General features: G+C 66.7%; 111 protein-coding genes and 1 other RNA gene (1 of these 112 running past the window's edge). 58 read left to right on the top strand and 54 right to left on the bottom strand.

Annotated features, from left to right (window positions below; all coding sequences use genetic code 11):
* Positions 1–618: the beginning of a M28 family metallopeptidase gene (locus tag ACN5W5_RS02250; protein ID WP_420046972.1), read on the bottom strand. The gene continues 924 nt to the left of window position 1, outside the view; only the first 618 of its 1,542 coding nucleotides appear in the window; its start codon is at positions 616–618; its stop codon lies off the left edge, out of view.
* A 625-nt stretch (positions 619–1,243) separates the two neighbouring features.
* Between ACN5W5_RS02250 and ACN5W5_RS02245 the strand changes: the two genes are divergently transcribed.
* A complete protein-coding gene (locus ACN5W5_RS02245) occupies positions 1,244–2,734 on the top strand; it encodes a SulP family inorganic anion transporter (protein ID WP_420046971.1) in 1,491 nt (496 codons plus the stop codon).
* 13 nt (positions 2,735–2,747) lie between these two features.
* On the top strand, positions 2,748–3,614 hold the full coding sequence (locus ACN5W5_RS02240; protein ID WP_420046970.1) for a universal stress protein: 867 nt from the start codon (positions 2,748–2,750) through the stop codon (positions 3,612–3,614).
* A 20-nt stretch (positions 3,615–3,634) separates the two neighbouring features.
* On the opposite strand, the gene ACN5W5_RS02235 is transcribed toward ACN5W5_RS02240, so the two are convergent.
* On the bottom strand, positions 3,635–4,480 hold the full coding sequence (locus ACN5W5_RS02235; protein WP_420046969.1) for an NYN domain-containing protein: 846 nt from the start codon (positions 4,478–4,480) through the stop codon (positions 3,635–3,637).
* A 127-nt stretch (positions 4,481–4,607) separates the two neighbouring features.
* Between ACN5W5_RS02235 and ACN5W5_RS02230 the strand changes: the two genes are divergently transcribed.
* On the top strand, positions 4,608–5,246 hold the full coding sequence (locus ACN5W5_RS02230; RefSeq protein ID WP_420046968.1) for an FMN-binding negative transcriptional regulator: 639 nt from the start codon (positions 4,608–4,610) through the stop codon (positions 5,244–5,246).
* A gap of 135 nt (positions 5,247–5,381) precedes the next feature.
* Here ACN5W5_RS02230 and ACN5W5_RS02225 read toward each other — a convergent pair whose 3' ends face one another.
* Positions 5,382–6,254, bottom strand: a complete 873-nt coding sequence (locus tag ACN5W5_RS02225; RefSeq protein WP_420046967.1) for a LysR family transcriptional regulator — start codon at positions 6,252–6,254, stop codon at positions 5,382–5,384.
* Between the two features lie 53 nt (positions 6,255–6,307).
* Between ACN5W5_RS02225 and ACN5W5_RS02220 the strand changes: the two genes are divergently transcribed.
* The 4 genes from ACN5W5_RS02220 to ACN5W5_RS02205 all read left to right on the top strand — a co-directional run bounded on the left by ACN5W5_RS02220 (position 6,308) and on the right by ACN5W5_RS02205 (position 8,270).
* A complete protein-coding gene (locus ACN5W5_RS02220) occupies positions 6,308–7,024 on the top strand; it encodes a class I SAM-dependent methyltransferase (RefSeq protein ID WP_420046966.1) in 717 nt (238 codons plus the stop codon).
* Between the two features lie 100 nt (positions 7,025–7,124).
* Complete coding sequence (locus ACN5W5_RS02215) at positions 7,125–7,676, top strand: hypothetical protein (protein ID WP_420046965.1); 552 nt, start codon at positions 7,125–7,127, stop codon at positions 7,674–7,676.
* Between the two features lie 26 nt (positions 7,677–7,702).
* The gene (locus ACN5W5_RS02210) at positions 7,703–8,002 is read left to right on the top strand and encodes a hypothetical protein (RefSeq protein WP_420046964.1); all 300 of its coding nucleotides are present in this window, start codon (positions 7,703–7,705) and stop codon (positions 8,000–8,002) included.
* 31 nt (positions 8,003–8,033) lie between these two features.
* The gene (locus ACN5W5_RS02205; protein ID WP_420046963.1) at positions 8,034–8,270 is read left to right on the top strand and encodes a hypothetical protein; all 237 of its coding nucleotides are present in this window, start codon (positions 8,034–8,036) and stop codon (positions 8,268–8,270) included.
* Between the two features lie 257 nt (positions 8,271–8,527).
* Here the strand turns inward: ACN5W5_RS02205 and ACN5W5_RS02200 are convergent, their stop codons facing one another.
* Positions 8,528–9,187 carry a glutathione S-transferase family protein gene (locus tag ACN5W5_RS02200; RefSeq protein ID WP_420046962.1) on the bottom strand — a complete coding sequence of 220 codons (660 nt, stop codon included), beginning with the start codon at positions 9,185–9,187 and terminating at the stop codon, positions 8,528–8,530.
* 99 nt (positions 9,188–9,286) lie between these two features.
* On the opposite strand from ACN5W5_RS02200, the gene ACN5W5_RS02195 reads away from it, so the two are divergent.
* Positions 9,287–10,186: a DMT family transporter gene (locus ACN5W5_RS02195; protein ID WP_420046961.1), complete on the top strand. Its 900-nt coding sequence runs from the start codon at positions 9,287–9,289 to the stop codon at positions 10,184–10,186.
* Positions 10,187–10,297: 111 nt separating this feature from the next.
* On the opposite strand, the gene ACN5W5_RS02190 is transcribed toward ACN5W5_RS02195, so the two are convergent.
* The 5 genes from ACN5W5_RS02190 to ACN5W5_RS02170 form a co-directional block, all read right to left on the bottom strand.
* Positions 10,298–11,125, bottom strand: a complete 828-nt coding sequence (locus ACN5W5_RS02190; RefSeq protein ID WP_420046960.1) for an SDR family NAD(P)-dependent oxidoreductase — start codon at positions 11,123–11,125, stop codon at positions 10,298–10,300.
* A gap of 93 nt (positions 11,126–11,218) precedes the next feature.
* Positions 11,219–12,031, bottom strand: coding sequence for an SDR family NAD(P)-dependent oxidoreductase (locus tag ACN5W5_RS02185; RefSeq protein WP_420046959.1), 813 nt, complete (start codon positions 12,029–12,031; stop codon positions 11,219–11,221).
* On the bottom strand, positions 12,028–12,411 hold the full coding sequence (locus ACN5W5_RS02180; protein WP_420046958.1) for an NIPSNAP family protein: 384 nt from the start codon (positions 12,409–12,411) through the stop codon (positions 12,028–12,030). The genes ACN5W5_RS02185 and ACN5W5_RS02180 overlap by 4 nt, the downstream gene beginning before the upstream one ends.
* Complete coding sequence (locus ACN5W5_RS02175; RefSeq protein WP_420046957.1) at positions 12,408–14,096, bottom strand: FAD-dependent oxidoreductase; 1,689 nt, start codon at positions 14,094–14,096, stop codon at positions 12,408–12,410. The genes ACN5W5_RS02180 and ACN5W5_RS02175 overlap by 4 nt, the downstream gene beginning before the upstream one ends.
* A gap of 99 nt (positions 14,097–14,195) precedes the next feature.
* Complete coding sequence (locus ACN5W5_RS02170) at positions 14,196–15,014, bottom strand: SDR family NAD(P)-dependent oxidoreductase (protein WP_420046956.1); 819 nt, start codon at positions 15,012–15,014, stop codon at positions 14,196–14,198.
* A 111-nt stretch (positions 15,015–15,125) separates the two neighbouring features.
* Between ACN5W5_RS02170 and ACN5W5_RS02165 the strand changes: the two genes are divergently transcribed.
* Positions 15,126–16,043, top strand: a complete 918-nt coding sequence (locus tag ACN5W5_RS02165) for a helix-turn-helix domain-containing protein (RefSeq protein ID WP_420046955.1) — start codon at positions 15,126–15,128, stop codon at positions 16,041–16,043.
* Between the two features lie 101 nt (positions 16,044–16,144).
* Here ACN5W5_RS02165 and ACN5W5_RS02160 read toward each other — a convergent pair whose 3' ends face one another.
* The 5 genes from ACN5W5_RS02160 to ACN5W5_RS02140 form a co-directional block, all read right to left on the bottom strand.
* On the bottom strand, positions 16,145–17,653 hold the full coding sequence (locus tag ACN5W5_RS02160; RefSeq protein WP_420046954.1) for a tripartite tricarboxylate transporter permease: 1,509 nt from the start codon (positions 17,651–17,653) through the stop codon (positions 16,145–16,147).
* Positions 17,650–18,159, bottom strand: coding sequence for a tripartite tricarboxylate transporter TctB family protein (locus ACN5W5_RS02155; RefSeq protein WP_420046953.1), 510 nt, complete (start codon positions 18,157–18,159; stop codon positions 17,650–17,652). Before ACN5W5_RS02155 ends, ACN5W5_RS02160 begins: the two co-directional genes overlap by 4 nt.
* 235 nt (positions 18,160–18,394) lie before the next feature.
* Positions 18,395–19,408 (bottom strand): Bug family tripartite tricarboxylate transporter substrate binding protein, encoded by a 1,014-nt coding sequence (locus ACN5W5_RS02150; protein WP_177139061.1) that lies wholly within the window; start codon positions 19,406–19,408, stop codon positions 18,395–18,397.
* A 397-nt stretch (positions 19,409–19,805) separates the two neighbouring features.
* Positions 19,806–21,530, bottom strand: a complete 1,725-nt coding sequence (locus ACN5W5_RS02145; protein ID WP_420046952.1) for an FAD-dependent oxidoreductase — start codon at positions 21,528–21,530, stop codon at positions 19,806–19,808.
* Positions 21,531–21,532: 2 nt separating this feature from the next.
* Entirely contained in the window at positions 21,533–22,327 is a 795-nt protein-coding gene (locus ACN5W5_RS02140; protein ID WP_420046951.1) for a shikimate dehydrogenase family protein, read from the bottom strand.
* Between the two features lie 259 nt (positions 22,328–22,586).
* Here ACN5W5_RS02140 and ACN5W5_RS02135 point away from each other — a divergent pair, with 259 nt between their 5' ends.
* The 7 genes from ACN5W5_RS02135 (at position 22,587) to ACN5W5_RS02105 (ending at position 30,715) form a co-directional block, all read left to right on the top strand.
* On the top strand, positions 22,587–23,600 hold the full coding sequence (locus ACN5W5_RS02135; protein ID WP_420047426.1) for a Gfo/Idh/MocA family protein: 1,014 nt from the start codon (positions 22,587–22,589) through the stop codon (positions 23,598–23,600).
* Positions 23,601–23,631: 31 nt separating this feature from the next.
* Positions 23,632–24,465, top strand: coding sequence for an IclR family transcriptional regulator (locus ACN5W5_RS02130; protein WP_420046950.1), 834 nt, complete (start codon positions 23,632–23,634; stop codon positions 24,463–24,465).
* A gap of 18 nt (positions 24,466–24,483) precedes the next feature.
* Positions 24,484–26,217 (top strand): FAD-dependent oxidoreductase, encoded by a 1,734-nt coding sequence (locus tag ACN5W5_RS02125; protein WP_420046949.1) that lies wholly within the window; start codon positions 24,484–24,486, stop codon positions 26,215–26,217.
* Between the two features lie 69 nt (positions 26,218–26,286).
* Positions 26,287–26,913 (top strand): NIPSNAP family protein, encoded by a 627-nt coding sequence (locus ACN5W5_RS02120; protein ID WP_420046948.1) that lies wholly within the window; start codon positions 26,287–26,289, stop codon positions 26,911–26,913.
* Between the two features lie 7 nt (positions 26,914–26,920).
* Positions 26,921–27,736 (top strand): sugar phosphate isomerase/epimerase family protein, encoded by an 816-nt coding sequence (locus tag ACN5W5_RS02115; RefSeq protein ID WP_420046947.1) that lies wholly within the window; start codon positions 26,921–26,923, stop codon positions 27,734–27,736.
* Positions 27,737–27,968: 232 nt separating this feature from the next.
* On the top strand, positions 27,969–29,132 hold the full coding sequence (locus ACN5W5_RS02110; protein WP_420046946.1) for an acyl-CoA dehydrogenase family protein: 1,164 nt from the start codon (positions 27,969–27,971) through the stop codon (positions 29,130–29,132).
* A 5-nt stretch (positions 29,133–29,137) separates the two neighbouring features.
* Positions 29,138–30,715 carry an acyl CoA:acetate/3-ketoacid CoA transferase gene (locus tag ACN5W5_RS02105; RefSeq protein WP_420046945.1) on the top strand — a complete coding sequence of 526 codons (1,578 nt, stop codon included), beginning with the start codon at positions 29,138–29,140 and terminating at the stop codon, positions 30,713–30,715.
* A gap of 164 nt (positions 30,716–30,879) precedes the next feature.
* On the opposite strand, the gene ACN5W5_RS02100 is transcribed toward ACN5W5_RS02105, so the two are convergent.
* On the bottom strand, positions 30,880–31,941 hold the full coding sequence (locus ACN5W5_RS02100) for a DnaJ domain-containing protein (protein ID WP_420046944.1): 1,062 nt from the start codon (positions 31,939–31,941) through the stop codon (positions 30,880–30,882).
* 183 nt (positions 31,942–32,124) lie between these two features.
* Entirely contained in the window at positions 32,125–33,057 is a 933-nt protein-coding gene (locus ACN5W5_RS02095; protein WP_420046943.1) for a porin, read from the bottom strand.
* Positions 33,058–33,326: 269 nt separating this feature from the next.
* Between ACN5W5_RS02095 and ACN5W5_RS02090 the strand changes: the two genes are divergently transcribed.
* From ACN5W5_RS02090 to ACN5W5_RS02075, 4 genes are all read left to right on the top strand, one after another.
* Positions 33,327–33,989, top strand: coding sequence for a TetR/AcrR family transcriptional regulator (locus tag ACN5W5_RS02090; RefSeq protein WP_420046942.1), 663 nt, complete (start codon positions 33,327–33,329; stop codon positions 33,987–33,989).
* Positions 33,990–34,006: 17 nt separating this feature from the next.
* Positions 34,007–34,483: a type II 3-dehydroquinate dehydratase gene (gene aroQ / locus ACN5W5_RS02085; RefSeq protein ID WP_420046941.1), complete on the top strand. Its 477-nt coding sequence runs from the start codon at positions 34,007–34,009 to the stop codon at positions 34,481–34,483.
* 144 nt (positions 34,484–34,627) lie between these two features.
* Positions 34,628–35,461, top strand: coding sequence for a shikimate dehydrogenase family protein (locus ACN5W5_RS02080; protein ID WP_420047425.1), 834 nt, complete (start codon positions 34,628–34,630; stop codon positions 35,459–35,461).
* A 14-nt stretch (positions 35,462–35,475) separates the two neighbouring features.
* The gene (locus tag ACN5W5_RS02075) at positions 35,476–36,342 is read left to right on the top strand and encodes a DMT family transporter (protein WP_420046940.1); all 867 of its coding nucleotides are present in this window, start codon (positions 35,476–35,478) and stop codon (positions 36,340–36,342) included.
* 148 nt (positions 36,343–36,490) lie between these two features.
* On the opposite strand, the gene ACN5W5_RS02070 is transcribed toward ACN5W5_RS02075, so the two are convergent.
* The 3 genes from ACN5W5_RS02070 to ACN5W5_RS02060 all read right to left on the bottom strand — a co-directional run bounded on the left by ACN5W5_RS02070 (position 36,491) and on the right by ACN5W5_RS02060 (position 38,478).
* Positions 36,491–36,754, bottom strand: a complete 264-nt coding sequence (locus ACN5W5_RS02070; RefSeq protein WP_420046939.1) for a hypothetical protein — start codon at positions 36,752–36,754, stop codon at positions 36,491–36,493.
* A gap of 379 nt (positions 36,755–37,133) precedes the next feature.
* Positions 37,134–37,979, bottom strand: a complete 846-nt coding sequence (locus ACN5W5_RS02065; protein WP_420046938.1) for a hypothetical protein — start codon at positions 37,977–37,979, stop codon at positions 37,134–37,136.
* A gap of 118 nt (positions 37,980–38,097) precedes the next feature.
* Positions 38,098–38,478: a VOC family protein gene (locus ACN5W5_RS02060; protein ID WP_420046937.1), complete on the bottom strand. Its 381-nt coding sequence runs from the start codon at positions 38,476–38,478 to the stop codon at positions 38,098–38,100.
* 70 nt (positions 38,479–38,548) lie between these two features.
* Here ACN5W5_RS02060 and ACN5W5_RS02055 point away from each other — a divergent pair, with 70 nt between their 5' ends.
* Entirely contained in the window at positions 38,549–39,046 is a 498-nt protein-coding gene (locus ACN5W5_RS02055; protein WP_420046936.1) for a flagellar basal body protein, read from the top strand.
* A 159-nt stretch (positions 39,047–39,205) separates the two neighbouring features.
* Positions 39,206–40,057 carry a DUF3047 domain-containing protein gene (locus tag ACN5W5_RS02050; RefSeq protein WP_420046935.1) on the top strand — a complete coding sequence of 284 codons (852 nt, stop codon included), beginning with the start codon at positions 39,206–39,208 and terminating at the stop codon, positions 40,055–40,057.
* Here the strand turns inward: ACN5W5_RS02050 and ACN5W5_RS02045 are convergent.
* Positions 40,054–40,509 (bottom strand): Lrp/AsnC family transcriptional regulator, encoded by a 456-nt coding sequence (locus ACN5W5_RS02045; protein WP_420046934.1) that lies wholly within the window; start codon positions 40,507–40,509, stop codon positions 40,054–40,056. The genes ACN5W5_RS02050 and ACN5W5_RS02045 overlap by 4 nt on opposite strands.
* Positions 40,510–40,614: 105 nt before the next feature.
* Here ACN5W5_RS02045 and ACN5W5_RS02040 point away from each other — a divergent pair, with 105 nt between their 5' ends.
* Positions 40,615–41,241, top strand: a complete 627-nt coding sequence (locus tag ACN5W5_RS02040; RefSeq protein WP_420046933.1) for a LysE family translocator — start codon at positions 40,615–40,617, stop codon at positions 41,239–41,241.
* Between the two features lie 90 nt (positions 41,242–41,331).
* On the opposite strand, the gene ACN5W5_RS02035 is transcribed toward ACN5W5_RS02040, so the two are convergent.
* On the bottom strand, positions 41,332–42,045 hold the full coding sequence (locus ACN5W5_RS02035; RefSeq protein WP_420046932.1) for a YebC/PmpR family DNA-binding transcriptional regulator: 714 nt from the start codon (positions 42,043–42,045) through the stop codon (positions 41,332–41,334).
* A gap of 73 nt (positions 42,046–42,118) precedes the next feature.
* Positions 42,119–43,054 (bottom strand): LysR family transcriptional regulator, encoded by a 936-nt coding sequence (locus tag ACN5W5_RS02030; protein ID WP_420046931.1) that lies wholly within the window; start codon positions 43,052–43,054, stop codon positions 42,119–42,121.
* 94 nt (positions 43,055–43,148) lie between these two features.
* On the opposite strand from ACN5W5_RS02030, the gene ACN5W5_RS02025 reads away from it, so the two are divergent.
* The 3 genes from ACN5W5_RS02025 to ACN5W5_RS02015 all read left to right on the top strand — a co-directional run bounded on the left by ACN5W5_RS02025 (position 43,149) and on the right by ACN5W5_RS02015 (position 45,307).
* Positions 43,149–43,748, top strand: a complete 600-nt coding sequence (locus tag ACN5W5_RS02025) for an FMN-dependent NADH-azoreductase (protein WP_420046930.1) — start codon at positions 43,149–43,151, stop codon at positions 43,746–43,748.
* Between the two features lie 38 nt (positions 43,749–43,786).
* Positions 43,787–44,671 (top strand): pirin family protein, encoded by an 885-nt coding sequence (locus ACN5W5_RS02020; protein WP_420046929.1) that lies wholly within the window; start codon positions 43,787–43,789, stop codon positions 44,669–44,671.
* A gap of 72 nt (positions 44,672–44,743) precedes the next feature.
* The gene (locus tag ACN5W5_RS02015; RefSeq protein WP_420046928.1) at positions 44,744–45,307 is read left to right on the top strand and encodes a hypothetical protein; all 564 of its coding nucleotides are present in this window, start codon (positions 44,744–44,746) and stop codon (positions 45,305–45,307) included.
* A gap of 73 nt (positions 45,308–45,380) precedes the next feature.
* On the opposite strand, the gene ACN5W5_RS02010 is transcribed toward ACN5W5_RS02015, so the two are convergent.
* The 3 genes from ACN5W5_RS02010 to ACN5W5_RS02000 form a co-directional block, all read right to left on the bottom strand.
* The gene (locus ACN5W5_RS02010; protein ID WP_420046927.1) at positions 45,381–46,061 is read right to left on the bottom strand and encodes a hypothetical protein; all 681 of its coding nucleotides are present in this window, start codon (positions 46,059–46,061) and stop codon (positions 45,381–45,383) included.
* 61 nt (positions 46,062–46,122) lie between these two features.
* The gene (locus ACN5W5_RS02005; RefSeq protein WP_420046926.1) at positions 46,123–47,037 is read right to left on the bottom strand and encodes a sugar phosphate isomerase/epimerase family protein; all 915 of its coding nucleotides are present in this window, start codon (positions 47,035–47,037) and stop codon (positions 46,123–46,125) included.
* A 4-nt stretch (positions 47,038–47,041) separates the two neighbouring features.
* Positions 47,042–47,965: a VOC family protein gene (locus ACN5W5_RS02000; protein WP_420046925.1), complete on the bottom strand. Its 924-nt coding sequence runs from the start codon at positions 47,963–47,965 to the stop codon at positions 47,042–47,044.
* A 208-nt stretch (positions 47,966–48,173) separates the two neighbouring features.
* Between ACN5W5_RS02000 and ACN5W5_RS01995 the strand changes: the two genes are divergently transcribed.
* Positions 48,174–48,959 carry an IclR family transcriptional regulator domain-containing protein gene (locus ACN5W5_RS01995; RefSeq protein ID WP_420046924.1) on the top strand — a complete coding sequence of 262 codons (786 nt, stop codon included), beginning with the start codon at positions 48,174–48,176 and terminating at the stop codon, positions 48,957–48,959.
* Between the two features lie 7 nt (positions 48,960–48,966).
* Here ACN5W5_RS01995 and ACN5W5_RS01990 read toward each other — a convergent pair whose 3' ends face one another.
* Positions 48,967–50,136 carry an MFS transporter gene (locus tag ACN5W5_RS01990; protein WP_420046923.1) on the bottom strand — a complete coding sequence of 390 codons (1,170 nt, stop codon included), beginning with the start codon at positions 50,134–50,136 and terminating at the stop codon, positions 48,967–48,969.
* Positions 50,129–51,229 carry a chorismate synthase gene (gene aroC / locus ACN5W5_RS01985; protein WP_420046922.1) on the bottom strand — a complete coding sequence of 367 codons (1,101 nt, stop codon included), beginning with the start codon at positions 51,227–51,229 and terminating at the stop codon, positions 50,129–50,131. The genes ACN5W5_RS01990 and aroC overlap by 8 nt, the downstream gene beginning before the upstream one ends.
* A gap of 185 nt (positions 51,230–51,414) precedes the next feature.
* On the opposite strand from aroC, the gene ACN5W5_RS01980 reads away from it, so the two are divergent.
* Positions 51,415–51,843, top strand: coding sequence for a cupin domain-containing protein (locus tag ACN5W5_RS01980; protein WP_420046921.1), 429 nt, complete (start codon positions 51,415–51,417; stop codon positions 51,841–51,843).
* Between the two features lie 127 nt (positions 51,844–51,970).
* Here ACN5W5_RS01980 and ACN5W5_RS01975 read toward each other — a convergent pair whose 3' ends face one another.
* On the bottom strand, positions 51,971–52,627 hold the full coding sequence (locus tag ACN5W5_RS01975) for a glutathione S-transferase (protein ID WP_420046920.1): 657 nt from the start codon (positions 52,625–52,627) through the stop codon (positions 51,971–51,973).
* A 134-nt stretch (positions 52,628–52,761) separates the two neighbouring features.
* Here ACN5W5_RS01975 and ACN5W5_RS01970 point away from each other — a divergent pair, with 134 nt between their 5' ends.
* Entirely contained in the window at positions 52,762–53,976 is a 1,215-nt protein-coding gene (locus tag ACN5W5_RS01970; RefSeq protein WP_420046919.1) for a polyhydroxyalkanoate depolymerase, read from the top strand.
* Positions 53,977–54,075: 99 nt separating this feature from the next.
* On the opposite strand, the gene ACN5W5_RS01965 is transcribed toward ACN5W5_RS01970, so the two are convergent.
* Entirely contained in the window at positions 54,076–54,543 is a 468-nt protein-coding gene (locus ACN5W5_RS01965) for a CBS domain-containing protein (RefSeq protein WP_177139117.1), read from the bottom strand.
* A gap of 132 nt (positions 54,544–54,675) precedes the next feature.
* Here ACN5W5_RS01965 and ACN5W5_RS01960 point away from each other — a divergent pair, with 132 nt between their 5' ends.
* Positions 54,676–55,983, top strand: coding sequence for an O-acetylhomoserine aminocarboxypropyltransferase (locus ACN5W5_RS01960; protein WP_420046918.1), 1,308 nt, complete (start codon positions 54,676–54,678; stop codon positions 55,981–55,983).
* Between the two features lie 2 nt (positions 55,984–55,985).
* Complete coding sequence (locus ACN5W5_RS01955) at positions 55,986–56,807, top strand: alpha/beta fold hydrolase (RefSeq protein ID WP_420046917.1); 822 nt, start codon at positions 55,986–55,988, stop codon at positions 56,805–56,807.
* A 3-nt stretch (positions 56,808–56,810) separates the two neighbouring features.
* Here the strand turns inward: ACN5W5_RS01955 and ACN5W5_RS01950 are convergent, their stop codons facing one another.
* Positions 56,811–57,182, bottom strand: a complete 372-nt coding sequence (locus ACN5W5_RS01950) for a DUF2917 domain-containing protein (RefSeq protein ID WP_420046916.1) — start codon at positions 57,180–57,182, stop codon at positions 56,811–56,813.
* Positions 57,183–57,376: 194 nt separating this feature from the next.
* On the opposite strand from ACN5W5_RS01950, the gene ACN5W5_RS01945 reads away from it, so the two are divergent.
* The gene (locus tag ACN5W5_RS01945; protein ID WP_420046915.1) at positions 57,377–58,897 is read left to right on the top strand and encodes a PLP-dependent aminotransferase family protein; all 1,521 of its coding nucleotides are present in this window, start codon (positions 57,377–57,379) and stop codon (positions 58,895–58,897) included.
* 58 nt (positions 58,898–58,955) lie between these two features.
* Complete coding sequence (locus ACN5W5_RS01940; protein ID WP_420046914.1) at positions 58,956–60,242, top strand: cytochrome P450; 1,287 nt, start codon at positions 58,956–58,958, stop codon at positions 60,240–60,242.
* Positions 60,243–60,305: 63 nt separating this feature from the next.
* On the opposite strand, the gene ACN5W5_RS01935 is transcribed toward ACN5W5_RS01940, so the two are convergent.
* Positions 60,306–61,547 (bottom strand): YihY family inner membrane protein, encoded by a 1,242-nt coding sequence (locus ACN5W5_RS01935; RefSeq protein WP_420046913.1) that lies wholly within the window; start codon positions 61,545–61,547, stop codon positions 60,306–60,308.
* A gap of 69 nt (positions 61,548–61,616) precedes the next feature.
* Between ACN5W5_RS01935 and ACN5W5_RS01930 the strand changes: the two genes are divergently transcribed.
* The 3 genes from ACN5W5_RS01930 to ACN5W5_RS01920 are packed head-to-tail and all read left to right on the top strand — an operon-like array spanning position 61,617 to position 64,723.
* The gene (locus tag ACN5W5_RS01930) at positions 61,617–62,093 is read left to right on the top strand and encodes a DUF2069 domain-containing protein (RefSeq protein WP_420046912.1); all 477 of its coding nucleotides are present in this window, start codon (positions 61,617–61,619) and stop codon (positions 62,091–62,093) included.
* The gene (locus ACN5W5_RS01925) at positions 62,090–63,514 is read left to right on the top strand and encodes an FAD-binding oxidoreductase (protein ID WP_420046911.1); all 1,425 of its coding nucleotides are present in this window, start codon (positions 62,090–62,092) and stop codon (positions 63,512–63,514) included. Before ACN5W5_RS01930 ends, ACN5W5_RS01925 begins: the two co-directional genes overlap by 4 nt.
* Positions 63,515–63,562: 48 nt before the next feature.
* The gene (locus ACN5W5_RS01920) at positions 63,563–64,723 is read left to right on the top strand and encodes an MFS transporter (protein ID WP_420046910.1); all 1,161 of its coding nucleotides are present in this window, start codon (positions 63,563–63,565) and stop codon (positions 64,721–64,723) included.
* Positions 64,724–64,735: 12 nt separating this feature from the next.
* Here ACN5W5_RS01920 and ACN5W5_RS01915 read toward each other — a convergent pair whose 3' ends face one another.
* The gene (locus ACN5W5_RS01915) at positions 64,736–65,356 is read right to left on the bottom strand and encodes a glutathione S-transferase family protein (protein WP_420046909.1); all 621 of its coding nucleotides are present in this window, start codon (positions 65,354–65,356) and stop codon (positions 64,736–64,738) included.
* A 137-nt stretch (positions 65,357–65,493) separates the two neighbouring features.
* On the opposite strand from ACN5W5_RS01915, the gene ACN5W5_RS01910 reads away from it, so the two are divergent.
* The 3 genes from ACN5W5_RS01910 to ACN5W5_RS01900 are packed head-to-tail and all read left to right on the top strand — an operon-like array spanning position 65,494 to position 67,777.
* The gene (locus ACN5W5_RS01910; RefSeq protein ID WP_420046908.1) at positions 65,494–66,339 is read left to right on the top strand and encodes a thymidylate synthase; all 846 of its coding nucleotides are present in this window, start codon (positions 65,494–65,496) and stop codon (positions 66,337–66,339) included.
* Between the two features lie 9 nt (positions 66,340–66,348).
* Positions 66,349–67,263: a DMT family transporter gene (locus ACN5W5_RS01905; protein WP_420046907.1), complete on the top strand. Its 915-nt coding sequence runs from the start codon at positions 66,349–66,351 to the stop codon at positions 67,261–67,263.
* Positions 67,256–67,777, top strand: a complete 522-nt coding sequence (locus ACN5W5_RS01900) for a dihydrofolate reductase (protein ID WP_420046906.1) — start codon at positions 67,256–67,258, stop codon at positions 67,775–67,777. Before ACN5W5_RS01905 ends, ACN5W5_RS01900 begins: the two co-directional genes overlap by 8 nt.
* Before the next feature lie 22 nt (positions 67,778–67,799).
* Here the strand turns inward: ACN5W5_RS01900 and ACN5W5_RS01895 are convergent, their stop codons facing one another.
* From ACN5W5_RS01895 to ACN5W5_RS01875, 5 genes are read right to left on the bottom strand one after another with little or no spacing between them, the layout of a single operon-like run.
* Complete coding sequence (locus tag ACN5W5_RS01895) at positions 67,800–68,492, bottom strand: tetratricopeptide repeat protein (protein WP_420046905.1); 693 nt, start codon at positions 68,490–68,492, stop codon at positions 67,800–67,802.
* Positions 68,493–68,508: 16 nt separating this feature from the next.
* Positions 68,509–69,351, bottom strand: coding sequence for an SDR family oxidoreductase (locus ACN5W5_RS01890; RefSeq protein ID WP_420046904.1), 843 nt, complete (start codon positions 69,349–69,351; stop codon positions 68,509–68,511).
* On the bottom strand, positions 69,348–70,040 hold the full coding sequence (locus tag ACN5W5_RS01885) for a TenA family transcriptional regulator (RefSeq protein ID WP_420046903.1): 693 nt from the start codon (positions 70,038–70,040) through the stop codon (positions 69,348–69,350). The genes ACN5W5_RS01890 and ACN5W5_RS01885 overlap by 4 nt, the downstream gene beginning before the upstream one ends.
* A gap of 28 nt (positions 70,041–70,068) precedes the next feature.
* The gene (locus ACN5W5_RS01880) at positions 70,069–71,517 is read right to left on the bottom strand and encodes an AMP-binding protein (protein WP_420046902.1); all 1,449 of its coding nucleotides are present in this window, start codon (positions 71,515–71,517) and stop codon (positions 70,069–70,071) included.
* The gene (locus tag ACN5W5_RS01875; RefSeq protein WP_420046901.1) at positions 71,514–72,161 is read right to left on the bottom strand and encodes a thermostable hemolysin; all 648 of its coding nucleotides are present in this window, start codon (positions 72,159–72,161) and stop codon (positions 71,514–71,516) included. Before ACN5W5_RS01875 ends, ACN5W5_RS01880 begins: the two co-directional genes overlap by 4 nt.
* Before the next feature lie 165 nt (positions 72,162–72,326).
* Between ACN5W5_RS01875 and xth the strand changes: the two genes are divergently transcribed.
* Positions 72,327–73,091, top strand: coding sequence for an exodeoxyribonuclease III (xth, locus tag ACN5W5_RS01870; RefSeq protein WP_420046900.1), 765 nt, complete (start codon positions 72,327–72,329; stop codon positions 73,089–73,091).
* Positions 73,092–73,193: 102 nt separating this feature from the next.
* On the opposite strand, the gene ntrC is transcribed toward xth, so the two are convergent.
* The 6 genes from ntrC to ACN5W5_RS01840 form a co-directional block, all read right to left on the bottom strand.
* A complete protein-coding gene (gene ntrC / locus ACN5W5_RS01865; RefSeq protein ID WP_420046899.1) occupies positions 73,194–74,750 on the bottom strand; it encodes a nitrogen regulation protein NR(I) in 1,557 nt (518 codons plus the stop codon).
* A gap of 44 nt (positions 74,751–74,794) precedes the next feature.
* A complete protein-coding gene (glnL, locus tag ACN5W5_RS01860) occupies positions 74,795–75,940 on the bottom strand; it encodes a nitrogen regulation protein NR(II) (RefSeq protein WP_420047424.1) in 1,146 nt (381 codons plus the stop codon).
* The gene (locus ACN5W5_RS01855; RefSeq protein WP_420047423.1) at positions 75,937–76,458 is read right to left on the bottom strand and encodes a hypothetical protein; all 522 of its coding nucleotides are present in this window, start codon (positions 76,456–76,458) and stop codon (positions 75,937–75,939) included. Before ACN5W5_RS01855 ends, glnL begins: the two co-directional genes overlap by 4 nt.
* Before the next feature lie 226 nt (positions 76,459–76,684).
* The gene (gene glnA / locus ACN5W5_RS01850; RefSeq protein WP_226465850.1) at positions 76,685–78,100 is read right to left on the bottom strand and encodes a type I glutamate--ammonia ligase; all 1,416 of its coding nucleotides are present in this window, start codon (positions 78,098–78,100) and stop codon (positions 76,685–76,687) included.
* A 263-nt stretch (positions 78,101–78,363) separates the two neighbouring features.
* Positions 78,364–79,194 (bottom strand): competence/damage-inducible protein A, encoded by an 831-nt coding sequence (locus ACN5W5_RS01845; RefSeq protein ID WP_420046898.1) that lies wholly within the window; start codon positions 79,192–79,194, stop codon positions 78,364–78,366.
* 8 nt (positions 79,195–79,202) lie between these two features.
* Positions 79,203–80,111, bottom strand: a complete 909-nt coding sequence (locus tag ACN5W5_RS01840; RefSeq protein WP_420046897.1) for an EI24 domain-containing protein — start codon at positions 80,109–80,111, stop codon at positions 79,203–79,205.
* Between the two features lie 469 nt (positions 80,112–80,580).
* Between ACN5W5_RS01840 and ACN5W5_RS01835 the strand changes: the two genes are divergently transcribed.
* Complete coding sequence (locus ACN5W5_RS01835) at positions 80,581–81,312, top strand: DUF2726 domain-containing protein (RefSeq protein WP_420046896.1); 732 nt, start codon at positions 80,581–80,583, stop codon at positions 81,310–81,312.
* Positions 81,313–81,321: 9 nt separating this feature from the next.
* Here ACN5W5_RS01835 and ACN5W5_RS01830 read toward each other — a convergent pair whose 3' ends face one another.
* From ACN5W5_RS01830 to ompA, 7 genes are all read right to left on the bottom strand, one after another.
* On the bottom strand, positions 81,322–82,071 hold the full coding sequence (locus ACN5W5_RS01830; protein WP_420047422.1) for a 16S rRNA pseudouridine(516) synthase: 750 nt from the start codon (positions 82,069–82,071) through the stop codon (positions 81,322–81,324).
* Positions 82,072–82,161: 90 nt separating this feature from the next.
* Positions 82,162–82,550, bottom strand: a transfer-messenger RNA (tmRNA) gene (gene ssrA / locus ACN5W5_RS01825).
* A gap of 13 nt (positions 82,551–82,563) precedes the next feature.
* On the bottom strand, positions 82,564–83,238 hold the full coding sequence (locus ACN5W5_RS01820) for an HAD-IA family hydrolase (protein WP_420046895.1): 675 nt from the start codon (positions 83,236–83,238) through the stop codon (positions 82,564–82,566).
* Complete coding sequence (gene ubiG, locus ACN5W5_RS01815) at positions 83,235–83,939, bottom strand: bifunctional 2-polyprenyl-6-hydroxyphenol methylase/3-demethylubiquinol 3-O-methyltransferase UbiG (protein ID WP_420046894.1); 705 nt, start codon at positions 83,937–83,939, stop codon at positions 83,235–83,237. The genes ACN5W5_RS01820 and ubiG overlap by 4 nt, the downstream gene beginning before the upstream one ends.
* 21 nt (positions 83,940–83,960) lie before the next feature.
* Positions 83,961–85,166, bottom strand: a complete 1,206-nt coding sequence (locus ACN5W5_RS01810) for a hypothetical protein (protein ID WP_420046893.1) — start codon at positions 85,164–85,166, stop codon at positions 83,961–83,963.
* A gap of 18 nt (positions 85,167–85,184) precedes the next feature.
* On the bottom strand, positions 85,185–85,724 hold the full coding sequence (locus ACN5W5_RS01805) for a hypothetical protein (RefSeq protein WP_420046892.1): 540 nt from the start codon (positions 85,722–85,724) through the stop codon (positions 85,185–85,187).
* Positions 85,725–85,799: 75 nt separating this feature from the next.
* A complete protein-coding gene (gene ompA / locus ACN5W5_RS01800; RefSeq protein WP_420046891.1) occupies positions 85,800–86,465 on the bottom strand; it encodes an outer membrane protein OmpA in 666 nt (221 codons plus the stop codon).
* A 261-nt stretch (positions 86,466–86,726) separates the two neighbouring features.
* Between ompA and gyrA the strand changes: the two genes are divergently transcribed.
* From gyrA to lapB, 9 genes are all read left to right on the top strand, one after another.
* On the top strand, positions 86,727–89,366 hold the full coding sequence (gyrA, locus tag ACN5W5_RS01795) for a DNA gyrase subunit A (protein WP_420046890.1): 2,640 nt from the start codon (positions 86,727–86,729) through the stop codon (positions 89,364–89,366).
* The gene (gene serC, locus ACN5W5_RS01790; RefSeq protein ID WP_420046889.1) at positions 89,366–90,472 is read left to right on the top strand and encodes a 3-phosphoserine/phosphohydroxythreonine transaminase; all 1,107 of its coding nucleotides are present in this window, start codon (positions 89,366–89,368) and stop codon (positions 90,470–90,472) included. The genes gyrA and serC overlap by 1 nt, the downstream gene beginning before the upstream one ends.
* A 17-nt stretch (positions 90,473–90,489) precedes the next feature.
* Positions 90,490–91,587 (top strand): prephenate dehydratase, encoded by a 1,098-nt coding sequence (pheA, locus tag ACN5W5_RS01785; RefSeq protein ID WP_420046888.1) that lies wholly within the window; start codon positions 90,490–90,492, stop codon positions 91,585–91,587.
* A gap of 50 nt (positions 91,588–91,637) precedes the next feature.
* Positions 91,638–92,516, top strand: coding sequence for a prephenate dehydrogenase (locus ACN5W5_RS01780; RefSeq protein WP_420046887.1), 879 nt, complete (start codon positions 91,638–91,640; stop codon positions 92,514–92,516).
* Positions 92,517–92,568: 52 nt separating this feature from the next.
* A complete protein-coding gene (locus ACN5W5_RS01775) occupies positions 92,569–94,668 on the top strand; it encodes a bifunctional 3-phosphoshikimate 1-carboxyvinyltransferase/cytidylate kinase (protein ID WP_420046886.1) in 2,100 nt (699 codons plus the stop codon).
* A gap of 182 nt (positions 94,669–94,850) precedes the next feature.
* The gene (rpsA, locus tag ACN5W5_RS01770; RefSeq protein WP_420046885.1) at positions 94,851–96,533 is read left to right on the top strand and encodes a 30S ribosomal protein S1; all 1,683 of its coding nucleotides are present in this window, start codon (positions 94,851–94,853) and stop codon (positions 96,531–96,533) included.
* Between the two features lie 79 nt (positions 96,534–96,612).
* Positions 96,613–96,933, top strand: coding sequence for an integration host factor subunit beta (locus ACN5W5_RS01765; protein WP_177139177.1), 321 nt, complete (start codon positions 96,613–96,615; stop codon positions 96,931–96,933).
* Between the two features lie 46 nt (positions 96,934–96,979).
* The gene (locus ACN5W5_RS01760; RefSeq protein ID WP_420046884.1) at positions 96,980–97,261 is read left to right on the top strand and encodes a lipopolysaccharide assembly protein LapA domain-containing protein; all 282 of its coding nucleotides are present in this window, start codon (positions 96,980–96,982) and stop codon (positions 97,259–97,261) included.
* Positions 97,262–97,267: 6 nt separating this feature from the next.
* A complete protein-coding gene (gene lapB / locus ACN5W5_RS01755) occupies positions 97,268–98,413 on the top strand; it encodes a lipopolysaccharide assembly protein LapB (protein WP_420046883.1) in 1,146 nt (381 codons plus the stop codon).
* 107 nt (positions 98,414–98,520) lie between these two features.
* Here lapB and ACN5W5_RS01750 read toward each other — a convergent pair whose 3' ends face one another.
* Entirely contained in the window at positions 98,521–99,204 is a 684-nt protein-coding gene (locus ACN5W5_RS01750) for an aspartate/glutamate racemase family protein (RefSeq protein WP_420046882.1), read from the bottom strand.
* 47 nt (positions 99,205–99,251) lie between these two features.
* Between ACN5W5_RS01750 and ACN5W5_RS01745 the strand changes: the two genes are divergently transcribed.
* Positions 99,252–100,520 (top strand): NAD(P)/FAD-dependent oxidoreductase, encoded by a 1,269-nt coding sequence (locus tag ACN5W5_RS01745; RefSeq protein WP_420046881.1) that lies wholly within the window; start codon positions 99,252–99,254, stop codon positions 100,518–100,520.
* A 3-nt stretch (positions 100,521–100,523) separates the two neighbouring features.
* Here ACN5W5_RS01745 and ACN5W5_RS01740 read toward each other — a convergent pair whose 3' ends face one another.
* Genes ACN5W5_RS01740 through ACN5W5_RS01730 form a run of 3 tightly spaced genes read right to left on the bottom strand, consistent with a single transcriptional unit; the run spans position 100,524 to position 103,307 of the window.
* Positions 100,524–101,819, bottom strand: a complete 1,296-nt coding sequence (locus ACN5W5_RS01740) for a TRAP transporter large permease (protein WP_420046880.1) — start codon at positions 101,817–101,819, stop codon at positions 100,524–100,526.
* Positions 101,812–102,318, bottom strand: coding sequence for a TRAP transporter small permease (locus ACN5W5_RS01735; protein ID WP_420046879.1), 507 nt, complete (start codon positions 102,316–102,318; stop codon positions 101,812–101,814). Before ACN5W5_RS01735 ends, ACN5W5_RS01740 begins: the two co-directional genes overlap by 8 nt.
* 14 nt (positions 102,319–102,332) lie before the next feature.
* Positions 102,333–103,307: a TRAP transporter substrate-binding protein gene (locus ACN5W5_RS01730; RefSeq protein ID WP_177139188.1), complete on the bottom strand. Its 975-nt coding sequence runs from the start codon at positions 103,305–103,307 to the stop codon at positions 102,333–102,335.
* Between the two features lie 173 nt (positions 103,308–103,480).
* Between ACN5W5_RS01730 and ACN5W5_RS01725 the strand changes: the two genes are divergently transcribed.
* The 7 genes from ACN5W5_RS01725 to nosZ all read left to right on the top strand — a co-directional run bounded on the left by ACN5W5_RS01725 (position 103,481) and on the right by nosZ (position 110,929).
* Positions 103,481–104,029, top strand: coding sequence for a winged helix DNA-binding protein (locus ACN5W5_RS01725; RefSeq protein ID WP_420046878.1), 549 nt, complete (start codon positions 103,481–103,483; stop codon positions 104,027–104,029).
* Positions 104,026–104,772 carry a 5-oxoprolinase subunit PxpB gene (gene pxpB / locus ACN5W5_RS01720; protein WP_420046877.1) on the top strand — a complete coding sequence of 249 codons (747 nt, stop codon included), beginning with the start codon at positions 104,026–104,028 and terminating at the stop codon, positions 104,770–104,772. The genes ACN5W5_RS01725 and pxpB overlap by 4 nt, the downstream gene beginning before the upstream one ends.
* Entirely contained in the window at positions 104,769–105,806 is a 1,038-nt protein-coding gene (locus tag ACN5W5_RS01715) for a biotin-dependent carboxyltransferase family protein (RefSeq protein ID WP_420046876.1), read from the top strand. The genes pxpB and ACN5W5_RS01715 overlap by 4 nt, the downstream gene beginning before the upstream one ends.
* A 13-nt stretch (positions 105,807–105,819) precedes the next feature.
* Positions 105,820–106,593, top strand: coding sequence for a LamB/YcsF family protein (locus ACN5W5_RS01710; protein ID WP_420046875.1), 774 nt, complete (start codon positions 105,820–105,822; stop codon positions 106,591–106,593).
* A 268-nt stretch (positions 106,594–106,861) separates the two neighbouring features.
* The gene (locus ACN5W5_RS01705; protein WP_420046874.1) at positions 106,862–107,869 is read left to right on the top strand and encodes a recombination-associated protein RdgC; all 1,008 of its coding nucleotides are present in this window, start codon (positions 106,862–106,864) and stop codon (positions 107,867–107,869) included.
* A 13-nt stretch (positions 107,870–107,882) separates the two neighbouring features.
* Positions 107,883–108,266: a fluoride efflux transporter CrcB gene (crcB, locus tag ACN5W5_RS01700; RefSeq protein ID WP_420046873.1), complete on the top strand. Its 384-nt coding sequence runs from the start codon at positions 107,883–107,885 to the stop codon at positions 108,264–108,266.
* 731 nt (positions 108,267–108,997) lie between these two features.
* Positions 108,998–110,929: a TAT-dependent nitrous-oxide reductase gene (gene nosZ, locus ACN5W5_RS01695; RefSeq protein ID WP_420046872.1), complete on the top strand. Its 1,932-nt coding sequence runs from the start codon at positions 108,998–109,000 to the stop codon at positions 110,927–110,929.
* Positions 110,930–111,003: the final 74 nt, after the last annotated feature.

Genomic DNA, 111,003 nt, shown 5'->3' with positions numbered 1-111,003 from the left:
GATCACGACCCCGACGGCCCCGGCCGCATGGGCATTGGCGGCCTTGAGCGCGAAGGTGCAGCTACCCCGGCTGATGAGCGCGATGTTCCCCGCCGGGAAACCGGCGAAGTCGGCGGCCTCGCAACCCGGTGTGCCGTCACCCGGGGCTGGTGTCAGCGCCGTCACCGGTGCGGTCACGTCACCGCTGCCGGAGTACGACATGATGTTGTTGACCAGCGGCGCCGTCGGCCCGGGCGCCACCTGCTCCAGCACAGTGGCCGAGAGCGCGATGAAGGTCTGGAACTGGAAGTCCATCACCGTGACCAGGTAACCCGCGTCGCGCAGCACCTGCACCGCGTAAGCCACCGAAGCGTCGTAGCCTGGTGTACCCGAAGTGCGGATGCCGTTGTTCGCGTCGGCGATGGTCTGCAGGGCCTGCTGGTGGCGCCTCACCCCGTCGAGCGTCACACACTCCAGCAGCTTCGAGAACGTGTTGTTGACCCTGTTGAAGCAACTGGCGGAGTCGCCCGCGGCGGAGGATGCCTCCGTCGTCGCCAGCTTGGCGATTGCGGTGTCGTCCGTTCCTCCGCTGCCCGTCTCACCACCTCCACCGCAAGCCACCACGAGCATGGCCGCCATGGCCGTTGCGCTCCACCGTCCCCGGGTCAGGTTCCGACCATTCGTACCGGTCTTCTGCATGTCCGTCTCCTGTGAGTTGTTGACGCCATCGGTTCCCGCCGCAGATCAACTGGCTCCCCGGCCCATACCGACCACGAGGGGAGGGGCAGCGTACTCCCGTGCCCTGGGGCTCACCAAGATCACTTACAGAAAGACACGATTTAGGTGGGTCGCGTCGCGCCAATGCGTCGTCCTCCAGCAGCGGGACCACTGCCCGGCGCGGGGGTGTGCTTCAGGCCTTTGGGCCCCCCAAAGAAATGGCATCGGAATGCAGTGCCTCCGCACTTAGCATCAACCCGTGCTGTGCGCCCCCCTCTCTTGCCACCGTCAGGTTCACATGCCAGACCCAGTCCGTCGGTAAAATGCGGCGATGCATCAAACCCGCCTCATCCAGCCCCTGCCCACGGTGACCTACCGTGGCGCCGGCCTGCCGCGCGGGTATTTCTGTTCGGTCACGCCGCCCTGAGCGGCGACGGATGACGCGCCGGGCGCCCTGCCCGGCTGGCTGTACGTCTGCCTCCGCCCCCGCGGGGGCTCTCCCTTTTCCCTTGACAGCCCCCGGTCTCTCGGCCCGGGCTTTTGCCTCATGTCATTCCAGAAAATCCAGCAGGACTGGTTCGCCAACGTCCGCAACGATGTGCTCGCCGGTCTGGTGGTCGCGCTCGCGCTCATTCCCGAGGCCATCGCCTTTTCCATCATCGCGGGGGTGGACCCGAAGGTGGGCCTGTACGCCTCGTTCTCCATCGCCACCATCATCGCCTTCGCGGGCGGGCGCCCCGGCATGATCTCCGCCGCCACCGGTGCCATGGCGCTGGTGATCGCCTCGCTGGTCAAGGACCACGGCCTGCAGTACCTGCTGGCGGCCACAGTACTCACCGGCGTGCTGCAGGTCATCGCGGGCTGGGTGAAATTGGGTGTGCTGATGCGCTTCGTCTCGCGCTCGGTGGTCACGGGTTTCGTGAACGCGCTGGCCATCCTGATCTTCCTGGCGCAGCTGCCCGAGCTGAACCCGCAGACCGTCGGCGTGACCTGGCATGTGTACGCCATGACGGCCGCCGGCCTGGCCATCATCTACGGCCTGCCGCTCCTCACCAAAGCCGTGCCCTCGCCGCTGGTGACCATCGTGGTGCTGACGGCGTTCTCGATCTGGATGGGCCTGGACATCCGCACCGTGGGCGACATGGGCGAGCTGCCCGACAGTCTGCCGGTGTTCCTGCTCCCCGACGTGCCGCTGAACTGGGACACGCTCCGGATCATCCTGCCCTACGCGCTCACGCTGATGGTGGTGGGCCTGCTCGAATCGCTGATGACCGCGACCATCGTGGACGAGTTCACCGACACGAAGAGCGACAAGAACCGCGAATGCGTGGGCCAGGGCGTGGCCAACATCGCCACCGGCTTCATCGGTGGCATGGCGGGCTGCGCCATGATCGGCCAGAGCGTGATCAACGTGAAGTCGGGCGGGCGCGGGCGCCTGTCCACCCTGGTGGCCGGTGTGGTGCTGCTGATCCTGGTCGTGTTCCTGGGCGACTGGGTGAAGCAGATCCCCATGGCCGCGCTGGTGGCCGTCATGATCATGGTGTCCATCGGCACCTTCAGCTGGGCTTCCATCCGCAACCTGCGCGCGCTCCCCCGGAGCTCCAGCGCGGTGATGATCGCCACCGTGGTGGTGACCGTGGCCACGCACGACCTGGCCAAGGGCGTGCTCACGGGCGTGCTGCTCTCGGGCTTTTTCTTCGCCCACAAGGTGGGGCAGATCCTGAGCGTGCGTTCGCATTCTGATGACGAGGGCCGCAGCCGCAACTACACCATCACCGGCCAGGTGTTCTTCGCCAGCGCCGAACGCTTCGCCAACGGATTCGACTACAAGGAGGTGCTGGACACGGTGCGCATCGACGTCAGCCGCGCGCACTTCTGGGACATCACCGCCATCAGCGCGCTCGACAAGGTGGTGCTGAAGTTCCGCCGCGAGGGCACCGAGGTGGAGGTGATCGGTCTGAACGAAGCCAGCGCCACCATGGTGGACAAATTCGCCGTGCACGACAAGGACGGCGCCGACCTCATCACCGGCCATTGAACAGGAACACCCCATGACACCGCAAGACAACAAAGTGCTGGCCTGCGTGGACCTCTCGCCCTATGCACAACACGTAGCCGACTACGCCGCCTGGGCCGCCGCGCGCATGAGCGCACCACTGGAATTCCTGCACGTGATCGACCGCCACCCGCAGCTCCAGCATGGGCAGGACCACAGCGGCGCCATCGGCGCCAATGCTCAAGAAGTGCTGCTGAGAAACCTGAGCGAAGAAGACGCCGCCCGCACCCGCGCCGAGCGCGAAGCGGCGCGCAGCTTCCTGCAAGGCCTGCGCGAGCGCGCGCTGGCCGCCGGCGCCAGCCCGGTGGACACGCGCCAGCGCCACGGCGATCTGGAAGAAACCCTGAGCGAGCAGCAGGAAGGCGTGCGCCTCTTCGTGCTGGGTCGACGCGGCGCCTCGGCCGACACCACCCAGCGCGAGCTGGGCCGCCACGTGGAATGGACAGTGCGCTCGCTGCAGCGCCCCATCCTCACCGTGACCGACGGCTTCAAGGTGCCCGAGCGCGTGCTGATCGCGTTTGACGGCAGCGCCATCACGCGCAAGGGCGTGGAGATGGTGGCGAGCAGCCCACTGTTCAAAGGCCTGCCGGTGCACGTGCTGATGTCGGGCAAGCCATCTGGCGAGGGGTCGAAGCAGATCGAATGGGCGCGCCAGACGCTGGAGCAGGCCGGCTTCGGCGTGGAGGCCGAGATCGAGCCGGGCGACCCGGAAACCGTGATCGGCCACGCCATCCAGGACAAAGGCATCGACCTGCTGATCATGGGCGCCTACACCCACTCGCCGCTGCGCCAGCTGTTGGCCGGCAGCAAGACCACCGAGCTGCTGCGCGCGGCGCGCGTGCCCACACTGCTGCTGCGCTGAGCCCCCGCGCCCGGCTCCGCTCAGGCGGAAGCCTGGGCCGGCACATAGCGAACCTCGTTGGGCTGCTTCGAGGGCCTGAGTTCGAAGTGGTGTGGAAACTTCTTGAACAGCTTCGTCGACAGCGCGCTCTTGCCCAGCAACTCACCATCGCGCAGCGCCTTGGCCACTTCACCCAGGGGCAGCCAGGCACCGGCTTCGAGGGCCGGTACCGCCACGAGGATGCGCGGCACCGTGAGGGCGTCGGCAGGCGCGGCCGGCTTCGCGGCCGTTTTGCGCGCTGGTTCCTTCGAAGCGGGTGGGGCCACAGGCTCCTCCTTTTTGGCAGCAGCCTTTTTTGCTGGTGCTTTCTTCTCTGTGGGTTTGGCGGCCGGCGCAACCGCAGGCGCGGGTCTGCGGGCCTTCGCGGGCGCTGCCGCTGGTGCAGGCGACGGCGCTGACGTTCGAGCGGACCTCGCAGGTCCGACATACAGCACGCGGTCGTAGGCCGGCACCGCTTCGGGCGCCATCTTGCTCGCCTCGGAGACGCAGACCACCTGGATGCCGCGCTCCCGCAGCCGCACCACCAGCGGCACAAAGTCCGCATCGCCCGAGCCGATGACGATCATGGCCGGCGCGGGCTGCTGGCAGGCGAACGCCATCGCATCGGCGGCGAGCGCGATGTCGGTCGTGTTCTTGCTCAGCGACAGGTTCACGAACGGCCGGATGGCCCAGGTGCGCAGCGTGTCGGCCAGGCCCTTGAGGTTTTCGGCGCTGCCATAGGCCCGCCGCACCGCGAGGCTGCCCTCGGCGGTTTCGAGGGCCTTGAAGGCTTCGTCCACCCAGCCGGGTGAAGACAGGTTGTCGGCATCGATCAGAAAAACCCGCATGTGCTGCTACCTCCTTGTGGAACCTGCAATGTACACAGCCAGGCCCGCATGTCCAGACGAACGCGCACGGCCGCAAAGGGCCGAAAATGCCGGGGTGCTGTTTGAGCACTGTTCCCAGAGGCCCTCCATGTACATCCCCGCCCCGTTCGAAGAAAGCCGCCCCGGTGAACTGCAACGCGTGCTGCGCGAACACCCGCTGGGCGCGCTCATCACGCACGGTCCGAACGGGCTGGACGCCAACCACATTCCGTTTGAACTGGACGCAGCCACCGGCCCGCACGGCACGCTGCGCGCCCACGTGGCGCGCGCCAACCCGGTGTGGCGCGAGGTCCCGGCGGACGGCGCCGACGTGCTGGTGATCTTCCAGGCCAGCGAGGCCTACATCTCGCCCAACTGGTACCCCAGCAAGCCCGAACACCACCGCCACGTGCCGACCTGGAACTACCAGGTGGTGCACGCCCACGGCCGCCTGCGCGTGGTGGACGACGAACGCTTCGTGCGCGGCCTGGTGGCGCGCCTCACGCGCGAGCACGAGCAGCGCGCACAACAGGCCCAGCCCTGGAAGATGGGCGACTCGGCGCCGGATTTCATCAACGGCCTGCTGCAGGCCATCGTCGGCATCGAGATCGAAGTCACCCGCCTGGTGGGCAAATCCAAGCTCGGCCAGAACCGCGAAGAGCGCGACCGGCTGGGCGCAGCGGCGGGGGTGGCGGGGTTGGGGAATCTGGAAGCGGCGGAGGCGATGCGTGGGGCGGGTGCGACGTGAGGTGTGCAGCAGGCGTCGGCCAGCTGCGGCCGTGGCAAGTTGCGAGTGGCGCCTTCGGACGGGAAACCCCTGTTTGATGTCGGGGCCGGAAACCCGGGTGACGGTCGTTGAGGGTTCCGTCTGATCTCAGTGGCCTCAAGCCAGTCCTTGTGCCAGCGCCTCGAACACCACCCGAATCCGCCGCGAAGTGCGCAGTTCGCGGTGGGAGACCAGCCAGATCGGAAAGCGCACCGGCGGCAGGTCTTCGAGCACGCGCACCATGCCCGGGGTGTCGCGGGCGATCTCGTCCATCATGGCGCCGACGCCCATGCCCTGGCGCACCAGCGCCCAGTGCGCCACCGAGTGGTCGGAATAGCTGCTGAAGTTGGCTTCGCTCAGGGGCAGGCCGTGCATGCGCAGGTAGGCCAGGAACTGGCCGGAGCGGTCGGAACCGACGAAGGGCAGGTGGACCGCGTCGTCGGCGGTGCGCGGGTGGCCGTGGATCTTCACCCAGTCTTCGGACGCGTAGAAGCTGGCCGTCGCCTCGCGGATCAGCCGGGCGATCAGGTCCGGCTGCTCGGGCTTGACGTGGCGGATCGCAATGTCCGCCTCGCGCCGCAGCAGGTCGCTCAGCGCATTCGACGAAATCACCTCGATGGCGATGCCCGGTTCCTGCTCGCGCAGTTGCCGCACCAGCGGGGGCAGCAGGTGGGCCGCGACAATGTCGGTGGCCGAGACCGAGACCACGCCGCCCACCGCCTGCGAGCGACCGGTCGCGGCCAGGCTCAGGGCCTGCGCGGCCACACCCATGGCACGCGCGTGTTCCAGCAGGTCCAGCCCGGTGGGGGTGAGCGCCATCGCCTTGCCCACGCGTTCGAACAAGGTCACGCCCATGCGCTGTTCAATCGCGGCCACCTGGCGGCTCAGGGTGGGCTGGGTCAGGCCCAGCTTGCGCGCGGCGGCCGAGAGCGAGCCGGTTTCGGCGGTTTCCAGAAAGGCCCTGAGCTGGTTCCAGTCGATTTTGTCCATGCATGAATGTATATCTCCACTGCAAATTTCCGCGATTCCCTGCGGTGCCATGCATGGATAGCATCCATCCCATGCCGTTTTCCACCACTACCCCGACCACCGACACCACACGCCTGCCACAGGCCGGCGATCCGGCCGCCCGCAAGACCCGCTTCTGGGACCGCGTCGCCCGCAAGTACGCGGCCGACCCGATAGCGGACATGCCGGGTTACGAGGCCACGCTGCGGCGTGTGCAGGGCCTGCTGACCATGAAGCAGGCGGTGCTGGAGATCGGTTGCGGCACCGGCAGCACCGCGCTGCGCCTGGCACCGTTCACCGGGCGGCTGCTGGCCACCGACGTCTCGTCACACATGATTGCCATCGCCCGCGAGAAGCTGGCGGCGCAGCCGGTGCCGCAGCTGAGCTTTGCGGTGGCCGACGCCGACACGCCGATGGCCCGTCCCGGCGAGTACGACGCGGTGCTGGCCTTCAACCTGCTGCATCTGGTGAGCGACCTGGACGGCGCACTGGGTGCGGTGGTGCAGGCCTTGCGGCCGGGCGGCCGTCTGATCTCCAAGACCGCCTGCATCGCCGAGATGAATCCGCTGATTCCCTGGCTGGCGATTCCCCTGATGCGCGCCATCGGCAAGGCGCCCGACGTGCTGTGCTTCGACGCCGAAGCGCTGCAGGCCGCCATGGTCCGCCAGGGCCTGGCGATCGAGGCGGTCGAGCGCCACGGCACCAAGGGCAAGGACATCCGCGTCTTCATCGTGGCCCGCAAGCCGGGCTGAGTTTCCCTACCCCGCACACCGACCCAGGCGAGGCCTCCTTCGCCCTGCCGGCGTGCGTTCGTCCGCGTTTTTTCACACCGACCGACACAGGAGTTTTTTCATGCCACGCCTTCACCCGCTGCACGGCTTTGCCCGCCGCCCCGTCACCTGGCTGATGGTGCTCACCGCCCTGGCCCTGGGCGCCTGCGGCGGGGGCGGCGACGACGCGCCCGACGGTGGCTCCGGCGGCACCGCGCCGTCGGCGTCCATCGAGGCGCTCGAAGGTGACTGGGTGCAGAAGGGCTGCGTGAAGACCGGTGGGCAGTCGTTCAAGAAGATGCTGCGCGCCCGCGTCACCGGCGCGAACACGCTCGACTACCACGAAGGGGTGCTGACCTTCGGCGGCAACGAATGCGCCGGGGTCTCGCGCCTGGCCGGCCCTTCAAAGCTGGGGGCCGTGAGCTTCGACCGGTCCGAGGCGGGCGCGGGCCTGGCCGCGCACTGGGGCGTGTTCCGAACCGTCACCGGCACCCGCTTCGGCGCCATCTGGACGCTGCGCTCGCCGGCCCTGCTGTGCCTGCTGGGCGACGAGATTCCGTCCATCCAGCCCTCGCTGTCGGCGGTGTCGGCCAGCCTGGCCACCGTACCCGCCGACAACTGCTTCGTCCGTTGAACCCCGCGAACCCCATGAAGCCTTTCATGCACCGTGTGACCCACCCAACCCTCGCGCCGCTCGCTGCGGCCCTGCTGCTGGCCAGCGCGTCCGCCCTGGCCGCAGACGCCGGGGAGCGCAAGTTCATCCGCAAGGGCATGGGCGAAGGAGAGGTGGTGCTGAAGATCGGCCAGCCCGACCACGAAGCCTTGCTCCGCGCCGTCAGGGGCCAACCCGAAGAAAAGACCTGGACCTACTTCCCCCACGCCCGGGACCCTCAGACGCTGACCATCGTCCGTTTCCACGCGGGCCGGGTCGCAGAGGTCGAACGCAAGATCGCCCGCTGATGCCGGGCGTGTGTGACTTGAAAGAACGCACATGAAAACGGCCCTCGCCTTCGCCGTGCTGGCGACGTCGATGCGGGTGAACGCGGCCGACCTGCGCGTGACGGTGACGCACGGCCCACCCGGTCCGGGCACGCTCTGCCTGGCGGTGTTCGACAGCGCCGACGCCTTCGCGAACCACCAGGCCGTGTGGTCGCAGAAGGTCGAGATGGTCGAGGGCACCGCGGTGGAGGTGGACGCGGACCGCAGCATCAGCCTTGAACCGAAGTGAAACGAGGAGCCCGCATGAAACGCCGTGAGCTGTTGACCCGGCCACTGCATCGGGACTGCTCCCTGGCTGGCGCCAATAGGGGCGCACGCTGCGGAGCCGGAGAACCGGCAGGCGCAGTTCGCCACATCGCGCGAACCCTGGACGCCGGCGGGCGACTTCCCGCTGACCCAAGCCAGGGTGCGCGGGCGCTGGGCGGCATGGTGTGTGTGGTGGCTTCGTTGGGGTCTGCCGAGATCGGCATGGAGCGCCGCGGCGCCTCAGTCCCGGTCCGGCGCGCCGAGGGGGAAGAACGAACGATACGGTCGCGCCTCTTCCACCGCCCGGGCGAACGACGGGCGGGCCAGCAAGCGCGCGCGGTAGGCGCGCAGCAAGGGGCAGGTCTCGGGAATCCGGTGCACCCAGTCCGCGTAGAACAGCGAGGGCGCGGCAGCACAGTCGGCCAGCGTGAAGTGTTCGCCAGTGGCCCATGCCTTGCCGGCCAGATGGGCTTCGAGCCAGACGTAGGCGCGCTCCAGCCGCTCGCTGGCGATGGCCCGCCCTTTTTCGACCGTCATCGGATAGCGCTGGAGCGCGGTGTCCACCGCCAGCTGCATTGCGCTCATCACGTACAGGTCGAAGTAGCGGTCGAGGAAGCGCACGTCCAGCGCGGCCATCGGGTCGGCGGGCAGCAGGCGCACGGGGCCGGGGTGCGCGAGTTGCAGGTATTCGATGACGAGGCTGGTCTCGGCGATCTGGCGTTCGCCGTCCAGCAGCAGCGGGAACCGGGCGATGGGCCAGCGCCGCAGCCACTCGGCCACGTGCTCCGGCGTGTCCGGCCCGATGCAGCGGAACTCGAAAGGGGTGTCGTTCTCGTAGAGCGCAATGAGCGCCTTCTGGGTGTACGAGGAAAAGGGGTGACCGTAAAGCACGAGCGACATGGCGGAACCTCATGATTCAAACCGCTGGCAGCAGGCAGGCGATGAACTCTACAGGACCTGTCAGCCCTCGGACAGCGCCCCCACCGGTTCGCCCCGACAATGGCCCCGGTGAAATCCCACCACTTCGCCCAACTCGTCGGCCTCTCCGCGCTCTGGGGCGCCTCCTTTCTTTTCCTGCGCATCGCCAGTCCCCTGCTCGGGCCGCTGGTGCTGGCGGGCGGGCGCGTGACGCTCGCGGCGCTGACGCTTTCGGTGATCATGCGCGTGCTCAACCACCGCTGGCCCTGGCAACACTGGCGCGAGCTGCTGGTGCTTGGCTTGCTCTCGGTGGTGGTGCCGTTCCTGCTCTACGCCTGGGCCGCGCTGCGCCTGCCCGCGGGCTACAGCGCGCTGCTCAACACCACCGCGGTGCTGTTCGGCACGCTGTCATCGGCCTGGTTCAAGGAAGACACCCTGACCGCGCGCAAGCTGCTGGGCTGTCTGTGCGGTTTCGTGGGCGTCGGCCTGATCGTGCGGCTCGGGCCGGTGCAGCCCGATGCCCCCACCCTCCTGGCCGCGCTGGCCTGCATCGGGGCCGCCGCCTGCTACGGCATGTCGACCCCGCTCATGAAACGCGCAACGACCCACATGCAGCCGCTGGCCATCGCGGCCGGCATCCATGTCATCTCGCTGGTGCTCGTGCTGCCGGGTGCCGCGCTGGCCTGGCCACAGGCGCGGTTCACGCCCGCCGCGCTGGGCGTGTTGCTGGTGCTGGGCGTGATCACCTCGGGCCTGGCCTACTGGGCGCATCTGCGCATCATCCGCCACGTGTCGCCGGTGGCGGCGATGAGCCCGGTGTTCCTGATCCCGGTCTTCGGCGTCACCTGGGGGCACCTGGTGCTGGGCGAGGTGGTGTCCTCCGGCATCTTCGCCGGCGGTGCGCTGGTGTTGCTGGCAACCGCGCTGGTGACCGGCTTCAACCCGCTGCGCCGCAGTGGTGTGGAAGACCCGATTCCTTGAAAAACCTCATACGGTTTTGCGTTCAAGCGCAGAACAAGGCGGGAGCCGCAGACAGTGCTGTAGCACGGCCAGGCGAACCAACGCAGTCATGCGTTTGAAGGCGAAACCGTTTCAGTCGTCCACGGGCGCGCGGCCCGGCCGGCCCGGAATCATGCTCAGCATGTGGTCGGCCACACCGCCGTCCACCACCAGGTTCTGCCCGGTCACATAGGCCGCGCCCGCGCTGCAGAGCCAGGCCACGGCGGCGCCCACGTCGTCGGGCTGGCCGATGCGGCCCAGCGGCACCAGGGCGACGCGGCGGGCGTGGATGTCGGCGTCCTGGTACATCGCTTCGGTGAGCGGCGTGCGGACCATGCCGGGACATACCGTGTTGACACGGATGCCCTCCCCGGCCCACTCCTGCGCCAGCTGGCGGCACAGCATGATGAGCGCGGCCTTGGCGGCCGAATAGGCGCCGTTGCCGGGGTGCGGGTGCAGGCCCGACATGGACGCAATGGCGGTGACGCTGCCGCGCGTGCGCGCCAGTTGCTCGCGGGCGGCGCGCGCCATCAGCCAGGCCGACCGCGCGTTGAGGTTGAAGGTCAGGTCCCACTGTGCGATCGACAGTTCGGCCAGCTTGCCGGGCCCGGATGCACCGGCGTTGCAGACCAGCGCGGTGAGGTCACCGCCGCTGGCCTGGGCCTTGGCCACCAGCGCGGCGCATTGTGTGGGGTCGGTGATGTCACCGGCCACGCCGGAGGCGCCCACGCCTTTCGCACGCAGTTCGTGCACCAGGGCTTCGAGCTTGTCGCCGTGCTGCGAGGCGGCAGCACTGATGTGCAGGCGCACGCCGTCCTTTCGCGCCTGTTCGATGAGCGCGAAACAGATGCCGCGGCCGATGCCGCCGGTGGCGCCGGTGACGAGCGCGTGCTGGGTGGGGGTCGATGGGGTGTCGGACATGTTCGGACTCCGTGGTGGTCAAACTCTAGGGGGCCGCCGCGCGCTTGTCGATGCGGGGTGAACCCGAACCCCGCCGCAAGCGGACCGTCCGTGTCAGCCGAGCGACGCCTCGGGCGCACCGAGAGCGGACCAGCCACCGTCCACCGGCAGGACCGCGCCGGTGATGTAGCTCGCCGCGGGCGACAGCAGGAACGCGATGGCCTGCGCGATCTCGTCCGACTCGGCCATGCGGCCCAGCGGCGTGCGGCGCGCGATGGCTGCGCCGTCGATCGCGCCTTTGCCGGCGAGTTCGGCCACCAGCGCGGTGGCCACATAGCCCGGCGCCACCGCGTTGATCCGCAGGCCCTGGCGTGCCCATTCCATGGCCATGGCACGCGTCATGCCCACCACGCCGGCCTTGGCGGCGCTGTAGGCATTGCGCGCGGGGATGCCGCCGAGCGCCGCGATGGACGCGAGGTTGACGATGGCACCGCGCTGGCCACGTGCGTCCGCGGGCTGCGCCAGCAACACGCCGGCCACCGCCTGGCTCATGAGGAACTGGCCACGCAGGTGCACCGCCAGCACACGGTCGAAGCCGTCCACCGTCTGCTGCAACGTGGGCACGGACTGGTCACCGATGCCGGCGTTGTTGACCAGGCCGTCGATGCGACCGCACTGCGTCAACACGGCGGACACGGCGGTGTGCACCGCGGCGGCATCGGTCACGTCACAGCCCCGGCCCAGGTGGCCGGTGCCGAGTTCGGCGGCGCGCGCCAGCGTGGCCTCGGCCCGCAGGTCGAGCAGCGCCACGCGCCAGCCCTGCTGCGCCAGGCACTGCGCGGTGGCCCAGCCGATGCCGTCGGCCGCACCGGTGACGATGGCCACGGGGGCGTGCACCACCCCGCCTTCAACCGGCGCGGCGCTCACTGAACGACCCTCCAGCCCGGCATGGGCACGGCGCGGATCAGGCGCGTTTCCTGCGCCGTGATCAGGTGGGCCGAGGCCTGCAGGTAGGCCGGAAAGTCCGGGTGCGTGTCGCGCGCCTGGCAGCGGCGCTCGTAGTCGGCCAGGCTGTCGTAGGCCCAGAGGTGCACGAACTGGTTTTGCGGGCCCACCAGGCTGGTGTAGAAGCCGACAGGGTGGCCCAGGGTCTGCATCAGGAGGGGCATGGCGAGGCGGTTGAAGACCTCCAGGAACTCGGGCATCTTGCGCAGCGCGATGGTGTAGATGCGGTGGTCCACGAACGGCTTGCCCAGGCTGCTCACGCTGCTGATCGGCCATGGCACAGGTGTGGTGACGGCGTTCATGCGGCTGCTCCGGCGCGGTCGGCGATGTGGTTGCCGGTGACGAAGCCAAAGGTCATGTTCGGTCCGTGCGTGATGCCGGCGCCGGGGTAGTTGCCGCCCATGATGCTGGCGCGGTCGTTGCCCACGGCGTAGAGGCCGGCTATTGGCCTGCCGTCGCGTTTGAGTACTTCGCCGACCACGCTGGTCTGGATGCCGTCGAAGGTGCCGAGGTCGCCCATGATGAGCTTGACCGCATAGAACGGCCCGGTCTGCACTGGCGCCACACAGGGGTTGGGCTGGTTGGCCGGGTCGGCCAGGTAGCGGTTGAAGCTGGTGCGGCCGCGGCCGAAGGCCGGGTCTTCGCCCTTCACGGCGCCCACGTTGTACTCGCGCACGGTCTGCTCCAGGCCAGCCGGATCGATACCGGCGTTCTTCGCGAGTTCGGCGAGCGTGTTGCCTTTGAGCAGGTAGCCGTTGCGCAGGAACTTGCCAATGGGCATGGGCGCGGGCTTCACGAAGCCGATGCCGTACTTGGCCAGCGTCGCCTTGTCACAGACCAGCCACATCGCGGTTTCTTGCTGGCCTTCGCAGGCGCGCACCATCGCGGCGCCGACGTCGTGGTACGAGTCGGACTCGTTGGTGAAACGTCTGCCGTTGGCCAGCACGCCGATGATGCCGGGCTTGTAACGGTCCAGCAGGTGCGGGAACACACCGGTCTCGCCCTGGCCGTAGTCCACCCGCGAGACCGGCATCCAGGCCGCAGCGTCCTTGAAACGGATGTCCACCACAGCGCCGAGCTGCTCGGCCATGTTCACGCCGTCGCCGGTGTTGCTGACGGGTGTGGGCGAGAGGTGCTGGTGGCCGCGCTTCACATGCGGGTAGGCCTGTGCCAGGCGCTTGACGTCGTGTGGGAAGCCACCGCAGGCCAGCACCACGCCGTGGCGCGCGCTCAGCACCCCCTGCCCGGTGCGCACGCCCACGGCGCGGTCACCGTCCATCTCGATGCCCTGGGCCGGCGTGCTGGTGAGGATGGGAATGCCCAGGTCCAGCGCCGACTTGGCGAGCCGTGCCGCCAGGGCGTTGCCACTGGTCACGTTGATGCCCCGGCGGTAGAGCGCGAGTTCTTTCAGGTGCGTGGCCAGGCGTTTCGCGACGTAGATGAAGGAGGTGAGCGATTTCGTGGCCTGGAAGAAATGCTTCAGGTCGGCGTTCGACGAGTTGAACATCATGCCGATGAAGGTGATGGTCTTGAGCGGTGGCTTCAGGCGCGCCATGTCCTTGCCGAGTTCGCGGATGTCAAAGGGCTTGGCCAGGATGGAGCGGCCGATGTCCACGCCGCCGGGCACGTCGGGGTGGTAGTCCGGGTAGAGCGTGGGCACGAACTGCATCGCCGTCTCGCGCTCGAAGAACTGAACCATCTTCGGTCCGTTGTCGAGGAACGCCGACACCGCCGCCTCGTCGTAGTAGGCGCCGGTTTCTTCCATCATGTAGCGGCGCACGGCCTCGCGCGTGTCGGCCGGATTCTGCTGGCGGCCGTGCGGCCCGAGCGGGATCCAGAGCACGCCGCCCGAGAGCGCGGTGGTGCCGCCGAACACGGGTTCTTTCTCCAGCACCACGACGTCCAGCCCGCGTTTTTTCGCGGTGATGGCGGTGGCCAGGCCGGCGGCGCCGGAGCCCACCACGATCAGGTCGTATTCGTTTTTCATGGGTGTCTCCTCAAGAGGTTTTGGGCCGCCGCGCCGTGCCGCCCCAAGCAAGGCCGCGCCCCTCGGGGGCAGCGACCCGCGCAGCGGCGGAGCGTGGGGTCATTGGTTGAATCCAGGGCGCGGCACCATGTCCATCAACATGGACGACATGCCGCCATCGACGGCGAGCTCCGCGCCGTTCATGTAGCCCGAGCGTGGGCTGGTGAGGAACAGCGCCACATCGGCGATGTCCTGCGGTTCGCCGATGCGGCGGCTGGCCGTGACCTGGGCGCGCTTTTCTTCAAAACCCGGCTCTTCGTAGAACTTGGCCGACAAGGCGGTGCGGATCATGCCGGGGCAGATGGCGTTGCTGCGGATGCCCAGCGGGCCCCACTCGGCCGCCATCTGGCGCGACATCAGCAGCACGCCGGCCTTGCCCGCGCTGTAGGCACCGCTGTGCGACTGCGGGAAGTTGGCCGAGATCGAAGCCACATGCACCAGCGCACCGTGTGTGCGCTCCAGCTGCGGCTTGAAGGCGCGCGAGCACAGCAGGTAGCCGGTGAGGTTGACGCCGAGCACGGCGTTCCAGTCATCGAGACTCACGCTGTCCAGGCTGCCCGGGCGCAGCAGACCGGCGTTGTTGACCAGGGCGGTGCAGTCGCCCAGTCCGGCCTGCACTTTCGCGGCCGCGGCGAGCGTCTGCGCCTCGCTCGATATGTCGCAACCCACGGCCAGGGTGCGCGCGCCTTGTGCGGCGAGTTCGGTGGCCAGGGTCTCGCAACCCGCGAGATCGCGGTCGAGCAGGGCCACGTGCGCGCCGGCCGCGGCGAGCTGGCGCGCCACCGAGGCGCCGATGCCGCTGGCCGCGCCGGTGACGGCGCAAACCCGGCCTTCGAGACCCAGCCAGTGGCCCGCGGCAGGGAGGGAGGATGCCGACATGTCTGTCTCCTTGTTCTGAGGAGGTTCATTGTTCCCGCGCAAGGTGGACGCGGGTTTGACGATTCCAGCCAGCAACAGGACAATTCGTGCACAACCCGGGAGACACGGCCCATGGCCAAAACGATACCGAACTACGACCTGTACGGCGACCAGGCCTCGCCCGCCTGGTCGAATTCGTTCAGCTTTGAATGGATACCCCAGCGCTCGAAACCCTACCAGTGGGAGATCCAGGTGCACCGCCACGACGCCTTCGTGCAGCTGCTCTACCTGAGCGCGGGGTTTGCCGAGGTCACGGTCAACAACGCCCGCATCCGCGCCGATGCGCCCTGCTTCATCGTGATCCCCGCCGGCGCGGCGCACGGCTTCAGCTTCTCGCCGCAGGTGGACGGCCCGGTGATCACCGCCACGCAGAAGGTGCTGGAGTCGATGGCCACGCTGCTGATGCCGGAGTTGCTGGCGGTGATCCGCACGCCGCGCGTGCTCCCGCTGCCGGGCGACAACCGCCACGTGGATTCGCTGATGCCACTGTTCCTGGCGCTGGAGCGCGAGTCGCGCATCCACGCCAGCGGGCAGACGGCCGCCGGCATGTCGCTGCTGACCGCGCTGCTGGTGCAGGTGGCGCGCATTGCCGGCGCGCCCGATGCGGGCACGCGCGCCGAGCCGGCGGCGGGCTCGCGCAAGAACCGGCAGATCGAGCAGTTCAAGACCCTGCTCGACCAGCACTTCTGCGCGCACTGGCCGGTGCAGAACTACGCCGAGGCCCTGGGCCTCACAGCCGGCCAGCTCTCGCGCATCTGCCGCGAGGTGCTGGGCATGTCGAGCCTGGACGTGATCAACGCGCGGCTGCTGTACGAGGCGCAGCGCGATCTGGTCTACACCAGCAGCAGCATCAAGCAGCTGGCGGGCGAACTCGGTTTTGAAGACGACGCCTACTTCAGCCGCTTCTTCAAGCGCCACACCGGCCTGAGCCCGCGCGAGTTCCGGGCACAGGCGCTGGCGCAGTTGGCCGGAGCGCCTTCACAGAACTGAACACAGACCTGGGCGGACGCTGAGAAACCGCACGCCATCGAATGCGAGAAAAAACCCCGGTGCCGCAAGGCCCGGGGTTTTCACAGGGAGCTTCTGCGTGTTCAGGCTGTCCTGACAGCACCCTTGTTGCGCCAGCGCTGGTAGGGACCGGTCTGGCTGACGATGGTGAAGGCCAGCGCAGCCAGGATGACGGCCGAGAGCGGCGTGGTGAAGAACTCGGTGAAGAACAGGCCCACGTCTTCGCCGGTCGCGAGCATCGCCTGGCGGTAGCTGCGGTCCATCAGCGGGCCGAGGATCATGCCCAGAATGACCGGACCCACAGCGAAACCGTACATCTTCAGGAAGTAGCCAAACAGGCCAAAGCCCAGCATCCAGTACACGTCCACCGGATTGTTGTTGATCGAGTACGCACCCACGGCGGAAAGCACCAGGATCAGCGGCAACAGCACCGGCTTGGGTGTCTCGACGAGCTTGGCGAAAATCTTGATGCCCGTCAGACCGAACACCAGCAGGAACAGGTTGGCCAGCGTGAGCGAGCCGACGATGAACCAGAACAGGTCGGGCGTTTCGGTCATCAGCAGCGGGCCGGGTTTGAGGCCGTGGATGTAGAGCGCACCGATGATCACGGCCGTGACCGCGTCACCCGGAATGCCCAGCGTCAGCATGGGCACGTAGGCACCGCCCACCGACGCGTTGTTGGCCGACTCGGGCGCCACCAGGCCTTCGTAGGCACCGGTACCGAACGGACGCGAGGGGTTCTTCACCGAGCGCTTGGCGTGGTCGTAGGCCATGAGCGAAGCGATGTCACCGCCCGCGCCGGGCAAGGCGCCCACCACCACGCCAATGGCGGAGGTGCGGGTGGCCAGCGGCAGGTGTTTGCGCACCAGCGCCCACGACGGGATGATCTTGCTCACGTTCTGCTTGACCGCCTTGATCTTGAGCTCATGCAGCTGCGCGATCACCTCGGCCACGCCGAAGAAGCCGATCATGGCGGCGATGTAGGAGATGCCCGCCGACATCTGCAGGCTGCCGAAGGTCAGGCGCTGTTCACCCGTCATCGGGTCGAGGCCCACGCACGAAATCAGCGCGCCCAGGGCACCGGCAAAGATGCCTTTGGAGAGCGATTCGCCCGAGAGGCTGCCCACCAGCAGAATGCCCCAGATCGCCAGCAGAAGGTACTCGCGCGGGCCGAACTTCAACGCCAGGGTGGACACCGCGGGGGCCGCCACGGCCAGCGCCAGGATGCCGATGAAACCACCGTAGACGGAGACCACCGTGGTCAGGCCGATCGCCTGCCCGGCCTCGCCGCGTTTGGCCAGTGGATAGCCGTCGAGCGCCGTGGCAATGGCCGCCGGTGCGCCGGGGATGTTCAGCAGGATGGCGCTGCGCGAACCGCCGTACACACCGCCGAGGTAGATGCCCGAGATCAGGGCCAGCGCGTGGTGCACGTCCCACTTGAAGGTGAACGAGATCAGGATGGACACCGCCATCGTCACCGACAGGCCGGGGATGGCGCCGATGTAGATGCCGGCGAAGGTGCCCGCCGCGGTCAGGAACAGCATCTGCCAGTCCAGCCAGGACGACAGGAAATAGCCCAGTGCTTCGGTCATTTCAGGAACTCCGGCAGGAGGGGGCCGACAAGCGAACCGGCCGGCAGCACCACCGAGAAGGCGGTGCGGAAGACGATGAAAATGCCCACCAGCACCGCGGCGCTGATGAACAGGTTGAGCAGCACGCGGCGGCTGCCCAGCAGGTACATGGACGCCGTCAGGAAGATGTACGAGGCGATCAGGAAACCGATGTACTCCATGCCCAGCATGTACAGGAAGATCAGCGCGGTGAAGGCGATCAGTTGCACCGGCGTGACCTTGCGGCCGAACTGCTGCAGCCAGGTCTCACCGTTCTCCAGGTTGAGCTTGGCGCGCGCGGTCTTCACCGCGTTGATCAGGCCGGTGACCAGCATGGCGAAGGCACAGACCATGGGGAAACTGCCCGGCGCGGCCAGCGAGTCGAAACTGGAAATCTCGTAAGACGTCCACAGCAGGAAAACACTGACCAGAACGAGCAGCGCCATGAAGGTCAGCTCGCCGGCCAGTCGGGGGTGACTGGTGTGCATGGAAAGTCTCCTCAAACGGAAAAAGCAGATGCGCCCCAGGCGAACATCTCAACAATTGCTGGCGCCGCAGCGCCACCGGAGTGGCATGAATCAGCTCAACACAGGGCACCGCCGGGTCGCGAAAATCGAGAGAAGGAGGGGGAGCCCCTCCCCCCCCAGGGCACCGCCGGGCCGGCTTTGCCGGACGGCCAGTGCCGCCCCCTTGAGGGGGTCGCGCGCAGCGCGGCGGGGGTGTTCAAGGTTTGGCGATGCCCAGCGTGGCGGGGTCGACCTTGGCGGTGCCTGCGTTCTGGTACAGCCAGGCGGTGGTGGACTGCCACTTCTTGATGAACTTCTCGGCTTCCGCGCCACCGATGTTCAGCATCGTTGTGCCGCGGCCTTCCATCATCTTGCGGTACTGCGGGTTGTCACCGGCCTTCTTGAAGGCGGCCACCAGCTTGGCCTTGACGGGCTCCGGGGTGTCCTTCTTCACGAAGACGCCGTACCAAGAGCCCCAGGGCAGGTACTTCGGCAGGCCTTTGAGCGACGGTGCATCGGTCATGGGGGCGATGCCCTGGAAGGGCTTGTTGTCCAGCACGCCCAGGGCCTTGAGGCGACCGGCCTTGATGTGCTCGATGGCAGCGCCCGAGGCGATGAAACCGATATCCAGGTGGCCTCCCTGCAGAGCGGCAATGGCCGGGCCGTCGCCGTCGAACGGCACCAGGATGGTTTCAAACTTGGTCAGGCTGCCGATCATGGTGTTGACCGTGTAGGGCACGGTGCCCTGACCAGCGATGTACTGCTTGACCTTCTTGGGGTTGGCCTGCACATGGCTCAGCAGGTCCTGCATGGTGTTCCAGGGGGCATCGGGCTTGGCCACGAGCAGGATGGTGTTGGCGATGGCGGCGATGTTGACGGGATAGAACTGGTCGTAGTCGAACTCGGCCATCTTCATCACGCGGAACAGGGCCTGCGGCTCGGCGCCCATCAGGATGGTGTAGCCATCGGACGGCTGCTGCAGCACGAAGTTGGCGCCAATGGCACCGGACGCCCCGGGCTTGTTCTGCAGGATGATTTTCTTGCCCAGCGCTTCTTCGGCATACGGGGCGTAGCCACGCATGGCCACGTCGGTGCCGCCACCAGCGCCCCACTGGATCACGGCGGTGACGTCGCGCTCGGGGTAGTTCTGCGCCTGTGCCAGGCCAGTGAAGCCCACGGTGGCCAGGGCTGCCACGGCAGCGCCGAGAAAGTGGCGTTTGGTTTGGTTCATCTGAATGTCTCCTGCTGTTGGTTAAAAAATCAAGCCCTCGGACCCGGACTCATGGGTTACACACAAGCTGTCTGAATAACCCCCGACGGTGTCCGCAGAGCGTTGCGGCCGGTTCATCGAAGGTCTTCAATGTAGGACCGGCTGGTTCGCTGGTCCATGAATTTGCACGGCCACCTGTTCGATCAATAAACCAAATAGATCGATCATCGACCGCTTTTGGGGTTTGTCCCAATGCCGGCGCGGTTGCCGCCGTGCGGTCCGGCAGCCCCGGTAAAGGCCCTTGAACCGCTGCGGCAAGCGCCATCGAAAGGTCGCCCATTCTGCCGAGCAGTCCCCCGGCGGAACCCGACGAATCCGGCCCCTGCCTGCCGTTTTCGTGCATCTTGTCCACCCGGCTTTAGGCCGCTGCGCGCGCCGTGGCGTGGCGCGCGGCGAGGTACGCAAACACCTGGCCCGGGCCGAGGGTGATGCCCGGCGCGGTGTAGACGCCGCCCATGATGGAATGCATGTCGTTGCCCACGGCGTACAGGCCACCGATGGGCTGGCCGCTCGCGTCGAGCACGCGGGCGTCGCCGTCGGTGACGAAGCCGGTGGCGGCGCCGATGTCGCCCGGGTAGAGCTTCACCGCGTAGTAGGGCGCGGTCTGCAGCGCGCCCAGGTTGGGGTTCTTGCCGCCGGCCGCGGCGTCGCCGATGTTCTGCTGGTAGGCCGTGACACCGCGCTGGAAGTCCGGGTCCACGCCGGTTTGCGCGTAGCCGTTGATCTTCTGCACGCTGGCTTTCAGGCCGGCGGCGCTGATGCCGAGCTTCTGCGCCAGGTCGTCGAGCGAGTCGCCCCGGGTGAGGTAGCCGTCGGCCAGGAACGGTGCCATGTCCTTGGGCCCCGCGCCGGGCCGCACCATGCCGATGCCGTACTTGCGCAGCGCTTCGGCGTCGCAGACCAGGAATGCCGGCACGCTGCGCGCACTTTGCATGGCCATGCCGAACAGGTGGTACGAGGTGCTTTCGTTGACGAAGCGCTCACCGGCCTGGTTGACGGTGAGCATGCCGGGCTTGGCGCGGTCCATCACGAAATGCGGGAACACCGCGGTGCTGCCGTCGGCCCGCGGGCGCAGCGAGACCGGTGCCCAGAAGGCGTTGGAGAGACCGCCCTGCCCGTATTGCGCGCCCAGGTCGCGGGCCAGGTCGTGCGCCGCGCCGGTGTGGCCGGGCGCGGCGGGGCACCAGCCGATGTCAACGCCGGGCAGCATGGCCTGGCGCAAGCCGGGGTGGCGGTTGAAGCCGCCACTGGCCAGCACCACACCACCGCGCACCCGCACCGTGCGGCGTTCGCGGCCCTGCACGAGCTCCACCGTTTCAATGCCGCTGGCGCCGCGGCCGAACTGCTCGACCGAGGTGTCGAGCGCGAGTGTCACGCCCGCGTGTTTCGACAACGAATACAGCAGGCGCGCCACCAGCGCGTTGCCCATCACCAGGCGCGTGCCGCGCGGGTAGCGCAGGCGGTCCGCCGCGTGGCGCCCGATGATCCTGAGCGAATGCTTGAACGAGGCGAACGACTTCGTGAGCGCGAGCAGGTGGTTGATGTCGGTGCGGTCGACCATCATGCCGCCGAGCACGGTGAACTCCGGAATCGGCGGGCGCACCAGCCGGAACAGGTCGCCGAGCAGGCGGCCGTCGAACGGCAGCGGTTCCAGCGCGCGGCCGCTCAGCGTGGAGCCACCGAGGTCGGAGATGTAGTCCGGGTGCTTGGGGTACGGCCGGTACCGGACCTCGGAATGGGTCTCGATGTGGCGGATCACGGCGGGGCCGTGGTCCAGGAAGGCCTGGCGCAGCGCGGCCGGCGTGCGATCGCCGATGGCGTTGGTGAGGTAGCGCGCGGCGTCGGCCAGCGTGTCCGCCGGGTTCACCTTGGCGGCGTGGTGCGTGCCCGGCACCCAGGTGGTGCCCGCCGACCAGGCCGTGGTGCCGCCCACGAACCCGGTGCGTTCGACCAGCAGCACCCGCTGGCCGTCGATGGCCGCGAACAGCGCGGCCGCCATGCCGGCGCCACCGGCACCGATCACGACCAGGTCGAAGGCAGCGCCTTCAGCAGGTATCTGGCTCAGCGAGTTCAGGACTTGCATGGTCACCGGCCCAACAGGAAGTCAACCATGAGATCGCGGACCCGCGCAAACATGTGCGCGCCGGTCATCGTGGCGCAGCCCTTGGCCCGCGCCGCCGCGATGAAGGGCGTGATGGCCGGCGCGGTAATCACGCAGCCGCAAAACATGCGGGCGTCGAGCTTCTCCACCTGCAGCGGGTACGGGTCGCTCTCTTTCATGCCCACCGGCGTGGCGTTGATCACGATGTCGAAGCCCGTCGGGTCGGCGCTGCCGTGGCTCACCGGGCATTGCTTCAACCCGGCAAGGCGCTCCACCAGCGCGGTACGGCGCTGGTCGTCCGGATCGAAGATGGCCAGTTCGCTCACGCCGGCCACCACCAGCGCATGGGCAATCGCCGAACCGGCACCGCCCGCGCCCACCAGCAGCGCTTTCCGGCCCGCGGGCTGGCCACCGTTGTCCTGCATGGCGGCGACAAAACCCAGGCCATCGAACATGTCGCCGTGCCAGCTGCCGTCGGCATTGCGGCGCATGGTGTTGACCGTGTGCAGGAAGGCGGCGCGCTCGGAAGTGGTGGCGCAGAGGTCGGTACAGGCGAACTTGTGCGGCACCGTCACGATGATGCCGTCCACGTTCTGCGCCAGCGAGGCGCCACGCACCCAGTCGGCCAGGTGGGCGGGCGACACATGGGCCGGCACGCAGATGGCATCGCGGCCGTGGTCGGCAAAGGCCTGCGTCACGCCGGCCGGGGATTTCACCTGGGCGATCGGGTCGCCGACGATGAAATGGATGCGGCTCGCGCCGCTGAGGGTTTGATGCATGGGTCTTGTCTCCTGCGGGTCGGTTCACACCCGTTGGCCGGGCTGTTGGCGCCGATCATATCCAAAAGTGGAATTGTGTTCAACTATTGAATATTGTTCTTTTTTTGACTAGACTTCAGGCCGGAGACAACAAATGCCCGAATTGAGCACCCCAAACCCAGAGACACCACCGGGCTGGCTTCGCCAGACGGCTGGTGTCGTCCCCCTGCAGGGGGAAGCCGCGCAGCGGCGCAGGGGGGGAGCCACGAGCTTGCTCGTCGTGGGTGCCGGCGCCATTGGCCGCACCCACATCGACCGCATCGGCCGTTCGCCGCAACTGGCCCTGGCCGGTATCGCCGACCCCACCGACGCCGGTCGCGAGCTGGCGAACAGCCTGGGTGTGCCCTGGGCCGCCAGCCACGGTGAACTGCTGGAGCGCGTGAAGCCGCAGGGCGCCATCGTCGCCACGCCCAACGCCACGCATGTGCCGGTGGCACTGGACTGCCTGGCGCGTGGTGTGGCCACGCTGGTGGAGAAGCCCGTGGCCGACACGGTGGCCGAAGCACAGGCGCTGGTGGATGCACAGGCGCGCAGCGGCGTGCCGGTGCTGGTGGGCCACCACCGCCGCCACAACCCGATCAACCGCCGGGCGCGCGAGATCGTGGCCAGCGGGCGGCTGGGCCACATCGTGACCGCCAACGTGATGGCCACCTTCCTGAAACCCGAGCCCTACTTCGAAGCCGCCTGGCGCCGCCAGCCCGGCGGCGGCCCGGTGCTGATCAACCTGATCCACGAGATCGACCAGCTGCGTTTTCTCTGCGGCGAGATCACGCAGGTGCAGGCCATCAGCAGCAACGCCGTGCGCGGCTTCGCGGTGGAAGACACGGCCGCCGCCCTGCTGCGCTTTGAAAACGGCGCGCTCGGCACGGTGGTGCTGTCGGACACCGCCACGTCGCCCTGGTGCTGGGACTTCAGCGCCGGCGAACAGGACCAGTACCCGCGCCAGGCGGTGCAGTCGCACTTCATCGCCGGCACGCACGGCTCGCTTTCGCTGCCCGACCTCTCGTTCTGGCACTACCGCGGCGAGCGCAGCTGGCACGCCGAGATCACGCGCGAGCAGACCGTGGCGCTCAAGGCCGACCCCTACACCGCCCAGCTGCTGCACTTCGCGGCCGTGATCCTTGGCGAAGAAGCCCCGCTGTGCAGCGCGCTCGACGGGCTGCGCACCCTGCAGGCCACGCTGGCCGTGCTCGAAGCGGCAACCGCCGGCGCACCTGTTTCCTGTACCGTTTGAGCCTCCCCCCAGAACACACGGAACCCACCCCATGAACGGCGTCCTCGAACGAACCCTCGGCATCCTCGAACTGCTGTCGCAACACGGCGAAGGCATGGAGCTCGCCGCCGTGGCCGACCAGCTCAACATCCCGCGCAGCGCCGTGCACCGCCTGCTGGCCGATCTGGTGCGGCTGGGCTATGTGCGCCAGGCGCGCGGCCATGGTGACTACCTGCTCACCACCAAGCTGGTGAGCATGGGCCTCTCGTACCTCAGCAACAGCGGCATCGTGGACATCGCACAGCCCCTGCTCAACCGCCTGGCCGAGCTGTCGGGCGAACTCGTGCGCCTCTCGGTGGTGGACGGTGAACGCCTCACCTGGGTCGCCCGCGCACAGGGCGCCCGCCAGGGCCTGCGCTACGACCCCGACATGGGCAGCGACGCCCGCCTGTCGTGTTCGTCTTCCGGCTGGGCTTTGTTGTCCACGCTGGACGACAACGCCGGCATGGCCCTGGTGGCAAAACAGGGCCTGGGCCTGCCCGAGCAGTTTGGCCCGGCCGCCCCGACCACCCTGCAGGCGGTGCTGGATGCCGTGCACGCCACGCGCGAACGCGGCTACAGCCTGACGGTGGACACCTACAGCCTGGGCCTGTCCGCCATGTCGGCGCCGGTGCGTTTTGCCGGCCAGCCGGCCATGGGGGTGATCACCGTCGCCGGGCCCACGGTGCGCTTCACCGTCGAGCGCATGGAAGCGCTGGCACCCGAACTGCTGTCCATCGCCTCGCAGCTGGCCGCGGCCAGCGGCGCTTCGCCCTTCTTCCAGCTCACGGCCGAGACCGGCGCCCCTGGCGACGTCAAAAGCCGCAAGCCCATCTACGCGGTCTGACCGCATTCACACCGGCCCATGCCCGACCAGTCATCCGCTCCCTCTCAGCATTGCGATGTGCTGGTGATCGGCTCCGGTGCCGGTGGCCTGTCAGCGGCCGTGACCGCCGCGAAGCTGGGTCTGAAAGTCATCGTCGCGGAGAAAGACCCGCAGTTCGGCGGCACCACCGCCTGGTCGGGTGGCTGGATGTGGCTGCCGCGCAACCCGCTGGCGGTCGAGGCCGGCATCGTCGAGCCGATCGACGAACCGCTGGCCTACCTGCGCCACGAACTCGGCGACCGCTTCGACGAAACCCGCGCCCGCGCCTTCCTCGAAGCCGCGCCACGCGTGGTGGAGTTCTTCCGCGCGAAGACCGCGCTGCGCTTCATCGACGGCAATGCGATCCCCGATTTCCACGGCCGCAACCCACACGCGTCCCTCGGCGGCCGCTCGCTGTGTGCAGCGCCCTTCGACGGCCGCCGCCTGGGCACGCGCATCGCCGACCTGAAGCCGCCCCTGCCCGAGACCACGCTCTGGGGCATGGGCATCGCCTCGGGTGCCGAGCTGCGCCACTTCTTCAACGCCCTGCGCAAACCGGCTTCACTCTGGTACGTTACCCAGCGCGTGCTGGCGCACGCGAAAGACCTGTTGCTGCACCGCCGTGGCATGCGGCTGCTGAACGGAAATGCCCTGATCGCCAGCCTGGCTGCTTCAGCCCTGGAGGCCGGTGTCGACATCCGCACCCGATGCCCGGCACGGCGCCTGCTGCGCGACGGCGATCGAGTGACCGGCGCGGTGCTCGCCACGCCCGAGGGCGCGGTCGAAGTCCATGCTCGCTGCGGCGTGGTACTGGCCTGCGGCGGCTTCCCGCACGACGATCAGCGCAAACGCGCCCTGCTGCCGCACGCCCCCACCGGAAAAGAGCATTGGTCGGCGGCTTCGCGCGGCGACACCGGCGACGGCCTGCGCCTGGGCGAAACCGCCGGTGGCCAGGTGGCCACCGATGGCTTGCAGGCCGCGGCGCTGGCCCCGGTGTCGCTGGTGCCGCGCGCCGATGGCTCGTTCGCGCACTTTCCGCACCTGATCGAACGCGGCAAGCCGGGCCTGATCGCCGTCACGCGCCGAGGACAACGTTTCACCAACGAAGCCGACTCGTACCACGACTTCATGCAGGGCCTGCTGGCCGCGCTGCCCGCCGGCGAGCCGGTGCAGGCCTGGCTGGTCTGCGACCACGCCTTCATGCGCCACTACGGCCTGGGCGCTGCCAAGCCGGCCCCCATGCCGCTGTCACCGATGATCGCCAACGGCTACCTGAAGCGCGGCCGGACGCTGGCCGATCTGGCCAAGGTCTGCGGCATCGATGGCGACGCCCTGCAGAAGACGGTGCAACGCTACAACGCGCAGGCGCTCAGCGGTAAAGACAATGACTTCGCCAAGGGCGAGACGCCCTACAACCGCATGCAGGGCGACGCGCCTTTTGCGTCCGAACGCGGCTGGCCCAACCCCTGCATGGGACCGCTGCAACGCGGTCCGTTCTACGCGGTGAAGGTGGTCGCTGGCAGCCTGGGCACGTTTGCAGGACTGAAGACCAACGCCCACGCCCAGGTGCTCGACGCGCAGGGCCAACCCATCGCCGGCCTCTACGCTGGCGGCAACGACATGAACTCGATGATGGCCGGTCACTACCCCAGCGGCGGCATCACGCTGGGGCCGGCCATGACGTTCGGCTGGCTTGCGGCTCACCACATGGCAGGCCGAGAGCCCTCACCCTAGCCCCCTCCCAGCGGGAGAGGGAACAAGACACCGCTTTTGACAGACACCACCCAACCCAGGACACCCCACATGTACTACGAACTCGCCACCATGACCCTGCCGTTCGGCACCGCCGGCACGGCCGCCCAGAACGTGCAGGCCTACTGCGCCGCGCCCGAAGCGAAGGGCGAGCTGCTCGCCTGCTGGTTCACCGACATCGGCCAGCTCAACCAGATGATCGTGCTGCGCGGCTTTGCCGATCTGGCCAGCCTGCAGGCCGAGCGCGAGCGCACGCAAAACAGCGCATCACCCTTCGGCAACGGCGAAATCTTCCAGACGCTGGAGCAGCACAGCTACCAGGGCTTTCCGTGGATGAAGCCGGTGCGCCCGAGCGCCGAGAGCGGCATCAGCGGCCCGGTGTACGAGATCCGCACCTACGGCATCCAGCCGGGTGGCGTGCAGCCCACCATCGACCTCTGGGAACAGTATGTGCCGCCGCGCGAACAGCTCTCGCCCTGCGTGATCGCCATGGTCGCGCTCGACGGCCCGCTGCGCTTCACCAACATCTGGGCCTACCCCACGCTGGACGCACGCAGCAAGGCCCGCGCCGATGCGGTCGCACAAGGCATCTGGCCGCCCAAGGGAGGGCCCGCGCACCTGACCACCAACATGGTCTCCACCATCGCACTGCCCACGGCCGTGTCGCCCCTGAAGTGAGGCTGTGATGGCACGCACCTATTCCCTTGCCTACCTGAGCTCGCACCGCTGCACGCCGCCCGAGGCGGTGCGGATCGCCGCCGCCAACGGCTACCAGTTCGTCGGCCTGCGCCTGTGGCCCAACGCGCCGGGGGCGCCGCAGCAGTTCCTGCTCGGCAAACCCGAGGTGCTGAAGGAAACACAGGCCGCGATGGCCGACACCGGCGTCGGGATCTTCGACGTGGAAATCATCCGCATCGGCGAGGGCTTCGACCCGCACACCTGGGATGCGCTCTACGACGCCTGCGCCGCGCTCAAAGCCAAGGCCATCCTCATCGCCGGTGACGACCCGATTGAGTCGCGCCTGACGCAGAACTACGCCCGTCTGTGCGAAGTGATGCGGCCCTACGGCCTGACCGCCGATCTGGAGTTCATGCCCTGGACGGCGGTGAAGGACGCGAAGAGCGCACTGCGCGTCGTGCAGAACGCCGGCACGCCGACCAACGCCGGCATCCTGGTCGATGCGCTGCACTTCGGCCGCTCGACCACCACGCTGGACGACATCCGCGCCATTCCGCGCGGGCTGCTGCACTACGCGCAGATCTGCGACGCACAGGCCGGCACGCACTTCACGGTCGAAGAAATGATCCACACCGCGCGCTGCGAGCGCCTGCTGCCCGGCGATGGAACGATCGACGTGCAGGGCCTGTTCGATGCGCTGCCGGCCGATCTGCCGGTGAGCGTCGAGGTCGTGAATTTCGAACGCGAGAAAACCGCCGACCCGACCCGGTGGGCCGGCATCTGTCTGGCCGCCAGCCGGCCCTTCGTCGAGCCTCGCGCCTGACCTGAAAGACATCCATGGTGATTCCGTTCGATCACATTTCGCGGTTGCCGTTTTTCTTCGGCGCCCGCTGGTTCAGCAGCGCGTGAGATGGACCACCCCTGCGGCGCTGCGCGCCACCCCCTCAAGGGGGCGACACCAGCCGTCCGGCGAAGCCGGCCCGGCGGTGTCCTCGGTTCAGTCACCTCTCTCGCAGAGGTCGACTGAAGGCTCAAATCTCATCTGAAAGAACCCCATGGATTTCGCTCTCAACGACGAACAGAAAATGATGATCGACACCATCCGTCGCTTCATCGCCGAAGAACTGCACCCGCTGGAAGACGCGCTGGAAAACACCGGCGCGCTGCCGGAAGCCGACGCCCGCCGCATTCACGCCAAGGCCAAGGAACTGGGCCTGTACGCGCTCAACATGCCGGCCGAACTCGGCGGTGGCGGCCTCTCCAACCTGGACCGCATTCTCTGTGAGGAGCAGTTCGGTCACACCACCGACATGCTGATCCGCCGCGCCTTCGGCAACGTGTACGAACCCTTGCTGCATTGCAAGGGCGAGCAGGTCGAGCGCTGGCTCAAACCGGCCATCGAAGGCTCACGCACCTGCGCCATCACCATCACCGAATCGGGCGCGGGTTCGGACGCCGCGGGCATCAAGACCCACGCCAGACGCAACGAGCAAGGCCAGTGGGTGCTCAACGGCAGCAAGCACTTCATCAGCGACGGTATCTGGTCCGACTTCTTCCTGGTCTCGGCCAGGACCGGTGAAAAAGAGATCAGCATGTTCATGGTGGACAAGGGCCTGCCCGGTTTCACCGTCGGCAAGGACCAGGCCATGATGGGCATCCGCGGCACGCCGCACCTGGAGCTGTTTTTCGACAACGTGGTGCTGGAAGACGTGGCCCTGCTGGGCGAACAGGGCCAGGGTTTCAAGCTCGCCATGGGCGCGCTCAACGTGGTCCGCCTGGCCCAGGTGGGCGCGCGCGCGGTGGGCAAGGCCACGCATGTGTGCGAGCAGATGCTGACCTACGCCAACGACCGCAAGCAGTTCAACACCCGCATCGGCGACTTCCAGATGGTGCAGCAGATGCTGGCCGACAGCGTGATCGAGATCAACGCCGCGCGCTGGATGGTCTACCACGCCGCCTGGATGCTGGACCAGGGCCTGGACGCCCGCGAGCAGATCGCCATGGTCAAGGTGCACGCGGCCGAGACCCTGGGCCGCGTGGTCGACCGCGCGGTGCAGGTGTTTGGCGGCATGGGCTTCTGCAAGGAGCTGCCGATCGAGCGCTACTACCGCGACGCCCGCATCTACCGCATCTTCGACGGCACCAGCGAGATCCACCGCGGCGTGATCGCCAAGAGCGCGCTGAAAAAGGGCGCTGTGCTGTTCGACGTCAACCGGTGATCGCCATGGACAGCAAATTCATGACCGCTGCCGAAGCAGCGAACCTGATCCAGGACGGCGACACCGTGGGCCTGATGGGCGGCGGCGGCGGCCTGATGGAAGCCACCCACCTGTTCGAAGCGGTGCAGGCACGCTACCTCGCCACACAGGCCCCACGCAACCTCACCCTCATGCACGCGCTGGGCATCGGCGACAAGAAGACCAAGGGCATGAACTGCTTCGCGCACGAAGGCCTGGTGAAGAAGGTCATCGGCGGCCACTGGGTCTGGTCGCCGGCCATGCAGCAGCTCGCGCTCAGCAACAAGATTCAGGCCTACATCCTGCCCGGCGGGGTGAGCAGCCAGCTCATGCGCGAGATCGGCGCCGGCCGTCCCGGCCTCATCAGCCACGTGGGCCTGGGCACGGTCTGCGACCCGCGCTTTGGCGGCGGGCGCATGAACGACGCCGCTCAGGACGACCTCGCCGAGGTGATCCAGATCGACGGCCGCGAGTGGCTGCGCTACAAGCCCTTCCCCATCCACGTCGCCATCGTGCGCGCCAGCGCGGCCGACGAGGACGGCAACATCAGCTTCGAACACGAGGCCGCCAACCTCGACGCGCAGTCGCTCGCGCTGGCCGCGCGCAACAGCGGCGGCACGGTGATCGTGCAGGTCAAGGAACGTTTGCCGAAAGGCGCACTCAAGGCGCGCGAGGTGCGCATCCCCTCGGCCTGGGTGGACGCCATCGTGGTCGACCCGGCGCAGCAGACCAGCTATCACATCCCCTTCGACCCCGCCTTCAGCGGTGAACTCACCGGCGCCGCGCGCCACGCGAGCGAAGCCGAGGACCACGCGCGCGAAGTCGCGGCTTCACAGGAAGCCTTCAGCGAACGCCAGGCCGTGGCGCGCCGCGCCCACGTCGAACTCTTCAACACCGGCAAGGCGCGCCCGGTCATCAACTACGGCGTGGGTGTGCCCGACGCGGTCGCCAAACTGATCGCCGCTCGCAACGAGCAGCACCGCATCTACCAGACCATCGAACACGGCACCTACGGCGGCACGCTGATGGACGGTGTGCTGTTCGGCTATGCGCGCAACGCCACGGCGATGCTCGACGCGGCCACGCAGTTCGACTTCTACGGTGGCGGCGGACTGGATGTGGCCTGCCTGGGCTTCGGCGAGCTCGACGCAGAAGGCAGCGTCAACGTCTCGCGCCTGGGCGGCGTCACCGTCGGCCCCGGTGGCTTCATCGACATCGCCCAGAACGCGAAGAAGGTGGTGTTCTGCGGCACGCTGGCGGCCAAGGGCGTGAAGCTGCAGACCGGCGACGGCCAGATGCGCGTGCTGCAGCAGGGCGCGGTCAAGAAGCTGGTGAAACAGGTGGACCAGATCACCTTCAGCGGCCCCCAGGGCCTGGTGCGCGGCCAGGAGGTGCTCTACCTCACCGAACGCGGCAGCTTCCGGCTCACGCCGCAGGGCATCGAGCTGTACGAGATCGCGCCGGGCATCGACCTGCAGCGCGACATCCTCGACCAGATGGACTTTGTTCCGCTGGTGTCCAAGGACCTGAAGGTCATGGACAGCGCACATTTCACGGCTGTTTAAAGTGAAACACCCCCGCAGCGCTACGCGCTACCCCCAAGGGGGCGGCACTGGCCGTCCGGCAAAGCCGGCCCGGCGGTGCCCTGGGCTGCACCGTTTCATGCATCGGGGTGTCGCTTGCTCCGCGCAAGGCTTCGACACTCTCAGCCCGATTGGATGGCGGCGACTCAGCGCTGCGCCTTGAGCGCTTCGTAGGCATCGCCCACGCGCTTGAAGGCTTCTTCAGCGAGCTTGTGCACCAGCGGCGACACATGGCCCAGCCGGTCCGGGTGGTACTGCTGCAGCAGTGAGCGGCGCGCCCGCTCCACCGCGTCCCAGGAGCTGTTCCGGGCCAGACCCAGCACCGCCCATGGGTCCATCGGTGCCGAAGCTGGCGCCTCTGGCGCTTCGGTATCCGCATCGGTCTCTGTTTCGTCGTCGGGCGCGGCATCGGCTTCCAGCCGCTGCACCACGCAGATGGCCGCCTGCCAGTGCACGGCGTATTCCGTCTGGCAACTGGGACAACGGATCTCGCCCGGTTCGGGCAGGTGCGGAATGCGCAGACGCTTCTGGCAACAGCTGCAGCGCAGGATGCCGTGGGGCGGCGTCGCGTCGGTCGCGTCGGCCAGATCGGGTTCTGCATCAGCCTCGGCAACTCCGGCGTCCAGCGCGGCGCGCAACAGCTCGGTTTTCGACATCGGCCGCTGCCGCAGTTCAGCCCGCAAGGCCTCGCACACCGCCGGGTAGGCCCCATGTTCGCGGTGCATCGCGGCCAGTTCGTCCACCGCAAAAGCCTGCAGCGGGCGCTGGCGGTTGGGCGGTGGCAGCAGTTCCAGATCACCGGGCTCGGTGGTGAGCAGCCGGCAGGCGTGCAGGATGTCCTCCCCGGTCAGGTCGTCACAGGCCAGCGCGTCGGCCGGGTCCAGCAGCCCCGCAAGCATCTCGATCGTCAGGCGTGGCAGATCGAGAAACGCCGCGCAGGCCTCGATCACGTCATGGTCCAGCGACTCGATGGGCCGGAACCCGATGCGCAGCTGGCTCAGGCTCCAGTAGCTCACGCCCATGGCCGAGGCCATTTCGCTCAACGACAGGTCCCGCTCGTCCGCACATTGCGACAGCGCCGCGATCAGCAGGCCACCGGGGCGCGAAAGGTCGTCCGGATTGAGGCGCCCGCTCCAGGCGACGGGCGCGAATTCGACCGGTTTTTTCCGGAAAGCCGATGCGGTGTCGCGGGCGGTGGCTTGTTGCATGGCGTCTGGGGTTTGTCCTGACTGGACACATGGAGAAAACGAAGTCCCGATGGTACCGGCACCCGGTTCAACCCGCAGGCAATCCGCCCCATACCGACCGGCTCCGACAGGCGAAAAAAAACCGCCAGCGGTGAACTGGCGGCTCAAACCTTGGAAACACAGGCCGCTTGCGCGGCCCATCGATCAGAACGTGTGCAGCAGGCCGACGCCGTAGGACTTGCGGTCGTCGCCGTTGCGCTTGACGAAATCGACGTAGACCGAGGTGCGCTTGGACAGCGCGTAGTTGGCGAACAGCTCGGTGGCGTTGACTTCGGTCTCGGTGTTTCGGGCGTGCTGGAAGCCGACCTTGGTCACCGCACCGACCGGGGCGACAGCGCCCACGTAGGCGCCCTTGCCGGCGGCTTCGGTCTCACGCACCACGTAGCCGCCCACCACCTTGACCACGCCAAGGTCGTACGAGCCCGCCACCGCCTGTGCCGTGCGGTTGCCCTCGACGCGCTTGGTCTCGGCCACATAGCCCACGGCCAGCGGGCCGTTGCCGTAGTTGGCACGCACCTGCACGCTGCGCTGGTCTTCGTTGTTGCCCGCCAGCACCAGGCTCACGCCGGCGTCAAAGCCGGAGAAGTTGGGGGTGACGTACTGCAGCTGGGCCGAACGGCGCGACGAACCGTACCAGGTCACCGGGCTGATGCCGGCGTTGTCCATGGCCGAAGAGGTGGAGATGCCGTTCAGGTCAAAGCGGGCGTGGCCCTGCGTGCCGAAGGACGAGGTGCGGCCAAAACGCGTGGAACCGAAGTTGCCGGACAGGCCGACCCAGGCTTCGCGCGAGAAGTTCAGGCTGGGACCGCCATCGACCAGGCTCAGGCCACCGCTTTCCAGGTTGAAGTTGGCCTTCAGGCCGCCGCCCAGGTCTTCCGTGCCGCGGAAGCCGATGCGGGTGGGCGTGTGGTAGCTCTGGGCTGGCGAGGTGGCGCTCTTGCCGCCGTTCATGCCGAACTTGCCGTCGGTGATTTTGCCCACGCTGACGTCGAGGATGCCGTACAAGGTCACCGATGATTGGGCGAAAGCGGTGCCACATGCGGCGGCGGCAGCGAGAACAAGCAGTTGTTTTTTCATGTCGTGGTCTCCGGAGAGGTTTTAAGAATGGTCCTCGTCGGCGAAGCGGAACACGCCCCGTGTCCTGTTTCGCGATGGGAGCTCCGTTTCAGAAGCCTGTGGATTACATCAACGATAAAAGTAACGAACAAGTTAATTCACATATTTTTTGCACCGGCGTTGCACGAACGTAACGGTTCGTACATTTCAAGGGTAACTCCGGATTGAAGGCCTTGGCGGGACGGGCGCAGGCGCTCGAACCCGGCTGCAGGGGCGCCTATACTGGCGAAATGAACCAGTCAGTACCTTCTGCCGTTCCCACCGCCACGCCCACCGGTCGCACCAACGACCCGGCGCGGACCATGACCAACATCCTCGAAGTGGCCATCGCGGAATTCGCTGAAAAGGGTCTGGCTGGCGCGCGCATCGACGAGATCGCCGCCGCCACGCAGACCAGCAAGCGCATGATCTATTACTACTTCGGGAGCAAGGAAGGCCTGTACCTGGCGGTCCTGGAAGAGGCCTACCGGGGCATGCGCGAGATCGAAGGCCAACTGCAGCTGGACGACCTGGAGCCCGAGGCCGCCTTGCGCCAGCTGGTGGAATTCACGTTCGACCACCACGCCAGCCACGAGCGCTACATCCGGCTGGTGATGTCAGAAAACATCCAGCGCGGCCAATACCTGGCGCAAAGCACCAGCATCCAGCAGCTCAACGTACCGGCGATCGCCTCGATCCGCCGCCTGTATGAACGTGGCGTGGTCAGCGGTGTCTTTCGCCCGGGCCTGGACCCCATCGACATCCACGCATCGATCTCGGCGCTCACCTTCTACAACGTGTCCAACCGACACACCTTTGGCCTGATCTTCAAGCGCGACTTCACCAACCCTGAGGTGGCCGCACAGCGCCGCGCCAACGTGATCGAAACCATCCTGCGCTTCGTGCGCCACTGACCGGACACCTGCACACCATGAAAAAAATCCTCATCCTCAACGGCCCCAACCTCAATCTGCTGGGAACGCGCGAGCCGGCGCAGTATGGCTACACCACCCTGCCCGACGTCGAAGCCTTCTGCAAGGCCCACGGCGAGAAGATCGGCTACGAAGTGGAATGCCTGCAGAGCAACTGGGAAGGCGCGCTGGTCGACAAGATCCACGAATACGGTCGCCTTTTCAAGGAAGGCCAGGCCCTGGGTGTGGTGATCAACCCCGGCGCCCTCACCCACACCTCCATCGCCCTGCACGACGCCATCAAGGGCGTGGACCCGCTGCCCGTGATCGAGTGCCACATCTCCAACGTGCACGCCCGCGAAGCCTTCCGCCACCACTCGTGGGTGTCGCCCGCGGCGGCCGGCATCGTGATCGGCTTCGGCGTCGACGGCTACCTGATCGCCATGGACGGTCTGGTGCGCAAGTTCGTGAACTCGGCCGCCACCCAGAAGCCCTGACCGCCCTTCCGGGTTTACCCGGAATGCGTTCGATCAACGAACGAATTTGCGCGTTGATCGAACTCCCACAACCGCTCGATGCGCTCTCAAAGCGCGAACCCGACCTACAGTGGCGCACTGCCTTCCACCACCCAGCGCGACCCCATGATCAACGGCAACACCGAACTCATCGCCCACATCGGCTACCCGACGCACAGCTTCAAGTCGCCGATGATCTACAACCCCTACTTTGAACACGTGGGCGTGAACGCCATCGTGGTCCCCATGGGTTGCCAGCCGGCCGACTACCCGGCCTTTCTCAAAAGCGTGTTCACGCTGACCAACATCCGCGGCGCGCTCATCACCATGCCGCACAAGGTGGTCACGGTCGGCCTGCTCGACGACGTCACCCCCACCGTGAAAGTGGCCGGCGCCTGCAACGCGGTCAAGCGACTGCCCGATGGCCGCCTGGTGGGCGACCAGTTCGACGGCGCCGGCTTCGTGCGCGGCGTTCAACGCAAAGGCCTTCAACTCGCCGGCGCGCGCGTGCTGGTGGTCGGCAGCGGCGGCGTGGGCTGCGCCATCGCCGCTTCGCTGGCCGGTGCGGGCATTGCCGCCATCACCTTGTTCGACGTCAACACCGCGTCGGCCGAGGCCCTGGGCCAGCGCATCCGCGACAACTACCCGGCCATCGACGTGAAGACCGGCAGCAACGATCCGGCCGGCTTCGACCTCGTGGTCAACGCCACGCCCATGGGCATGAACGAAGGCGACCCCCTGCCGCTGGACGTGTCGCGCCTGGACGCCAGCACCTTCGTCGGCGAGGTCGTGATGCGCACCGAAATGACCGCCTTCCTCAGCGCCGCCCAGGCCAGAGGCTGTCGGGTACAAGTGGGTTCCGACATGCTCTTCGAGATGATTCCCGCGTATCTGGAATACTTCGGCTTCACCACCACCACGCCCGAAGTCCTGCGCTCGGTGGCCCGCCTCAGCTATTGATCCCCGGCGCCCTTTTGCCCCAACCCCTGTATCCCCGCCCGGCCCTGGGCATCGCGCTGGCGATCGCCGCCACGCTCTGTTTCGCCCTGCTCGACACCACTTCCCAGTTTGTCGGCGGCGTCGTGCCCGTGCTCATGGCCATCTGGCTGCGCTTCCTGGTGCAGACCGGCATGACCGTGGCGCTGCTCTGGCCCAGCCAGGGCAAGGCCCTGTTCCACACCACCGCGCCCGGCTGGCAGCTGCTGCGCGGTGCGCTCATGGTGACATCGGGCACCGTGGCCTACATGAGCCTGCGCTTCGTGCCGGTGGGCGACTTCACCGCCATCCTCATGCTCGTGCCACTCGCCATCACCGTGCTGGCCGCGCCGCTGCTGCGCGAACGCGTGCCCGCACTCACCTGGTGGCTCATCGCGGGCGGCTTCGCCGGCGCGCTCATCGTGATCCGGCCCAAGGGCAGCGACTTCCAGGGCGCCATGCTGCTGCCGCTGGCGCTCGTGCTCATCAACGCGCTCTACCAGATCGTCACCAGCAAGATGGTGAAGACCGAAGACCCAGGCACCATGCACTTCTACACCGGGCTCACCGGCCTGGTGTTCGGCACGCTGGCGCTGCCCTGGTCGTGGGCACCCATGGCCACCTGGCAGCTCTGGGCCCTGGTGGCACTCATGGGCGTGTTCGGCTCGCTCGGCCACTACGTCATGATCCAGGCCTACCACCGCGCCCCGGCCTCGCGCCTCACGCCCTACATGTACGCCCAGATCGGCTTCGCCACCCTGGCGGGCTGGATCGTGTTCGGCTACGCCCCCGATGTGTGGACCGTGGTGGGCGTGGCGCTGATCGCGGTGTGCGGAGCGCTGGGGGTGCGGGTCCGGCAGGGGTGAAGGACAGAGACCGACCCAAACCGGAAGTCGACGCTGCCCATGTGAATCCCCGTAGAGCGGACGGTCAACGTCGGCTCTACGGGTTAGCCGCATTGACCATGACCCAGCCACCGCCGCAAGGACGGATCGCCGGGTCGGCAGCGCTCGTCTAGGCTTCGATGCACACCACCAAGGTCTCGGGCAGCACGCCGTCATAGGACATCGCATCGGCCGCGTCCTTTGACTGCATCGCGGCGCCAAACTTCTCCATGTCCGGAACGTCCATCATCAACGCCACGGAGGTCGGATCCGTCGGGTTGATGAAGGTGCGGATGTTCGTTACGCCGATCAGTCCGAAGAACTCCTTGCGCTTGGGCGAGGCCAGCCAGTGCTTCTGATCCTTGACCTTGTGGTGGGCGACGATGGTGGGCATCGAAGTCTCCTTTAGCGTTTCGGAAAACAAACACTGTTTCACCGATAGCGCCGCGGCCAAGCTAGCGCCTGTTTGAGGTATACGCTCATCGTTCGCTGATGTCCAGCGCGCTGCGTTCAGATCCGCGCCCGTATCGGCCGATGACCGAGCAATAAGCCCGCAACCACGAGCGATGCCGTAGTCGCCCGTGATGGGGCCAATTGCAGGTGCGAAATACAGACGGGGTGTCAGTCTGTGATTCGAGTCATCGGCCTTCCCTTAAGCTGACTTTAGCGAGCGGCACGTGGTGGCCGACTTCTGCCCGCCGCGATGGTCCCCAGTCTGCCCACAACATCCCACTGGGGGATCCGCCAAGCGGCGAACACTCAGCGCTCCGGCCCTACCGAGAGTCGGGCGAATCAGGCGCCGCATGGCGCACGGCCGCGCCGGGGTCCTTTTCGAGCTTGGACAGTGACAACTCCCAGGTCTTGAGCGCCCAGTAGGCACCGAAGGTCCAGATGCCCGCCATTTCCACGAAGAACACGACACTGCCGCCGCGGTCCAGCAGTGCCGCCAGAACGAAGCCGGACGCCGGCCCCAGGAACATCAGCGCGGCCAGCCCGCGGTAGGCGCGCCTGAACATCGGCTCCCGGTGCTTCTGGTCGGCAGGCAGGTAGCTCAGCGAATGGCAGGCGCATTGCCAGGCGACGACGCCGAGCAGGACGAAGAGCGCGGCCGCTGCCACGAAGTGGATCGGCAGATCGGGTTGCCGCCCGGCCCACTCCAGCACGGCGGGGCAGTCCTTGACCAGCTGCATGACACGGTCGTCGTCGCCGAGGTCCTTCCCGGTGATGCGCTCCGGATAGACAGCGACCAACAGCGCACAGATGGCCGCGGCGTTCAGCAGCGTGTTCTCGCGCCGCGTGAGCCCCTTGTACAGATGCAGCCCTGCCGCGATGGCGCACAGCCCGCCGACGAAAAAAGTGCGCATCGGGAATTCGGCACACTGCGCGGCCCCGGTTTCGGCCGACGCACGGGCGGCGAAGAAGTACGCGCTCATCGAGGGCTGCAGCGGCAGGTCGTGAACGAAGCGCCCCCAGAGGTAGAGGAACGCGGGGAAGGCGAAAGCCAGCACCGCCAGCCCGAACCTCAGGGAAAAATAGGTTTCAGAGAAGTGCCGCCACAGCGCCTGCGCATCGGCGGGCGGCGGCTGGTTGTTCATCAGGCCGGGCTGCGTGCGGTCCATGCCGTGCTCCTTTCGGATGCGGAAACGGTGCCGCCATTCTGCGGCCCTCTTTTGCGGCCGCACTCCCTGCTCGGAGGGATGGCGCAGCACCGCCTCCGGTTCGTGACGACGCGACGACCTAGGCCAGGTCCTCGTGCAGGCAGAGGAAGTTGCCCTCGGTGTCCTTGAACCAGGCCGCCTTCTCCGAACCGAGCACGCAGACGTGGTTCACGGTCTTGAAGTCGGGCAGGTCGTAGTCTTCGAAAACCACGCCGGCCTGCTTCAGTTCGGCGATGCTCGCGGCGATGTCGGGCACCCGGAAGCTGATGGCCGTGTGTTCGGCCTTGGTCCCCTCGGGCTTGGGGAACAAAGCGAGCGTGGCGCCACCGACCGTATATTCGAACTTCCCATCGGGCCGGAAGTCGCCTGGCGTCAACCCGAGGCAGCGTTCGTAGAACGCCCGGGCTCGGGCCATGTCTTTCACGGGCAGCATCGTGGTCACAGAAGCGTTGCTGAGCATATGCACTCCTTTCACGAGACCTGGCTGCTCCCGCTCCTGAATGGCGATCCGGGGCATCGTCAGCCAGCCTATGAGCATAGACCTGCCGTCACCCGAACGCCAGTGCCCTGCCCCGCTCTGGCACCACCGGTCGGCAGCCGGCTTCCTCACGCTCAAGGCCTCCCGCGCGCTGCCGATACAAGCCGTTGAAGCCCCGTTCACCGACCCGCGTTGCCCACCCACCATGTCCCTCTCTGCCCTCTCTGGTTCTTCAGCCGCCGCCATCGGCCTGAGCGGCATGCGCGCCGCGCAGCAGCGGCTGGACACGAGCGCGCACAACGTGGCCAACGCGCTGACGCCGGGTTTCCAGCGCCAGGTCGTGACGCAGACGGCCCAGCCCGGCCTGGGCGGTGTGGACGCGCAGACCGGGCGCGCGTCCGGGACCGCTTCGGCGGGCGACCATGTCTTCGGCCATCTGGCCGAAGACATGGTCGCGCAGCGCATGAGCGTCTACAGCTTTGCCGCCAACCTGCGCACGGTCGAAACGCAGGACCGCGTGCTGGGCGCGCTGCTGGACGCCAAAGCCTGAACGCGCGCTCAGGGCGGCAGCGCCTCGGCGTAACAGTCGACGACGGTCGTAACCGAAGGCAAGTGCACCCGTCCTGCAAACCTTGCTCAAGCTGCGGCGCGGCACAATAAGTCCGTTTTTTTGCCCAGGCGCCCGGCCGGGCCCAGACCGCCGATCACCATGCTTTCATCCATTTCCCGCCCCTCGTTGCTCAGGTCCCGTTGCACGCCACTGCTGCTGTGCGCCCTGCTCGCCGCCTGCGCCGCGCCGGCACCGACATCCACGGATGTCGCCGAGGCCGAGGCCGACGAGCCGGAAGAAAGCAGCCGCCGTGCCCCGGTGCCGCCGGTGGTGCTCGATGGCACCGACTGGCAGAACCGGAACCGGATCGAGGGCCTGGTGCCCGGCACGCACTGGGAACACCAGACCTACGCCAGCCGCCGGCCGACGCGCTACAGCGCGACCGAACACGCCGGCCGACCCGCCGTGATGGCCCGGGCCGATGGCGCCAACAGCACGCTGAGCCTGCCCCTGAACCCGCCGCCCGGTGCCTTGCCCAAGCGCATCCGGTTTTCGTGGTTCGTGCCGGCGCTGAACCCGAAGTTCGACCTGGGCGAGAAGGGTGAAGACGACGCCGTGGTGCGCATGATCCTGAGCTTCGAGGGCGACCGCAGCACGCACTGGCGCGCGCGCGACCACCTGGTGTCCGAGCTGTCCAGCCTGATCGCGGGCAAGCCCTTGCCGTTCGCGTCGATCATGTACGTCTGGGACAGCCGCTACCCCGCGGGCACCGTGATCCCCAACCCCTACACCGACCGCATCCGCCAGATCGTGGTCGAGTCCGGGCCGGACCGGCTCAACCAGTGGGTGGACTTTGACCGCGACATCGAAGCCGATTTCCGTCGGGCGTTCGGCGAAGCCCCGGGCCCGCTGGTCGGTCTGGGCCTGATGAGCGACACCAACAACTCGGGCGATTCGGTCACCGCCTGGTACGGGCCGATGGACCTGACGCTGTCGACCGCGACACCCTAGGAGCCGACATCCGTCGGCCGGACCACGCCGCGGCGCGGGATCGGTGTCGAGAACACGATGGAGGTGCGGGTCTCGCCGTAGCCGTTGATGTCGCCGAGAAAGCGCTCCAGATCGGGCAGGTCCAAGGCCACGACCTGCAACACATACGAGTCCTCGCCGCTGACGTGGTGGCACTCCAGCACCCGCGCCGAGGCGCGCAGCTTGTCGATCAGCGCCTTCTTGCCCGGTTGCGGCACGTTGATGCCGACGATGGCGCGCACGCCGTAGCCCACCTTGGCGGGGTCGATGTCGGCGTGCACACCGCGCACCACGCCCGCCTCCTGCAGGCGCCGCAACCGCTCCAGCGTGGCCGGGACCGACAGCCCGACCGCCGCGGCCAGTTCCTTGAGCGAGGCACGGCCATCGGTCTGCAAGGCGGACAGCAACCGCCAGGCCTTGTCGTCCACTTCCATGATCTGCTCCCTGTTGCCAGTAAAGCCTAAGAATCTATCGAAGAATGGTCACTCGGCCTAATTTTCTTGATTCTCCCTATCAGATCACCGCTTTAGCATCGGGGCATGGATGCCACATCGCTCACCGTCTTCTTCAAGGCCGCCCTGATCGGCCTGCTCATCGCCGCGCCGGTCGGCCCCATCGGTCTGCTGACCATGCAGCGCACGCTGGAGCGCGGCCTGGCCGCCGGGCTGGCCACCGGCATGGGCGCGGCCGTGGCCGACGCTTTGTACGGTGCGATCGGGGCGTTTGGTGTGAGCTGGCTGATCCATGCCCTGATCGAGGCCAAAACGCCGCTGGCACTGGGCGGTGGCGCGATCTTGCTGGTGCTGGCCTGGCGCACCTGGCGCGCGCCCGTGACCGACGCGGTGGCGCCGGCGCGCGACGCGCGCAACCTGCTCGGGCTGGCGGCAGGCACCTTCCTGCTGACCCTGGCCAACCCGGCGACCATCGTGTCCTTCATCGCGGTGTTCGGCTCGCTCGGCGGCAGCCTGCAGACGGCGCCTTCGCCGTTGTGGATGGTGGCCGGTGTGCTGGCGGGTTCGGCCGCCTGGTGGCTGCTGCTCACGGCGCTGATCGCGCACCAGCGCAGTCGCTTCACGCCGGCCTGGCGCGGCCACATCAACCGCGGCTCGGCCGGGCTGCTGGCGGGGTTTGCGTTGTGGCAGTGGGCTTCACTGGTGGCCCGGTAAAACGCGTCATGTCGCCGGAGCGCCACCCCGACGCATGAAACGGTGCCGCCCCCTTGGGGGTAGCGCGCAGCGCTGCGGGGGTGTTTCGTTTCAGCCGCCCAGACCGGCGAAGACGTTCTGCACATCTTCGTTGTCGTCCAGCGCGGCCAGGAAGGCCTCCACTTCTTCCAGCGCTTCGGCGCTCAGGCTGGCCGGGTCGATGGGGTTCTTGGGCTTGTAGCCCAGCTTGGTCGACAGCACGGTGAAGCCTTGTGCGGGCAGCGCGCGGCTCACGAGGTCGAGGTCGGTGGGGTCGGTCAGGAAGACCGTGACGCCCTCTTCGTCGGCAGGCTCGAAGTCCTGCGCACCGGCTTCGATGGCGGCCATCTCGGCGTCGGCGCCAGCGGCGGCGGGTTCGGCTTCGATGATGCCGACGTGGTCGAAGTCCCAGGACACCGAGCCGCTGGTGCCGAGCTGGCCCTTGCGGAACAGCACGCGCATGTCGGAAGCGGCGCGGTTCACGTTGTCGGTCAGGCATTCGACCATCACCGGCACGCGGTGCGGCGCGAAGCCTTCGTAGATCACGTGTTCGAAGTGCACCGACTCACCCGTGAGGCCGGCGCCCTTCTTGATGGCACGGTCCAGCGTGTCCTTGGGCATGGAGACCTTGCGTGCCTGCTCCACCACCAGGCGCAGCCGCGCGTTGGCCGCCGGGTCGGCCCCGTGGCGCGCGGCGATCATGATGTCCTTGGCGAGTTTGCCGAAGAGGCGGCCTTTGGCGTTGGCGGCCAGATCCTTGTGTTTTGCTTTCCACTGCGCGCCCATGGGGAGTTCCTTGTGTTGTGTGCTGACCGGGGTGCATGAGTTTAGTGGACGCGGTCAGGCACAACGCAGGCGCTCACACCACCGGCTGCTCGCTGCAACCGCGCAGCGCCACCTGCAGCATGTCGACAAACGCACGCGTCTTGGCCGGCATGAGCTTGCGCCCCGGGTACACCGCCCAGGCGGTGTTGCTGGGCAGGCACCAGGCCGGCAACACACGCCGCAAGGCCCCCTCGCGCGCACCGGCCTGCGCAAAGGCGTCGGGCAGGGCCGCGATGCCGGCGCCGGCCCGGGCCAGGCGCATCAGCATCTCGGGCGAGTTCGCGCTCATGCGGCCCACGGGCACGCCGTCCCAGCGCTGCTCGCCCTGCAGCAGCGTCCAGACTGCGGCCTCGCCGTTGCCGCGCATCAGGCGCACGGCGGTGTGGCGGGCCAGGTCATCCGGGCTGTGCGGGTCGCCGTGTTCGGCCAGGTAGTCCGGCGAGGCATACAGGCCCTGGGTGAACACCGCCAGCTTGCTGGCCACCAGCAGCGCATCGTCGGCCAGGTCACCCATGCGCACGACCACGTCAAAGCCCTCGCCCAGCAGGTCCACCCGCCGGGGCGAAAGGTCGAGTTCCAGCGAGATGGCGGGGTGCAGCGCCATGAACGCGGCCAGGCTGTCGGCCAGCAGCAGGATGGCAACATCGCTCGGCATGGACACGCGCAACCGCCCGCTCGGCGCGGCCTGGCGCTGCTCGCGCAGCAGGCTCACGGCCTCCACCTCGGCCACCACCTGGCGCGCGTGTTCCAGCAGCTGCAGGCCGAATTCGGTGAGGGTCTGGCGCCGCGTGGTGCGCAGCAGCAGGCGCTCGCCCATGCGCTGCTCCAGCGCGGCCAGCCGGCGCGAGACGGTGGATTTGGGCAGGCCCATGCGCTCGGCCGCGCGGCTGAAGCTGCCCAGCTCGGCCACGCGGGCAAAGATCAGCAGGTCGTTGGGATCGATGCTTTGCGCTTCGATTGATTGTTCCATCACGGCAACAATCATATCCATTTCAAGGGATTTTCAAGGTGATTGATGCGAATTAAATTACATCCATCGAACCACCGTTTTCAAGGAAACCACCATGAACATCCTGCAGATCAACGCCAGTGCCCGCCGCGAAGGCGCCAACTCCACCAAGGTCGCCAACAGCGTGGTGGAGCGCCTGAAGGCCGTGAACCCGACCGCCACGTTCACCCTGCGCGACCTGGCCGTGACCCCGCACCCGGTGCTGGACGAAGCCGCCCTCGGCGCCCTGTTCACCCCGGTCGACCAGCGCAGCCCCGAGCAGGCCGCCCGCGTGGCGCTGGACGACGCGCTGATCGCCGAAATCCAGGCCCACGACACCATCGTGCTGGGCGTGCCCATGTACAACTTCGGCGTGCCGGTACAGTTCAAGGCCTGGATCGACGCCATCGCCCGCGCCGGCACCACCTTCCGCTACACCGCGAGCGGCCCCGAAGGCCTGCTCAAGGGCAAGACCGTGTATGTCGCCCTGGCGCGCGGCGGTCTGTACCGCGACACGCCGAACGACTCGCAGGTGCCTTACCTGAAGGCCGTGCTGGGCTTCCTGGGCCTGACCGACGTGCGCTTCATCTACGCCGAAGGCCTGGCCATGGGCCCGGAAGCTGCTGCCAAAGGCTTTGCACAAGCCGAACAGGACATCGAAGCCGCATTGGCTTGAGACAATTCACCCCCGCCCCGTTTCACAAGGAGACTGCCATGACCATGACCCTCACCACCCCCAGCGTCCAGCAAGCACGCCGCGTGGAGCGGCTGATCGCGGGGCAGCCCACGTCCGACGGCGCGGGGGTGAAGCTCACCCGCGTGCTCACGCAGGACCTGCAGCGCCGGCTGGACCCGTTCCTGATGCTCGATGCCTTCGGCAGCGACAACCCCGACGACTACATCGCCGGCTTCCCCGACCACCCGCACCGCGGCTTCGAGACCATCACCTACATGATCGCCGGCCGCATGCTGCACCGCGACAGCGCGGGCCACGAGGGTCTGCTGGAGAACGGCGGCGTGCAGTGGATGACGGCCGGCAAGGGCGTGATCCACTCCGAGATTCCGCAGCAGGAAGAAGGCGTGATGGAAGGCTTCCAGCTCTGGCTGAACCTGCCCGGGCGCGACAAGATGAACCCGCCCTGGTACCGCGATTTCAAGAACGCCGAGCTGCCCCAGTTCACCACGCCCGAGGGTGTGGCTGTGACCGTGATCGCGGGTGAAAGCCATGGCGTGGGCGGTGCCGTGACCCGCGACGCCACCGCGCCGGTGTACCTCGACCTGCACCTGCCCAGTGGCGCGTCGTTCGCGCAGGCCCTGCACGCCGACCACAACGCCTTCGTCTACGTGTACCGCGGCGAGGTCAAGATCGGTGGCCAGAACGTGCCGGTGCAGCGCATGGCCCTGCTCGCCAACGAAGCCGGCGCCGACGGCGTGGTGATCGAGGCGGGCAGCGACGCGAAAGCCCTGCTGATCGCCGGGCGCCCGCTGAAAGAACCGATCGCGCAGTACGGCCCGTTCGTGATGAATACGAAAGATGAGATCTACCAGGCCTTGAACGATTTCCGCGAAGGGCGGCTGGGCGAAGAAGCGCAGGTCTGAACGCCGCAAAAGACCTGTCCGGAAGGTCCACCCAGGGACGGGACGCCATCCGGGAAGGCGACAATGCCGGGCATGCGCGCGGCCCCGACATCTCTGGCCACCCTGTGCCTGCTGACCCTGGCCCTGGCCAACGGCGGTGCGCACGCGGCGGGATCGCTCTGGCAGCGGGATCTGAAATGCGCCAGCGAAAAGAGCGAGCGTGCGCAGGTGATCTGCAAGGCGCTGGAAAAGGAGATGCAGTGGGCCGGCACGGGCCACGCGATGCCCGGTCTGCCGTCTTTCCAGGTCACCTTCAAAACCGCAGCGCGCGTGTTCTGCCGCTTGCCCGTGCGGGCCGAAGACACCCCGACCCTGGTCGAAATGGGCCTCTGGCACCGCTACGCGAGCACCGACCACAGCCTACGTGCCGCCCAGTTGAGCAATGGCTCCACCTCCCTGCTGGCGTTGCTGGGCGATGCCGCCAAACCCCACTACCCATCGATGGAAGCCATCCACAAACCCCAGGCTTGGATGACGGCCCGGGAAATGGACGCGCTCCGGCGCGAAATAGAGAACATGACGGACCATCCGGCCAGCGTGTTCAGCCCTCGCTCTCCCGACTACCTGCTCAAGGGCGGTTGCCAGAACGTCCCTTGAACACCCGCCTCTGACCCGGTCGTGCTGCGGCGAACCGTCGGGCCCGGCCCTTCCGCTGGCCTTGCCCGCGGCCTCAGGAAAGTCCCGCCAGACGCCGGTCCAGCTGGAAGCAGGCCGCGAACACCTGCCGGTCTGGCAGGTCTGCCGACGCCAGCTCCGCCAGCAGCAGCCCGTCCACCGCCGCCCGGGCCGCGGCTTCGTGCAGGGCCTCGATCACCAGCACGCCGTCGAACGCCCCTTCCACGCTGCGGCGCATCGACTTTTCACGCGTGGGCACACCGGTGGCCGCAGCGTCCACCCGCATCAGCCAGACCTGCGCCACCGCGTCCAGCGCGGCGATCCGCTCCACCAGCGCCCTTTGCGCGCCCTCGTCCAACAAGCCGGCGGTTTCCAGATCCAGGCGCAGCGGCAGCGCCACCGCACCGCAACCCAGGCCCGCGCGCGCCACCACCGGCCCGCCGCCGCGTGCGAAGTTCTGCAGGATGGGCATGACACGCTGCGACCAGGGGGTGGGCGCGTTGAGGCGCGCCAGATACGAAGGCCCGGCCAGCGCGGCCGCTTCCTGCAACTCGTAGGTGATGAAGAAGCGCCGTTTGCCGGCGACCTCGCTGCGGAACACGCGACCCGAGAGAAAACCGTCCACGCCCACGCGCTCCAGCACATGTTCGCGCGTGAGCCAGTGCAGGTAGTCGGTTTCCAGGTCCGGCTCGATGTCGCTCCAGATGGCCAGCTGGGCCTGTCCGCGTGTGGGCATGTCGTCTCCTGATCGGGTTGTTGTTCATTGAACGCAGCGGGGACACAAGCCCCTTCTGCACTCAGTTCATCAGCGATTTCAGCCGCATCTGGTTCGGCAGCGGCACCGAGCGGCGCAGCACGTCTTCGGCCAGCCAGAGGGCCGAGCGGCGACCGCGTTCGGCCACCATGGGCAGGGGCATCTGCTGGTAGTCGTCGTTGAAGACCTCGAAGCTGTAGTCGCCCGCGTAGCCCAGGCGGTCGAGCTTGAGCACGAGGTCCACGAGCTGTTCGCTGTGCACGCCTTCACCGGGAAACACGCGGAAGGTGCGCGCGGTGCTCATGCGCTCTTCGAAGGTCTTGGTCTCCTGCCACATGAAGTCGGCCAGCTGCACCAGGAAGATCTTGCTCGGATCGAGGTAGTCGATCTCTTCCAGGGAGGTCTTGGCGGCGAAGATGTGGAACGAGTCCAGTCCCAGGCCCAGGTTGGGGCAGTCGGCGCGGCAGACCACGTCCCAGGCGGTGGTGAACTCGTTGACCGTGCGACCCCACGAGAGCCCTTCGTATGCGATCTTGATACCCAGCGGCAATGCCAGCATGGCGAGCTTGCGCAGGTCGCGCGCGAGGTGGTCGAGGTCGCCGCTGGCGTGGGTCGAGGTGGACGAACACGCGAGCAGCACCTTGCAGTCGAGCGCGGCGCACATCTCCAGCATGGCCTTGGCGATGTCGACCTTGTAGTGGTGCAGGTGGCCGCTGAGGCCCTCGAAGTCGCGCAGCACCTGGAAGCCCGTGCCACGCAGGCCGCTGGCCTTGACGGCCGCCACCGCGGCCTCGATGCCGCCGGGGTGGCCGTTGATGTCGTTGGCCTTGAGCATGACCTGCGAGAAGCCCGCGGCCTTCATGGCGGCGAGCTTGGCCTCCAGCGGGCCGGCCAGGGTGATGGTGTCCATGCCGAAGCCCTGGATGGCCTCGACGATGGCGGCTTGGGTGGGCTTCATGGCTTCAGGCCCCCACAGGCAGGTCGCTGTGCACCAGCTCGAACACCACCGAACCGAGGTAGGTCTTGGTGATGGCGCCACGCGGCTCGGTGTGCGCCGCCGGGGTCTCGACGAACTCCACGCCGAGCGCGCGCAGCGCCTTGACGGCGGCGAGCACGTCGGGCACGCCCAGGCCGATGCGCTGGAGCTTTTCGTCCGCGTCGTGCACGTTGAGCTCGGGCTCGACCAGCTGCAGCATGAAGCGTTTGCCCGGGTCCATGGCGGCGGTGCGCAGCAGCGTGCCCTTGGGCATGATGCCGAAGCGCTGTTCGTCGGGGATGAGTTCGGCGCCGAAAAGTTCGTTGTAGAACGCGATCCAGTCGTTGCTGCGTTCGGGGCCGATGTACTGCACGATGCCGAAGAAGTGGATGCCGGCGGTGGCGGGCGGACGCTGGTCCACGGTGGGGATCGGCACGAAGTCCACGTCGTAGATCGAGAACTCCTTGTAGCGGTCCACGAAATAGATGCGGCTGCCGCCCGCGCCATGGATGGCGGGGATGTTGAGTTCCATCACCTCGGCATGGGTCTGCACCGCCCAGGCACCGCGTTCGAGCACGTAGTGGTAGGCGGCCCGGGCGTCGCGCACGCGCAGTGCCATGGCCGAAATCGAGGGCGCATCGCTGCCGTGGCTGGCGCCCAGGGCGTCGGAGGGGTGGGCGTTCACAACGATGTTGAGTTCGCCCTGGCGGTACAGCAGCACCTCGCGCGAGCGGTGGCGCGCCACGGGGCGAAAACCCATCATCTCCAGCACCTGGCCCAGCGCCTGCGGCTTGGTGGTGGCGTATTCGATGAATTCGATACCGTCCAGGCCCAGCGGGTTGGCGGCGTCGCTGAACGAAGCCTGGAGCGGCTCGCGGCCGTCGGGTGTGTTGAGCAGCAGATCACTCATGAAAAAGTCTCCGGATGAGAAAGGCGCTGGCGATGGGACACGGGCCGTGCACACGCAAAACGACCCATTCTGCACCCGGCCACTGTAGGGGCAGGCTGGGGAATTTCCTTGGTTCCCGGCGGCACGATGGTTCGATAATCGAACATACCCATGCGATGACCGAACGATGCAAGGGTTTCCCCTGAATCTCTCAAACACCCACCCCACCGTGAACGAACCCCTTGCCGGCCACACCCCCGTCCTCGAAAAACGCGACTGGATCGCCGGCCTGGAAAAGGGCCTGGCGGTGATCGAGGCCTTCGACGACCAGCACCCGCGCCTGACCGCCAGCCAGGCCGGCGCGCGCTGCGGCCTCACGCGCACCGCCGCTCGCCGCTACCTGCTGACGCTGGCCCACCTGGGTTATGTGGGCAGCGACGGCAAGCTGTTCTGGCTCACGCCGCGCATCCTGCGCCTGGGCCACGCCTACCTGGAATCGGCGCGGCTGCCGAGGCTGGTGCAGCCCTTTCTGCAGCGCATCGCCGGTGGCACGCAAGAGGTGGCCTACCTCGGCGTGCTCGACGGAGGCGACACCGTGTACATCGCCCGCAGTGGCGCCCACCGCCACATGAACACCGGCTACATGCTGGGTTCGCGCGTGCAGGCGCAGGTGACGGCCGCGGGCTCGGCCATCCTTGCGGCCATGGGGGAAACCGCGTCCGACGCCTGGATCGCACAGCACACGCTGCGCACCTACACGCCCTACACCATCTCCAGCCCCGAACAGCTGCGCAGCGAACTGGCGCGGGTGCGGCGCCAGGGCTGGGCGCTGTCGGAGCAGCAGATGGAGCTGAACTACCGCGGCATCGCCGTGCCCCTGCTGGACCGCAACAACGATGTGCACGGCGCCATCAGCATCACCATGCCGATCAACCAGGAGGTGGCCGAAGACGCCGTGAAGCGTGTGCTGCCGGTGCTGCAGGACGCGGCGCGGGTGATGCGCCCGCTGATTTAGGCCCGACCTAGACCCGTTGCTCCAGCGCCCGCAGCCGCAGCGCGCAACCCGTGGCCACCAGTGCGCAGGCGGCCGAGAGCCAGAACACGCTGGCCAGGCCGAAGGCCGAGCTCAGCAGCCCGCCACCCAGCCCACCCATGATGCCGGGCAGACCGTAGCCGATCACGGTGTAGAGCGCCTGGCCGCGCCCACGCAGGCGGCCCGGAAAATGGTGCGAGAGCAGTGCGATGCACACCGTGTGGTGCGCGGCGAAGGTGATGGCGTGCAACGCCTGCGCCAGCAACAGCAGCGGCCAGACCAGCGGCAGGCCGGCCGTGAGCCCCATGCGCAGGGCCATCAGGCCCGCGGCCAGCGCCAGCCAGCCGGTGAGCGAGAGCAACGGCAACCAGCGCCCCTGGGTGAAGAACCAGCCGATCTCGATCACCACCGACACCGCCCACAAGAGGCCGATCACGGTCTTGCTGTAGCCCAGTGAATCGAGGTAGAGCGAGAAGAAGACGTAGATGAAGATGTGCGCGAGCACGTGGAAGAACACCGCAGCGAAGAACCAGCGCACCGGCGGCTGGCGCAGCACGGGCCACATGTCGGGGTGATCGTCTTCGTGGTGCGCGGCCTCCTTGAAGTCGGGCAGCAGCCAGACACTCGCGGTCACCGCGGCCAGCGTGCCCAGGGTCCAGGCCGGGAAGTGGCCCATGCCGAAACGCTCGAACCACCAGCCCGCCACCACCACCGTGAGCAGAAAACCGAGCGAGCCCCAGAGCCGCACGCGGCCGTAGCGCCTGGCGTCAAACGCCCCGCCCTGGCTCACCAGGTGCGCCAGCGCGGCCTCGCTCATGGGCATCATGGCGCTGGTGTGCGTGAACATGAGCAGCAGCACGATGAACAGCGCCACGCCGCCGAGCGGGAACCACAGCCCGATGGACAGCAGCAGCGCCACCGTGGCCCCATAGCGCAGCAATTTCACGCGCTCACCCGTGCGATCGCTCAGCGTGCCCCAGGCGTAGGGCGCAAACAGGCGCGTGGCCGACTGCACCGAGGTCAGCACGCTGATGGCGATGAGCCCGAAGCCCAGTTCCTTCAGCCAGAGCGGCAGGTAGGGGTTGAAGAACCCGATGTGCGCGAAGTAGCTCGCGGACAACGCCGCGAACGGAAGCAGCTGCTTGCGCTGCTCAGGCACGGGATGCGGCTGCGATGTCCGGTGTCTCGACCTTCACATCGCCACACTGCGCGCGGTGCCGCAGCGCGTGGTCCATCACCACCAGGGCGAGCAGCGCCTCCATGATGGGCGCCGCACGGATGCCGACGCAAGGGTCGTGGCGGCCCTTGGTGATCACTTCGGTGGGTGCGCCGGCGACGTCGATGCTGTCGCGCGGGACCAGGATGGAGCTGGTGGGCTTGATGGCGATGGACACGTCCAGGTCCTGCCCGGTGCTGATGCCGCCGAGCGTGCCACCGGCCTTGTTGCCCACAAAACCGCCTGGCGTGAGCGAGTCGCCGTGCGTGCTGCCCCGGTCGGTCACGCTGGCGAAACCGGCGCCGATCTCCACGCCTTTGACGGCGTTCAGGCCCATCATGGCGTAGGCGATGTCGGCGTCGAGCTTGTCGTAGAGCGGCTGGCCCAGGCCGACCGGCATGTTCTGTGCAACCACGCGCAGGCGCGCACCGCAGGAATCGCCGCTCTTGCGCAGCGCGTTCATGAAGGTTTCGATGGCCGACACGTCGGCCACCGGCGCGAAGAAGGGGTTGTTGGGCACATGGTCCCAGCTCTCGAAAGGCACGACCACGTCGCCCACCTGCGTCATGCAGGCGTGGAAGGTGGTGCCGTATTTTTCTTTCAGCCACTTCTTGGCCACCGCACCGGCGGCCACCGTGGGCGCGGTCAGGCGGGCCGAGCTGCGGCCGCCGCCGCGCGGGTCGCGGATGCCGAATTTCTGCCAGTAGGTGTAGTCGGCATGGCCGGGACGGAAGGTCTGCAGGATGTTGCCGTAGTCCTTGCTGCGCTGGTCGGTGTTGCGGATCAGCAGGGCGATCGGCGTGCCGGTGGTCTGACCCTCGTACACGCCACTCAGGATTTCCACCGCGTCGGGCTCGTTGCGCTGGGTGACGAACTTCGATGTACCGGGGCGGCGGCGGTCCAGATCGGTCTGGATGTCGGCCTCGGACAAGGCCATGCCGGGCGGGCAACCGTCGATCACGCAGCCGATGGCCGGGCCGTGGGATTCACCGAAGTTGGTGACGCAAAACAGGGTGCCGAAGGTGTTGCCGCTCATAGTGGACAGATTATCCCAGAGGGCCGCGCGGGTGCCGGGACGGTGCCGCGGCGTCCAGCTTGGTGCGCCCGCCAGCGGCTTTCGGTGCACACCGGTACCCACAGAAGCCCACAGGCCAATGGAACACTTCATGCTTTGTGCTGCATTGCAACAATCCGCTTGCATTCCACCAACCGGAGCGCCCCATGCTGGACCGAACCACCACCCTGTTCTCCCACGTCAAACCCGGTGAAACCGAGTTCATTCGCGGCGGCCTGCGCGACTTTTTCCTCTACCGCGACCTGGGCATTGCCGCCGCCACGCACGGCAAGGTGATCGCGCATCTGGTGAAGGCCAACCTGCCACCCGACGGCGGCACCGGGTGGCACATCCACGAAGCCGATTTCCAGATCGTGATCATGACCAAGGGCTGGGCCAAGTTCATGTACGAAGACCAGGTGACCCTGGTGGAAGCCGGCGACGTGGTGCACCAGCGCCCGGGCATCCGCCACTACCTGTTCGACTACTCCCCCGACATGGAGTACCTGGAGATCGTCTCTCCGGCGGATTTCAAGTCGGTGCCGGTCGACCCGGTGTGCGAGATCCCGGCCCCGACGCCATGGACCGAGCCGTGAAGCGATGAGCGAGGAATTTCCGGCGCGGAATGCCTTCACCAAGAACGCCGCGGAACCGGCTTCGCCGGGCCGCCAGCGTTGCCCCCTTGAGGGGGTGACGCGCCCTTAGGTGCGTCGCGGGGGTGGGTCAAAACTCCGCGTCGAGCTCGTCGATCTCGTCGGGCTCGGCTTCTGCGGCGGCCACCCATTCCTTCATGGCGGGCAGATCCATGATGGTGTCGCAATACGCCACGCAGGCCAGGTCGAGCGGCACGTCGTAGGTGATGAAGCGCGTGACCACCGGCGCGAACATCGCATCGGCGATGCAGGGTTTGGCGCCAAACAGGAACGGGCCACCGTACTTTTCCAGGCATTCCTGCCAGATGATCTCGATGCGGTCGATGTCGGTCTGCGCGCGCGACCAGAGCTTGAAGCCCGGGAAGTGCGCCTTGATGTTCATGGGCAGCGAGGAGCGCATGGCGCTGAAGCCCGAATGCATCTCGCCGCAGATCGCGCGGCAGTGCGCGCGGGCCGCGCGGTCGGCCGGCAGCAGCCCGGCCTTGGGCTTGATCTCGTTGAGGTATTCGCCAATGGCGAGCGTGTCCCAAACATGCACGCCGTCGTGGTCCAGCGAGGGCACGCGCATCGAGGCCGAGAGCAGCAGCATCTCGGCCTTCATGGCCGGATCGTCGGGCGAGATGATGTGCTCGGTGAACTCCAGCTTGGCCAGCTTCGCCATCAGCCAGCCGCGCAAGGCCCAGGCGCCGTAATTCTTGCTGCTGATCGTGAGAACCGCTTTGGCCATGGAATGCTCCTCGTGAGTGCCACGGATGCAGCAATCCCTGTGCCACCTTTGTGCATCGCGGGCGCACCAGCAGGGTGCAGCGGTTCTGGCCCGTTCCTTGCCTGCACACAGCCCATCCAACAGGAAAGAACCTCATGCTGTATCAGGCCTACCAACTCCAGTCCGACCTGGTGTCGCCGCTGCGTCTGGCTGCCCAGCATCTGAGCGCATCGCTCTGGATCCAAAAGACCGAGCGCACGGTGGTACGCAAGGTGGCCGCCGCCTGCGATGTGCTGTCGCGCCTGCGGCTCACGCATTCGCGCCCGCCGTACAACATCCATTCGGTGACGGTCGGTGAGCGCGAGATCCCGGTGGTTGAGGAGACCGTGCTCTCCCTGCCCTTCGGCACCCTGCTGCGCTTTCGCAAGGACGACCCGAGCCTGCCGGAACAACCCAAAGTCCTGCTGGCCGCACCGCTCTCGGGCCACTTCGCCACGCTGCTGCGCGAAACCGCGCGCACCCTGCTGCAGGACCACGACGTCTACATCACCGACTGGCACAACGCGCGCGACGTCTCGCTGCTGCACGGCGGTTTTAGTCTGGACGACTACATCAGCTACCTGATCCGCTTCACCGAGGCGGTGGGCGAAGGCAGCCACATGATCGCCGTGTGCCAGCCCTGCGTGGCCGCACTCGCCGCCACGGCCATCATGGCCGAAGACGACAACCCGGCCCAGCCTCGCAGCCTGACGCTGATGGCCGGTCCGGTGGACTGCCGGATCAACCCGACCGAGGTCAACAAACTCGCCACCAGCCAACCGATCGCCTGGTTCGAGAAGAACCTGATCAGCCACGTGCCGCTGCCGCACGCCGGCTTCATGCGCCGCGTGTACCCCGGCTTCGTGCAGCTCTCGGCCTTCATCAGCATGAACCCGGAGCGCCACAAGCAGTCGTTCCGCAACATCTACGACCATTTGCAGGAAGGCCGCGTTGAAGAAGCCCAGGTGATTCAGGAGTTCTACGAGGAATACCTCGCGGTGAACGACCTGCCGGCCGAGTTCTATCTGGAGACGGTGGAAAAGGTGTTCCAGACCTACGACCTGCCGCGCGGTGTGCTGACCTACCAGGGTCGCACCGTGAACCCGGCCGCGATCCGCCGCACGGCGCTGATGACGGTCGAAGGCGAACGCGACGACATCTGCGCCGTGGGCCAGACGGTGGCCGCGCAGGACCTCTGCCCGAACGTGCGGCCCTACCTGAAGACCCACCACATCCAGACCGGCGTGGGCCACTACGGTGTCTTCAGCGGCCGCCGGTGGAACCAGCAGATCTATCCGCGCGTGCGCGACATGATTCACAGCACCATGTAACCCCCCGCGGTGTTCTGGGTTGAAGGCAGCTCGTTCCAATGCCGCTGCCATGCAAAACGCCCCGGATTGCGGGGCGTTTTGCATTGAAGTGAGGTGCGCTCAAGGGAAGTTCGGTTCGGTCTTGCCGGTTTCGTCTTCCGGCCAGTCACGGATGTAGGCCTTGAGCATCTTGTTCTCGAAGTTCTGGCTGTCGACCACGGCCTTGGCGACGTCGTAGAAGCTGATCACGCCCATGAGCATCTTGTTGTCCATCACCGGCATGTAGCGGGTGTGACGCTCCAGCATGAGCGGGCGCACTTCGTCGAGTTCGGTCTCGGGGGTGCAGCTCATGGGGTGGTCGTCCATCACGGCGCGCACCGCGCGGGTCCCGAGCACGCCGTTGTTCTTGGCCAGCGTGTGGATCACTTCCCGGAAGGTCAACATGCCCACCAGTTCGCCGTGTTCCATCACGGCCAGCGAACCGATGTCGAACTGGGCCATGGTGGCCGCCGACTGGATCAGCGTGTCGTCGGGGTGGCAGGTGTAGAGGGTTCCGCCCTTGACGCGCAGGATGTCACTGACTTTCATCGCCGTTCTCCTCGGAGTGTTTGGTGTCGCCAGCCGGTCTGGCATGCATGGGAATATAGCCCACAATAAACCCGAAAACCACCGCATTCAACCCGATGCGGACGCATTCGAACCCCACAGGAGACAGACCCCATGCCCGGCTATTCCGACCCCGGCTTTGACACGCTGGCGCTGCACGCTGGCGCCACGCCCGACGCCACCGGCGCGCGCGCCGTACCGATCCACCTCACCACCTCGTTCGTCTTCGAGTCCAGCGACCACGCCGCCGCCCTGTTCAACCTGGAGCGCGCCGGCCACGTCTACAGCCGCATCAGCAACCCGACCAACGCGGTGTTTGAGCAGCGCATGGCCGCGCTCGAAGGCGGCATCGGCGCCATCTCGGTCGCCAGTGGCCAGGCCGCGCTGCACCTGTCCATCGCCACCCTTATGGGCACGGGTTCACACATCGTCGCCAGCACGGCGCTCTACGGCGGCAGCCAGAACCTGCTGCACTACACGCTGCGCCGCTTTGGGATCGAAACCACCTTTGTCAAGCCCGGCGACATCGACGGCTGGAAAGCGGCCGTGCGGCCCAACACACGGCTGCTGTTCGGCGAAACCGTGGGCAACCCGGGCCTGGACGTGCTCGACATCCCCACCGTGGCGCAGATCGCGCACGAGGCCAAAGTGCCGCTGCTGGTCGACAGCACGCTGACCACGCCCTACCTCATCAAACCCTTCGAACACGGCGCCGACCTCATCTACCACTCGGCCACCAAGTTCCTCAGCGGTCACGGCACCGTGATCGGCGGCGTGGTGGTGGACGGTGGCAGTTTTGATTGGGACGCTTCGGGCAAATTCCCGGAGCTGACCGAACCGTACGACGGTTTCCACGGCATGACCTTCAGCGAAGAAAGCACCGTCGGTGCCTTCCTGCTGCGCGCGCGCCGCGAAGGCCTGCGCGACTTTGGCGCCTGCCTGAGTCCGCACAGCGCCTGGCTGATCCTGCAGGGGCTGGAGACGCTGTCGCTGCGCATGGAGCGCCACATGAGCAACACCGAAAAGGTCGTGCAGTTCCTCGCCAGCCACCCGCTGGTGGGTCGCGTGGGCCACCCGCTGCTGGAATCGCACCCCAGCCACGCGCTGGCGCAGAAGCTGCTGAGGCACGGTGCGAAAGGTGCGGGCGCCGTGTTCAGTTTCGACATCAAAGGCTCGCGCGAACAGGGCAAGGCCTTCATCGAAGCGCTCAAGATCTTCAGCCATCTGGCCAACGTGGGCGACTGCCGCTCACTGGTGATCCACCCGGCTTCGACCACCCACTTCCGCATGAGCGATGAAGCGCTGGCCGGTGCCGGCATCGGCCCCGGCACCATCCGCCTGTCCATCGGGCTGGAAGACCCGGACGACCTGATCGACGACTTGAAACGCGCGCTCAAGGCCGCAGAGAAAGCGGGAGCCTGACCATGTACCTTCAAGTCAACGGCGCCCAGACCTACTGCTACACCGGCGGCAAAGCCTTCGATGCCGCCAAACCCACCGTCGTCTTCATCCACGGCGTGCTCCACGACCACAGCGTCTGGATCCTGCAGAGCCGCTACCTGGCCAACCACGGCTTCAACGTGCTCGCGGTCGACCTGCCCGGTCACTGCAAGAGTGGCGGCGAAGCGCCGTCTTCGGTCGAAGAAGCCGCGGACTTCATCGCTGCCCTGCTCGACGCGGCGGGTGTGCCGTCCGCCGCCCTGGTCGGCCACAGCTGGGGCTCGCTGATCGCGCTCGAAGCCGCGTCCCGGCTGAAAGACCGCGTGAGCCGCCTGGTGCTGGTGGGCACGGCCTACCCCATGAAGGTTTCGCCCGCGCTGATCGAGGCCTCGCTGAACGAGCCCATGAAAGCGCTGACCATGGTCAACGTGTTCTCGCGCTCCACCCTCGCCGCGCCGCCCTCGGCGCTCGGCCCGGGGACCTGGGTCTACGGCGCCAGCATGGCGCTGGGCAAGCGTGTGCTGGCCAGCAACCCGAAGGTCAACGTGTTCCACCGCGGCTTCGTCGCCTGCGACACGTATGCGAATGGCGAGCAGGCCATCGCCGCCATCACCTGCCCCGTGCTGTTCCTGCTCGGTGCCCAGGACCAGATGACACAACCGAAAGCAGCGCAAGGCCTGATCAAGGTCGCCCAGGCAGCGGGCAAGACCGTGCGGGTGGTGAGCCTGCCGGTCGGTCACCACCAGATGACGGAAACACCCGACGCCACGCTGTTTGCCATCCTCGAGTTCCTTCGGAGCCGCTGAGGCTCATTTGGCGAAGGCGCTCGGCCAGGCGTTGCGGGTCGCCGCCACGGCCTGCCGGGCCCATCGCCGCCATGCGCGCCCGACGGCGAGGCTCCAGCCCTGGCGCGGCACCGGCGCCACCAGCGGCATCAGCAGGTACTCGCAGTAGCAAGGCGGCGCGTCCGCAGCCGCACGGGGCCCCGCATCGGCGCCGATCAGTATCCAGTCCTGCAGCAGGTCGATGCTGGAACCGGGGCCGAGAAACAGGTCTTGCGCGGCGTTCGGCTGGGTCAGCCAGAAATGGCCGCTGACCACCCGCAGGCGCATGCCAGCGCTGGCGTCAATCATGCGCGTCTGGCGTGGCAACAAGCGGGTGGTCTGGGCGGTGGGGTGCATGGCGGGCCTCCTGTGGATGAGGCTCCACTGTCGGTGTTTGAGCCTTGGCGCAACAGACACACAGATCGCCCAGTTCGTGTGCACCAGACGCGCTTTTCGCGCATCTGTGTGGTCTCTTTGGAGCCCATCTGTACCGGTCACCCACGCGCGTGGGCGCCTTGTGCGGTCCGGCACTCGGTTAGCATGGAAACGCCATGCCCGCGCCCCCTTCCCCGCTCGCGCTGTGTCCGGCCCCGTCGGTCGAACCGGTCTCCGCCCTGCCTCTGTACCAGCAGATCGCGCAGACACTCGCGCAGCTGATCCACAGCGGTGCGTTCAAGGTCGGTCAGCGCCTGCCGTCTGTGCGGGCCACGGCGCTGACGCAGGGTGTGTCCATTTCCACCGCGATGCAGGCCTACCGCCAGCTCGAAGAGCAGGGCCTGGTGCAGGCGCGGCCCAAGGCGGGCTACTTCGTGCGCCGCGCCCAGCGCATCGCCCAGCCCGGCCTGAGCGCGCCGCCCCAGCGCAGCTTTCTGCTGGAGCGGCAAAGCCGTTCCGAGGCCTTCGCCATGTTGCACCAGCCCGGCGACCGGGCGACGTTTGGTGGTTTCACCCCGCAAAGCAGCGAACTGTTCGACGAGGACCGTCTGCGTGTGGCCATCGGCCGCGCCTCTCGGGTGCACCGGCACAGCCTGACCGAATACAACAAGGCCGACGCCGGACGGCCCGCGCTGCGTCAGGCGGTCGCCCAGCGCGCCCTGCAGCTGGGCTGCGCACTGGATGCCAGCGACATCGTGATCACCGCCAGCTGCACGCAGGCGGTCAGCCTGTGCCTGCGCGCGGTCACGCAGCCGGGCGACGTGGTGGCGCTCGAATCGCCCACCTTTTTCGGCTACCTCGACCTGATCGAATCCCTGGGACTGCGGGTGCTGGAGATTCCCACGCACCCGGCCACCGGGCTCTCGCTGCCCGCGCTGGAGCTTGCGCTGGACACGCAACCCGTCAAGGCCGTGCTCGCCGCGCCCACGCTGTCCAACCCGCTGGGCTCGGTCATGCCACTGGCGGCCAAACAGCGCCTGGTGCGCCTGCTGGCCCAGCGGCGGGTGCCCTTGATCGAAGACGTGGTGTTCAACGACCTGTTGTCCGGGGACGAGCGGCGCAAAGCCGCCAAGGCCTGGGACACCGAAGGCAACGTCATGGTCTGCGGCTCGTTCGCCAAGACGCTGACGCCGGGGATCCGCCTCGGCTGGGTCGAGGCCGGTCGCTGGCGCGATGCCGTCGCCACCCACAAGCGGCTGCAGGGCGCCGCCACCAACGTGGTGCTGGAAGAGGCGCTCGCCGACCTGCTGACCCAGGGCAGTTATGAGGCCCACCTGCGCCGCCTCACGGCGTCGATGCGGCAACGCCGCCACGAAGCGCGGCACCTGATCGCCCACCACTTCCCCCCGGGAACGCGGGTGAGCAATCCGCCCTCGGGCGACACGCTCTGGCTGGAGCTGCATCCGGCGATCGCCAGCATGGACCTCTTCAAACGCTGTGCCAGCGAGGGCATCACCTTCGGCCCGGGCGAACTGTTCACCGCCACCGACCGCTACCGCAACTGTCTGCGGCTGAACTTCTCGGGCCCCTGGAACGCCGTCACCATGCAGGCCCTGGCGCGCATCGGCGAGATCGCGCGCCAGATGCTGGAGCGCCCCGCCGCCAGCCCGACGCCCCCGGCCCTGCGGCGTGCTTAGGGCCTGGCGGGAAAACCAGCTCCCGCGTTCCTGCGCCCGCAGCCACAATGGCCGCACCATGCTGAAAGACCAGATCACCCCACCCCTGAGCGCAGCGCGGGCGCACGAGATCGCCACCGCCTTCGACCTGCGCGCCCTGCCCGCCGACTTCCTGGCCAACCCCTACCCGGTCTACGCGGCCCTGCGCGAGCACGAGCCGGTGCGCCACATGCCCGACGGCTCGGTGTTCCTCACCCGCTACGCCGACCTGGTGGCGGTCTACCGCGACGCGGCCACCTTCAGCTCCGACAAACACGTGGAGTTCGCGCCCAAGTACGGCGCGGATTCGCCGCTGTTCGAGCACCACACCACCAGCCTGGTGTTCAACGACCCGCCGCTGCACACCCGCGTGCGCAAGCTCATCATGGGCGCCCTCACCCGCCGCGCCATCGCCGACATGGAACCCGGTCTGGTCACGCTGGTCGACAGCCTGCTGGACCAGCTTGAAGCGCAGGGTGGCGGCGACCTGATCGAGGATTTCGCCTCGGCCATTCCCGTGGAGATCATCGGCAACCTGCTCGGCGTGCCGCACGGCGACCGCGGGCCGCTGCGCGCCTGGTCGCTCGCCATCCTGGGCGCGCTCGAACCGGTGGTGACACCGGCGCAGCACGCGCTGGGCAACCAGAGCGTGAGCGAGATGCTGGTGTACCTGCGCACGCTGGTGGCGCACCGGCGGCAGCACCCCGGCGACCCCGAGCACGACGTGCTCACGCGCCTGATCCAGGGCGAGGTCGACGGTGAAAAACTGAGCGAGGTCGAGTTGCTGCAGAACTGCATCTTCCTGCTCAACGCCGGCCATGAAACCACCACCAACCTGATCGGCAACGGCCTGATCCTGCTGCAGGAGTTCCCGGCGGCGCGCGCGCAGCTGCTGGCCGACCTGCGGGCCACGGCCAGCGATGCCGCCGCGCAGGAACAGGTGCTCACGCTGGCGGTGGACGAATGCCTGCGCTTCGAATCGTCCAACCAGCTCGGCAACCGGCGCGCCCTGAAAGCCACGCAGGTCGGCGGTGTGGACCTGCCTGCGGGCACGCTCGTGACGCTGTGCATCGGCGCGGCCAACCGCGATCCATCGCAGTTTCCCGACCCCGAAACGCTGGACCTGCGGCGCGCCACCAACAAACACCTCGCGTTCGGCTTCGGCATCCACCAGTGCGCGGGCCTGAGCCTGGCGCGGCTGGAGGGGCGCATCGCCATCGGCCGCTTCCTGCAGCGCTTCCCGGACTACCGGCTGGGCGCAGCCCCCTCGCGGGGCGGACGGGCGCGTTTTCGCGGTTTCCTGAATGCGCCTTTCAAGCTCGGCTGATGCTCGGACAACCCACGCTCGCAGGAGATCCTGCTGACGAAACGCTGCGGCCGGTCTCTCAACTCAAGGAACAGACGGCACGACCAGCGCCTGTGCCACGGTGAGTTCGCCCAGCCGGCTCTCGGCCCAGAAGCGGCTGGTGCCGGCCTGGCGCGCGAGCAGCAGACGCTCGGCCAGCGGTGCCACAGGGGTCTGCGCCGGATCGATCAGCAGCACGTAGCGCTCCTCGTCTTCGTCGAGCCGCCCCAGCCAGTCCAGTGCCACGAGGGCAGCCACCGGTTCTTCGAGCTGCAGGGCTTCCACGCGCAGTGTGTGGGCCAGGGCGGCCAGGCTCTGGCCTTTCTGCGCCGCGCCCTGCGCCAGGTACAGCTGCTCCAGCACCTCCAGCGCCAGCTGGAAGCTCCAGCCCGGGCTGTCACCGCGCCTGGCAATACCTGCCAGCAGGCTGGGCAGGTAGGCGGACACGACCGCACCCAGCAGGATGATCACCCAGGCGACGTAGAACCACACCAGCAGGATCGGCACGGTGGCGAAGGTGCCATAAACCACCGAATAGGTCGGCACCTGGGCCAGGTACCAGCCCAGCGCTTCCTTGGCCAGCTCCAGGCCACTGGCCACAAACAGGCCGCCGATGAGCGCATGGCCCCAACGCACGTGGGTGTTCGGCACATAGCGGTAAAGCGCGCCCATGCCGACCACCACGATCGCAAACTGCACCGTGTCCAGCAGCAGGCGCACGCCGCCCGGCAGCACCGAGACCATCCCACGCGAAGCGGTCAGGGCGTAGGAGGTGACGGTGAGGCTGACCGCGAGCAGCAGGGGTCCCAGCGTGAGCACGGCCCAGTAGACCAGGATGCGCTGGGCCAGCGGACGCGCCTGGCGCACGCGCCAGATGTCGTTGAGCTTGCGGTCGATGGTGAGGATCAGCGCCAGCGCGGTCACCAGCAGCACCAGTGCGCCCGCCCAGCCTATCTGGCCGGCCTTGGCGGCGAACTGGTTGAGCGAACTCAGCACCTGCCGGGCGATGTTGTCCGGGATCAGGCTCTTGACCAGCCAGCCTTGCAGCGTGACCTGCAGGCGGGCAAACATCGGGAAGGCGCTGAAGATCGCCAGCGCCACGGTGAACAGCGGCACCAGGGAGATGGTGGTGGTGAACGTCAGGCTCGAAGCGGTGACACCCAGACGGTCTTCGCGGAAGCGCTCGCGCAGCGTGATGGCGGTGTTGCGCCAGGGGAATTTCAGCGTGTCTTCCCACAGCTCGCGCAGAAAGGTTTCCATCGCCCGCAGGCGCTCATTCAGGGTCATCCCGGTATCATCCCAGATTGTCCCTGGGGCGCACCGCCGGTGCCGCTGCCCCGCCAACTTTCCCCCTCCATGCCCGCCGCCCTGCACACGCCCCCATCGCCCGCCCTGCCCGCCGTTTCGTTCACCCGCTGGCTCGCCGTGGGCAGCCTGCTGGGCCTGATCGTGTTGTGCCTGGCCTGGGAACTCTGGCTCGCGCCGCTGCGCCCGGGCGGTTCGTGGCTGGTGCTCAAGGTGTTGCCGCTGACCCTGCCGCTGGCCGGGCTGCTGAAGAACCGCATGTACACCTACCGCTGGCTCAGCCTGCTGGTGTGGATCTACTTCGCCGAAGGCGCGGTGCGCGCCACCAGCGACAGCGGCCTTTCCGCCGCGCTGGCGGGCATCGAGGTGCTGCTGTGCGTGCTGCTGTTCGTGGCCTGTGCGCTGCATGTGCGCATCCGCCAGCGCGCCGCCGGCCAGGAAGCCGTGGCCGCCGACAAGGCCCGCCACGCCGCCGCCACCGGCGCCGCGGCCGACCCAGTCAACACCAGCTCCACAACCCGCCCATGAACGCGCTGCTCGACCCACTGCGGGCCATCGTCGGCGCGCCCCACGTGCTCACGCACGACGACCCCGCCACCGACCTCAGCGCCTGGGAAAACGACTGGCGCCAGCGCGCCCGCGGCCGTGCGCTGGCTGTGGTGCGCCCCGGGTCGACCGCCGAAGTCGCGGCGGTGGTGAAAGCCTGCGCGGCGGCCGGCGCATCGATCGTGCCGCAGGGCGGCAACACCGGTCTGGTGGTGGGTTCTGTGCCCGATGACAGCGGCACGCAGGTGGTGCTGTCGCTCACGCGCCTGAACCGCGTGCGCGCCATCGACGGCGCCAACCTCACCATGACGGTCGATGCCGGTTGCGTGCTGCAGACCCTGCAGGAAGCCGCCGAACAGGCGGGGTTCCTGTTCCCGCTCTCGCTCGCGGCCGAAGGCAGCTGCACCATCGGCGGCAACCTCGCCACCAACGCCGGCGGCACGCAGGTGGTGCGCTACGGCAATGCGCGCGATCTCTGCCTGGGCCTGGAAGTGGTCACCGCGCAGGGCGAGGTGTGGCACGGTCTGACCGGCCTGCGCAAGGACAACACCGGCTACGACCTGCGCGACCTCTTCGTCGGCAGCGAAGGCACGCTCGGCGTCATCACCGCGGCGACCATGAAGCTCTACCCGCTGCCCGCCGCGCAACTCACCGCCTGGGCCGCCGTGCCCAGCCTGGAATCGGCCGTGACCCTGCTGGGTCTGGCCCATCAGCACCTGGGCGCGGGCCTGACCGGCTTCGAAGTCATGGGCCAGTTCGCGCTGAGCCTGGTGGCCAAACACTTCCCGCAGCAGCGCGTGCCACTCTGGGAGGACACGCCCTACTGTGTCTTGCTGGAAAACAGCGACAGCGAGTCCGAGGCGCACGCCCGTGCGCAGTTCGAGCGCCTGCTGGAAACCGCGTTCGAGAACGGCGTGGTCAGCGACGCCGTGGTGGCCGAGAGCCTGCAGCAGGCCCACGCGCTCTGGCACATCCGCGAGAGCATCCCGCTGGCGCAGGCCGAAGAAGGCCTGAACATCAAACACGACATCAGCATTCCGGTTTCGCGCATTCCGGCCTTCTGCGCCGAGACCGATGCCCTGCTGGAGCACGAGATCCCCGGCGCGCGCCTGGTCAACTTCGGCCACCTGGGCGACGGCAACCTGCACTACAACGTGCAGGCACCCGCCGGCGGCGACCCCAAGGCCTTCCTGCGCGAGCAGGAAGCGCGCGTGAACACCCTGGTGTTCGATGCGGTGGCGCGCTTCGACGGATCCATCAGCGCCGAACATGGCGTGGGCAGCCTCAAGGCGGACAAGCTGCCGCACTACAAGGACCCGGTCGCGCTGGCCCTGATGCGCTCCATCAAGCAGGCAATGGACCCACAGAACCTGCTGAACCCCGGGCGCGTGCTGCCGCGCTGACCCAGGCACCGGGTCGGGCCAGCCTCTTTGCACACCGGGATCCGCCGCTTGGCCCACCTGCTCCTGCTCGCCATCGTCTACGTGTCCTTCGTCAGCCTGGGGCTGCCCGATGCCGTCATGGGCGTGATCTGGCCGGCGATGCGAGCGGACATGGGCCAGCCCCTGGCGGCCCTGGGCGTGCTGACCCTCACCATGACGGTCTGCGCCGCGCTCAGCGCGGGCTTCGCCGGGCGCATCGTCGCGCGGGTGGGCACCGGCGTGGTGGTCGCCGCCAGTTGCCTGATGACCGCGCTGGCCCTGGTAGGCTTCTCTGTCGCGCCATCGTTTGCCTGGCTGGTGCTGCTCGGCATTCCGCTGGGCGCGGGCGGCGGCGCGGTCGATGCCAGCCTGAACCATTTCGTCGCGGCACACTATTCGTCGCGCCACATGAACTGGCTGCACGGTTTCTGGGGCGTGGGCGCCACCACCGGCCCGGCGGTGATGGGCCTGGCGCTGGCTGGCCCGGGCGGCTGGACCCGCGGCGTGCTCACCCTCGGGCTGGCCCAGCTCACACTGGCCGCGCTGCTCTGGGCCACGCTGTCGCTCTGGCGGCGCGAGCGCAGCCAGCCGACGGACGCCGCAGCGGCGGACGAGCCACCGGTGGTGTTCCAACCGGTCGCGCGCCGTGCCCTGTGGCTGGCGCCGCTGTGTTTCCTGTTCTACGTGGCCGCCGAAATGGGCACCGGCCTGTGGGCCGCCAGCATCCTGGTGAACGACCGGGGCATCAGCCTTGCGCAGGCGGGCTTCTGGGTCTCGCTGTATTTCGGCTCCATCACCGCGGGGCGTTTCGGCGTGGGCCTGGTTTCGGAACGCCTGGGCAACCGGCGGCTGGTGCGCCTGGGGGCCACACTGGCATTGGCGGGCGCTGCCTTGTTCGCCCTGCCCGGCCTGCCGGCGTTGCTGTCTCTGGCCGGCCTGGTGCTCATGGGGCTGGGCTGCGCGCCGGTATTTCCCTCGCTGATGCACGAGGCCGCGCGGCGCTTTCCGGCCGACGTGGCGCGCACCGTGATCGGCCGGCAGATGATGGCCGCCTACGCGGGCGGCTCGGTCATCCCGGCGGCGTTTGGCCTGCTGGCCACCTGGGTCGGACTCGGCGCGGTGATGCCGGTGGTGATGCTGCTGCTGATCGCCCTGCTGTGGGCGATCCACGCGCTCGACCAGCTGACCTGAAACGTTGCGGTTTCAGGCCGCCTTGAGACGCGCCTCGTTGAGCTGTGACGCGCGCAACGAAGCCGGCCGTGCCTGCACCCGCGCGGCATAGGCCTCGAACACCGGCCGCTTCTCGATGGTGCCGAACATCAGGCCCCACACCACGCTCGACCCCACGTAAACATCGGCCGCGGTGAACTGTTCACCGCACACATACGGCCCCTTCGACAGCCCGACCTCCAGCGCGTTCATCGTGTCGGCGTAACAACCGAAGCCGACCATGGCGCTGCGGCCCTGAGGCACTTCCCAGCCGAGCGAGCGCGCCACGGCGGCCTGCTCCAGCGGCCCGGCGGCGAAGAACAACCAGCGGAAATAATCGGCCCGGGCCGGCGAACCGGGCGGCGGGATCAGGCCCTTCTCCGGAAACCGGTCGCCCAGGTAAGCGCAGATGGCCGCGGCCTCGGTCACCACAGCGTCACCATGGCGCAGCGCCGGCACCTTGCCCATGGGGTTGATCGCCAGGTAGTCCGGCGCTTTCATGGTGGTGCCGTAGTCAAGCCAGACGGTCTCGTAAGGCTCTGCCAGTTCTTCCATCATCCAGTGCGCGATGCGGCCTCGGGACTGGGGGTTGGTGTACAGGGTCAGTGACGGCATGGCGGAGTCTCCGGTTGGCGGATGCGACGAGGCCGCATCGTAGCCCGCAGACGCTTGGCGGTCCACCGCGGCGCAGGGGTGATCCGGAGCGGGCACAATCGTGGTTTCGCCTGCCCGTTGCCCTCTGAAACTGCCCCATGACCGACCATAGCCCCCAACGCCCTGTGCGCTCGCAATACGAAGATTTCATGCGCCATGTGTTCACCCAGGGCGTGGACAAGGGCGACCGCACCGGCACCGGCACCAAGAGCGTGTTCGGCCACCAGATGCGCTTCGACCTCAACGAAGGCTTCCCGCTGGTGACCACCAAGAAGGTGTTCCTGAAGGCCATCATCGTCGAGCTGCTGTGGTTCCTGCGCGGTGACAGCAACGTGAAATGGCTGCAGGAACGCGGCTGCACCATCTGGGACGAATGGGCGCGCGCCGACGGCGATCTGGGCCCTGTCTACGGCGTGCAGTGGCGCAGCTGGCCCACGCCCGACGGCGGCCACATCGACCAGATCGCCGACGTCATCCAGACGCTCAAGAGCAACCCCGATTCGCGCCGCATCATCGTCAGCGCCTGGAACGTGGCCGAACTGAACAAGATGGCGCTCATGCCCTGCCACGCCTTCTTCCAGTTCTACGTGGCCCCCGCCACCGAACCCGGCGGGCGCGGCAAACTCAGCTGCCAGCTCTACCAGCGCAGCGCCGACATCTTCCTCGGCGTGCCCTTCAACATCGCCAGCTACGCCCTGCTCACGCACATGGTGGCGCAGCAGTGCGACCTGGATGTGGGCGACTTCATCTGGACCGGCGGCGACTGCCACATCTACAGCAACCACCACGAGCAGGTGGCAACGCAGCTCTCGCGCCAGCCCTTCGCCTACCCGACGCTCAACATCAAGCGCCGACCCGATTCCATCTTCGACTACCAGTACGAAGATTTCGAGGTGGTCGGCTACGAGTGCCACCCGGCCATCAAGGCACCAGTTGCCGTTTAAGCCGTATCTGTGATCTCCCGCCGCCAGCTCTGGGCCCTGCTGGCCCTCACGCTCATGTGGGGCGTCAACTGGCCCATGATGAAGCTCTCGCTGCAGCAGCTCTCGCCGCTGTATTTCCGCGCCAGCACCATGCTGCTGGGCGCGGCCTGGCTGTTCGTCTACGTGGCGGCCAAGGGCGAGCGCATGCGTCCGGCCGGACGCGAATGGTGGGTCATCGTCTGGCTCGGCCTGCCCAACGTGCTGGGCTGGCACACGCTGTCGATCTTCGGCGTGCAGGAGCTGGCCTCGGGGCGTGCGGCCATCCTGGGCTTCACCATGCCGATCTTCACCGTGCTGATCGGCGCGGCCTTCTTCGGTGAACGCATCACGCCGCGCGTGCGGCTGGCGGTGCTGTGCGTCAGCATCGCCATCGCCCTGCTGCTGTGGAACGAACTGCAACGCCTTTCAGGTCGCCCGGTGGGCGTGGCCTGGATGCTGGGCGCCGCCGCCTCGTGGGCGCTGGGCACACTCATGTTCCGCCGCGCGCACCTCACGCTCTCACCCCTCGTGGTCACGGTCTGGATGCTGCTGCTCGGCAGCGCCGTGGTCTGGGTGCTGGCGCTGTCGCTGGAACCACTGCCCCGGCCGGCCACGTTCTCAACCATGACCTGGGTCAGTCTGGCCTATGGCGTGCTGATCAACTACGGCTTCGCGCAGCTGATCTGGTTCGGCATGGCGCGCGACCTGCCGCCCGCCACCAGCGCCATGAGCGTGATGGCCATCCCGCTGGTGGGCACGCTGAGCGCCACCTTCATCACCGGCGAGGTGCCGCACTGGCAGGACTGGCTGGCCATGGGCTTCGTGATGCTGGCGATCGCCAGCGTGCTGTTGCCCCCGGGCGCGTTGCGACGGCGGCCCGTCGCGGCACAATCGACGGATGCCTGACACCACCGCCTCAACGCCTGCCCGTTTGCACCTGATCTACGCCCGCGCCGCCAACGGCGTGATCGGCAAGGCCAACGCCCTGCCCTGGCACCTGCCCGAAGACATGGCGCACTTCAAGCGCACCACGCTGGGCTGCCCGGTGATCATGGGTCGCAAGACCTGGGATTCGCTGCCGCCCAGGTTCCGCCCGCTGCCCGGGCGCCTCAACATCGTGGTCACGCGCGACGCGGACTGGGCGGCCGAGGGCGCGACCGTCGCCCATTCGCTGGAAGCCGCGCGCGACCACTGCCCACCCGGCAGCGACGCCTGGGTGATTGGTGGCGCGCAGGTCTATGCGCAGGCGCTGCCCCTGGCCACCAGCGTGGTCGTGACCGAGATCGCGCAGGATTTCGAAGGCGACGCGTTCGCTCCCGAACTCGGCCCTGGGTGGACCGCCGTCGAGCGTGAAGACCAGGTGGCCGCGAGCGGTCTGCCCTTCAGCTTCGTGACCTACCAGCACGCCGCAGCGCTCTGACCCGCGGCCAGGTCCTGGAACCTCACTGGCCCTTGACCTTGGCCAGCAGCGCGCTGATCTCGGCACGGCGGCCTTCGTCGGCGATCTGGCGACCGGCACGACCCGGCGCCTGCAACGCCTTTTCAAGATAAGGCACGGCCTTCTGCGGCTCCTCGGTCTGCACCAGGAAATCGGCGTAGAAGTAATTGGGATCGATGCCCTTGGGGTTGATCGTCAGCGCCTTCTGCAGCAGCTCGCGCGCCTTGGCCTTGTCACCAAAACCCAGCGGCCAGCCCGGCACCTTGTAATACAGCACGCCCAGGCTGTTGTAGGCCGACCCGTCGAGCGCGGCACCGTCGATCTGGATCGCCGACTCGTACAGGCCCTTGGCCTGCTTCACGAGCGGGAGCGCGCCGAGGCCGCCTTTTTCACCCGCCCAGGAACTCAGGATGATGCCTTCCCAGACCAGGGGTTCGGCACGACCGGCAAAGCTCTCGCTCACCTGGTGCGCGCGGGTGGCCAGGGCTTCAAAGCGCTTCTCGCGCTCCTTGGCCGGCGTCTTGTAGTTGACCTGTTCCCAGGCTTGCTGGAGCTCGCGCACCGACTCTTCCACGGTGGCGGCACTGGCCGCCAGGGGCACCGCCAGCAAGGCCAGGGCCGACAGCGTGGCGCCCAGGAAACGGCGGCGCAGCGCGCCGACCTGGAGGGACAGGGTTGGGGGGGTGGTATCAAACATTTTCAGATCCTTCGCATCAAATGGGGGAGCTCAGCGGAGTGATCACCGGAGGGCGATCGGTGGTGGCGGCTGCGGGCAACGCGCGGCTGTTGCGCTTGAAGCCCGCATCGAGCCAGGTGGGCGCAAGCCCGTTGAGGCGCACGGCCAGCGACTCGGGAAAGCCCACGAACCGCTCGGCCGCTTCGCTCTCAAGCAGCGCCAGCAGCTCGACCGCCACGGTCTGCGGGCTGTCCATCGCTGTGCCGGTGGCCTGGTTGTAGGTCTCCACCGCCTCGTTGTTGAAGTCGGTGCGCGTGCTGCGCGGGCCGAGGTACTGCACCTTCACGGGTGTCTCCTGCAGCTCGCGGCGCAGCGCTTCGGCGAAACCACGCAGACCGAACTTGCTCGCGCTGTAGGCACTGAAACCGGGCAGACCCAGGCGTCCGAGCACCGAACCGACGCAGATCACCTGGGCCTTTGCCTGGGCCAACAGGTGCGGCAGCAGCGCCTGCGTCAGCAGCATCGGCGCGATCAGGTTGGTCTGCACCACGGCCTGGATGTCGCGGGCATCGAGCGACTGCAGGCGACCGAACGACGCGAGGCCGGCGTTGTGCACCAGCACGTTGCAGCCCCAGGCGGATGCCAGCACCGACAGGCTCGCCAGGTCCTCCGGACGCGACAGATCGGCCACCCGGAAGTCGATGCGAGGCGACTTCACGCTGGTCAGCTGGGACAGCTCGCTGGCCTGGGCCGCCAGGCCCGCCGCCGATCGGCCGACCAGCATCACGGCAGCACCCGCCTTCAGCAGCGCCTGCGCCACGGGCTGACCGATGCCGCCGCTGGCACCCGTGAGCACCACGCGGGCCTGCGAGGCCTTCATGCCAGGGCCTCTTGCTTGTTGTTGGCCTGCAACTGGACCACAGGCAGCGGCAAGTTGCGGAACACGTCCCCATAGAGCCGAAAGAAAGCGCGGGCGCCGTGCACGATGTCGCGCTGGTCTTGCGGGTCTTCGATCTGGTCCATCAGCAGCGCGAAATGGGCGGTGTGCTCCTGGTCCAGCGTGCCGTGCGAACGCAGGTAGCTGAAGGCCGCGTCCGGCAGACCGAGCGGCTGCTGGATGCTGTCGGCCGCCAGCAGGGCCAGCGACACGCTGGTGCCTTCAAGCACGTGCACCATGCCGAAGAAGCCCAGCGGATTGCGCCGGGCGATGGTGTCGTAGGCATAGGCCACCATCACTTCGGTGGCGTGGCTTGGCTGACCGTTGCGCACCGCCTCGGCGTCGGCACCGCAGGCGCGGATGTCGTCGAGGATCCATTCCTCGTGGCCGCGTTCTTCCTCGATGTATTCGTCCATCGCGTCGTTGAGCCAGGCGTGGTGCGCCGGCAGCGCGGCCTTGCAGGCCCGCAGCAGGGGCACGGTGTGCTTGACATGGTGGTAGGCCTCGGTCAGGAAGGCCACATAGCTCGGCAGGGACACCACGCCCTGCAGGCAGCCCTGGATGATGGGTGCGGACAGCAGCCCCATGCGGGCCTGCTCGGTCTCTTTCAGCAACTCGGCGTGAAATGGCATCTTTGTCTTTCGGAGAGGGGAAATCGGTTCAGAGGGCGGCGTCGGCCAGCAGGCCGAGCGCTTCGGCATGGCGGGCCAGAATGGCGTTGCGCTGGGGCCGTCCATTGGCTGTGGCCATGCCGGTGTCGGCCGAGAAAGCAGCGGTCGCGCGGACCCAGTGACGGATCCGGGCGTAGTCGGGCAGACCGGCATTGGCCACGTGCACGGCAGCTTGCAGCACGGCATCACTCAGGTCGGGATGTGTCGGCCAGAGCACCGCACTGAGCGCGGCTTGCCCATCGCCCAGCACCACGGCCTGGCCGATGGCGTTTTCGCCGCGCAAGGCGGTCTCCACCCACTCGGGCGACACGTTGCGGCCAAAGGCGGTGATCAGCACGTTCTTGCGGCGACCGCGCACCTGGACAAAACCATCGGCGTCGATGTGCCCGAGATCGCCGGTGGGCCACCAGTCCGGTGGTGCCTCCGGGTCACCCAGGTAGCCCGCGAACAGGCTGCCACTCACTTCCAGTTCACCATCGCGGGTGACCCGCACGCTGGCGTGCGGCAGCGGCTTGCCGGCGCTGCCGGGGCGGTCGGCACCGGGCAGGTTCAGCGTCTGCACCGAAGCCCCTTCCGACAGCCCATAACCCTCATAGGCCGGAATGCCCAGCCGGTGCGCGGCCTCGATCAGCGGCGCCCCGACGGCCGCACCGCCCACGGCGACCATGCGCAGCGAGGCTGGCGCGCGCAGCCCCTGGCGGGCGAGCCAGCCGACCCAGGCCCTCAGCATCTGCGGCAGCAGGATCAGGCTGTTCGGCTGGTGCTGTTCCACGGCCGCGTGGAAGCGCGCCGGGTCGAAGCTGGACGAACCGGTGAGACCCAGATCGCCCAGGGGCAACACGATGATTTCGGCCCCGCGCGCCAGGGGCGCCATCACACCCGCGATGTTCTCCAGCAGCACGGCAAACGGCAACGCACACAGGTGGCGGCGGATGTCCAGCGGCTCCAGCGCCTGCACCAAGCTGTCGGCCACCTGCCGCATGCCCTGCGCGGTCAGGCAGACCCCTTTGGGCTGGCCGGTCGTGCCGGAAGTGAAAGTGATCTTGGCCGTGCCGGCCGGAAGGGTCTGTTGCAGCGCGGGCAGGCGCAGGCATTGCAGGGCCTGACCGGCCACGGTGCAGTCCTGGCGCGGCGCGTGGTCCCACTGGCTGGCCACGGCTTCGCTGGTCAGCAGGCTGTCCACACCCGCGGTCATCAGCGCATGACCGATCTGCGCCGGTGTGAAAAACGCGGGCAGCGGCACGTGCACCACGTCAGCCAGCCCGGCCGCCAGATCGGCCACCACCCAGGCGGGCGAGTTGTCCATCAGCGTGGCCAGCACGCGCGTGCCCTGGGCCCGCAACACATCGGCCAAGGTTTGCGCGGCCTCGTGCATTGCCGCGTACGTGATGCCGCGCTGGCCGTCGTTCAGCGCGATGGTGGTTGCGTCGGTGTTCAAGAACCTGCTCCCGCGCTGCGCTGGCGGCGCTCCAGCAGACGCAAGGCCTGCTGCACCTGGCCGGCCAGGACCACCGGGTGGTGCTCGTAGTAGCTGCCCCATTCGGAAGCCGCGTCACCCAGGGCCTGCGCGTCGGCGCGCCCCAGCGCCAGCGGCGTGACCCCCAGGCGCACGAACAGGTGGCGCAGTTCTTCGGTCAGCGTGCTGACCACCCACGAAGCCCCTTCCACCGCGAGGTGGTGCGCCATCAGAAAGATCAGGCGACGGCCTTCACCCGGCCGCTCCGCGGCCAGGTGGCCCACCTCAAAAATGCCTTCCGGCGCCACAGCTGCGCCACTCTGGTGCGCAGCCAGCAACTGCCCGATCGGTGCGTCGAGGTAACGCTGCAGGAACAGCGTGCCCTGGTGCGCCCGCCTGTACCCGGCGGCGGCGACAATCTGCTGGCTCAGCGGATCGCGCAGGCACACCAGCGTGGGCGCAAAACCCGTCACCCGGGCGCCAAACCGGCGCGCGTACACGCGGCCAATGAAGGCTTCGACTTCGCCGCGCCGCGGATCGTCGACGGTGTGCACGGTCAGGCGGGGAACGGGCGCTGGCAGGACCAGAGCCGGCAGGCGATCATCCGGAAAAGAGGACAGGGCCATCAACATCCAAGCTCCTTGTGTCAGCCCCGGTTTCCAGATGAACCGGGTGACGTCAGGGCATGGTCGGCGGGCAACATTAAATGGCCCTTAACCATGGCGAGGACCCACCGCCAGAAGCGGCAAAACCTAGAATGGCGACTCCTTCTTCTCCACCCGCCCGCCCCCATGCAACTTGCCACCTGGAACGTCAACTCCCTCAACGTGCGCCTGCCCCAGGTACTGGACTGGCTGACGGCCCACCCCGTGGACGTGCTGGCGTTGCAGGAACTCAAACTCAGCGACGACAAGTTCCCGCAGCAGGCGTTCACCGACATCGGCTACCAGGCCCAGTGGTTCGGTCAGAAAACCTACAACGGCGTGGCGCTGCTGAGCAAGTCACCCGCCGAGGACGTGGTCCGCAACATCCCCGGGTTTGCCGACGAACAATCGCGCGTGTTGTGCGGCACGTTTGACGGCGTGCGGGTGATCGGCGCGTATTTCCCCAACGGCCAGGAACCCGGCAGCGACAAGTTCGCCTACAAGATGCGCTGGCTCGACGCGCTGCGCGAGTGGGTGCGCGCCGAGCTGGTGGCGCATCCCCAACTGGTGTTGATGGGTGACTACAACATCACCTTCGACGATGCCGATGTGTGGGATCCGGTGGGCCTGCGCGAGACCATCCACTGCACGACCGAAGAACGCACCCACCTGCAGGCGCTGATCGGTCTCGGTCTGACGGACTCGGTTCGCCTGTTTCCGCAGCCCGAAAAAAACTACAGCTGGTGGGACTACCGCGATTTTGCGTTCCGCCGCAACCGTGGCCTTCGCATTGACCACATCCTGATCAGCGAAGCGCTGAAGACCCGCGCCACCGCTTGTGAGGTGGACAAGCTGCCGCGAAAGAACGAGCGCCCCAGCGACCACGCGCCGGTGGTGCTGACGCTCCGTTGAATTCAGCCCCGCCGGGAGAGTGACCCAGAAACACCGCGGAACCGTCTTGGCCGGGCCGCTGGTGTTGCCCCCTCCTGGGGGTGGCGCGAAGCGCCGTGGGGGTCATTCAAGATTCAGTTCCTGAATCTTGCGGGTGATGGTGTTGCGCCCGATGCCCAGCTTCTGGGCCGCTTCGATGCGGCGCCCGCGGGTGTTCGCCAGCGCTGTCTGGATCAGGCAGGTTTCAAAGCGGTGCGTGAGCACATCCCACACATCGGTGCGCCCCGCTTCCAGCAAGGTCTGCGCCTCTGCCTGCAGACCCGCTTCCCACGCAGTCGCGCCCCCCTCAACGGGCGCCGCCACCACGGGCGAGGCTGCCGCCATCGCTGGCGCAGGGGTGACCATGGCAACGGCTGGCACCGGTACCGGCTGCGGCGGTGGCGTCCACGCCGACCCGACCAGTTCGGGCGCGACAGCCATCGCAGCCGGAGGGCTGTCCGCCGGGGCCGCGCCAGCCATGGCCAGCACTTCGGGGGGCAGATCCTTGAGATCAACCACCTGCGAGGGCGCCATGACCGTCAGCCAGTGGCACACGTTCTCCAGCTGGCGCACGTTGCCCGGGAAGTCAAAAGTGCCGAGCAGTTTGAGTGCCGCCTCGGAGATGCGCTTGGGTTCCACGCCCAGCTGCTTGGCACTTTGCTGCAGGAAGAAACGCGTGAGCATGGGCACGTCTTCACGCCGCTCGCGCAACGCGGGCAGGCGCAGGCGGATCACGTTCAGGCGGTGGAACAGGTCCTCGCGGAACACGCCTTCCTTGACCCGCTGCTCCAGGTTCTGGTGCGTCGCGGCGATCACACGCACATTGGCGCGCACCGCGCTGTGGCCGCCGACGCGGTAGAAATGGCCATCGGAGAGCACCCGCAGCAAACGCGTCTGCAGGTCAAACGGCATGTCGCCGATTTCGTCGAGAAACAGCGTGCCGCCATCGGCCTGCTCGAAGCGGCCGCGGCGCATGGTCTGTGCACCGGTGAAGGCCCCGCGCTCGTGTCCGAAGAGTTCGGACTCCAGCAGGTCTTTGGGGATTGCAGCGGTGTTGATCGCGACAAAGGGCCCCCCCGAACGCGGCGAATGTTTGTGGAGCGCGCGGGCGACCAGTTCCTTGCCCGAGCCCGACTCGCCGGTGATCAGCACCGTCACCTGGCTCTGGCTCAGGCGCCCGATGGCACGGAACACGTCCTGCATGGCAGGCGCCTGGCCCAGCATCTCGGGCGCGGCTGTCATGCGTTCTTCGGCCACTTCCTCGCGCTGGCTTTCTTCCACCGCGCGACGGATCAGTTCCACCGCTTTGGGCAGGTCAAACGGCTTGGGCAGGTATTCGAACGCCCCCCCCTGGAAGGCCGAAACCGCGCTGTCCAGATCGGAGAACGCGGTCATGATGATGACGGGCAGGCCGGGCAGTTTTTCCTTGACCTTTTCCAGCAGATCCAGACCCGAGCCACCGGGCATGCGGATGTCGCTCACGAGGATCTGGGGGCCTTCGCTCTCGGGCCTCTCGGCCAGGGCCTTGAGCACCTCCTGCGGGTTGGTGAAACTGCGCGTGGGCAGGTTCTCGCGCAGCAACGCCTTCTCCAACACGAAGCGGATTGATTGATCGTCATCCACTATCCAGATCGGCTTCATGTGTTCGTGTTCCCTTCGTCAGGCGAGGCGTTGTTGTATCGGTTTCATGGCAACGGAATCAGCAATTTGAAATCCGTGTGACCCGGCACGCTCTCACACTCGATCAGGCCATGGTGCTGCTGGACAAAAGTTTGAGCCAGCGTGAGTCCGAGACCCGAACCACCATCGCGTCCCGACACCAGCGGGAAAAAGATGCGGTCCTTGATCGAGTCTGGAACACCAGGCCCGTTGTCGATGACATGCAATTCCAGTGCCAGCCGATAGCGCTGCTTGCCGAAGGTCACTTGCCGGCCCACGCGCGTCCTCAGAATGATCTGTCCATCACCCGCCGCAATGCGCTCGCCCAGCGCCTGCGCCGCGTTGTGCGCGATGTTGAGCACCGCCTGGATGAGCTGCTCGCGGTCGCCGCGAAACTCGGGGATGGAGGTGTCGTAGTCACGCACCACCTTCAGCCCTCTGGGAAACTCCGCCACGATCAGTGAACGCACGCGCTCGCAGACTTCGTGGATGTTCACGTCACCCACCACGTGCGGCCGGCGGTGCGGCGCAAGCAGGCGGTCCACCAGCGATTGCAGTCGATCGGCCTCGTGGATGATGACCTGGGTGTATTCGATCAGCTCTTTGGATTCGAGCTCCATCTGCAGCAACTGCGCAGCGCCCCGGATGCCGCCCAGTGGATTCTTGATCTCGTGCGCCAGGTTGCGGATCAGCTCCTTGTTGGCCTGGGCCTGGTCGATCAGGCGCTCCTCGCGCTCCTGCCGGGTTTGCAGCTCCAGCGGCAGCAGCTCCACGATGACTTCGCCCGGCACCTCGGTCTGTGCCACCACCACGTGCACCGGCAACGGCTCGTGAGTGGTGCGTTTGAGCCAGGTGTCGTAGCGCAGCGCTGCGAACTCGTTGCCCCGTGCGCCACTCAGGGCGCTCTGCAGCAGCGTGGGCTCGGTGAAACAGTCCTGCAAGCGCGAACCGTTGATGCTGCGCCGGGACATGCCCAGCGCATCTTCGAGGGCGGTGTTCGCGTACAACACGGCGCCATCAGCCGCGACCACGGCCACGAGCGTGGCCAGCAGGTCAAGCGAATGAAACCGGCTCGTGGGTGGGGCTGCACGAACCGCATCGTGCTCTGCAGGTGGGGCCGCATCGAAGCGGGTCGAGAGGGGGGGTGTGGTGGGCTTTTTCAAGCCACCTATTTTGCGGCATTACCGGCCGGTGCCCCGGCCCCACTGTGCCGGTTGAGCTCATTGCGGATGCTGGTCACGTCGCTCTCGGCACGCGCCAGTGCGGCTTTGAGCTCGGCAACGCGGTCCAGATAGCGCTGGTAGTTGCGCGATTCGATACCTTGTTTCTCCGGCTCGCCATTGGCATAGGCTTTTTTGGCCTCGGCCAGACGCTCTTCGGCCCGGCGGAGTTCGGTTTCCAGAATGGCGCGCGCGTCGCTGTCGCGCGCACGCTGTTCGGCCGAATCGGTGCGGGTGTTGCCGTTGCGCGCCGGTGCGGTGCTGGGCCGCGGCGCACTGGGTGCGACCGTGCGCTGTGGCGCGGGACCCTGGATGACGGTGATGTTGCCCCCTTCCATGAGCTTGCAGCCCCGGCTCTTGGCAACTTCAGCGTTGTTGGTGTACTCGTTGCCACAGCGGTAGATGCGCTCCTGCGCCTGCGCTGGAACCAGGCACAGCCCGGCCAGACAGGCAACGAGCCCGCGAATCATGTGGGTGGGATTCAAGGTCGACAAATCGGCTTCTCCGTCTCGGGGACTCTGGTCAGTGCACTTTTTAGTATGACCCAGATTGCCCGCGAAAGTGCCCATGCGCGGTGAAGGGGTGGCGAAATTGCCGCACTCCATGCAAAAAGGGACGGCATTGGCCGTCCCTTTTTTTGGCATCCACATGATCCGTGGACCGCTGAAAACCCGTCCGGTCAAGCCGGGACGAGGATCACAGGCTGTAGTACATGTCGTATTCGACCGGTGCCACTTCGATGCGGCCGCGGTTGACTTCGGCCGTCTTCAGCTCGATGTAGGCGTCGAGCATGGAGTCGGTGAACACACCACCCTTGGTCAGGAAGGCGCGGTCCTTGTCCAGGTACTCCAGCGCCATGTCGAGGCTGTGGCAGACGGTCGGCACCAACTTGTCTTCTTCCGGCGGCAGGTGGTACAGATCCTTGGTGGCGGCTTCGCCCGGATGGATCTTGTTTTCCACGCCGTCCAGACCGGCCATCAGCAGGGCCGAGAAGCCCAGGTAGGGGTTCATCAGTGGATCGGGGAAGCGGGCTTCCACGCGACGACCCTTGGGGTTCGCAACGTAAGGGATGCGGATCGAGGCCGAGCGGTTCTTGGCAGAGTAGGCCAGTTTCACCGGCGCTTCGAAGTGCGGCACCAGACGGCGGTAGCTGTTGGTACCCGGGTTGGTGATGGCGTTCAATGCACGGGCGTGCTTGATGATGCCGCCGATGTAATACAGCGCGAACTCGCTCAGGCCGGCATAGCCGTCGCCAGCGAACAGGTTCTTGCCGTCTTTCCAGACCGACTGGTGCACGTGCATGCCGGAACCGTTGTCACCGGCGTAGGGCTTGGGCATGAAGGTCGCAGTCTTGCCGTAGGCGTTGGCGACGTTGTGCACCACGTACTTCTGCAGGATGGTCCAGTCGGCGCGCTGCACCAGGGTGCTGAAGCGGGTGCCGATTTCGTTCTGGCCAGCGCCCGCCACTTCGTGGTGGAACACTTCGACCGGGATGCCCAGCGATTCGAGGATCAGGGCCATCTCGGCGCGCATGTCCTGCGTGCTGTCGACCGGAGGCACGGGGAAGTAGCCGCCCTTGACGGTGGGACGGTGGCCGCGGTTGCCGCCTTCGAGCTTGGCACCCTTGTTCCAGGGGGCTTCGTACTCTTCGATTTCGTAGAAGGTGTGGCCAGGAGCGGTGCTCCAGCGCACGCCATCGAACAGGAAGAACTCGGGTTCCGGTCCGAAGAAGGCCGTATCGCCCAGGCCGGTGGACTTGAGGTAAGCCTCGGCGCGCTTGGCGATGGAGCGGGGATCGCGGTCATAGGCCTTGCCGTCGGCAGGCTCGATCACGTCGCAGGTCAGGATCAGCGTCGTTTCTTCGTAGAACGGGTCGATGTTGGCCGTGTTCGGATCGGGAACCAGTTGCATGTCCGAGGCTTCGATGCCCTTCCAGCCTGCGATGGACGAGCCGTCAAACGCGTGTCCCGAAATGAATTTGTCCTCGTCGAAATGCGAGACGGGCACGGTGGTGTGCTGCTGCGCACCGCGGGTGTCGGTGAAACGGAAGTCAACGAATTTGACCTCGTTGTCTTTCACCATTTGCATCACGTCTGCGACGGTCTTGGCCATCAAATACTCCTGTTACTTGGTAGGTGGAAATAGATACGACGCTGGTGTGAAGCAGTTTTTGTGCCATTTATCGCCCCTTGGCTGACGGGCCCACAAACCTGGTTCGCACGCGGCCGGCCATTATGGCGCAGGCGACCCGAACCACCATGGCCCGCACGGCCTGCCAGCGCCCACCCGCAACAGGGTTTGGCGCCAGCGCCAAGAGCTCCGGCGAAAAGCACCAAATAAGTGCAAAAAAAGAGGCACCAAAGCTGTGCGATTTTTCAACGCACCATCTCGGGGCCCAATTGGGCATCGTGGGCGCGCAGACCGGTCAGCAAGTCGTTGAATGCCGTGGACACCGCCGCAGGCTCCCCTTTCACCCCGAGTTCGATGTGGCGGCCAAAGACCGGGTGGTCCACGCTGGGCAGGCTGAACACCTTGACGGGGTGCTGCCGCTCGATCTGCTCCATCAGCGGCGTGAGCGCGGCTTCCATGGCACCCATGACGACCACCGAACGCTCCAGCCAACGACCCGCGCGGTGCAGGTGGGCGTAGTTCTGGTCGAGCACCGCTTCGATCATGGGCCAGGCCATCACCGGAAAGCCGGGGACAAAGTGCACGGTGCCACCGCCCGGACCATCACTGGAAAAACCCGGAATCCGGTTGTACGGGTTGTCGATGATGCGCGCACCGACCGGGAAGACACCCATGTTGAAACGGTGCACGTTATCGGGGCGTTCCGGGTCGTACACATCGCCGCGCTCCTGCGCAAGATCGCGCATGCGCTGTTCGATGAGCGCCCGGGCCTGCGGATGCAGGGCCAGATCGCACCCCAGCGCCGCGGCCGCGCACTGGCGCGTGTGGTCGTCGGGCGTTGCGCCGATGCCCCCACAGGAAAAAACCACATCGGATGAGGCAAAGGCTTCACGCAAGGCCGCGGTGATGCGGGGTCGCTCGTCCCCCAGACAGCGCGCCCAGGTCAGCGAAAGACCCCGCGCCTGCAACAGCTCGATCACCTTGGGCAGGTGTTTGTCGGCCCGCTTGCCCGAGAGGATCTCGTCGCCAATGATGATCAGGCCAAAGGATGGCGCCGCGGGTTCGCTCGATGACATGACGGTGTTCAGCTTCCAGATGAGGTGGGTGGTGGCAGAAAAGGTGGCGCGTCGGGTGCATCCGGCAGCGGTTCGACCCGTTCCAGGCTGTCCCTAGGCACCGCATCAAGCACTTCGACCGCCGAAGCCGCGCGCAGGCGCTCCAGCGCCGCCAGGGCGAAATGGGAAAACCAGAGCGATGCAAAGGCGAAAACCAGCGTGTAGATCCAGATCGCGACCGGAATCAGCAGCGGAGCCAGGGCGATCAGCATGGCACCCGAGGCCCAGATCACGCTGGGGGCCGCGCCCAGATAGCCGCTGAGGATGCCCATCAGCAGCAAGGTCCCCCGGTGCTCCCGGATCAGCGTCTTGCGCTCGGCGGCGCTGGCATGCACCGCCAGCGCATCGAAGGCAAACACCCGGTAGGTGAGCCAGCCCCAGATCAGTGGCGGCAGGATCAACACCAGCGGCGGCACCAGCCACAGCGGCATCGACGCCACCAGCGCGAAAAGCGCCAGCAGTGTGGAGCCCAGCGACCAGAACACGCTCACGATCAGCGAGCCGCCCTGTTTGCGCTCCATGGCGGGAAAGCGGCGCTTGCCCACCAGGTCAACCATGGCAGGCGTCATCAACAAGGCCACCAGCAGCAGGCACAGCACCACGATCACGGGAATGGCCAACACGAGCACCAGCAACGGCCCAAAGGCCGCCCGCAACGCGCCCATGCCCACACGCTCCAGCCAGCCCATGGCACTCTGAACAAATTCGGTGGCCTCCAGCCAGGCCGTCACGGAGGCAACCGCGGATTCCCAGAAAAAAAAGCCCAGGGCAAACGACAGTGCCACCATGAGGATCAGCGGCAGAAACGACAGGGCGATCACCCGCGGATGCATGCAGTACACCGCAGCGCGCCAGAATGCATCAAGCATGGGTTTCATCGCGACAAGAATACAGGCTTTCAACCCGCCGGGCCCCTGCTGGACCCGGCCATCCATGGATCCGCGCCGTCGTGAGCTTTCTCGCTCGCTGGCCCTGGATCACCCTTCTGGGGGATGTACGCGAACCACCGTCACGGGCACAATTTCTGGCACACACTGTGGCGGCGCAAAGCCACCACGGTAGGCACCGTCTTGGCCAGCCGGCAAGGCAACACCCAACCAGCTGTCTCCGGCGAGCCCATCGTGGTGGGTTCGAGCGAATCCCAGGAACGCCAGATGTGCGCCCGGGTGGCGCCCCACCGACGTCCCGAAACACGATTCAACCTGCAGCGACCCCACAAGGCCCCAGCAAACCACAAGGAATTCACGGTAAACCCGTGTGATGTCACCACAAACGTGACTCTTTCTGTATCAAAAATATACATTTGACACATCATTACAACGAATCCGCCTTGAGCTCTTCTTCACCATGAATTCCTGGAACAACCCATGGCTGCTGGCCGTGCTGGTACCCGCTCTGCTGGTGCTGGGCGCTGTGCTGCACCGCTATTGGGAAGCCAGGCAGGCCAAGGCGCGTCGGCGCATCCCCAAGCACTGGCCCTTGAGCGCCCGAGCCATCGCCAACAGCGAAGAGGCACGCGTCTGGCATTGGTTGGCTCGTGCGTTCTACGACCACCACATCATGATCAAGTTGCCGGTCACGCGCTTCACCCTGCCGCGGGACAAGGAGAAAGGCATGGACTGGTACAAGTTGCTCGGTGGCGTGTATTGCACGTTCACCGTCTGCAAGTCCGATGGGCGTGTGGTGGGGTGCCTGGATGTGCCAGGCCGCAACGCCCTGCCGCGCAGCACGCGCCTGCTCAAGCACTCGCTGCTCACCCAATGTGGCCTCCCTTACTGGGTGGTTCGCTCCAGCGCCTTGCCCACGGTTTCAGAGATTCGGGCCGAATTTTTGGGCGAAACGCCCACCGCCCAGTCCATGCGCGAACGCGAACAGGAAGAGCGCGCCATGATCGCCGCGCAAAACAACCTGCGTTCGGCACTGACCCGTCAGCGCAGCAACCGCCAGAGCGATTTCAGCCCGCTGTCCACCTGGCCCAGCAGCACCACAGACGACTCCCGGGTCAGCGACCTCGGATCGCAGTGGCAGGACAACTCTTTCCTCGTCCCGCTCGACAGCCGCAAGGGCGAACTGCTCTGAGCACGGCGCTCAAGCCGGCTTCGGGGCGGGCACCTTCAGCGTCAATGCCACGACCTCGTCGCCGCTGAGCCAGCGCCACTGGCCCGGCGCCAGTTCGTCGGTGAGATGCAGTCCGCCGATCGCCGACCGGTGCAAACCCTCCACCCGATTGCCCACAGCGGCCACCATGCGCTTGACCTGGTGGTATTTGCCTTCGGTCAGCGTGAGCTGCAAATGGTGTTCGCTCACAGCGTGGCACGCAGCCGCCTTCACCGGTCGGGGATCGTCATCCAGTACCACGCCTGCCAGCAAGCGCGATACCTGATCCGGTGTGATCGGATGCTTGAGCTGTGCTTCGTACACCTTGGGCACATGGTGCCGAGGTGAAGTCAGACGGTGAATGAACTTGCCGTCGTCCGACAGCAGCAGCAAGCCGGTGGTGTCCTGATCCAGGCGCCCAACCGCTTGCACGCCCGCAGCGGCACCTCCACCGCGCGTGCGCAAGGGGCCAGGCAACAGGGTGTAGATGCTGGGATAGGTGCTGGGCTTCTGCGAACACTCCGTTCCTGCCGGCTTGTGGAGCAGCAGATAGGCCAGCGCGTGGTATTCCCAGCGCTCACCCTGCACCCAGAACACCAATCCCTGCTCATCCAGCACTTCGGCCGGGTCATCGCACAACCGACGTTGTTCGCCCAGTTGCACCAACCCCTGCTGCACCAGACCGCAACAAACGCGGCGGGTGCCAAACCCCTGGGAAAAAAGGATGTCCTGCAACTGCATCATGGTGGTTCATTCAGCACGGTCAATCCGTACCGCCGGAAAAAGAAAAAGCCACCGGACCGCAAGGCCAGGTGGCTGATTCTGATGAGGTGGTGGAGCTGGGGGGAATTGAACCCCCGTCCGCAAGCCTTCTTCGCGCAGTTCTACATGTGTAGCCGTCTGATTTGAGTCTCGCTTCCTGTATCGCGCAGCGGCACGCTATACAGAACGCCAGCAACCTTGAGTCTCGCTGTGCGCCAAGTTACCCGACGCCCAGCCAGCCTATTGAATTATCTTTGCAGCCTGGACTCTCGCGGCTTGCGCCGTCTGAACCCTTGCCCAGCCCATAGGCCTGCTGTTGCAAAGCTCACCGGCAATTAAGCGGCGAGTGCGAAACGTTCGTCGTTTGCAGTTAGTTTTTTTCTGCGGTTTTACGAGGTGACAGAACCTCGACATGCCCTGCTGCGTGTCCGAACCCACGTCGAAACCAGTGCAGCCCCTGAAACTCCAAGTTTAAGGCAGTTGGAGCAATTTCAAGACCTGCAATGGAGAAAGAACTTCCGCATCGGCACCCCAATGCCCCGTTTCACCGCCAACGCCCAGGTAGCCATAGCGCGCGGCCACGGTGAACATTCCCGCCTCGCGTCCGGCCACGATGTCACGTTCGTCATCGCCCACGTAGATGCAGGCGCCCGGGCTCACGCCGAGGCGACGCGCGGCCTCACGCAGCGGCTCGGGGTGTGGCTTGGGCCAGGGTGTGGTGTCTCCGCACACCACCGCACCCGCTCCAGACAGCGTGGGCAGGCCCGCCAGCACCGGATCGGTGAGGCGCTGGGCCTTGTTGGTGACGATGCCCCAGGGCATCCGCCCTTGTGACAGAGTGGCCACCAGTTCGTCAACCCCGTCAAAACACCGGGTGTGCTGCAGCAGGCACTGTTCGTAGTGCGCCAGAAACTCGCGCTTGAGGTCTTCATAGGCGGGATCGGCCGGGGGCACCCCGAAAGCCACCTGGATCATGCCGCGCGCGCCGGAACTGGCATGCGGCCGGTAGCCCTCCAGCGGCAAGGCGGGCAGCCGCCGTGTCGCCCGCATGCGCTCGACAGCCAGCGCCAGGTCGGGCGCACTGTCCACCAGCGTGCCGTCCAGATCGAACAGCACCGCCTTCACCGCAAACGGCGGAAGCTTCATGCCTTGCGCGTGGCCAGCAGGTAGTTCACGCTGGTGTCCTGGCTCAGCCAGTAGCGCTTGGTCAGCGGGTTGTATTCCATGCCGCGGGTCTGGGCCAGATCGAGGTTTGCAGCGCGGCAATAGCCCGCCAGTTCGCTGGGGCGGATCATCTTGGCGTATTCGTGCGTGCCCTTGGGCAGCATCTGCAGCAGGTACTCAGCGCCCACGATGGCAAACAGAAACGATTTGGGATTGCGGTTGATGGTGGAGAAAAACACCCAGCCGCCGGGCTTGACCAGTTCGGCGCAAGCGCGCACCACCGATGACGGGTCGGGCACATGTTCCAGCATCTCCATGCAGGTCACCACATCGAAGGAAGCCGGCTGCTCTTCGGCCAGCGCCTCGGCGCTGACTTCCCGGTAGCTGACGCCGGCTGTGCTGGCTTCCAACGCGTGCAGCTGAGCCACCCGGAGTGCCTTCGTAGAAAGATCAATGCCGGTAACCTGGGCGCCTTTGCGGGCCATGGAGTCGGACAGGATGCCGCCGCCACAACCCACATCGAGCACTTTTTTGCCCGACAGGCTGGCGAGTTCGTCGATCCACGCCAGCCGCAACGGGTTGATCTGGTGCAGCGGTCGGAACTCGCTCTCGGGATCCCACCAACGGTGGGCGAGATCGGAAAATTTGGCCAGCTCGGCCGGATCTGCATTGACGGGATTCATGAACCCGATTTTCACACGGCTTCAGGGTGCGAGTCCGTGCTGTGTGGCGAAGCGCTCTCGCTCGCCCAGGACATCGGCAGGTGATATGCAGGCTTTTGGCGGTTGCAGACCCTGGCGCCGCAATTGCTGGCGGTAGTCGGGGTTCTGGTAGGGATCGGCCACCACGTAACCGGCCTGTTCGGTGCAAGCGCCATCGGGTCGGCAATCTTTCCAGGTTGCGCCAAACACAATCCGCCCATCGCGGGTCAATCCGGGGAAGGCACTGGCCAGCACCTGGGTGCGCCAATCTTCAATGCGAAACACCTGTCCTTTCAGCGCCGGTCGCGGGTCGACGAAATAGACCGATGCGTTGTCGGTATAGGTCAACATGGCGGGCTGGTCGGTGGTGAAGCCGAAAACGGCCTTGCCCGGCGTGGCCTGCAGGTCCCACCGCAAGTCGCAGGGATGGTCCGGGTCCAGTGCGCCCCGTGCCAGCCCATAGACCCGCATGCTGGGCACCCCCTGTCGGGGGTTGATCGGGATGGCGGAAAACGCCAGCCCATCGACCGACAGCATGGGCAGGGTGTAGACATTGCCGTCGATGACTTCGCGAGAACGGCAGATGAACTGGGCGCCTGAATCGTGAACGATCTCGACCCCGCGCGCACTGTCACGCAACCCCAGCGTGCGCACCTGAAGCGGACCGGTGCCCTGCCCCGCCCGGCTGCCCTGGGGCCAGCTCATGGAGCGGATCCAGATCAGCGAGGGGTCGGGGCTCTGGGTCCTGTTCAGCTCAGCGGCGGCGGCATAAAAACCTTTCATGCCACCTTTGAACATGGGTCGAGCCACCTGCGGCTGGCGCACGATGTCCGAAAAACGGTAGTGGCTGCCATCCACGTCGACCAGATAGCGCCAGCTGCCCTGCACGGGGAAAGCCTCGTTGCTGAGCGGCGTCTTGCGCACCGTCATCCGGCCATTGGCTTCTGCGGGCAGTTCGATCAGGGCCACCTGACCCAGTTGCGCCCCCGAAAACGAGCGCAAGACAAAACGCCCGTCAGGGCTGATGCGCTCATAGGCTCCCAGCGCCGCCACCCCCTGGCTGTCGCGCCCCACCTGTGCGGGATCAAGCGGAAGGTAGCTGACAGCGTCGATACAGGACGCGTCTCGCGCAGGCTGCGACAGGACGTCAAAACCCGGCAGGACAAAGGCTGCGCCAGCAAAGACCAGATGGACGGGTTTGAACATCATCGGTACGCCTGGATGCGCTCACTGGGGCGGGGTCTGAACCAGCGCACGCCTCAGCGCGAGCAACCGGAACCGGAGCGCCTCAGACCAGGCCTCTTCAGGCATCACACCCCAGACGGGCCAGGGATGGAGGTGCGACCCCAACAACACAAAGCCCATGGGCGAGTGGTTCATACCGCGCCAGAGCGAATCACATTGGGCCGGCATGGCAAGCAGTGCATCCGGATCGGTCGTTGTGGCAGAAGGAGAGGCCAACGCCGCTCGCCACTCGGCTTCGGGCACCCGGGGGTCTTTCCAGCCCAACACGCGGTAACCGAGCGCCTCGGCGGCCTGCCTCATGCGCGTCCATTCCAGCAGGGTGTAGACCATGCGCGGAGACAGCAGCATGACCACCACGGGCTTGTCGGCGTCGGTCGGTGAGACTGCGAAGCACTCCCGCTCCTCGGCCGTCATCGCGCGCACGGCACGCCAGGACGCTTCCGGCAGCCCGGTCTGCGCACCTGCAGGCCAGGCGCAAGCGCTCAGAAAGAGTCCAAACAGCAGGCCAGAAGTACGGAGCATGGGGCTTGAAGGCGTGAAAAAGCCCCATGCGCTTTCACGCATGGGGCTTGGCGTCAGGAGCGCCGCAAGCGGAGCTTACTTGCCCGAACGGGTACCAACCACTTCAACTTCCACGCGACGGTTCTTGGCGCGGCCTTCGCGGGTTGCGTTGTCGGCCACCGGCTGGGTCAGGCCCTTGCCTTCGGTGTAGATGCGGTTGCTTTCGATGCCCTTGCTCACCAGATAGGCCTTGACGGCTTCAGCACGGCGAACCGACAGGGACTGGTTGTAGCCGGCAGGGCCGGTCGAGTCGGTGTGACCCACGGCAATCACCACTTCCAGGTTGATGCCACCGACCTTGCTGGCCAGATCGTCCAGCTTGGCTTTGCCTTCAGGCTTGACCACAGCCTTGTCGAAGTCGAAGAAGGCATCGGCAGCGTAGGTCACCTTGGTGGCTGCAGGAGCCGGAGCGGGCGCAGGAGCTGGCGCAGGTGCGGGAGCCGGTGCGGCGGCGACCGGTGCTGGAGCAGGTGCTGGAGCCGGTGCAGGAACGATGGCGCCATCGCAACCCTTGGCAGCGGTCGCCGGGGTCCAGAAAGCATCGCGCCAGCACAGGGTGCCGTCACCGTTCTTCCACTGCAGGTTGCCATGGTTGTTGCGCCAGTTGTCATTGGTTGCAGTGCCGCTGGAGGGCGCGGCAAATACAGCCGAAGCCATGGCGGCGGTTGCGAACAGCATTGCCACTTTGTTCAGTTTTTTCATGGTTTTTCCTCTTGGTGTAAGCCGCGGACGGGCCAAATATCAACATTAACGTTTGAAGTGACCACCACTCAATACGCTAATTTTATTGTGCCACAAGCGTTTGACGCGGACGTCAGGGCCTTGAAAGCTGGATGTAACCACTTTCTGCGCACCACCCATCCGTTGCCGACACACAACATAAGACCTGCAGAAGCCTCCCCGGCCATGGCCCTAAAATGACAGGTTGCCTTCCGGCCCTTCACGCACCCCACGTTTTCGCTCATGACACAGTTCGCCAAAGAGACCCTGCCCATCAGCCTAGAAGAGGAAATGCGGCGCAGCTACCTGGATTACGCGATGAGCGTGATCGTGGGTCGTGCACTGCCCGATGCGCGCGATGGCCTCAAACCCGTACACCGGCGCGTGCTGTTCGCCATGCACGAGTTGAACAACGACTGGAACCGGCCCTACAAGAAGTCGGCCCGTATCGTCGGTGACGTGATTGGTAAATACCACCCACACGGCGACTCCGCTGTGTACGACACCATCGTTCGCATGGCGCAAGACTTCTCGCTGCGCCACATGCTGGTCGATGGTCAGGGCAATTTCGGTTCGGTTGACGGCGACAACGCAGCGGCCATGCGTTACACGGAAATCCGCCTGTCGAAGATTGCCCACGAAATGTTGGCCGACATCGACAAGGAGACCGTCAACTTCGGCCCCAACTACGACGGCTCGGAAAAAGAACCGCTGGTGCTGCCGTCGCGCCTGCCCAATCTGCTGGTCAATGGCTCTTCGGGCATTGCGGTGGGCATGGCGACCAATATCCCGCCCCATAACCTCAACGAGGTGGTCGATGCCTGCCTGCACCTGCTGAAGCAGCCCGAAGCCACCATCGACGAACTGATGGAAATCATCCCGGCGCCCGACTTCCCCACCGCCGGCATCATCTACGGCATGACCGGCGTGAAGGACGGTTACCGCACGGGTCGCGGCCGCGTGGTGATGCGCGCCAAGTGCCATTTCGAGGACATCGACAAGGGCCAGCGCCAGTCCATCATCGTGGACGAACTGCCCTACCAGGTGAACAAGAAGACGCTGCAGGAACGCATTGCCGAGTTGGTGCACGAGAAGAAGATTGAAGGCATCAGCCACATCCAGGACGAGTCGGACAAATCGGGCATGCGCCTGGTGATCGAACTCAAGCGCGGCGAAGTGCCCGAGGTGGTGCTCAACAACCTGTACAAGCAGACGCAGCTGCAGGACACCTTCGGCATCAACATGGTGGCCCTGATCGACGGTCAGCCGCGCCTGTGCAACCTCAAGGATCTGATCCAGGTGTTCCTGGAACACCGCCGCGAAGTGGTGACGCGCCGCACAGTGTTCAACCTGCGCAAGGCGCGCGAGCGCGGTCATGTGCTCGAAGGCCTGGCGGTGGCGCTGGCCAACATTGACGAGTTCATCAAGATCATCCGCGAGAGCCCCACCCCGCCGGTGGCCAAGGCCGAGCTGATGACCCGCAGCTGGGACAGCCAGCTGGTGCGCGAAATGCTGACCCGTTCGCGCATGGACGGCGGCGTGATCAACGCCGACGACTACCGCCCTGAGGGCCTGGAGCGCGAGTTTGGCATGGGCAGTGATGGCCTGTACCGCCTCTCCGAAACGCAGGCGCAAGAGATTCTGCAGATGCGCCTGCAGCGCCTGACCGGCCTGGAGCAGGACAAGATCGTGGCCGAGTACAAGGAAGTCATGGGCGTCATCGACGACCTGCTCGACATCCTGGCCAAGCCCGAACGCGTGTCCACCATCATCGGCGAAGAACTCACCGAAGTGAAGACAGAGTTCGGCCAGACCAAGCTCGGCGCGCGCCGCAGCGAGATCGAGCACAGTGCACAGGACCTTTCCACCGAAGACCTGATCACGCCCACCGACATGGTGGTCACGCTCAGCCACAGCGGCTACATCAAAAGCCAGCCGCTCTCCGAATACCGGGCACAGAAACGCGGCGGTCGAGGCAAGCAGGCCACCGCCACGAAAGAAGACGACTGGATCGACCAGCTCTTCATCGCCAACACACATGACTACATCCTGTGCTTCTCCAACCGCGGCCGCCTGTACTGGCTCAAAGTCTGGGAAGTGCCGGCCGGTTCGCGCGGCTCGCGGGGCCGCCCGATCGTCAACATGTTCCCCCTGCAAGAGGGCGAGAAGATCAACGTGGTGCTGCCGCTGACCGGCGAGATGCGCAGCTTCCCGCAGGACCGCTACGTGTTCATGGCCACTTCGATGGGCACGGTCAAGAAAACCGCGCTGGACGAATTCAGCAACCCGCGCAAGGCCGGCATCATCGCCGTGGACCTGGACGAGGGCGACTTCCTGATCGGTGCCGCGCTGACCGATGGGCAACACGACGTGATGCTGTTCTCCGACGGCGGCAAGGCGGTCCGTTTTGACGAGAACGACGTGCGCCCCATGGGCCGCAATGCGCGTGGCGTACGCGGCATGATGATCGAAGAAAGCCAGAGCGTGATCGCCATGCTGGTGGCCGAAGACGAACAGCAAAGCGTGCTCACCGCCACCATCAACGGCTATGGCAAACGCACGCCGATTGGCGAATACACCCGCCATGGCCGTGGCACCAAGGGCATGATCGCGATCCAGCAGAGCGAGCGCAACGGCAAGGTCGTGGCCGCCACCCTGGTCCACACCGACGACGAGATCATGCTGATCACCGACAAGGGCGTTCTGGTGCGCACCCGCGTGTCGGAAATCCGCGAGATGGGCCGGGCCACGCAAGGCGTGACCCTGATCGCGCTGGACGAAGGCTCCGAGCTTTCCGGCTTGCAACGCATCGTGGAGAACGACGCCAATGTGCCCGAGCTGGCGGACGACAGCGAGGCTGACAGCACGGACGAGCAGCCGTGATGCAGCGCCCGTACAACTTTTCAGCGGGTCCGGCCGCGATGCCGGTGGAAGTGCTGCAGCAGGCAGCGGCCGACATGCTGGACTGGCACGGCAGTGGTATGAGCGTGATGGAGATGAGCCATCGCGGCAAGGAGTTCATGTCCATCATCGAGGCGGCCGAAGGCGACTTGCGTGAACTGCTGGCGGTGCCACCGAACTTTCGCATCCTGTTCATGCAGGGTGGCGGCCTGGCCGAAAACGCCATCGTGCCGCTGAACCTGTCGCGTGGCGGCGTGGTGGACTTCGTGGTCACAGGCAGCTGGAGCCAGAAGTCGTTCAAGGAAGCCCGCAAGTTCTGCGATCCCCGCCTGGCGGCCAGCAACGAGGCCGACTCACACACCCGCCTGCCCGCGCCGGGCAGCTGGCAGCTCAGCCCCGATGCGCAATACGTGCACCTGTGCAGCAACGAAACCATCCATGGGGTCGAACTGCACGAGCTGCCCGACCTGAAGGCACTCGGCAGCAACGCACCGCTGGTGATCGACTTCTCGTCCCATGTGGCCTCACGCACCGTGAACTGGCAGCGCGTCGGGTTGGCTTTCGGCGGCGCCCAGAAGAACCTCGGCCCGGCGGGCGTCACCCTGGTGGTCGTTAGGGAGGACCTGCTCGGACACGCGCTGTCGATCTGCCCGAGCGCCTTCGACTACAAGACCGTGGCCGACAACGGCTCGATGTACAACACGCCGCCGACCTACGGCATCTACATGGCGGGGCTCACCTTCCAGTGGCTCAAGCGCCAGACCGAGGGCAACCTGCGGGGGATCGCGGCCATGGAACATCGCAACATGGCCAAGGCCGAGCTGCTCTACGGCTTCATCGACCAGTCTTCGTTCTATGTGAACAAGGTCGCTCCGGACTGCCGCTCGCGCATGAACGTACCGTTCTTCCTGCGCGATGAGTCGCGCAACGAGGCCTTCCTCGCCGGTGCCAAGGCCGCGGACCTGTTGCAGCTCAAGGGCCACAAATCGGTCGGTGGCATGCGCGCCAGCCTCTACAACGCCATGCCGCTGGAAGGCGTGCAGGCCTTGGTCGCCTACATGCGCGATTTCGAACAAAAACAGGCTTGAAACCGGCCGACCCCACGATGAAACAACCCACACAGTCCGAAGCACTGGGCGCCTTGCGGATCCAGATCGACTCGCTGGACCAGCAACTGCTGTCGCTGCTGAACCAGCGTGCCCGGGTCGCCGAACAGGTGGGCGAAATCAAGCGCGCCGAGGGCTCACCTTTCTTCCGCCCGGATCGCGTCGCCCAGGTGATCGAAAAGATCCAGGCGGCCAACCAGGGACCCTTGCTGAACCAGCATGTGGCCTCGATCTGGCGCGAGATCATGTCGGCCTGCCTGGCGCTGGAAGCACCGCAGCGCGTGGCCGTGCTGGGTCCCCAAGGTACGTTCTGTGAGCAGGCCGCCATCGAGTTCTTCGGCAGCGCCGCCAACCTGATCTACTGCGCCAACTTCGACGAGGTGTTCCACGCCACGGCGGCCGGCACAGCGCAGTACGGCGTGGTCGGCATGGAGAACTCCACCGAAGGCGTGGTCGCCCGATCGCTCGATCTGTTCCTGCGCTCGCCGGTGCACGTGGTCGGCGAGGTGAGTCTGCTGGTGCGCCACAACCTGTTGCGCCAGCTGAACGAACTGGACGGCATCGAGGTGGTGATGGCCCACCCCCAGGCCCTGGCCCAGTGCCAGAACTGGCTCAGCCAGCACCTGCCCAACGCCGAGCGCCGCGCGGTGTCCAGCAACGCCGAAGGCGCCCGCCTGGCCGCCACCAACCCGGCCTGGGCCGGCCTGGCGAGCGAGCGCGCCGCGGCCCAGTTCGGCCTGCACATCGTGGCCCACGCGATCCAGGACGAGGCCTACAACCGCACACGCTTTGCAATCATCAGCCTGCCGCAGACCCTGGCCATGCCGCCCGCATCGGGCAAGGATTGCACCAGCCTCGTGGTGTCGGTGCCGAACCGGCCCGGTGCGGTGCACGACCTGCTGGTACCGCTGAAGAACAACGGCGTGTCCATGACGCGCTTTGAATCCCGTCCGGCCAAGTCCGGCCAGTGGGAGTACTACTTCTACATCGACATCGCAGGCCATCCCTCGCAGCCCCATGTGGCGGCGGCGCTGGAGGAGCTCAAAGGCCTTTGCGCGTTTTACAAGGTTCTGGGCGCCTACCCGGTCAGTGAATAAGATGCATCACCTCGTTCCAATGGCTTCAATGGGGTTCTCCAGGGGTCTGCATGTTTGAACAACTCGGGCTGATCGGTTGCGGCCTGATGGGTGGGTCATTCGCCCTCGCCCTCAAGAAAGCCGGTCTCGTCAAACGCGTCGTGGGCTACAGCAAGTCACCATCCACCACCGAGCGCGCGCGCCAGATGGGCGTGATCGACGTGGAAGCGCCGTCCGCCCTGCTGGCCGTGTCCGGTGCCGACCTTGTGCTGCTGGCCGTGCCCGTATCGGCCACGGAAGCGACCTTCAAGGCCATCCGGCACCTGCTGAACAACAACACCCTCGTCATGGACGTCGGCTCCACCAAGCGCGAGGTGATCGACGCCGCACGCCGCGTGCTGAAAGACCAGGTCGGTGTGTTCGTGCCCGCGCACCCGATCGCGGGCAAAGAGCTCTCGGGCGTGGAGCATTCCGACGCCGAGCTCTACACCGGGCGCCAGGTCATCCTGACGCCGATCGAACGCACCTTGACGGCACAGATCACCAAGGCCCAGCAGGTCTGGACGGCACTGGGCTGCCATGTTCAACAGATGTCCCCCGAAGCCCACGACGCAGCGTACGCAGCGGTCAGCCACCTGCCGCACCTGATCGCGTTTGCGCTCATGAATGCGATCACCGGCCAGGCCCAGGCGAAACAATTCCTGTCGCTGGCCGGACCGGGTTTCCGTGATTTCACCCGCATAGCCGCGAGTGATCCGAGCGTCTGGCGCGACATCCTCACCTCCAATCGAGAGGAGTTGATCGCCCAGTCCCGGCATTTCCAGCGCGCCCTGCACGCCTTTGAGAACGCCATCAGTGCCGGCAATCCGGATGCCCTTGAATCACTGATTGAACAGGCCAGCAGCTCGCGCGCACACTGGCGCATGAGCGCCATCAAACCGCAAAACTGAGCGCGTTTCGCCGATCACGATCGGCGGTGCCCGCCGTTCGCCCACTTCGATCATGTACGCCATCGACCACCTCGACGTCCCCCCCCTGCGCAGCGCAGGCGGGACCGTGCGCCTGCCCGGCTCCAAGAGCATCTCCAACCGCGTGCTGCTGCTCGCGGCCCTGAGTGTCGGATACACCGACATCACCGATCTGCTGGATTCGGACGACACCCGGGTGATGCTGGCCGCACTGACCCAGCTCGGCTGCCGCATCGAACCCCAGGCCGATGGCGCCCTGCGGGTGCATGGGCTCGGCGGTGCCCTCCCCGTGAAGCAGTCACAGCTTTTTCTGGGCAACGCTGGCACGGCGATGCGCCCGCTGACCGCCGCGCTGGCGCTGCTGGCCAGTGTGCACGGCGGTGCGTTTGAACTCAGCGGCATCGCCCGCATGCACGAGCGCCCGATCGGCGACCTCGTGGATGCGCTGCGCCAGCTCGGCTGCCCGGTGGACTGTCTGGGCCAGGAGGGCTACCCACCGCTTCGGCTGGGCAACGGAACCCCTCAGACGCTGGCGCTCGACCAGCCGATCCGCGTGCGTGGCGACGTGTCCAGCCAGTTCCTCACGGCCCTGCTGCTGGCGCTGCCGCTGGTCGCAACGGACCGAACCCCCACGCTCGGCACTGGTGTGTCCTCGCGCCCCCCCGAGGGGACTGTCCCGTCTTGGGGCGGCCCGGCGACGGGACGGGACATCGTGATCGAGGTGGTGGGCGAGCTGATCTCGCGCCCCTACATCGAAATCACGCTCAACCTGCTCGAACGCTTCGGCGTGTCGGTACGGCGCGATGGCTGGCAACGCTTCACCATCCCTGCCGGCAGCCGCTACACCTCACCCGGGCGCATTCCGGTTGAAGGCGATGCGTCATCGGCCAGCTATTTCATCGCCCTGGGTGCGCTGGCGCCGCCAACATCCGGCAGCGATGGCATCACCATCGAAGGCGTGGGTCTGTCCTCGATCCAGGGAGACATCCGCTTCGTCGAAGCCGCCCGCCTCATGGGCGCAGACATCTCCGGCGAAGCCAACCGCCTGCACATCCGCCGCGGGGCCTGGCCCCTCAAGGCCATCGATCTCGACTGCAACCACATCCCCGATGCCGCCATGACCCTGGCCGTGATGGCCCTCTTCGCCGAGGGCACCACCACGCTGCGCAACATCGCCAGCTGGCGCGTGAAGGAGACCGACCGCATCGCAGCCATGGCGACCGAATGCCGCAAGTTCGGCGCGCTGGTGGAGGAAGGGGCTGACTTCATCCGCATCACGCCGCCCAGCACCTGGACAACCGGTTCCATTCATACCTACGACGACCACCGCGTGGCCATGTGCTTCTCGCTGGCAGCGTTCAACCCGGCTGGCCTGCCGGTGCGCATCGAAGACCCGAGGTGCGTGGCCAAGACCTTCCCGGACTATTTCGAGACCTTGTTCGAGGTTTGTCAAACCCCGCCACAGGCCATCCCCGTGATCTGCATCGACGGGCCCACCGCTTCGGGCAAAGGCACGCTGGCGTCCGAAGTGGCGCAGCGCCTGGGCTACCAGTTGCTCGACTCCGGCGCGCTGTACCGCGCCACGGCGCTGGCGGCGCAGGACGCTGGTGTGGACCTGGACGACGAGTCCGCCCTGGCGCGACTGGCAGCGCAGCTGCCGCTGGCCTTTCGCGACCACAAGGTGTTCTTGGGCGGCCGTGACATCACCGACCCCCTGCGCCTGGAATCCACCGGTGGCATGGCGTCCCGGGTGTCGCAGCACCTGGCGGTGCGAACCGCCCTGCACGCGCTGCAACTGGGCTTCAGGCGCCTGCCCGGCCTGGTGGCCGATGGGCGCGACATGGGCACGGTGATCTTTCCCGACGCACAATTGAAGGTGTATCTCACCGCCAGCGCCGAGCAGCGCGCACAACGCCGGCATAAGCAGTTGATTTCAAAGGGAATTGCTGCTAATATCGACAGTCTCTTGGCAGACCTGAAAATGCGCGATCACCGGGACTCGTCCCGTGCCCACGCGCCGCTCAAGCCCGCTGAAGATGCTTTGTTGCTGGACAACTCCGAACTGGGTATCGAGCAGTCGGTACAGCTAGTCCTGAACTGGTGGCAAGGCAAAACGGTGTTTTCGGAAACCTGAAAACACCGCCTTGATGGCCCAGACGGCACAGCCGGGCGTTCTCAGCCCGCAGGCCCGACGGTTCTTTCACTTAACCCCGCGGTGCCACGCACCGCAATGTCAACGCCGCCCAACCGTCGTTACCCGTTCCAGCCACCTCACCGTGGTTGCTGCGCCGACGCTGAGTGGCTCTAGGAAATTCAATGTCTGAATCTTTTGCCGCCCTGTTCGAAGAGTCCCTGAAACGCGCTGAAATGCGCTCGGGCGAAGTCATCACCGCTGAAGTCGTTCGCATCGAACACAGCCACGTGGTGGTCAACGCTGGCCTCAAGTCCGAAGCCTACGTTCCGCTCGCCGAATTCAAGAACGATCAGGGCGAACTCGAAGTCCAGGTGGGCGACTTCGTGTCGGTTGCCATCGACTCCGTGGAAAATGGCTTCGGCGACACCCTGCTGTCGCGCGACAAGGCCAAGCGCCTGGCTTCGTGGATGTCGCTGGAAAAGGCTCTGGAATCCGGCGAATTCGTCACCGGCACGACCTCCAGCAAGGTCAAGGGCGGCCTCAAGGTCATGGTCAACGGCATCAGCGCCTTCCTGCCGGGCTCGCTGGTCGACAGCCGTCCGACCAAGGACCTGACCCCTTACGAAAACAAGACCCTGGAATTCAAGGTCATCAAGCTCGACCGCAAGCGCAACAACGTGGTGCTGAGCCGCCGCGCCGTGGTGGAAGCCTCCATGGGCGAAGAGCGCGCCAAACTGATGGACACGCTGAAAGAAGGCGCCATCGTCAACGGCGTGGTCAAGAACATCACCGAATACGGTGCGTTCGTGGACCTGGGCGGTATCGACGGCCTGCTGCACATCACCGACATGGCCTGGCGCCGTGTCCGTCACCCGAGCGAAGTGGTGACGGCTGGCCAGGAAATCACCGCCAAGATCCTGAAGTTCGACACCGAGAAGCACCGCGTTTCCCTGGGTCTGAAGCAGATGGGCGACGACCCCTGGATGGGCGTTGCACGCCGCTACCCGCAAAGCACCCGCATGTTTGGCAAGATCACCAACATCGCCGACTACGGCGCGTTTGTTGAGCTGGAGCCAGGCATCGAAGGTCTGGTGCACGTGTCCGAAATGGACTGGACCAACAAGAACGTGGCCCCCTCCAAGCTGGTGTCGCTGGGCGACGAAGTCGAAGTCATGGTGCTCGACATCGACGAAGACAAGCGCCGCATCTCCCTGGGCATGAAGCAGTGCCGCGCCAACCCCTGGCACGAGTTTGCTGAACAGACCAAGCGCGGCGACCGCGTCAAGGGCCCGATCAAGTCGATCACCGACTTCGGCGTGTTCGTCGGCCTGGCCGCCGGCATCGACGGCCTGGTGCACCTGTCCGACCTGTCCTGGAACGAGACCGGCGAAGCCGCCGTGCGCAACTTCAAGAAGGGCCAGGAAGTCGAAGCCATCGTGCTGGCCATCGACGTGGAACGCGAGCGCATCTCCCTGGGCATCAAGCAGCTCGACGGCGACCCGTTCACCACCTTCGTGTCGGTCAACGACAAGGGTTCCGTGGTGACCGGCAAGGTCAAGACCGTGGACGCCAAGGGTGCTGAGATCGATCTGGGCGAAGACGTCATCGGTTACCTGCGCGCCTCCGAAATCAGCCGTGACCGCGTGGAAGACGCGCGCAACGTGCTGAAAGAAGGCGACGAAGTGACCACCGTGGTGATGAACGTGGATCGCAAGACCCGCAACATCCAGCTGTCGATCAAGGCCAAGGACATGGCGGACCAGAACGAAGCCATGCAGTCCCTGAGCCAGCAATCGGCCCGCGAAAACGCCGGTACCACCAGCCTGGGCGCCCTGCTGCGCGCCAAGCTCGACAACAACAACTGAGCCGACTGAATCCGGGCGGGTGCGTCACAGCACCTGCCCGGACCACAGCCCGTCAGCCTGACAAAGCCCTTTTCCAGACATGACCCGTAGCGACCTCGTTGAAGCACTGGCCGGCCGTTTTGGCCAGCTCACCCAACGCGACGCCGAGTTCGCCGTCAAAGCGATCCTCGATGCGATGGGTGATGCCTTGGTCAAAGGGCACCGGATTGAAATCCGGGGCTTCGGCAGTTTCTCCGTCAACCGCCGCTCACCCCGCATCGGACGCAACCCGCGTTCGGGCGAGAGCGTGATGATTCCGGAGAAGCGCGTTCCGCACTTCAAGCCAGGCAAAGCCCTGCGCGAACAGGTGGACGCGAAGACCGCCGAGATCCTGGGGCGAGAACAGAAAAAGGCGGACTGATCGAGAGACTGGATCGCTACAATCGTCCCACCACAGAGGGGCTGATTTGAAATACCTGATGTGGCTGCTCAATGCAGCCATTTTTTTTGTGCTTTTCGCATTCGCGCTGAACAACCAGGACGCGGTCACGCTGCACCTGTTCTTTGGTGCGCAGTGGCAGGCTCCGCTGGTGCTGGTGCTGTTCATCGCCCTGCTGCTGGGTGTGAGCCTGGGCGTGCTCGTGATGTTGCCGTTGTGGCTGCGTGCAAGGCGCGCGCGCCAACCTGCCGCCTCCCGTTTGAGCGCGTCAGATACTGGTGTTGACACCCTCACGCCACCCGCTCCGTAGCGCGACATGGATCTTGATCTCACCTGGCTCCTCTGGGGCCTGCCCATCGCGTTTGCACTCGGCTGGGTCGCCTCAAGGCTCGATCTTCGGCAGTGGCGCATCGAAAGCCGCCAGACACCCAAAGCCTACTTCCGGGGCCTGAACCACCTGCTCAACGAGCAGCAGGACCAGGCCATCGACGCCTTCATCGAAGCCGTGCAGGGCGACCCCGACACGGCCGAACTGCACTTTGCCTTGGGCAATCTCTTTCGCCGCCGGGGCGACTACGACCGTGCCGTGCGCGTGCACGAACACCTGCTGGGCCGCGCCGACATCAACCGCAAAGACCGTGACCGCGCCCAGCACGCCCTGGCGCTGGACTTCCTCAAAGCCGGCCTGCTCGACCGCGCCGAAGCCGCCCTGCACAAACTCGAAGGCTCGGCCTTCGAAGGCGAAGCCTTGCTGGCGCTGCTGGCCATCTACGAGCGCTCGCGCGACTGGCGCCAGGCCCAGGCCGTCGCGCAGCGCCTTGAAGCGGCCGAACAGGGCAGCTTCACCACCCGGCTGGCGCACTACCAGTGTGAAGAGGCCGAACTGGCCCAGAAAAATGGTGACACCGCGCTGGCACAGCGCCTGCTGGGCGAGGCGGTGCAACACGCGCCCCAGTTGCCACGGGGCTGGATGGCGCTCTCGGCGCTCAAAGCCCAGCAAGGCGATGCCGCCGGCGCACTGGCCGCCCTGAAACAGCTGGCGCAACAGGCTCCACAAGGCCTGCCGCTGGCCGCCCATGCGCTCGCGGAGCTGGCGCTACAAACCGGGCGGCAGGCCGAGATTCTGGTGCTGCTGCAGGCCGCCCACGAACACAGTCCTTCGCTCGACGTGACCGAGGCCCTGGCCCGGCTGAGCCCGGATGCCGAGAGCGCCCGCGCACGTTATCTCAATCACCTGGAACGTGAGCCCTCGCTGGTGGTGGCCACGCAGTGGCTGGCCGGCGAAACCTTGTCGGACCCGCGCGCGCAGAAGCAGGTGCAGAGTGCGCTGGAGCAGGCCAGCAACCCCCTCAAACGCTACCGCTGTGCAGCGTGTGGTTTCGAGGCACGCCAGCACTTCTGGCACTGCCCGGGCTGCCAGAGCTGGGACAGCTACCCGGCACGGCGCGTAGAAGAGCTTTGACGCCCCCCGCGCCGCGCCTGCGGCGCGTCACCCCCCCACTGGGGGGCAACGCTGGCGGCCCGGCGGAGCCGGTTCCGCGGCGTTCTGGGTTGGGCTTCCCCTCCGCTTCAAACGTGTTGCCCACTCCAAATTTCCTGCAGCCAGGATTCCAGATCATGCACCGGTCTTCCGGTGGCTTGGGCCACAGCTGCCCGGTACGGCGGCATGTTGGTGCACTCCAGCACCAGGTGCTGCACCTCGGGATGCCTCGCCACCAGGCGCATCGCCGCCTCCACCACGTCATCCGATGCCTGACGAAGGTCCAGCGAGGTGTCGTCGGCCAGGATGCGCGATTGCAGCTCGCACCCTGGCCGCAGCCCTTCCGCGGGTGTGCCCGCCGGTACGCCCGCACGCTGCAACAACCCGGCCTGCAACGAAGCGGCGTCGAAGGTCACGATGCCCGGTGACGGCAGCCGGGCGCATTGCAGCAGGCTGGAGGTGATCACGGGCACGTCCACCGCCGCCTGCAACTCGGCTTGCCAGCCGGCCAGAAAGCCACAACTGGTGGTGATGAGCCGGGCACCCTGACGGGCCAGCGAACGGGTGGCCGCCACGAAGGGTTCAAGCAGCGCCGGGTCTTGCGCCTGCACCACGCGCCGGGCCGAAGCCCCCGGCACGGTGACGAAGCGCACCGGGATGCCGGCGCGTTCCCAGGTGACCGGGCTGCCGATGTCGCCCGGCGGGCGCGGGAAACGCGTGTCCAGCATGATCACGCCCAGGCATCCCTCGGCGGCGGTCTTCGTGTCCTTCATGGCGATAAGCTGCGGGTTGAAAACACCAACGATGGGAACATGAAAACATGACGCAGGCAAGGCGTGGACAACAGGTGGTGGTGCTGGGCGCCGGCATGGTGGGCATCGCTTGCGCGCTCTCGTTGCGCCAGCGTGGCCTGGAGGTGGCCGTGATCGACCCGCTGGGACCGGGCGCTGCGACTTCGCACGGCAACGCTGGCGTGCTGGCGCGCAGCTCGCTCATGCCCTTCAACCACCCCCGGCTGTGGTCTCAGTTGCCTGGCCTGCTTCGCGGGCGCAGCCCGGGCTTTCGTTACGACCCGCTGGCGATGCTGAGCCAGTGGCATTGGTGTCTGTCCTTCCTGTCCCATGCGCGCGAGCGAGACTTCCGCGAGACCACCACCGCGCTGGACGCGCTGATCCGGCACTCGGGTGAGCTGCACCGCCGGTGGATGGACGCGGCCGGTGTCGCGCAGCGCCGCCGCGACGAGGGCTGGCTGTTCCTCTACCGCAGCGAAGCCGGCTTCCAATCGGGCGCTTTCGGGCGCGAGACCCTGGCCCGCTTCGGCGTGTGCACCGCCGAGCTGGGCGCACACGAACTGCACGATCTGGAACCGCATCTGCAGCCCATCTTCCGCAAGGCCCTGTGGGTGAAAGACGCGAGTTCGGTGGACAGCCCGGGTGAGCTGGTGCGCGCCTACGCGCGGTGGCTGGTGGAACTCGGCGGGCAGCTGCAGACCGCCGAGGCCACACGCCTGCAACGCGACAACGGAGGCTGGTCCGTCGGCACGGGCGATGGACATTCGCTGCGTGCCGATCACGTCGTGGTCGCGCTCGGCCCGTGGTCGCGCGATTTCCTTCGACAGCATTTCGGATTGAAGCTGCCGATGGGATTCGAGCGCGGCTACCACCGGCACTTCACGCCAGCGAATGGCGCGGCACTCAACCGACCGGTGTACGACACCGCCGCCGGCTACGTGCTCGCGCCCATGGCGCAAGGGCTGCGGCTGACCACCGGGGTGGAGCTGAACGCACAACACGCGCCGCCACGGCCGGCGCAACTGGACGCTGCCGAGCGGGCCGCGCGCGAGGCGCTGGCGCTGGGTGAACGGACGGCAGAACCCGACTGGCTGGGCAGCCGCCCCACCCTGCCCGACAGCCGCCCGATGGTCGGCGAATGTCCCGGTCAGCCCGGGGTCTGGCTGGCGCTGGGCCACCAGCACATCGGCTTTTCCACCGGGCCGGGCACAGGAGAACTGCTGTCCCAACTCATGCTGGGCGAGCCCACCACCCTCGACCCGAACCCGTTCAGGCCACAGCGGTTCCTGCGTACATGAGGTTCACATCCGCCCCGGCAGCCACATCACGATCTGCGGAAACCACCACAGCAGGCACACGGCCAGCACCATGAGGAAGAAGTAAGGCATGCAGACGCTGGCGATCCAGTTGATCTCGCGCTTGGTCATGCCCTGCAGCACGAACAGGTTGAAGCCCACTGGCGGCGTGATCTGCGCCATCTCCACCACGATGACCACGTAGATGCCGAACCAGATCAGGTCGATGCCCGCGGCCTGTACCGTCGGTATCAGCACACCCATGGTCAGCACGATCATGGAAATGCCGTCGAGGAAACAGCCCAGCAGGATGAAGAACAGCGCCAGCGCGATCAGCAGCAACCCCGGCGACAGGCCCAGCGAACCCACCCACTCGGCGAGGTGGCGAGGCAGGCCGATGTAGCCCATGGACAGCGTGAGAAAAGCCGCCCCGGCAAGGATCAGCGCCATCATGCAATACAGGCGGGTGGCGCCCAGCAGCGCATCCTTGAAGTTCTGCCAGTTGAGCGACTTCTGGTACGCCGACAGCATCAACGAGCCGACCACACCGATGGCGGCCGCCTCGGTGGCGGTGGCCACGCCGACGTAGATCGAGCCGATCACACCACCGATCAACAACACCACCGGGATCAGCTCGCTGGAAGCGCGCAACTTGTCGGTGAAGCTCATGCCGGGATCGGCCTGCGGAATCTTGTCGGGGTTGAGCAGCGACCAGACCATCAGGTAACCGCTGAACAAGCCCGCGAGCATCAGGCCCGGAATCATGCCCGCCACGAAAAGCTTGGCGATCGACACCTCGGCGGCCACGCCGTAGACGATCATCACGATGGAGGGCGGGATCAGCAGGCCCAGCGTGCTGGCGCCACCCAGCGAGCCGATGACGCGCTCCGGCGGGTAGCCGCGTTCGGTCAGTTCAGGGATCGTCATCTTGCCGATGGTGGCGCAGGTGGCCGCCGACGAACCCGACACCGCCGCAAAGATCGTGCTGCCCAGGATGTTGGTGTGCAGCAGCCGACCGGGCAGCGCATTGACCCAGGGCGCCAGGCCCTTGAACATGTTTTCCGACAGCTTGGTGCGGAACAGGATCTCGCCCATCCAGATGAACAGCGGCAACGCCGTCAGCGTCCAGCTGCTGGCCGAGCCCCAGATGGTGACGGCCATGGCGTCGCCCGCACTGCGCGAGGAAAACAGCTCCATGCCGATCCAGGCCACGCCGGCCAGCGTGAGGCCGATCCAGACGCCGCTGCCCAGCAGGGCGAACAGGGTGACGATCAGAAACCCGGTGACGACCATCTCATTCATGGTGGGTCTCCGATCCGTCGATGCGTTGGCGCTGGCCACGGGCTTCCAGCACCCATTCGTCCACGAAAGCGATGAACAGCACCAGCGTGCCGAACGCCATCGCCAGCTGGGGTATCCAGAGTGGCGTGGCGTCGTTGCCGGTGGAGATGTCGTGGAACTCGATCGACTGCCACACCAGGCGCGCCGCGAACCAGGCGAACAGGCCCGAGAGCAGCACCGCGACGCTCAGCGACCAGAGCTCCAGGCCCCGGCGGGCACGGCCCGTGAGCATGCCCAGCACCAGCGTGACGCGGATGTGCTCGTTGCGCTTGAGCGTGTGCGCCAGCGCCAGGAAACCGGCGGCGGCCATGGCGTAGCCGGCGTAGGCGTCCGTGCCCGGCACGTGGAACTGGAACTGCCGGCCCAGCACCGACAGCAGCACCATGACCAGCACGCCGATCATGAACACCGCCGCGAGCCAGGCGCAGCCGTCGTACAAGGCATTCAGCGTGCGTCGCATGGAGCTGCCGTGGCTCACTTGCGGAACGCGTCGACCATGGCCTGGCCTTCAGGGCCGGCTTTGGCGAGCCACTCTTTGAGCATGGTGTCGCCGACCTGCTTCATGTCGGTCTTGAGCTGCGCGGGCGCCGGCAGGATCTGCATGCCACCGGCCTTGAGTTTGTCCAGGCTTTCGCCGTTGGCCTTCTTGCTCTCGGCCCAGCCGCGGGTCTCGGCGTCGGCAGCGGCCTTCAGCACGGCATCCTGCGTCGGTTTGTCCAGCGCGTCGAAGGCCTTCTTGTTCACCAGCAGCGCGTTCTTGGGCAGCCAGGCCTGGGTGTCGTACCAGTACTTCACATGTTCATAGAGCTTGGCATCGGCACCGGTCGAGCCGCTGGACATCATGCTTTCGGTCACGCCGGTGGCGAAGGCCTGGCTGACCTCGGCCGCCTGCACGGTGACCGGCTGGGCGCCCACCAGCTCGGCGATGCGCGCGGTGGCCGGACTGTAGGCGCGCCACTTGATGCCCTTGAGGTCGGCCGCGCTGTTGAGCGGCTTCTTGCTGTACACACCCTGCGGTGGCCATGGCACGGCAAACAAGACCATCATGCCCTGCTCGGCCAGCTTCTTCTCCAGCACCGGGCGCTGCACCTTCCAGAGCTTCGCCGCTTCGTCGTAGCTGTCGGCCAGGAACGGCAGGCCGTCGGCGCCGAACACCTGCCATTCGTTCTGGTAGTTCACCAGCAGGATCTCGCCGGCCTGGGCCTGACCGCCCTGCACCGCGCGCTTGATCTCGGGCGCCTTGAACAGCGCGGCGTTGGCGTGCACCGTCATCTTGAGCTTGCCGCCGCTGGCCTTGTCCACGTCGGCCGCGAACTGGCTGATGTTGACCGTGTGGAAGTTGGTGGCCGGGTAGGCGGTGGCCAGATCCCACTTGGCCTGGGCATACGCCGAGGTCGAAAGTGCGAGCGCGGCAGCGGCCATCGAGAGTTGGAATGCGCGACGTTTCATAGGAGCTCCGGTGGGTGAGGTGGAACAGATTGCAGGCAGACCCTGCGGGAAAGGGTGCACGGACTGTAGGCGCCGGGCTGGCGGATTGTGATGGGTGTTTTCCCTTATCGTCAACAAATTGTTGGCAAATCATCAGCAAAAAATCTAAACTCGGCGCCATTGCAGGAGAGCACATGGCCAAGACACCCAAAGCAACAACCACGCCCGCCGCCAAGGCACCCGGCTCGCACATCGTGTCGTCGGCGCACCTGGTCTCGCCCCAGAGCGCGGAGATGAGCGAGTTCGAGTTCGGCCTGATCGTGGCCAGCAACGCCTTCCACCGCTGGGTGGTGCACTGCATGTCGGCCGCGGGGTTGAAGGACCTGATGCCGCTGGACGTGCTGGTCCTGCACCACGTCTCGCACCGGGCGCGGGACAAGCGCCTGTCCGACATCTGCTTCATCATGAACATCGAGGACACGCACCTGGTCAACTACTCGCTCAAGAAGCTGGTGGGCCTGGGCGTGGTGGTGTCCAGCAAGTCGGGCAAGGAAGTGACTTACGCCGCCACCGAAGCCGGCAGCGTCAGCGTGCAGCGCTACCGCGAGATCCGCGAGCAATGCCTGATCCAGGCGCTGCACGCGGACGACGCGCTCAACAAGGACATCGGCGAGCTGGCGCGGCTGTTGCGCGTGCTGTCGGGCATGTACGACCAGGCGGCACGGTCCGCGGCTTCACTGTGAAGACCCCCCGCCTGCTCGCCCTCGGCGACAGCGCCTGGACGCTGGAGTTCGGCAGCGCCATCGACCCGGCCATCAACGCCCGCGTGATGGGCTTGGCCGATCGCGTGGCGCAGGCGCGTGACTCGGAACCGCTGCTGGCAACGATCACCGATGTGGTGCCCACCTTCCGCTCGCTCACGGTGCACTACGGCCCACTGGAGGCCGACGCCCTCGCGCTGGGCGAGAGACTTCTGGCTCTGGCACAGGAAGGTCAGCTTCAGATGAAGCAAGGCCGCCTCTGGCACCTGCCCGTGTGCTTCGACGCCGACTTCGCGCCCGACCTGCCCCGATTGGCCGACGCCCGAGGACTGAGCCCGGACGAGGTGATTCAGCACCTGATCGCCGCCACCTTCCATGTCTACATGCTCGGCTTCCAGCCCGGCTTCCCGTACATGGGCGGCGTGCCGCCCGAGCTGCACATGCCGCGTCTGCCGGCGCCGCGCCAGAAGGTACCGGCGCAATCGCTGGCCGTGGCCGGCGAGATGTGCGCGGTCTACCCCTGGGACAGCCCCGGCGGCTGGAACCTGATCGGGCGCACGCCGGTGGTGCTGTTCGACCTGCGCCACGCCGACCAACCGGCCATGCTCGCGGCCGGCGACGACGTGCGCTGGTACGCGGTGGATCGCAAGGCGCACGACGCACTGACCACCGGGATCGCCCAAGGTCTGTCGCGCGAGACTTTTCTGAAGGCACCTGGCGCATGAACGGCATGGTAGAGATTGTTCAGCCCGGCATCGGCACCACCGTGCAGGACCACGGCCGCACGGGCCACCGGCACCACGGCATGCCGCTCTCCGGCTGGCTCGACGGACCGCTGGCCCGCGCTGCCAATGCGCTGCTCGGCAACCCGCCTGACGCCGCCGTGCTGGAACTGCGGGGCATGGGCACCGTGCTGCGCGTGACGGCCGGCCCGGTGCGCGTGGCGCTGGCCGGCCGCATCGCCGCCACCTGCCAGCGCCGCGACGGCAGCCGCAGCCCCCTGTCCGCCTGGCACAGCGCGACCCTGCGCGAGGGCGACCAACTGCTGCCTGGACCGGCCGAGAGTGGCTGCGCCTACCTCGCCGTGACCGGTGGCCTGCTCATGGAGCCCCAGCTCGGCAGCCGCTCCAGCTACTGGCGCGCGGGGCTGGCCGGTGCGCTGGGCCGCGCCTTTCTCCCGGGCGATCAACTGCCCTGCGGAACCTGGGATCTCACCGATCCCAGGGAATGGCGTTGCCGTTCGCCGTGGACCACCAATGAAGGCCCGGTGCGCGTGCTGCTCGGCCCGCAGCAAGACCACTTCACCGCCGACGCCATCGCGCAGTTCCTGAGCCAGGACTGGGAAGCCACCGCCGCGCAGGACCGCATGGGCCTGCGCTTCCAGGGCGAACCGCTGGCGCACGTCAACGCTGCCGCGGCGGACATCGTGTCCGACGGCGTGACGCCCGGTGCCATCCAGGTGCCGGCCAACGGCCTGCCCATCGTGCTGCTCGCCGACGGCCAGACCGTGGGCGGCTACCCCAAGATCGCCACCGTCATCAGCGCCGACCTGCCCCGGCTGGCGCACCTGAAGCCCGGCACGCGCGTGCGCTTCGAAGCCGTGAGCCACGCAGCGGCGCACCGCGCCTTGCTGGACGAACACGAACGCTGGCAACGCTGGCTCGCCTCGCACGAGACCTACCTGCCATCCGGCACGGTGGACGAAACCGCGCTCTACGCATCCAACCTGATCGACGGCATGCTGCGCGCCGACCCCTGAACAGGAGCACCCGATGACCCAAACGACCATCAACCTCAATGCCGACCTCGGCGAAAGCTTCGGCGCCTGGCGCATGGGCGACGACGCGGCGCTGCTGCAGGTAATTGGCAGCGCCAACATCGCCTGCGGCTTTCACGCGGGCGACCCGGTCGTGATGCGCGAGACCGTGCGCCTGGCGCTGGCCAACGGCGTGAGCCTGGGCGCGCACCCGGCGTTCCCGGACCTGCAGGGCTTTGGCCGACGCGCGATGCAGCTGTCGGCCAAAGAGCTGGAGGCCACCATCCTCTACCAGGTGGGCGCGCTGCAGGCCATGGCCGTGGCCGAAGGCGGCGTGGTCACGCACGTCAAGCCCCACGGCGCGCTCAACAACATCGCCTGCGCCAACGCCGAAGTGGCCGCCACCGTTGCGCGCGCCGTGCGGGCGCTGGACCGCGAGCTCATCCTGCTCGCACCCGCCCTCTCGGCGCTCGAAGCCGCCGCTGAGGCGGCCGGGCTGCGCGTGGGCCGCGAGGTGTTTGCCGACCGCACCTACCAACAAGACGGTCAGCTCACACCCCGCTCGCAGCCCGGCGCCGTGCTGCACGACGCCCAGGCCTGCGTGCAGCACGTGCTGCGCATGCTCGACGCGCAAGGCATCGTCACCGCCAACGGCCAGCGCCTGCCCACCCCCATCCACAGCATCTGCGTGCATGGCGACGGGCCCGACGCCGTGGCCTCGGCGCAGCAGATCCGTCTGGCGCTGGAGAAGGCGGGTTACCAGCTCGCACCGCTGACATCGCTGGTCTGAGAGGCTGAGAGTCTTTCGTCCGTGCCCGCCTTGCACGCCAAAACGGCCCAGCTCGTCGTTGCAAATGCTCGCCGTAACCCGGGCTACGGCTGTGCTTTGCGCCTAGATCCGGGCCGTTTTGGCGCGCCTTTCAGGCCCGGCCAAAAAACGCTCAGCCTCTGAACCCCGGGGTTGGGCTGGGTATCATCAAAGCCCCTCACCCCAACCCTCTCCCGCTGACGGGAGGGGGCGCCGGTCCACAACGCACCGGCACAACCCAAGGAATTCCGTGTTCAAGAATGTAACGATCTACCGCATCGCGCCCGGCTGGACGGCGACGCTGGAGTCGATGGAAGCCGCGCTCGACGCGGCCCGTTTTGTGCCCTGCGGTGCCACGCAGGACAAGGCCGTGGGCTGGGTCGAGCCGCGCGGCGAGGCGCACGGCCCGCTGGCCGAGTCCGTGGCCGGGCAGCGCATCCTCAAACTGATGATCGAGACCAAGGCAGTGCCCGGCTCGGTCGTGCGCGAGAAGGCGGACGAAGAGGCCGAGCACATCGAGGCCGCCACCGGCCGCAAGCCCGGCAAGAAGCAGATGAAAGAACTGCGCGAAGACGCGCTGCTGTCGCTGCTGCCGCAGGCCTTTCCGCGCCGCATGGCCGTGTGGGTCTGGATCGATCTGGCCAACGGCCTGCTGGTCACCGACGCCAGCAGCCAGGGCAAGCTCGACGAGCTGGTGACCGCCCTGGTCAACGTGTTCAACGACCTGTCCCTCACCCTGCTGCAGACCGCCATCACGCCGCAGACCGCCATGACCTCGTGGCTGTCTGCTCCGGTGTCCGATGAAGACGAAGGTGGTGCGCCCGGCGGTTTCTCGGTGGAGCGCGAGTGCGAGCTCAAATCGGGCGACGAAGAGAAGAGCGTCGTGAAGTTCACCCGCCACAACCTCGCCACCGACGAGGTGCGCAAACACATCACCGAAGGCAAGCTGCCCACGCGTCTGGCCATGAGCTGGGAAGGCCGCATCGGCTTCGTGCTCACCGAGTCCATGCAGCTGAAGAAACTCGCGTTCCTCGAAGGCGTGTTCGACGACCGCGCCAGCGACGGCGAGAGCGGCTTCGACACCGACGTGGCGCTGAGCACCGGCGAGCTGAACAAGCTGATCCCCGAACTCATCGAAGCCCTGGGCGGCGAGATCGTGCCCGGTATGGCGATGCCCGATGCACCAACGGCCGCACCGGCCAAACCCAAACAGGAAGCCGTCACCGCCGTGGGCGAGGACGACGACCCGCCGTTCTGAACGCCACTGAGCCATGATGCAGGTCATAGCCATCAGCCTCGGTGCCAGCATCGGCGCGCTCTCGCGCTGGCAGTTCAGCCTGTGGCTCAACCAGGGCCACGCCGTGTTGCCCTGGGGCACGCTCACGGCCAACTGGACCGGGGCCTGGCTGGTGGGGGTGGCGGTGGTGTTTTTCCAGAGTCAGACCCAACTGGACCCGGCCTGGCGTCTCGCCATCGTGACCGGCTTTCTGGGTGCGCTCACCACGTTTTCCACCTTCTCGGTGGAGGTGGTGAGCATGCTGCAGCACGGCCGCTGGCTGCTCGCCGCGGGCACCGCGTGCCTGCATCTCGTCGGCTCGCTGCTGCTCACGGTGCTCGGCATGAAGATGGCGGGCTGGTGGTGGTCCCCGGCCTGAGAGGCTGAGCCTGCGCCGCTGACGACGGCTAACGCGCCCAACCTTCCGGCACTGGGTGCGCAGACGCTCTCGGGCCACGGGCCCAGATTGGACGCCTCAGAACTTGCCGCTGAAGGCCGATCCTGATCCAGATTCGCAAGGGGCAAGCGCCCGTCCCCTTGGCGCGAGCGCAATGCGCCGAGCGCTTCCGGCGCCTCGTTCATGGACCCGGCTTTCCGCACGGAAGACCCATCCATCTAACGGCTGGCACCCCACCAGAACCACACATTGGCTCGGCTGGACCAGCTGAAATTGATCCATATCAATTTTCTTTAAATATTCACTACAAATGAATGATATCGGACTTATAGTCCGCGCATGCCCAGTTTTCAGCACCCCCAACAAGCCCGCCAGCGCTGGGTCTTGTTGTGCCTTCTGCTCTGCTGGGGAATCGTTTTTGCATCACCGCTGTTGACCCACCGTGGCATGACGGAGGTCTGCAGCGGCAGTGGCGTCAAGTGGGTCGATGCCGGCGACAGCCCGGACTCGGTGCCTGTCCCGACGCTGGATTGCGCGTTGTGCCTGCCGCCGTTCCTGCCCACGCCAACGGCCCACCCATCGTTCACCGGACGGCACACCCCCCACACGCTGACGGCTTGTGCCGAGCGCCGTGCGCACACCTCTCCCGCGGCCATGCCACCTCCTGCGCGTGGCCCACCCCTTTTCCAAACCCAAACCCAAAAGGTTCACACATGAAAAGCGACAGCAGCTTGCCCTCCAAAGACACCACCGCATGGGGTCGCCGACGTTTCCTGAACACCGCCGCACTGGCGGGACTGACGATGGGCGCCGCGGCCTGCACCGAAAAAGAATCCGGTGCCGCCAACGCCCCCGCCGCAGCGCCGGCCGCGGCCCCCGATGCCGCACACAGCAGCGCCAACACCACGCACCTCAAGCCCGGCGAACTCGACACCTACTACGGTCTGTGGAGCGGCGGCCACACCGGCGACATGCGCGTGCTCGGCCTGCCATCGGGTCGTGAACTCATGCGCATCCCCTGCTTCGTGCCCGACGCGCTGGTCGGCTGGGGCATCACCAACGAGTCCAAGAAGATCATGGGCACCAAGCCCGATGGCTCGCTGCGCTACACGGTGGGCGACTCGCACCACACGCACGCCTCCTACAAGGACGGCAACTACGACGGCCGCTACGCCTGGATCAACGACAAGATCAACGCCCGCATTGCGCGCATCCGTCTGGACTACTTCATCTGCGACAAGATCACGCAGTTGCCCAACGTCCAGGGCTTCCACGGCATCTTCCCCGACAAGGCCGACCCGGTGGATCCGGCGATCAACTACACCACGCGGGTGTTCTGCGGCGCCGAGTTCTCCATCCCGCTGCCCAACTCCGGTCTGGACGATGGTTCCAAGTACCGTTCGATGTTCACCTGCGTGGACGCCGAGAGCATGGAAGTGCGCTGGCAAGTGCTGATCGACGGCAACTGCGACCTGACCGCCACGTCCTACGACGGCAAGCTCGCGGCCACCAACCAGTACAACATCGAAATGGGCGTCACCTACGAAGACATGATGTCGTCCGAGCGCGATGCCTGCCTGTTCTTCAACATCGCCCGCATCGAAGCGGCGGTGAAGGCCGGCAAGTTCAAGACCGTGGGCACCTCCAAGGTGCCGGTGGTCGACGGCACACACGAGGCCAACCAGGACCCCACGACCGCGCTGACCGCCTATGTCTCCGTGCCCAAGAACCCGCACGGCGTCAACGCCAGCCCGGACGGCAAGTACTTCATCTGCGCCGGCAAGCTCTCGCCCACCGCCACCGTGATCGACCTGAGCAAGGTGCTCGAGTGGTTCGACGGCAAGCTGGAAAAGCTGGACGCGTCCATCGTGGCCGAAGTCGAGATCGGCCTGGGTCCTCTGCACACCGCCTTTGACGGTCGTGGCAACGCCTACACCACGCTGTTCCTGGACAGCCAGGTCGTGAAATGGAACGTGGACGCCGCGATCAAGTTCCACGCCGGTGACAAGACCGCCAACTACGTGGTCGATCGCATCGACGTGCAGTACCAGCCAGGCCACCTGAACGCCAGCCAGTCCGAAACCAGGGCCGCCGACGGCAAGTACCTGGCCGTGGGTTGCAAGTTCTCCAAGGACCGCTTCCTGCCGGTGGGTCCGCTGCACGCCGAAAACGAGCAGCTGATCGACATCTCGGGCGACAAGATGGTGCTGCTGGCCGACCACCCGGTGCGTGGCGAGCCGCACGACTTCATCATCTTCAAGCGCGAGCTGCTCCAGCCCAAGCAGGTCTATTCGCTCGACGAGTTTCCGCTGGCCATCAAGGATCCGAAAGAGTCCGGCGTGTTCCGCGACGGCAAGAAGGTCACGGTGAAGATGACGTCGCAGGCGCCGGCATTCAGCCTGCGCGAGTTCAAGCTCAAGAAGGGCGACGAGGTCACGCTGATCCTCACCAACCTCGACAAGATCGAAGACCTGACACACGGGTTCGCGATCCCCAACTACAACGTGAACTTCATCGTCAACCCGCAGGAGACGGCATCGGTCACGTTCATCGCCGACCAGCCGGGCGTGTTCTGGTGCTACTGCACGCATTTCTGCCACGCGCTGCACCTGGAGATGCGCACCCGCATGATCGTGGAGGCATGAGCGCAGCGCCGGGCCGACCCAAGCAAGCTCGCACCGGATTGCGCAGCATGAAGGTAGGCCCGTAGGCTTTCAAA

Source organism: Hydrogenophaga sp. ZJX-1 (assembly GCF_048590325.1).
In the GTDB taxonomy this organism is placed as follows: Bacteria; Pseudomonadota; Gammaproteobacteria; order Burkholderiales; family Burkholderiaceae_C; genus Hydrogenophaga.
Note: the sequence above shows the minus strand (reverse complement) of the source record. Positions and strands in the feature narration are given on the sequence as shown.

Coding starts and splice junctions, on each gene's coding strand:
- ACN5W5_RS02245 (WP_420046971.1), top strand. CDS start 1,244: ATGTCATTCCAGAAAATCCAGCAGGACTGGTTCGCCAACGTCCGCAAC.
- ACN5W5_RS02240 (WP_420046970.1), top strand. CDS start 2,748: ATGACACCGCAAGACAACAAAGTGCTGGCCTGCGTGGACCTCTCGCCC.
- ACN5W5_RS02235 (WP_420046969.1), bottom strand. CDS start 4,480: ATGCGGGTTTTTCTGATCGATGCCGACAACCTGTCTTCACCCGGCTGG.
- ACN5W5_RS02230 (WP_420046968.1), top strand. CDS start 4,608: ATGTACATCCCCGCCCCGTTCGAAGAAAGCCGCCCCGGTGAACTGCAA.
- ACN5W5_RS02225 (WP_420046967.1), bottom strand. CDS start 6,254: ATGGACAAAATCGACTGGAACCAGCTCAGGGCCTTTCTGGAAACCGCC.
- ACN5W5_RS02220 (WP_420046966.1), top strand. CDS start 6,308: ATGGATAGCATCCATCCCATGCCGTTTTCCACCACTACCCCGACCACC.
- ACN5W5_RS02215 (WP_420046965.1), top strand. CDS start 7,125: ATGCCACGCCTTCACCCGCTGCACGGCTTTGCCCGCCGCCCCGTCACC.
- ACN5W5_RS02210 (WP_420046964.1), top strand. CDS start 7,703: ATGCACCGTGTGACCCACCCAACCCTCGCGCCGCTCGCTGCGGCCCTG.
- ACN5W5_RS02205 (WP_420046963.1), top strand. CDS start 8,034: ATGAAAACGGCCCTCGCCTTCGCCGTGCTGGCGACGTCGATGCGGGTG.
- ACN5W5_RS02200 (WP_420046962.1), bottom strand. CDS start 9,187: ATGTCGCTCGTGCTTTACGGTCACCCCTTTTCCTCGTACACCCAGAAG.
- ACN5W5_RS02195 (WP_420046961.1), top strand. CDS start 9,287: ATGGCCCCGGTGAAATCCCACCACTTCGCCCAACTCGTCGGCCTCTCC.
- ACN5W5_RS02190 (WP_420046960.1), bottom strand. CDS start 11,125: ATGTCCGACACCCCATCGACCCCCACCCAGCACGCGCTCGTCACCGGC.
- ACN5W5_RS02180 (WP_420046958.1), bottom strand. CDS start 12,411: ATGAACGCCGTCACCACACCTGTGCCATGGCCGATCAGCAGCGTGAGC.
- ACN5W5_RS02175 (WP_420046957.1), bottom strand. CDS start 14,096: ATGAAAAACGAATACGACCTGATCGTGGTGGGCTCCGGCGCCGCCGGC.
- ACN5W5_RS02170 (WP_420046956.1), bottom strand. CDS start 15,014: ATGTCGGCATCCTCCCTCCCTGCCGCGGGCCACTGGCTGGGTCTCGAA.
- ACN5W5_RS02165 (WP_420046955.1), top strand. CDS start 15,126: ATGGCCAAAACGATACCGAACTACGACCTGTACGGCGACCAGGCCTCG.
- ACN5W5_RS02160 (WP_420046954.1), bottom strand. CDS start 17,653: ATGACCGAAGCACTGGGCTATTTCCTGTCGTCCTGGCTGGACTGGCAG.
- ACN5W5_RS02155 (WP_420046953.1), bottom strand. CDS start 18,159: ATGCACACCAGTCACCCCCGACTGGCCGGCGAGCTGACCTTCATGGCG.
- ACN5W5_RS02150 (WP_177139061.1), bottom strand. CDS start 19,408: ATGAACCAAACCAAACGCCACTTTCTCGGCGCTGCCGTGGCAGCCCTG.
- ACN5W5_RS02145 (WP_420046952.1), bottom strand. CDS start 21,530: ATGCAAGTCCTGAACTCGCTGAGCCAGATACCTGCTGAAGGCGCTGCC.
- ACN5W5_RS02140 (WP_420046951.1), bottom strand. CDS start 22,327: ATGCATCAAACCCTCAGCGGCGCGAGCCGCATCCATTTCATCGTCGGC.
- ACN5W5_RS02130 (WP_420046950.1), top strand. CDS start 23,632: ATGAACGGCGTCCTCGAACGAACCCTCGGCATCCTCGAACTGCTGTCG.
- ACN5W5_RS02125 (WP_420046949.1), top strand. CDS start 24,484: ATGCCCGACCAGTCATCCGCTCCCTCTCAGCATTGCGATGTGCTGGTG.
- ACN5W5_RS02120 (WP_420046948.1), top strand. CDS start 26,287: ATGTACTACGAACTCGCCACCATGACCCTGCCGTTCGGCACCGCCGGC.
- ACN5W5_RS02115 (WP_420046947.1), top strand. CDS start 26,921: ATGGCACGCACCTATTCCCTTGCCTACCTGAGCTCGCACCGCTGCACG.
- ACN5W5_RS02110 (WP_420046946.1), top strand. CDS start 27,969: ATGGATTTCGCTCTCAACGACGAACAGAAAATGATGATCGACACCATC.
- ACN5W5_RS02105 (WP_420046945.1), top strand. CDS start 29,138: ATGGACAGCAAATTCATGACCGCTGCCGAAGCAGCGAACCTGATCCAG.
- ACN5W5_RS02100 (WP_420046944.1), bottom strand. CDS start 31,941: ATGCAACAAGCCACCGCCCGCGACACCGCATCGGCTTTCCGGAAAAAA.
- ACN5W5_RS02095 (WP_420046943.1), bottom strand. CDS start 33,057: ATGAAAAAACAACTGCTTGTTCTCGCTGCCGCCGCCGCATGTGGCACC.
- ACN5W5_RS02090 (WP_420046942.1), top strand. CDS start 33,327: ATGAACCAGTCAGTACCTTCTGCCGTTCCCACCGCCACGCCCACCGGT.
- aroQ (WP_420046941.1), top strand. CDS start 34,007: ATGAAAAAAATCCTCATCCTCAACGGCCCCAACCTCAATCTGCTGGGA.
- ACN5W5_RS02080 (WP_420047425.1), top strand. CDS start 34,628: ATGATCAACGGCAACACCGAACTCATCGCCCACATCGGCTACCCGACG.
- ACN5W5_RS02070 (WP_420046939.1), bottom strand. CDS start 36,754: ATGCCCACCATCGTCGCCCACCACAAGGTCAAGGATCAGAAGCACTGG.
- ACN5W5_RS02065 (WP_420046938.1), bottom strand. CDS start 37,979: ATGGACCGCACGCAGCCCGGCCTGATGAACAACCAGCCGCCGCCCGCC.
- ACN5W5_RS02060 (WP_420046937.1), bottom strand. CDS start 38,478: ATGCTCAGCAACGCTTCTGTGACCACGATGCTGCCCGTGAAAGACATG.
- ACN5W5_RS02055 (WP_420046936.1), top strand. CDS start 38,549: ATGAGCATAGACCTGCCGTCACCCGAACGCCAGTGCCCTGCCCCGCTC.
- ACN5W5_RS02050 (WP_420046935.1), top strand. CDS start 39,206: ATGCTTTCATCCATTTCCCGCCCCTCGTTGCTCAGGTCCCGTTGCACG.
- ACN5W5_RS02045 (WP_420046934.1), bottom strand. CDS start 40,509: ATGGAAGTGGACGACAAGGCCTGGCGGTTGCTGTCCGCCTTGCAGACC.
- ACN5W5_RS02040 (WP_420046933.1), top strand. CDS start 40,615: ATGGATGCCACATCGCTCACCGTCTTCTTCAAGGCCGCCCTGATCGGC.
- ACN5W5_RS02035 (WP_420046932.1), bottom strand. CDS start 42,045: ATGGGCGCGCAGTGGAAAGCAAAACACAAGGATCTGGCCGCCAACGCC.
- ACN5W5_RS02030 (WP_420046931.1), bottom strand. CDS start 43,054: ATGGAACAATCAATCGAAGCGCAAAGCATCGATCCCAACGACCTGCTG.
- ACN5W5_RS02025 (WP_420046930.1), top strand. CDS start 43,149: ATGAACATCCTGCAGATCAACGCCAGTGCCCGCCGCGAAGGCGCCAAC.
- ACN5W5_RS02020 (WP_420046929.1), top strand. CDS start 43,787: ATGACCATGACCCTCACCACCCCCAGCGTCCAGCAAGCACGCCGCGTG.
- ACN5W5_RS02015 (WP_420046928.1), top strand. CDS start 44,744: ATGCGCGCGGCCCCGACATCTCTGGCCACCCTGTGCCTGCTGACCCTG.
- ACN5W5_RS02010 (WP_420046927.1), bottom strand. CDS start 46,061: ATGCCCACACGCGGACAGGCCCAGCTGGCCATCTGGAGCGACATCGAG.
- ACN5W5_RS02005 (WP_420046926.1), bottom strand. CDS start 47,037: ATGAAGCCCACCCAAGCCGCCATCGTCGAGGCCATCCAGGGCTTCGGC.
- ACN5W5_RS02000 (WP_420046925.1), bottom strand. CDS start 47,965: ATGAGTGATCTGCTGCTCAACACACCCGACGGCCGCGAGCCGCTCCAG.
- aroC (WP_420046922.1), bottom strand. CDS start 51,229: ATGAGCGGCAACACCTTCGGCACCCTGTTTTGCGTCACCAACTTCGGT.
- ACN5W5_RS01980 (WP_420046921.1), top strand. CDS start 51,415: ATGCTGGACCGAACCACCACCCTGTTCTCCCACGTCAAACCCGGTGAA.
- ACN5W5_RS01975 (WP_420046920.1), bottom strand. CDS start 52,627: ATGGCCAAAGCGGTTCTCACGATCAGCAGCAAGAATTACGGCGCCTGG.
- ACN5W5_RS01970 (WP_420046919.1), top strand. CDS start 52,762: ATGCTGTATCAGGCCTACCAACTCCAGTCCGACCTGGTGTCGCCGCTG.
- ACN5W5_RS01965 (WP_177139117.1), bottom strand. CDS start 54,543: ATGAAAGTCAGTGACATCCTGCGCGTCAAGGGCGGAACCCTCTACACC.
- ACN5W5_RS01960 (WP_420046918.1), top strand. CDS start 54,676: ATGCCCGGCTATTCCGACCCCGGCTTTGACACGCTGGCGCTGCACGCT.
- ACN5W5_RS01955 (WP_420046917.1), top strand. CDS start 55,986: ATGTACCTTCAAGTCAACGGCGCCCAGACCTACTGCTACACCGGCGGC.
- ACN5W5_RS01950 (WP_420046916.1), bottom strand. CDS start 57,182: ATGCACCCCACCGCCCAGACCACCCGCTTGTTGCCACGCCAGACGCGC.
- ACN5W5_RS01945 (WP_420046915.1), top strand. CDS start 57,377: ATGCCCGCGCCCCCTTCCCCGCTCGCGCTGTGTCCGGCCCCGTCGGTC.
- ACN5W5_RS01940 (WP_420046914.1), top strand. CDS start 58,956: ATGCTGAAAGACCAGATCACCCCACCCCTGAGCGCAGCGCGGGCGCAC.
- ACN5W5_RS01935 (WP_420046913.1), bottom strand. CDS start 61,547: ATGACCCTGAATGAGCGCCTGCGGGCGATGGAAACCTTTCTGCGCGAG.
- ACN5W5_RS01930 (WP_420046912.1), top strand. CDS start 61,617: ATGCCCGCCGCCCTGCACACGCCCCCATCGCCCGCCCTGCCCGCCGTT.
- ACN5W5_RS01925 (WP_420046911.1), top strand. CDS start 62,090: ATGAACGCGCTGCTCGACCCACTGCGGGCCATCGTCGGCGCGCCCCAC.
- ACN5W5_RS01915 (WP_420046909.1), bottom strand. CDS start 65,356: ATGCCGTCACTGACCCTGTACACCAACCCCCAGTCCCGAGGCCGCATC.
- ACN5W5_RS01910 (WP_420046908.1), top strand. CDS start 65,494: ATGACCGACCATAGCCCCCAACGCCCTGTGCGCTCGCAATACGAAGAT.
- ACN5W5_RS01900 (WP_420046906.1), top strand. CDS start 67,256: ATGCCTGACACCACCGCCTCAACGCCTGCCCGTTTGCACCTGATCTAC.
- ACN5W5_RS01895 (WP_420046905.1), bottom strand. CDS start 68,492: ATGTTTGATACCACCCCCCCAACCCTGTCCCTCCAGGTCGGCGCGCTG.
- ACN5W5_RS01890 (WP_420046904.1), bottom strand. CDS start 69,351: ATGAAGGCCTCGCAGGCCCGCGTGGTGCTCACGGGTGCCAGCGGCGGC.
- ACN5W5_RS01885 (WP_420046903.1), bottom strand. CDS start 70,040: ATGCCATTTCACGCCGAGTTGCTGAAAGAGACCGAGCAGGCCCGCATG.
- ACN5W5_RS01875 (WP_420046901.1), bottom strand. CDS start 72,161: ATGGCCCTGTCCTCTTTTCCGGATGATCGCCTGCCGGCTCTGGTCCTG.
- xth (WP_420046900.1), top strand. CDS start 72,327: ATGCAACTTGCCACCTGGAACGTCAACTCCCTCAACGTGCGCCTGCCC.
- ntrC (WP_420046899.1), bottom strand. CDS start 74,750: ATGAAGCCGATCTGGATAGTGGATGACGATCAATCAATCCGCTTCGTG.
- ACN5W5_RS01855 (WP_420047423.1), bottom strand. CDS start 76,458: ATGATTCGCGGGCTCGTTGCCTGTCTGGCCGGGCTGTGCCTGGTTCCA.
- glnA (WP_226465850.1), bottom strand. CDS start 78,100: ATGGCCAAGACCGTCGCAGACGTGATGCAAATGGTGAAAGACAACGAG.
- ACN5W5_RS01845 (WP_420046898.1), bottom strand. CDS start 79,194: ATGTCATCGAGCGAACCCGCGGCGCCATCCTTTGGCCTGATCATCATT.
- ACN5W5_RS01840 (WP_420046897.1), bottom strand. CDS start 80,111: ATGAAACCCATGCTTGATGCATTCTGGCGCGCTGCGGTGTACTGCATG.
- ACN5W5_RS01835 (WP_420046896.1), top strand. CDS start 80,581: ATGAATTCCTGGAACAACCCATGGCTGCTGGCCGTGCTGGTACCCGCT.
- ACN5W5_RS01830 (WP_420047422.1), bottom strand. CDS start 82,071: ATGCAGTTGCAGGACATCCTTTTTTCCCAGGGGTTTGGCACCCGCCGC.
- ACN5W5_RS01820 (WP_420046895.1), bottom strand. CDS start 83,238: ATGAAGCTTCCGCCGTTTGCGGTGAAGGCGGTGCTGTTCGATCTGGAC.
- ubiG (WP_420046894.1), bottom strand. CDS start 83,939: ATGAATCCCGTCAATGCAGATCCGGCCGAGCTGGCCAAATTTTCCGAT.
- ACN5W5_RS01810 (WP_420046893.1), bottom strand. CDS start 85,166: ATGATGTTCAAACCCGTCCATCTGGTCTTTGCTGGCGCAGCCTTTGTC.
- ACN5W5_RS01805 (WP_420046892.1), bottom strand. CDS start 85,724: ATGCTCCGTACTTCTGGCCTGCTGTTTGGACTCTTTCTGAGCGCTTGC.
- ompA (WP_420046891.1), bottom strand. CDS start 86,465: ATGAAAAAACTGAACAAAGTGGCAATGCTGTTCGCAACCGCCGCCATG.
- gyrA (WP_420046890.1), top strand. CDS start 86,727: ATGACACAGTTCGCCAAAGAGACCCTGCCCATCAGCCTAGAAGAGGAA.
- serC (WP_420046889.1), top strand. CDS start 89,366: ATGCAGCGCCCGTACAACTTTTCAGCGGGTCCGGCCGCGATGCCGGTG.
- pheA (WP_420046888.1), top strand. CDS start 90,490: ATGAAACAACCCACACAGTCCGAAGCACTGGGCGCCTTGCGGATCCAG.
- ACN5W5_RS01780 (WP_420046887.1), top strand. CDS start 91,638: ATGTTTGAACAACTCGGGCTGATCGGTTGCGGCCTGATGGGTGGGTCA.
- ACN5W5_RS01775 (WP_420046886.1), top strand. CDS start 92,569: ATGTACGCCATCGACCACCTCGACGTCCCCCCCCTGCGCAGCGCAGGC.
- rpsA (WP_420046885.1), top strand. CDS start 94,851: ATGTCTGAATCTTTTGCCGCCCTGTTCGAAGAGTCCCTGAAACGCGCT.
- ACN5W5_RS01765 (WP_177139177.1), top strand. CDS start 96,613: ATGACCCGTAGCGACCTCGTTGAAGCACTGGCCGGCCGTTTTGGCCAG.
- lapB (WP_420046883.1), top strand. CDS start 97,268: ATGGATCTTGATCTCACCTGGCTCCTCTGGGGCCTGCCCATCGCGTTT.
- ACN5W5_RS01750 (WP_420046882.1), bottom strand. CDS start 99,204: ATGAAGGACACGAAGACCGCCGCCGAGGGATGCCTGGGCGTGATCATG.
- ACN5W5_RS01745 (WP_420046881.1), top strand. CDS start 99,252: ATGACGCAGGCAAGGCGTGGACAACAGGTGGTGGTGCTGGGCGCCGGC.
- ACN5W5_RS01740 (WP_420046880.1), bottom strand. CDS start 101,819: ATGAATGAGATGGTCGTCACCGGGTTTCTGATCGTCACCCTGTTCGCC.
- ACN5W5_RS01735 (WP_420046879.1), bottom strand. CDS start 102,318: ATGCGACGCACGCTGAATGCCTTGTACGACGGCTGCGCCTGGCTCGCG.
- ACN5W5_RS01730 (WP_177139188.1), bottom strand. CDS start 103,307: ATGAAACGTCGCGCATTCCAACTCTCGATGGCCGCTGCCGCGCTCGCA.
- ACN5W5_RS01725 (WP_420046878.1), top strand. CDS start 103,481: ATGGCCAAGACACCCAAAGCAACAACCACGCCCGCCGCCAAGGCACCC.
- ACN5W5_RS01715 (WP_420046876.1), top strand. CDS start 104,769: ATGAACGGCATGGTAGAGATTGTTCAGCCCGGCATCGGCACCACCGTG.
- ACN5W5_RS01710 (WP_420046875.1), top strand. CDS start 105,820: ATGACCCAAACGACCATCAACCTCAATGCCGACCTCGGCGAAAGCTTC.
- crcB (WP_420046873.1), top strand. CDS start 107,883: ATGATGCAGGTCATAGCCATCAGCCTCGGTGCCAGCATCGGCGCGCTC.
- nosZ (WP_420046872.1), top strand. CDS start 108,998: ATGAAAAGCGACAGCAGCTTGCCCTCCAAAGACACCACCGCATGGGGT.